The following is a 113,653-nucleotide window of genomic DNA, read 5'->3' as shown; positions in this document are numbered from 1 at the left end:
CTGGGGCACCAGCCGCACGCCCTTGGCGACGGTGACGACGATGAAGACCAGCAACAGCAGGGCGACGATAAGGCTGACACTCATGGCGTATGTCTCTACAGGTGGAAGACGTCAGGATTGACGGGCGACCTTGACCAGGTTGCCTTCGAAGGCGAGCAGCCGAACCCGCTCGCCGGCCGCGATCTCGGCATCGGCCAGGCAGGGCCATTCATCGCTGCCGAGGATGGGTTTCTGGAAGCGCACGCGGCCGCGGGCGAAGGGGCCGACCGCCGCGACCAGCAGGCCGATCTCGCCCAGATGGACGTCGGCGCTCCAGTCCTCACCGGGCTTGCCCCGGTCCTTGCCATAGCGAAACCAGAGAAATACCGCCACCAGCGAGGCCAGACTCCAGACCAGCAGTTGCACGGCCAGCGCCAGGGCCGGCAGTGCCAGCAGCAGCACGCCGACCAACAGGGCGCCCAGGCCGAACCAGATCAGGAAAAAGGCCGGCACCACCAATTCGCTCAGCATCAGGCCGACGCCCAGCACTAGCCAGTACCACCATTGCACGTCCATTGCCGCTCCTTCCAGGTAACGCCACAGCATGGCTGCTGCTGCGCTCATCCGCCACCAGGGCCTCCGAGTGGTACCGAGCGGCCGATGAAGTGGCGCCCTGTCGCGCAGGTGGGGCTGAGACGGCGCCACCGTCGAAGCCCTACGAACCGGGGTTGAACCTGGGGACTGTTGGGCTTCGCTGCGCTCAACCCAACCTACGGACGGGTTCCGTAGGTTGGGTTGAGACGGCTCCACCGTCGAAGCCCAACGAACTGGGGTTGAACCTGGGGACCGTTGGGCTTCGCTGCGCTCGGCGCCAACCTACGGGCGGATTCCGTAGGTTGGGTTGAGACGGCCTTATCGTCGAAGCCCAACAGGGCGGGGTCGAAACCGGGCACCGTTGGGCTTCGCTGCGCTCAACCCAACCTACGACGCTTGGTCCTGCTGGAACACCAGCACCTTGAGGCCGCCCTCGGGGTCCTCGTCGGCGAATTCCGGCGGATTGGCCAGGCGCTCGACGAAGGCCAGTCCCGGTGCTTCCTGGGCCATGCCGGCGATGAGGAAGTCCGCGCCCACGCCGGGGTCGTTGACGCAGGCCAGCACCCGGCCACCGGGGGTGAGCAGTTCGGGCAGGCGGCGCAGGATGCGCGCGTAGTCCTTGGTCAGGGCGAAGCTGCCCTGCTGGAAGCTGGGTGGATCGACGATCACCAGGTCATAGGGCCCCAGCTTGCGCACCTTGCCCCAGGACTTGAACAGTTCATGGCCGAGAAAGCTGACCTTGCCCAGCTCATGGCCATTGAGCCGGTGATTCTCGCGACCGCGGGTCAGGGGCCCGCGGGCCATGTCCAGGTTGACCACCTGGGCCGCGCCGCCGGCCAGGGCGGCCACCGAGAAGCCACAGGTGTAGGCGAACAGATTAAGGATGCGCAGACCGGCGGCCTGCTCGCGCACCCAGCGGCGGCCCAGGCGCATGTCGAGGAACAGCCCCATGTTCTGGTGGCGGGTGAGGTCCAGGCCGAACTTCAGGCCGTCTTCGTGGATGACGTGCTCGCCCACCGGCGCGCCGATCAGCGCCTCGCTGGCGGCGTCCAGGCGATAGCGATGCTGCAGCAGCAGGCTGCGGGCGCCGCTGGCGCGCCACGCCGGGGTCTCGCCCAAGGCCGCCAGGGTCGCGCGCAGGGCGTCCAGCTCGGCCGCGGGCAATTCGCGAAACAGCCCTACCCGCACCACGCCTTCCAGCCAGTCCACGGTGAGTTGTTCCAGCCCCGGCAGCAGTCGGCCACGGCCGTGCACCAACCGGCGCGCCTCGGCGGGTGGCGAATCGAGGGCGGCGAGAAGCAGCTCGGAGAGGTGGGCAAGGGTGGCGGTATTCATGGGCGGTCACGACGGCAAAGGAGCGGCATGCTACGGCAAAAGTGCCGGGCTCGCCTCCCGGCTCAGGCCCGCCAGACGTCTGCCGGCGATTGGCGACGAAGGTATTGGGGCGCGCCGTCGCCAACGAACCGACCAGTCCGATGAAAATATGTCTCAGGCGGTAACGACTCGCAGTTGTATCCAGTTTACAAGCCGCTCTAGAATCCGCCTCCCCGAACCCCAGGACGATAACAATGCGCCGGCTGGTCCCTGCTCTCTATCTGCTGCCCCTCTGTGCCCTCCCCCTCGCCGGTCATGCCCAGGAGCAGGCGGAAGATTCGCCCCAGGCGCTGTCCGATCTCACCATCGTCGGGGCGGCCGAATCGCCCACCGGTCCGGTGCAGGGCTACAAGGCGGAACGGTCCAGCAGTGCGACCCGCACCGACACCCCGCTGCACGAGACGCCCCAGTCGGTGAGCGTGGTCTCCCGCGAAGCCCTCGACGACCTCTCCGCCACCCGCCTGCAGCAGGCGCTGGACCAGGCCGGTGGCGTCGGCCGTGGCAACAACTTCGGTGGCCAGGGCCTGACCAGCTACACGGTGCGCGGCTTCACCAGCTCCGAGTATTTCCGCAACGGCTTCCCCATGAACCGCGGCTATCCCAGCGCGCCGGATGCCGCCACCCTGGAGCGGGTCGAGGTCCTGCGCGGCCCGGCGGCGACCCTCTATGGCCGCAGCGATCCGGGCGGCACCTTCAACGTGGTCACCAAGCAGCCACTGGGCGAGCGCAAGACCACCCTCGGCAGCCAGTTCACCGACCAGGGCCTGCGTCGCGGCACCCTGGACACCACCGGTCCGGTGGATGAAGACGGTCGCCTGGCCTATCGCCTCAACCTGATCGCCGAAGGCGGCGACAGCTTCCGTGACGACGTGCACACCGAGCGCTACGAAGTCGCCCCGGTGCTGAGCTGGCAGGCCACCGATGCCACCCTCATCACCTTCGAGGCGGACATCATCCGCAGCAACGCCCCGCTGGATCGCGGTCGCACCAACTACCTGACCCAGCGCGCCGAGGCCAGTCGCTCCACCAATGCCTGGGAAAAGGGCACCACCAACCTGCTGCACAGCGACAGCGAGGCTTTTCAGCTGCGCTTCGAGCACCAGCTGAACGACGCCTGGACCCTGGCCGGCGGCTTCCAGTACCTGGACGGCAGCCTCAAGGGCAATGCCGTGGAAGCCAACGGCGTGCAGCCCGACGGCGTAACCCTGGGCCGCAACTTCAACTACCGCAAGCTGGAGTGGAGCGATCGCGACCTGCAGCTGAACCTGACCGGTCGCTTCGACACCTTTGGCCTCGGCCACACCCTGATCACCGGGATCGAGGTGGAAGACTACGACTATCAGTCGATCATCCAGCGCTCATCGGGCAGTGTTAACGCCTATCCGGTCAACCTGGTCGATCCGGTCCTCGGCCAGCCGCGCCCGGCCCTGACCCGTACGCCCACCCACGACCACGAGACCCTCAAGACCTGGGCCGCCTTCGTGCAGGACCAGATCGCCCTCACCGAGCGCCTCAAGGTGCTGGGTGGCGTGCGCCTGGAGCGCTTCGAGCATGATTACGACAACTTCGTCGCCGGTGGTCAGAGCTGGTCCAACGCCGATAACGCCGTCACCCCGCGCCTGGGCGTCAGTTATGACCTCACCCCGGAACTGGCGCTCTATGCCAGCGCCTCCAAGTCGTTCAAGCCCAACACCGGCGCGGCGCGCCTGGGCGGCGGCTTCGACCCCGAGGAAGGCAAGGCCTACGAAGTGGGCATGAAGTGGGCGGCGCTGGACGGCCGCCTCAGCGTCAATACGGCGATCTTCCACACGGTCAAGGAAAACGTCCTGACCCTGGACCCGGTCGATCCAAATTTCAACGTCGCCGCCGGCGAGGTGCGCAGCCGCGGCTTCGAAGTCAACGTGACCGGCGACCTGACGCCCAACTGGCGCATCCTCGGCGGCTACGCCTTCACCGATGCCGAGGTCACCAAGGACAACACCCTGGCCCGCGGCACCCGCCTGACCAACATCCCGCGCAATGCCGTCAACCTGCTCAACGTCTACGAATTCCACCAAGGCGTGCTGCGCGGCCTGGGGCTAGGCGCCAACCTCAAGTACGTGGGTGAGCGCGAAGGCCAGAAGACCGCGGTCAGCGACTACACGATGGACAGCTACACGGTCACCGACCTGCTGAGCTTCTACAAGGTCGACGAGCACCTGCGGCTGAACCTGGACGTGCGCAACGTCTTCGCCAAGGGCTACGACGAGAGCTCCTGGAACGCCTACAGCTATCCGGGCGAGCCGCGCACCGTGCAGGCCGGTTTCACCTACACCTTCTAAAAGCACCCAACAAAACTACTGCGCGTCCGCCAGGCGGGCGCGTGCAGTGCTCGGAGTCCTCATGTACTGCTTGTACACTGCGGCTCCTGCGCGCCGCGCGCACCCGCCTGACAGCCGCTCGCTACGTTTTGTTAGCCGCTTTGTGGCTCTATCGAGTCAGGCCTCGCTGAAGGCCTGACCGGTCAGCGGCTGCACCACCGGGCGGCCCTGGCGGTCGTGGAGGATGTCCACCGCCACGCCGTAGGTGGCTTCCAGCAGGTCGGCGGTGACGATGGCGGCGGGTCGGCCGGCGGCCAGCAGGCCACCGTTGACCAGCACCAGCAGGGAATCGGCGTACTGGCAGGCCAGGTTGAGGTCGTGCAGCACCACCACGGTCACCCGCTGGTGCAGCCGGGTCTCGTGGCGTACCCGATCGAGCAGGTTGATCTGGTGCCGCAGATCCAGGGCGCTGACCGGTTCGTCCAGCAGCATCACCTCGGGCTCGCGCATCAGCACCTGGGCAAAGAACACCAGTTGCCGCTGGCCGCCACTCAGGGCGCCCAGCTGGCGCGACGCCAGGTGGCCGATACCCACCTCGTCGAGCTTGCCCAGCGCCCGTTCCAGCAATTCGTCGTCCAGGTGCAGGGTCAGCCGTTCCAGGCTGCCCAGCGCCACCGTCTCCAGCACCGACAGCGCCGCCTCGGCATGGGAATCCTGGGGCATATAGGCCACGCCCTGGCGCCAGCCATCCCGCTGACTGCGCAGCGAAGCCCCCGCCACCAGCCGCCGCGCACCGCGCTCGATCTGGCCGGCCGCCAGCGGCAGGTCACCGGCCAGGGCGCGCAGCAGGGTGGTCTTGCCGGTACCGTTGGGGCCGAGGATCACATGCACCTGACCCGCGTGCAGCTCGGTGCAGAGTCCGGAAATCACGGTGCGGTCGCCGCGCTTCAGCGCGAGGTCCTGGAGGCGGATCATGGGCTGGACCTGCGTGGGGCGAAGATGAGCCAGAGCAGGAAGGGCACCCCGACGATGGCGGTGACGATGCCCACCGGAAACAGCGCCCCGGGCAGGATGGACTTGGACAGCACGGAGGCGAAGGACAGCATCAGGGCACCGCAGATGGCCGACAGCGGCAGCAGGAAGCGCTGATCCTCCCCGACCTGCCAGCGGGCGATGTGGGGCGCGACCAGGCCGACGAAGCCGATCACCCCGACGAAGCTGGTAGCCGTGGCGGTCATCACCGCCACCAGGATCAGCACCTTGAGGCGCAGCCGGCGGATGTCGACGCCGAGGCTCTCGGCCCGCGCCTCGCCCAGGCGCAGCGCGGCCAGTTTCCAGGCATCGCGCAAGAGCAAAAGGCAGCACAGCAGGGTCACCCCGGCGACGATGGCCAGGGTGGTCCAGGTGGCGCGGCCGAGGCTGCCGAACAGCCAGAAGAGGATCTGCTGCGAGAGCTCCGGCGAGGAGAGGAATTGCACCAGCGACAGCAGCGACTGGAAGAGGAACAGCAGGGCGATGCCGCCGAGGATGATGGTGTCGCTGCCAGTGCGCTTGAGCGAGGCCAGGGCGAAGAGAAACAGCGCCGCCAGCATGGCGAAGGCGAAGGCGCCCAGCGGCACCCCGATCAGCGCGCCCAGGCCGAAGCTGCCCAGCGCCAGGCTGAGGGCGGCGCCACAGCCGGCGGCGGCGGCCATGCCCAGGGTGTAGGGGCTGGCCATGGGGTTGTTGAGCAACGTCTGCATCTGCGCCCCGCCCGCGCCGAGGGCGGCGCCCACCGCCAGCGCCATCAGCGCCACCGGCAGCCGCAGGTCGCGGACGATGGCGTCGGTCATCGGCTGCCGCTCGCCGAGACCGGTCAGCGACTTGAGCACCTCCAGCGGCGACAGCAGCGAGGGCCCGGTGGCGATGTCCAGCACCAGACCCGCCAGGGTCAGCAGCAGAAACACCCCGCAGGCGCGCCAACGGCGGCGCTCGCGCGCGCGTTGCTCGGCGATGGCATTGCCGTGGCTGGCGCTCGCGGCCTCGCTCATGGCGTCAGGCCTATGGCGAAGGTGCCCTGGGGCTGGATCGGCATATAGCGGCGATAGTATTCGCGGTAGTTGGCCATGGGATCCACGTCCTGGAACAGATCCGGATAGAGCTGCTTGGCGATGAACTGCAGCATGGCGAAGTCCTCCAGGCTGCGCGAGGCGCCCTGGTAGACGCCATAGAGACGTCCGTCGCGGATTGCCGGCAGATTGGCCCAGCCTGGTCGCTGCATGAAGGCGCGCAGGTGACTGCGGGCATCGTCCGCGGTGACGCCGGGGCCCATGGGCAAGGCGGTGGGATTGCTGTTGTCCTCGCGCCCGGAGATGAAGATGACCTCCGGCTGGGCCATGAGCACCTGCTCCGGATTCATCACCCCCCACCACTGGATGAAGGGCGCGGCGATGTTGTCGCCACCGGCCAGGGTGACCATGGCGCCCCACATGTTGCGACCATAGGTGAAGGAGTATTCGGCCGGCCCCTTGTTGCCGAACTCGGCATAGACCCGGGGTTTCGGGCGATTGGCCGCGGCGATGCGGGTCTGGATGTCCTGCACCACCTTGGCATAGAAGTCGGCCAGTTCGGCGGCGCGCGCCTCCTGGCCGGTGATCACGCCGAGCAGGCGGGTGGAGGCCAGGTGGCGCTCCAGGGTCTGGGCGTTGTAGTCGATCGCCACCACCGGGATGCCGAGCTGTTCGAGGCGCTTGACCTCGCTGTCCAGCGCCTGGAATTGCCAGGCGGCCAAGACCACCAGATCCGGCTTGAGAGCGAGGACCTTTTCCACCGAGAAGCTGTTGTTTTCCGTCTCCCCCACATCGGGAAGGGTGGCCAGGGAGGGTCGGTGGGCGACGTTGAGCGCCCAGTTGGCCGGCACCTTGCGCTCCCAGGCGCCGCGGGAGACACCGACCACCGCGTCGAAGGCCTGCTCGCCGCCGACCGCCAGGTAGTCGCCATAGTGGAAGCCCAGCACCACGCGCTTGGCCGGCGCCTCGATGGTCACCGTGCGGCCGAGGACGTCGGTGACCTGGCGGGTCTCGGCAAAGGCCGGAGCAATCAGAAAGCAAGCGATAAGCGTTACCAGCCGGACAGCCCACTGCCCGCTGCGAGCGAAACCTTTCATGGAACCCCTTGGACGTCTGCACCCGCTCCAGGAGCCTGTTCATAATCTCGCGAGCTAGAGCCAAACAAGGCGAAAAGGCCTGAGGACGCGGATCGGACTCGCGCTCGAGTTTACTTGAAGTAAATGAGCATTCCGACCGGGCTGGCGACCCAGGGGGTTTTCAACGCTGTTTGGCCGACGCGCAGCAGATTATGGACAGGCTCTAGGGCGGGTGACTGCGAAGCTAGCAAAGGGTGCAACTTTACGCGGTGGCAGTGCCTGCGCCTAGCGCCTGCCACCGGCAAAGGGGAAGCCGTCGACGCTAGGTGGCATCGGCGTGGCTGACCACGCCCTTGATCAATACCGCCAGGGCGGCAAGACCCGCCGGCAGGAGCAGCGCGGTGAGCACCTGAGTGAAGGTCCAGCCCAGGCCCAGCAGGGTCGCGCCCATCCAGGCGCCGGTGATGGCGCCGAAGCGGCCGATGCCGAGCATCCAGGACACCCCGGTGGCGCGGCCATGGGTCGGGTAGTAGCGTGCCGCCAGCGAGGGCATGGCCGACTGGGCGCCGTTGATGCACATGCCGGCCACCAGCACCAGGGTGGCGACCAGGGCGACCTGGCCCAGGCTCTGGCCGACGCAATAGGCGAAGACGCCCGCCAGCACATAGAACAGGCCGATCACCTTGTGCGGATTGAATCTGTCCATGGCCCAGCCGACGAACACCGCGCTGAGCACCCCGCCGAACTGGAACAGCGCGCCGATCAGGGCGGCCTGCTCCAGGCTGGCGCCGGCGTCGCGCATCAGCGTCGGCAACCAGCTGGTAAGCAGGTAGACGATCACCAGGCCCATGAAATAGGTCAGCCACAGCAGCAGGGTGCCGGCGCTGTAGTTGCGGTTGAAGATCACCGCGAAGACGTTGCCGGTCTTGACCGACTTCTGCTCGGGCACCACGAAGTGTCGCGCCTCGGCGGCCTCGCGGCCGATGGGCGCCAGCGCCCGGCGGATGCGCTCGGCGCTCTTGCCGTGCACCACCAGGTAGCGCGCCGATTCCGGCAGCCAGAGCAGCAGCACCACGGCCAGCGCCAGGGGCAGTACCCCGCCCAGCACCAGCAGGCTGTGCCAGCCATAGGCCGGGATCATCCAGGCCGAGACGAAGCCGCCGCCGGCCATGCCCAGGTTGAAGCCGCAGAACATGCTGGTCACCAGCAGCGACTTGAGGCGCTCGGGAGTGTATTCCGAGAGCAGCGTGGTCGCGTTGGGCATGGCGGCGCCCAGGCCCAGCCCGGTGAGGAATCTCAGGATCACCAGCTGTTCGAGGTTGGCGCTGAAGGCCGACAGCAGGCTGAAGCCACCAAAGATGAAGGTGGCGACCACCAGCACGCCCTTGCGCCCGAAGCGATCGGCCAGCGGCCCGGAGCCCAGGGCGCCAAAGACCATGCCGCCCAGCGCGGCGCTCATCACCGGCCCCAGGCTGGCCCGCGGGATGCCCCACTCCACCGACAGCGCCGGGGCGATGAAGCCCATGGCCGCGGTGTCGAGGCCGTCGAGAAAGACGATGAGAAAGCACAGGGCGACAATGCGCCACTGGTAGGCGGACAGCGCCTGGCGATTGATGAAGTGCTGGACGTCCAGGGTGCCGGCTGTCGCCGTAGCCGAGGAATCGGCCAGGGGCACGGCGCCCGCGAGGGTTTGCGTCATGGTGGTCTGCTCGTGTTGTTGTTATCGGCTAGGTGCGCCACTGCGCTGACGTTAAGCCCAACCCCGAACAGCTGACAATTCGATTATCGGCGATATGGCCGATAATCGACCGGATTCGCTAGTGAAACAGCCGGGTGCTCAATTCCTGGCTGGCCGCCAGCAGCACCGGCAGGAAGCGCGTCTCCAGCTCCTGGCGACTGACCCGGCTGGCGTGGGTGCCGACGTTGAGCGACGCCAGCACCTGGCCGGCGGCGTCTCGCAGGGGCACCGCCAGGGATCTCAGCCCCACCTCCAGCTCCTGGTCGACGATGACGTAGCCTTGCTGGCGCACCTGGCCCAGGCACTCGATGAGCGCCGGCGGCTGATAGAGGGTGCGGCTGGTCTTGGCCTGCAGGTCGGCGTGTTCCAGGTAGTCGTGCAGGGCGGCATCGTCCAGGGCGGCGAGCAGGATGCGGCCCATGGAGGTGCAATAGGCCGGTAGCCGGCTGCCGACGCTGAGATCCACCGAGATCAGCCGCTGCGGCGTGGCCGAGCGGGCGATGTAGAGGATCTCGTCGCCTTCCAGGGTGGCCATGGAGCAGGCTTCGTGCAGTTGCTCGCTGAGGCGGTCGAGCACCGGCTGGGCGGTGACCGCCAGCGGCGTCGACGACAGATAGGCGTGCCCCAGGGTCAGCACCTTGGGCAGCAGCGAATAGGTGCGCCCGTCGGTGGTGACGTAGCCCAGCTTCATCAGGGTATGCAGGCAGCGGCGCACCGCGGCGCGGGGTATCTCGGTGCGATGGCTGATCTGGGCGATGGTCAGCTGGCGCTTGCGCTCCTGGAAGGCATGGATGACCGCCAGGCCGCGAGCCAGGGAGGTCATGAAGTTCGGGTCGCCGGTGAAGGCTTCGATGCGCTTGGCCGGCGAGGCGATGATGGGCGGCGCGGCCAGGGGCGGCAGGCCGGTGGCATGAGCGGTGCGGTTATCGTCCATCGGACCGGTCCTCGGCAGGCTTTTGATCGATTATCGAGCGAGGGGGCGATTATCGCAATCGTCTTTCGCCCGGTGCCCGCAGACGCGCAGGGGCTTCCAGGCGCATGCTCAGGCTTCCCGCCCAGCCGCCTGGATGCCTGCCGATGAAGACCCTGGAAGATCATCTCAGCCAATACGCACGCTACCACCGCGATCCGCGCAACATCGCCAGCCACTTCCCCGGCATCCTGCTGATCGTGCTGGCGGTGGCCATCCTGCTGTCGCGACCGGTCCTCAGCCTGGCCGGCTGGCCGCTGTCGCCCGCGGTCCCCGTGGCCGGCGCGGTGGCGTTCTTCTACCTGCGCCTGGATCGGCCCCTGGGGCTGCTGATGGGCGTCCTGCTCGGGCTTGCCCTCTGGCTGGGTGCCGCGCAGGCGGCCCGGACCACGGGCGTCTGGCTGGGCTGGGGGCTGGGTCTGTTCCTGGTCGGCTGGGCCATCCAGTTCGTAGGCCACCACTACGAGGGGCGCAAGCCGGCCTTTCTCGACGACCTGGCCGGCCTGGCCATAGGCCCGCTGTTCATCGCCACCGAGGCCGTCTTCTGGCTGGGGGGTCGCCAGCAGCTCAGGCAGGCGATCGAAGAACGGGCCGGCCCGGTGCGGCGCCGTCAGCCCAGTCGATAGCGGATCGTCGGCCGACCGTCGGGACCGTCCAGCGTCACCTGCGCCTTCACTCCCCAGACCTGCTGGATCAGCTCGGCCGTCAGCACCGCGGCCGGGCTGCCTTCGGCGACCAGGCGACCGTCGCGCAGCACCGCCAGGCGGTCGCAGAACAGCGCGGCCAGATTGAGATCGTGGATGGCCAGCACGCAGGTCGCCGGCAGGCGGCGGACCAAGTCGAGGATCTCCAGCTGGTGCTGGATATCGAGGTGATTGGTGGGTTCGTCCAGCAAGAGTTCGCTGGGCTCCTGGGCCAGGGCACGGGCGATCTGGGCGCGCTGGCGCTCGCCACCGGAGAGGCTGTGCCAGCGCCGTGCCGCCTTGTCGACCAGGCCGACCTGGGCCAGGGCGCGCTGGCAGACCTCGGCGTCGCGCGCGCTCCAGGCGTCGAGCAGACCGCGATGGGGCGTGCGCCCGAGACGCACCACCTCGGCCACCGACAGATCGGCCTCGGTGCCGGCCTGTTGCTCCACCAGCGCCACCCGCCGTGCCAGGTCGCGGCGGCGCAGCTCGGCCAGCGGCGTCTCGTCGAGACTGACCCTGCCCTGCTCCGGTCGGCGCAGCCCGGCCAGCAGCCGCAGCAGGCTGGACTTGCCCGAGCCATTGGGGCCGAGCAACCCGAGCACCCCGCCGGGCGGCACCGCGAGGGTCACCCCGGCGAGGATCGGCTGGCCGCCGGCGCTCCAGGCCACTTCACGCGCGGCGAGGCTCATCGGACCTCCCGTGCGCGATAGAGGATGAAGGCGAAGGCCGGGGCGCCGACCAGGGCGGTGACCACGCCGATGGGCAGGGTCTGCTTGGCCACCAGGGTACGGGCGACGATGTCGGCCAGCACCATGAACAGCGCGCCGATCAGGGCGCAGGTAGGCAGCAGCCGCCCATGCCCCGGGCCGACCAGGAAGCGCGCCACATGGGGGATTACCAGGCCGACGAAACCCACCGCGCCCACCAGGCTGACCAGGCAGGCGGTGATCAGGCCGGTGACCGCCAGCAGCAGGAGACGCAGCGGCCCTACCGCCACGCCGAGGCTGGCGGCGGCGTCCTCGCCAAAGGCGAAGGCATCCAGCGCCCGGGCGCAGGCCAGGCACACCAGCAGCCCGGCGAGCACCACCCCGGCGGCCAGCCAGACATCCGGCCAGCGCACCCCGGCCAGGCTGCCGAGCAGCCAGAACATCACGCTGCGCGCCTGCTCGGCATTGGCCGCGGTGGCGACGATGTAGGCGGTCAGGGCATTGAACAGCTGGGAAGCGGCCACTCCGGCAAGGATGATGCGGGTGCTGCCGCCACTGCCGAGAAAGGGCAGCACCACGGTAAAGGCCAGCACGGCGCCGAGAAAGGCGCCGAGGGACACGCCGAGCATGCCGCCACCGACGCCCAGCAGCATCACCAGCACCGCGCCGGTGGAGGCGCCGGCCGACAGCCCCAGCACATAGGGTTCGGCCAGGGCATTGCGCAGCAGCGCCTGGAGAATGGCGCCGGAGACCGCCAGGCCCGCACCGCAGCAGGCGGCCACCAGGGCACGACTGAGGCGGTATTCCCAGACGATGCCCTGGACGATGCGCTCCACCGGATAGGGCCCCAGGCCCAGGCCGTTGGCGATGGCCTGCAGACTGGTCAGGGGCGCGATGGGCATCTCGCCGAAGGATGCCGCCAGCACCACACTCGCCGCCAGCGCCAGCACCGCGGCCAGGCCCAGCAGCCAGCGCCAGGGCCGGGCCCCCTCGGCCGCCAGGGGCAGGCTCATGGTTGCGGCTTGGCCAGGTCGGCGGCCAGGGTCTCGACGCTGTCCACCACCCGCAGCGAGGGATTGAGGGTCGGGGCGTCCACCACCAGCAGGTGGTTCTCGCGCACCGCCCGCAATTCGCGGGTCAGGGGATCGCTGCGCAGGAAGGCCAGCTTCTTGTCCACGTCATCGGCGGGATAGAGACGGCGGTCCATGCGCGCCACGACGATATAGTCAGGGTCCAGACTGGCGATGCGCTCCCAGCTCACCGCCGGCCATTCCTCGGCGCTGTCGACCACGTTGCGCAGGCCCAGGGCGCGGGCGATCCAGGCCGGTGCGCCGAGGTTGCCAGCGACCCAGGGGTCCCCTTCCAGCCGCGGACTGGAGAACCAGAACAGCACCGAACGCCCCTGGACCCCGGCCGCCTTGGCCTGCTCGCCGGCGGCGGCGATGCGGCGGTCCAGCTCGGCGACCAGCTGCTTGCCGGCCGGCTGCACATCGAGGATGGCCGCCAGCTCCTGGGCCTCGCGGGTCACCAGTTGCATGTCGAAGGGCGCGCTGCGGCTGCCGTCGCTGTTGGAATCGGCGGTCACCGCCTTGCCTTCGCAATCGCTGGGCGCCACATAGGCGGCGATGCCCAGCTTGGCGAAGCGGGGGAAGTCCGCCACCTCGCCGCCGGGGCCGACGTGATAGGTGTACTGGGCCGCCACCAGATCCGGCCGGGTACTGACTACGGCCTCGAAGCTGGGGGCGTTGTCGGCCAGCCGCGGAATGCCCTTGCCCGCCGCCTGCAGGTCCGCGGGCAAGCCGCCGAACCAGACGCCGGTGCCCACCAGGCGCGCGCCCACGCCCAGGCGCAGCAGCAATTCGGTGCTGGCCTGGCCCAGGCTGACCAGGCGCTGGGGCGCGCGCTCGAAGACCAGGTCGCGGCCGCAGTTGTGGATGGTCAGCGGATAGGGGGTGGCCGCCTGGGCGGTAAGGGAGGATACGGACAGCAGGCCGGCGGCGAGCAGCGGCAGAAGATGGCGAAACATGGACTCTCCTTGGGATGACGCGTCCCTGGTGGATGATGGATGTCCCCTGGCAAGGTCTGGCTCACTTCTCGCGAAGCTCACAGTGGCGCGACCGCGCCGGAGTTGCACCGGCTTCCCGCCAGGGAACGGAAAGGTCGCCGAGGGTGAGCCAGCGGCGACCAGGATTCAAGCACTAAATGTTACTTTATAACAATTCCGTATCGTACCAGCGCGGCGTATAGACCCATTCGCCGCCGTCGGCCCGCGGAAAGCGCCGGGTATGGCTGGAGCCGAGGATCACCAGGGTGCGCGAATCCACCATCTCGCTGCGCAGGGCGCCGAGGCTGGTGTATTCGAGACCGCCACCGGGACGGCCGACGTCGCGACCGAGGATCACCGGGGTGTTCGCCGAGCGACAGCTGCGCAGGACGTCCAGCGCCCGGTCCAGCTGATGCGGTCGGGCCTTGGAGATGGGGTTGTAGAAGGCCATGGCCAGGTCCGCCGCGGCGGCCTGGCGCAGGCGATGCTCGATCACCGTCCAGGGCTTGAGGTTGTCGGACAGGGAGATCAGGCAGAAGTCGTGGCCCAGCGGCGCCCCGGCCAGGGCGGCGCTGGCCATGGCCGCGGTGATGCCCGGCAGGATCTCCAGCTCCACCGCCGCCCAGCGCGGGTCAGCGGCGCCCTCCAGCACCTCCAGTACCGCGGCGGCCATGGCGAAGACGCCCGGATCACCGGACGACACCATCACCACCTGGCGCCCGCTGGCGGCCAGTTCGAAGGCGTGGCGGGCGCGCTGCAATTCTTCGCGATTGTCGCTGGCATGGGCCAGCTGGTCCGGGCGCAGGGGGCCGGCCATCTGCACGTAGGTGGCATAGCCGAGTACGTCCTGGGCCTGGTCCAGGGCGCGGCGTACCACCGGTGCCATGAGTTCGGCCGCGCCGGGGCCGAGGCCCACCACGCTGAGGCGCCCACGGCGCTGGCCGAGGTCATCGGCGTCCAGCGGCCGGTCATGCAGATGCAGGGCGAGGCCCTGGGCCTGGGCCCGTGTCACGGCCGCCTGGGCGAATTCCGGGGTGCGGGCGTCGACGAATTTCAGCGGCACCTCCAGCGCCTGGCTCAGCTCGGCCAGGCCGGGCGCGGCCATGTCGGCCGCCTGGGCCAGCAGCACCGCCACGGCCCCGGTGGCATAGCCGGTGCTGGCGAGCAGCGCGGTAATGGCGGCGGCGGTGGCATCGGCGCGTACCGCCACCAGCACGGCGCGGGGGTGGATCAACAGGGTATGGTCGTCGGCGCTGGTCATGGGCGAGACCAGGATGCGTTGCCGCGCCTCGGGATCGCGGGCCAGGGGCACCTCGTCCAGCCAGGGCGCCTCGCCCTCGATGCGTACCGGGGCGCCGGCCAGCAGATCGGCGACCCGGTGCTTGGCCACGTCGACATCGGCCAGGGCATAGCCGGCCGGCGGATCGAGCAGGCAGGTGCCGAATCTCAGTTCACCGCTGGTGGTGATGGCCGGGGCCACGTCCAGCAGCCTACCCAGCTGACGAGCCAGGCGATTGGCGCCGGCCAGGCCGCCCAGCAGCGGCACCACGGCGCTGCCGTCTTCGGCCACCGCCAGCACCGGCGGCTCGGCGGTCTTGTCATCCAACAAGGACGCCAGGCTGCGGATGACGATGCCGGCGGCGCAGAGCACCAGCAACGGGCGCTGCTGGCGATAGAGGTCACGCAGGTGGTCGCCGAAGGCGCTGTAGCTGACATCGCCCTCGACCCGCCCGGCCAGGCCGTGTACCAGACTGCCCGGCAGGCCGGCCTGCACGCGGCGGGCGGTGGCCAGGGCACCGGGGCCGAGGATGACGATGGCCGGGCTCAACCCTTCCATTTCACCCCCGGCACCACCACCAGCGAGAAATACGGCGAGGCCATGGGCTCGACGGCATCCAGCGCGACGATGCGCTGGTTGTCCATGGTGGCGCGCTCGATGTAGCGGGCGCGCTCGTCCAGGCCCAGGTCGCGCAGGACCTGGCGCACCTTCTCGAAGTTGCGCCCGAGCTTCATCACCACGGCGGCGTCGGCGCTGGCGAGACGCGCCTTGAGCTCCTCGGCGGAAAGCACCCCGGAGAGCACCGTGAGGGTCTGGTTGCGATAGACCAGCGGCAGGCCGAGCATGGCCACGCCGCCGAGCATGGAGCAGACCCCCGGCACCACCTGGGCTTCGTAGCGCTCGGCCAGGCGGTCGTGCAGGTACATGTAGGAGCCGTAGAAGAAGGGATCGCCCTCGCAGATCACCGCCACGTCACGGCCGGCGTCCAGATGGCCGGCCACCTGGGCGGCGGCGGTGTCGTAGAAGTCGGCGATCACCGTCTCGTAGGACAGCGGCGGCGCCAGCTTCTCGGTGGTCACCGGATAGACCAGCGGCAGGCGCTGCTGGCCATCCAGCAGATAGCCCTCGATGACGCCATAGGCATTGCCGCCCTGGCCCGCGTTGGCCTTGGCCTTGGCGACGAAATAGGCCACCACCGGCGCGCCCTGCAGGAGGCGCAGGGCCTTCACGGTGATGAGTTCCGGATCGCCGGGGCCGACGCCCAGGCCGAGCAGGCGGCCCGCCATCACTCCACCTCCGTGGCCAGGGCGTTGACCGCCGCGGCGGCCATGGCGCTGCCGCCCCGGCGGCCGCGGACGATGACATAGGGCACGCCGCGGCTGTCGGCGGCCAGGGCGTCCTTGGACTCCCTGGCACCGACGAAGCCCACCGGCATGCCGAGGATCAGCGCCGGCTTGGGCGCGCCGGCATCGAGCATCTCCAGCAGATAGAACAGCGCCGTGGGGGCGTTGCCGATCACCACCACGCTGCCGGCCAGGTGCGGTCGCCAGCGCTCCAGGGCCACCGCCGAGCGGGTGTTGCCCTGGGCCACGGCCAGCTCGCGGATGCCTTCGTCGTGCAGGGTGCAGATCACCTGATTGTTGGCCGGCAGGCGGGTGCGGGTGACGCCCTCGGCGACCATGCGCGCATCGCAGAGGATGGGCGCGCCGGCCGCCAGGGCCGCGCGACCGGCCGCCCCGGCACCCGGGGAAAAGGCCAGGTCCTGGACCACGTCGACCATGCCGCAGGCGTGGATCACCCGCACGGCGAGCTTTTCCAGGTCGGCGGGGATGGCCGAGAGATCGGCCTCGGCGCGGATGGTGGCGAAGGATTGGCGATAGATCGCCTGACCGTCGCGTTCGTATTCAAGCATCACTGGGACTCCGGGCCAGCCAGGCGGCGGCCTCGTCGAGGGATAGATGGGTGGCGCGCCGCCGGCCCGGACCGGGCTGGGTGGCGTCGCGCACGAAGAGGTCATAGCGGCCGGGGGCCACGGCCAGCAGGGTATGGGGCGCCTGGCCGGCCAGGGCGCAACTGCGCGGGCAACCGGAGAGGTGCACCTCCACGTCCGCCGGCAGCCGCTCGGCCAGGCGCAAGGCATCGCCCTTGGTGTCGGCCTGGCCCTTGGCACAGCCCTGGCTGCCGGTACAGGCGATCAGCCGGGCCAGGGACGCGGCGGGGTCGGTGACCAGGTCCAGGGCGCCCAGGGCCGCGAGCAGGTCGGGCGCCGTGCCGACCGGTACATCGGGTAGCAGCAGGCCCTGCCAGGGCGTCAGGTGCAGCTCGCCATTGCCGCGACGCTCGGCGAGTTCGGCGACCGCTGCCAGGGTCATGGCCGGCAGCCGCCCCAACGCGGGCTGGGCACCGACCCAGCAGCGACCTGGCTGACGCTGGGGATGGCTGCCCAGGCGCCGCGCCGTTGCCGCTGGCGAACGAGGGCTAGCTGGGGCCGGCAGCAGGTCCAGTCCAGCCAACAGCTCCGCAACCGGATGCTGCGCCAGCAACTGGCGCATGCGGCTCTGCTCAGGACCGGCGAGGTCGAGAAAACGGTGCAGCAGGGCTGCCACCGTCGCCCTCTCGCGCCCCGTGGGGATCAGGCCCAGCGGCGCATCCAGCGGGGTACCGGCCAGACCGAGGAGATAGCCTTCGGCGTGGGCCGACAGCCAGACATCATGGGGATGGTCGAGCCGGGCCAGGGCTTCGCCGCCGTCCAGTTGCAGGGCGAACTTGGGCGACAGGCCATGCAGCCGGCGGTCGCCTTCCAGCAGGGCGAGCAACTCGGCGGCCAGCGGGCGGACATCCTGCAGCTGCTGCGGATCGCGGCCCGCCGCCGGGCTGAGCAGCAGATTGCGCACGTCGTCGGCGGCCGGATCGGCCGGACCCAGACCGGCGGCCTGCAGCGCGGCCACCAGGGCGTCGGCGCCGTCCGGGCGCACGCCACGCAGTTGCAGGTTGGCTCTGTTGGTCAGCTCCAGTACCCCGTTCGCCCAGCGCTCGCTGGCGGCGGCGATGGCCCGCGCCTGGCCCGCCGTGAGTCGCCCGCCCGGCAACTTCACCCGGCACAGGCCGCCATCGCGCGCGGGCACGATGCGCAGCAGCCCCGGACAGGCCGAAGGCCGCGGGACGAGGGCGGAGGGAGAGGGAGGATTCACGGCGGAAGGTCGGGCTGGACGGGGAAAGACGTTATTATGCCCGCTTTGCCCGACCCCTTGAAAACGCCCGGTCGGCTGACGTTCGATGAGGTGTGTTCATGATTCCCTGGCTGACCGTGGTGGGTATCGGCGAAGATGGCTACCCCGGCCTCGGCAAGCAGGCCCGCCGCGCCCTGCTGGACGCCCGGGTCATCATGGGCGGTCCACGCCAGCTGGCGCTGCTGCCACCCTGCATTCGCGCCATCCGCGAGCCCTGGCCGCAACCCTTCGCCCTGACCCCGGTTCTGGACCGCCGCGGTACCCCGGTCTGCGTGCTGGCCAGCGGCGATCCCATGCTGTTCGGCGTCGGCGCGAGCCTTTCGCGCCAGCTGTCGGCCGACGAACTGCAGGTGCTGCCGGCGCCCTCCTCCTACTCCCTGGCCGCGGCTCGGCTGGGCTGGCCGTTGCAGGAGGTCGCCTTGGTGTCGGTGGTGGCGCGGCCCCTGGCCGGGGTGGTGCGCCACCTGCATCCCGGCGCACGCCTGCTGGTACTGAGCAATGACGGCCACAGCCCCGCCGCCCTGGCCGCGCTGCTGGTGGACCAGGGCTTTGGCGCCAGCCAGCTGCAGGTGCTGGAGCACCTGGGCGGTCCTCTGGAGCGACGGATCAGCGGCCGCGCCCAGGACTGGTCGCAGGCGGAAGCAGCCGCGCTCAACCTGGTCGCCATCGAGGTACTGAGCGAGACCGGTGAAGCGGGACTGCCGCTCACCCCCGGCCTGCCGGACAGCGCCTATCGCCACGACGGCCAACTGACCAAGCGCGACGTGCGCGCCGTGACCCTGGCGCGCCTGGCGCCGCGCCCGGGCGAACTACTGTGGGACGTGGGCGCCGGCTGCGGCTCCATCGGCATCGAATGGGCGCGCAGCCATCCCCGCTGCCGGGTGCTGGCCATCGAGGCCGACGCCGGTCGCCAGGCCCATATCCTCCATAACCGCGACCAGCTCGGCGCCCCGGCGCTGCACCTGGTGGCCGGCCAGGCGCCCGAGGCCCTGGCCGGTCTGGCCACCCCGGACGCCATCTTCATCGGCGGCGGCCTCACGGCCCCTGGCGTGCTGGACGCCTGCTGGGCCGCCCTGCGCCCCGGCGGCCGCCTGGTCGCCAACGCCGTGACCCTGCAGACCGAAGCCGCCCTAGTGGCCTTCCGCGAACGCCACGGTGGTGACCTGACCCGCCTGCAAGTCGCCCAGGCCCAGCCACTGGGCGCCTTCGATACCTGGCGCGCGGCGCTGCCCATCACCTTGCTGGAAGTGGTTAAGCCGTGAGTGGCGGTGGCCTGCCAAAAGTAGGGAGGGTGATTGAGTATGCCTCCTTCATCCTCGAAGACTGTGAGCGGCGCCTTGCCCCCTCACTCCAACCCGCTCCCTGCGGGGGAGAGGGGGTGGTCCGCTGGGCTGATGGAAGTCTGGCGCTCAAGCCGGCCTTTGATGCCCCCGCTGCGCGCGCTGCGCCAACCGACGAGCAAGCGGCCTGCGCGGCCCACCGCCCTACTCCGCCGCTCGCCCCCAGGCACTGCTTTTCCTCCCCTCTCCCTCGGAGAGAGGGGCCGGGGGCGAGAGCACGCCATGCATGACGAAACCTCCGCCGCTCTGACGGAAGACTGCCCATGAAGATCCTCCTGCTCGGCGGCACCACCGAAGCCCTGGCCATCGCCCGCACGCTGCCGGCGGACGCCCTCTACAGCCTCGCCGGTCTCGGCCGGGTGCCCCAGGACCTGCCCTGCCAGGTGCGGGTCGGCGGCTACGGCGGCGGCGCCGGGCTGACCGCCTTTCTCCGCGACGGGGGCATCGAGCTGCTGCTGGACGCCACCCACCCTTATGCCGCGCAGATCAGCCAGAACGCCGCCCTGGCCGCGGCCGAGGCCGGCCTCCCCTGCTGGGCGCTGCGCCGACCCGGCTGGCAGGCCGGACCGGACGACGACTGGCGCGAGGTGGCCGACTGGGCCGAGCTGCAGCGAGCCCTGGCACCCTTCGCCCGCCCCTTCTTCACCCTGGGTCGCGAACCGCTGGAGCATCTCCAGGAGATTCCCGGCGGGCAGTTCTGGACCCTGCGCCTGCTCGACCCCCATCCCGGCCACGCCCGGGCGCGGATCATCGCCGACCGCGGCCCCTTCGCCCTGGAGGCCGAACGCGCGCTCTTCGCCCAGGGCGACTTCGATGTGCTGATCAGCAAGAACAGCGGCAGCGCCGCCACCCAGCCCAAGCTGCAGGTCGCCCGCGAGCGGGGCCTGCCGGTGCTGATCCTGCGTCGCCCCGCGTTGCCCACCGTCGACCGCGAATTCGCCAGCGTCGCCGAGTTGCTCGTCGCCCTGGCCGAGGAAACCCCATGACCGTCCATTTCATCGGCGCCGGCCCCGGCGATCCCGACCTCATCACCGTCAGGGGCCAGCGGCTGATCCGCCAGTGCCCGGTGATCCTCTACGCCGGCTCCCTGGTGCCGCCCGCGGTGCTGGAGGGCCACCAGGCTGAGACGGTGATCGACACCGCCCACCTGGACCTGGAGGCCATCGTCGGCCATCTGGCCGCTGCCCATGCCCGCGGCCAGGACGTGGCCCGGGTGCATTCCGGCGATCCCTCGCTGTATGGCGCCATCGGCGAGCAGATCCGCCGCCTGCAGGCGCTGGGCATTCCCTACGCCATCGTTCCCGGCGTGACCGCCACCGCCGCCTGCGCCGCGCTGCTGGGTTGCGAGCTGACCCTGCCCGGGGTCAGCCAGACGGTGATCCTCACCCGCTATGCCAGTCGCACGGCCATGCCGGCAGGCGAGGCGCTGGCCGACCTGGCCCGCCACCGCGCGACCCTGGCCATCCACCTCGGCGTCGGCCAGCTGGAGCGCATCGTCGCCGATCTCCTGCCGCACTATGGCCCCGCCTGCCCGGTGGCCATCGTCCACCGCGCCAGCTGGCCGGACCAGGACAGCGTCCAGGGCACCCTGGCCGACATCGTCGAACGGGCGCGGGACAAGGATTTCCGTCGCACCGCGCTGATCCTGGTCGGCGAGGTGCTAGCGCCGGGAGATTTCCAGGATTCCAAGCTGTACCGGCAGGGGCCGGGGTAGTCGTGCCAGGTCTGATCGCGGCCATGGGCCGCTCCTACAGGGAGTGACGCCTCTGTAGGAGCGGCCGCTACGGCGGACCGCCATGGCCGCGATGCTTTCAGGATCTAACCCTAGTACCCCGCCCCACCCTCGCCACCGCTGACGATGGCCACGCCCGAACTGGTTCCCAGGCGGGTCGCGCCGGCGTCCAGCATGGCCTGGGCGGTGGCCCGGTCGCGCACGCCGCCGGAGGCCTTCACGCCCATCTCCGGACCCACTTCCTCGCGCATCAGGCGGACGTCGTCCAGGGTCGCGCCGCCGTGGCCGAAACCGGTCGAGGTCTTGACGAAGGCGACCCCGAGGTCGCGACAGATCCGGCAGGCCTGGCGTTTCTGGGTCTCGTCGAGCAGCCCGGTCTCCAGGATCACCTTGAGCGGTACCGCACCACAGGCGGCCTGCACCGCGGCGATGTCGGCGGACACCTCGTCCAGCAGACCATCCTTGAGCCAGCCGATATTGAGCACCATGTCGATCTCCCCGGCGCCGGCGGCGATGGCCTGCTCGGCCTCGAAGGCCTTGGCCGCGCTCAGCCCGGCGCCGAGCGGAAAGCCCACCACCGCGCAGACCTTGACCGCGCTGCCGGCGAGCTGCGCCGCGGCGTGGGGGACCTGGGCGGAATTCACGCACACCGAATAGAAGCCATGGGTGCGCGCCTCCTGGCACAGGCGGTCGATCTGGGCGCGGCGGGCATCGGCGGCGAGCAGGGTGTGGTCGATGGTCTTGGCGAGTTCGCCGGGTTCAAGCTGCATGGGGCCTCCTCAGGCACGGGTAGCGTATGATCGAATCAGAATTCTTGGTTGGTGCGGCCTGCACCTCTAGTCGGACTCCCGTAGCGCACCCCTCATGGATAGCAAGAAAGCCGCTAGGCTCAAGCTGATGCACCAGGCGCTGCAGGATCAGCACGCCATTCACCTGCGCGAGATGGCCCAGCTGCTGGGTGTCTCGGAAATGACCCTGAGACGCGACCTGCGGCTCCCGCCGGACGGCCTGCGGCTGCTCGGCGGTCATGTCACCCGCGATGTCGGCGGCAGCGAGGCCCCGGGCTACCAGGTGGTGGAACAGGACCTGCGCCAGGTCGAGGAAAAGCGCCGCATCGGTCGGCTGGCCGCGGCGCAGATCCGCGCCGGCGACACCGTCTTCCTCGATTGCGGGACCACCACGCCCTTCGTGGTGGACTTCATTCCCGATGACCTGGAATTCACCGCCGTCTGCCACTCGCTCAACGTGCTGCTCAAGCTGCAGCAGAAGGTCAACTGCACCCTGGTGGTGTGCGGCGGCACCTTCCAGCGCAAGAACCAGATCTTCGAGAGTCGCCTGGAGACCGGGGTGCTCGATGGCGTGCGCCTCACCCATGCCTTCGTTTCGGCGGCCGGGGTGAGCGAGGACTTCGGCGTCACCTGCTTCAACTTCAACGAGGTCGAGGTCAAGCAGAAGGTCCTGCGCCAGGCCCAGCAGCGGCTGCTGCTGGTCGACCATACCAAGTTCGACGTGGTGCGCGCCGCGCATTTCGCGGCGCTCGACGACTTCGACGGGGTGGTCAGCGACGGGCGCATTCCGCGCAGCTATCGCGAGCGGATCGAGGCGAACGGCGCGCAACTGCTTACCTGATCCGCGCCGGGTCGGCCAGGCGCGCCAGCAGCGCGTCGCGCTCGGCAGCGGCGAGATAGCCGGTGCGCACGCTGAAGACGCGCCGTTCACCCGGGTGCAGCTGTTGCACCTGCCCCTTGGCGGACTCGGCCAGATAGCCCTCCGGCTCGCAGGTCGCCGGCAGCACGAAGGCCGCCACCTGCTGATCGGGGTTGTGCAGCACCCAGCGCGTGGCATGGGGCAAGGCCGCCGGGCGATAGGCCGTGTAGAAGGCGGCGCCGCCCGGATGCTCCAGCAGGAAGTGCGCCTCCCCCGCCGCGTCGGTGCCCGGCGCATCGATGAAGCTGACGATCTCCGGCTGGTAGCGCGCGGGCGCCTCCAGCACCCGTAGCCGTTCCGAATCTTCGGCCAGCTCGGCGATGAAGGCCTGCCAGTCGGGGGTAGGCCGCACATGGGCCGGCACGCTGGTGCGCACCCGGGTACGGGCCACGCCGAGGGGCTCATGGAAGCGACCGCCAGGTACATAGGCGTAATTCATATGCGCCATGTACATGAGGTCCATGGGCTGGCCAGCCTGGTTTTCCACCTCGAGGCCCAGCTCGAACACGGCGCTGTCCGGTCTCAGGGTCACGCTCGGCTGGGCGCGATAGCGATCGCCGAAGCCCATGGCGTAGTCATGGCGACCGCCCAGGCGCAGGAAGTCACCCTCCGCGTCCCGGCCCAGCTCCAGCCAGGCCTCGTCCAGCGGCGCGCAGGGCAGTTCGCCGTGCAGCTCGTGGCTGTCCTCCGGTGCCGGGCAGCCGTTGCGCAGCACCCCGGCGTGGAACATGAAGCAGCCATAGGTCTCGATGATCCGCCGGGTCGGCCGCGGCTGGTCGAACAGCCCGGGCATGGTCAGACGACAACCGTCGAAGGTGGCGTCCCAGACCATCTGCCCCTGGTAGGGCAGCACGATCAGCCGGCCGCGGCGATTCTCCAGCGCCAGGGCGAGCACCCCGGAAGGATAGGTCCAGGCGCGCACCTGGAAGGCGTCGCTGGCGAGCAGGGTGCGCTCGCACGCGGTGAATTGCTCAGGTTGCAAGGGCAGGCGTACGGACATGGCAGCGCCCTCCTCAGGCGGTCTGGGCGGCGCCCACCGGCAGCCGCTCGCTGGCCGGATGACGCAGGCAGTAGAGGGCGTAGGCGACGATCACCGTGAAGCACAGCAGCGGCACCGAATAGGCCAGCTGCATGTTGCCGCCGGTGTAGTCGGACAGCAGGCCCTGGAAGATCGGGATCACCCCGCCGCCGACGATGCTCATCACCAGCAGCGAACCGCCGAATTCGGTGTCGCGACCGATGCCGTCGACGGTCAGGCCATAGATGGTCGGCCAGCAGGGGCCGAGGAAGATGCTTACGCCCACGGCGGCGTACACCGCGGTGATGTTGGGCACCAGGATGGTGTAGGCCAGCAGCGCGATGCACAGCACCCCGTAGACGCCCAGCACCTTGGCCGGATGCCAGCGACGCATCAGCAGGTTGGCGATCAGCTTGCCGACGAAATAGGCGGCGAAGGTGGTGAGCAGGAACCAGGAGGCGCTGCGCTCGTTCATGCCGCCGAGTTGCATGGCCAGGCGGATGGTGAAGCTCCAGACGCCGACCTGGGCGCCGACATAGAGGAACTGCGCCAGCACGCCAAAGACGAAGCGCGGATTGCGCCGCAGCCGCCCGAGGCTGGCGGCGATACCGTCGTTTTCGCTGCGCACGGCATCGTTGCCCTTGCAGGACGGATAGCGGGTACAGGCGATCAGCACGAAGATCAGCACCAGCACGCCGATCATCCACTGGTAGGGCGTCAGGGTGGCCTGGATCATCTGCAGCTGCTGGGCGGCGGCCTCGGCGGGATTCATCTGCAGCAGCTGCGCCTGGCTGGCGTCGCCGTCCTTGAACATCACGAAGCTGCCCACGTAGACGCCGGTCATGGCACCGAAGGGGTGGAAGGTCTGGGAGATGTTCAGCCGCCGGGTACCGGTCTCGCGCGGCCCGAGCAGGGTCGAATAGGTGTTGCAGGCGGTCTCCAGGAAGGACAGTCCGGCGGCGATCACGAACAGCGCCAGCAGGAACATGCCGTACTTGGCCATGGACGCGGCCGGAAAGAACAGCAGGCAGCCGACCATGTAGAGGAACAGGCCGAAGAGGATGGTCGTCTTGTAGCTGAAGCGCCGCACCATCAGCGCGGCCGGCAGGGCCAGGAAGAAATAGCCGAGATAGAAGGCCGACTGGACGAAGGCGGTCTGGAAGTCACTGAGCAGGAAGGCCTTCTTGAAGTGGGCGATGAGCACGTCGTTCATGCTCGCCGCGGCGGCCCAGAGCGCGAAGATGCAGCACAGCAGGATGAAGGCGAACCACGGCGTGCGGTTCAGGTAGTAGCCGTCGGCGCTGGGCCGCAGGGGTGACTGGCTCATTGTTGTTCTCCGTAGGGATGCCAGGGTGGGGGGATTGCCGCGTGTGGGTCAGAGATCCAGGGACGCGAGGTAGTCGGCGAAGACCGCGGCCTCGGGATAGGAGGTCTGGGTGCCGCGCCCGGTGACCGACAGCGCCGAATAGGCCACCGCCCGCTGCATGGCGTCCCGCAGGCCGAGGCCCTGGACGCGGCCATGGGCGAAGCAGCCGATGAAGGCATCGCCGGCGCCGGTGGTGTCGATGGCTGCCACCGCCTGGCCGGGCAGGCTGAACTCGCCCTCCGCGCCCACGTACAGCGCGCCCTGGGCACCGAGGGTGACCACCACGTGGCGGATGCCGCGACCGGCCAGCACCCGCGCGGCGGCAAAGGCGCTCTCGCGATCCTGCACGGGCAGACCGCTGACCAGGGCCAGCTCGGTCTCGTTGGGGACGAAGTAATCCAGCCGGGCGAGGTGCGCGGCGCTCAGGTCGGCCACCGCCGGCGCCGGATTGAGCAGCACCGGGATACCCAGCCGCTGGCCGCAGTCGATGGCGGCATAGACGGTCTCCAGGGCGATCTCCAGCTGCAGCACGATCAGCGCGCAGCCGCGCAGGTCGGCTTCCGCCGTCTGGATGTCGGCCGGCGCGAGGGCGGCGTTGGCGCCCTTCACGATGAGGATGCTGTTGTGCGAATCGGGCTGGACGAAGATCGGCGCCACGCCGCTGGAGCGACCCGGCGCGCGGGTCACGTGGCGGGTGTCGATACCGAAGCGGCGGAAGTTGGCCAGGGTGTTGTCGGCGAAGAGGTCGTCGCCGACCTTGGTCACCATCAGCACCTCGCTGCCCAGCTTGGCCGCGGCGACCGCCTGGTTGGCGCCCTTGCCGCCACAGCCGAGGGCGAAGTCCGGCGCCTCCAGCGTCTCGCCCTGTACGGGCAGTCGCTCGATGTAGGTGATGAGATCGACCATGTTGCTGCCGATGACCGCGATTTTGCCCATGCCGAGCGCGCCTCCGTTTTTCTTGATGTTATTAAATTAACGGTTTTTGTTAATTTTCCATCATAGATACTGCAACTCGGGGCGCAGCTCAAGCGCCGGTGATCGCCCACGGACGACACCTTGCCGCCAAGGCTCAAGGCTGGGAGCTGCGACACGAAAATGCGCGGGACAGGAGAGTCGGACGAGGGGGCGGTACGGCAGCGGGAAGCGGCGCACCGGGGACCCGGTGCGCGCGGAGGAGATCAGTGAAACACTTCGGCGATGAAGGCCGCGCCGATGAAGGTGCCGAAGCTGGCGATCAGCGAAACCACCACGATGCGCCAGCCGAGGCGACGGAAGGCCGGGATGTCCTTGGCGATGGACAGGCCGGCGAAGGCCAGCATGGGGGTGATCAGCGCCATGATGCCGACCGCGTTGTGGGCGGCGGTGATCTGCGGCGCCAGCGGGCACCAGGGCGAGGTCAAGAACATGGCCACCAGCGATACCCAGCACACCGCCGGCACCTTGCGGCGGAACAGCTGGCAGAGCAGCTCGCCGACGAAGGCCGCCAGGATCATCACCGCGACGCCCAGGAAAGCAGCCGGTGGCAGGGTCTTGCTCATCACCAGGGTCGCCAGCAGCGCCAGGGCGCCCGAGGCCAGCCAGGCGCTGAAGCGTGCCGACCAGCCCAGCTCGACAGGTTCGTCCACCACGGCGGCATCCACCGCACTCTGCTGGAAAGAGGCCTTGGTGGTACGGCCGATGCGCGGCTCCATCACCCGGTAGCCCCAGACCGCCAGCGGCAGGGAGATGAACAGAGTGAAATAGGTGCCCAGGGTCAGGGTGATGAGGTTGGCGGCGGCGGCCAGGGCCATGACCTCCTTGGCCACCTCGGCGGTCTGCTGGGCGGCGATGGCACCGGCCGCGGCGGCCATGATGCTGCCCGAACCCAGGCCGGCGCCCATGGCCAGGGAATAGGGGTGGAAGATGTTCAGGCTGGCGATGAAGCCGGCGACGATGGCCATGAACACCGCGCCGAAGAGGGTGCCGGTCAGGTACTCGGCGAGCACGCCGCGGCCTTCCGGGGAGTCCATGCCATAGCGTTCGCTGATGATCGCCAGGCTCGGTTCACGCCCCACCGAGAAGGTGGCGCCGATGGCTTCGCGCTTGATGCCCAGCAGCAGGGCCACCGGCAGGCCGAGCAGGATGGTGCCGACGAAATGCCCCAGCTCCTGGAAGGCCAGTGCCCAGCCGGCGGCGATCACCGTGGGCAGCGAGCCGCCCACCACCAGGCCGAGCTTGGCGATGAACACCAGCAACGCGTATTGCAGGATGGCCGCCGAGCGCACCTGGGCGCCGCGGTCGATACCCAGCCCCAGCGGCATGCGCCTGCCGACCTGCCCCACCGCCGCACCCAGCAAGAGCGCCCAGATCATCGGCAGCAGCACCACCTTGCCTGGCCCCAGCGGTATGGTGAGGGAGCCGATCAGCTCGGCGATCAGCAGCACCAGCGCTGCCCAGATGTAGAGTCTGACGGTATTGCTGACAGCGCGGTCCTGGCCCACGGCCAGCGTCGGATTGGCGCTCATTCTTCCCCCTGCGGCCCACTCGCGGGCTCGGTTGTAGGTATGGTTGGCAGTCGCGAGCGGCGAAGCCCGCTGGGCAGAAAAGGGCTCCGCGAGGGAGCGCGACCCGATCGTTCTGGAGGCCTGGTCGAGGTCGCACGGCTGGCGTACCGGAAGGTGGAAACCCGGGGCGGACAGGGTCTCGCGTGGGACTTCTCGCCGTTCCGGAGCTCTGCGTCGCGGGCCTTGGCCAGGCCGGGGCGGCCGTGGTCTTGGCCCGAGTATGGACAGCGGCCTGTTCTCTCTCCAATACTGGAAATGGCCTTTTCCGTTGCCTTTAAGAGAACACACGGATGCGTGGAATTCACGAACAACGCTTGCATTATTTCGTCGAGGCGGTGCGCCTGGGCAGCGTGCGCGCCGCGGCTGACGCCCTGGATATCGCCCCTTCCGCGGTCAGCCGGCAGATCGCCCAGGTCGAGGCGGAGCTGGGCGTCGACCTCATCGAAAGACACCGCCGCGGCATCACCCCGACCGAGGCCGGGCGCCTGGTGCTGGACTATTTCCGCCAGCGCCAGACCCAGCTCGACGGCCTGAGAGACGCCATTTCCGATCTCCAGGGACTGCGCACCGGCCGCGTGGTGCTGGCGATCGGCGAGGGCTTCATCGGCGACCTGTCGCGCAGCCTGGGCGACTTTTCCGCACGGCATCCGGAGATCGAGGTCAGGGTCAATGTGGTGGGCACCAACGAGGTGATTCGCCAGGTGATGGAAGACGAGGCGCAACTGGGGCTGGTGTTCAATCCGCCGCGCGATCCGCACCTGCGCGTACATGGCAGTCGCGAGCAGCCGCTCTATGCGCTGGTAGCACCGGAGCATCCGCTCGCCGGGGCTCAGGCGCCCGTGACCCTGGCGGAGCTCGGCCAGCATCGCCTGGCCGTGCCGGACATCTCCTACGGCATCCGCCAGATGCTCGACGCCGTGGAGCAGGCCGCCGGCCAGCGCCTGGCGCCGACCCTGACCTGCAACACCTTCGCCCTGCTCAAGCACTATGCCCAGCAGGGCGGCGTGACCCTGCTGCCGCTGTTCGCCGCCACCCAGGAACTGGACAGCGACGCCTTGCGCGCCCTGCCCCTGGCCGATCCGGGTTTCGCCCGCGCCCACGTCGAGCTGGTCACCCGCCTGGGGCGCAAGCTCAGCCGCGCCGCGGACGAGTTGCGCACGGCCATGGTGCAGCAGATGACCGCCTTTCGCTGAGCGTCGGCGGCACTCGCTGCCAGGGGCTTAGGCGGGCAGTTCCTGGCGCACCAGCTCGGCCCACAACCGTACGGCCGGCTCGATGATGGCGTCGTTGAAGTCATAGGCCGGGTTGTGCAGCGGTGCCGAGGGCTGGGCGCCGTCGACGCCCAGCCAGAGATAGGCCCCCGGGCGCGCCGCCAGCATGAAGGCGAAGTCCTCGGAGGCCATGGACGGCGGTACGCCATCGCTGACCCGCTCGGCGCCAAAGGCGGTCACCGCCGCCTGACGTACCCGCGCCGCCTGCTCGGGATGGTTCTGGGTCACCGGATAGCCCCGGGTGAACTCCAGCTCGCCGCGCACCCCCTGGGCCAGCGGCGCCTGGGCGACGATCTCGCCGATCAGCCGCTCCACCTCGGCGCGCACCGCGCCATCCAGGCAACGCACCGTGCCCCTGAGCCGCGCCACCTCGGGGATGACGTTGATGGCCTCCCCCGCCTCCAGCATGGTCACGCTGACCACCGCGGCGGCCAGCGGCGAGATCCGCCGGGCGACGATGGTCTGCAACTGCAGGATCAGGTCCGCCGCGGCGACGATGGGATCGCGCCCGCGCTCGGGCATGGCCGCATGGCAGCCCTTGCCGGTCAGGGTGATGGCGAAGGTGTCCAGCGAGGCCATCATGGCGCCCGGATTGACCACCAACTGGCCGGCCGGCAATCCCGGCCAGTTGTGCAGGCCGTAGAGGGCGTCCATGGGGAAGCGTTCGAACAGGCCGTCCTCGATCATCTTCTGGGCGCCGCCAAGATTCTCTTCGGCGGGCTGGAAGACGAAATAGAGAGTGCCGCGGAAATCGCGGTTTTCGCTCAGGTGGCGGGCGGTGGCCAGCAGGATGGCGGTGTGGCCGTCATGGCCGCAGGCGTGCATGCGCCCGGCGGCGGTGGAACGGTGGGGAACGTCCCCCACCTCCTGCATCGGCAGGGCGTCCATGTCGGCGCGCAGCCCCAGGCTGGGACCCTCGCCGTGACGCAGCACCCCGACCACGCCGGTCCCACCGAGGCCACGATGGACCTCCAGGCCGAAGCCTTCCAGCAATTCGGCCACCCGCGCCGCGGTGCGGTGCTCGGCGAAACCCAGTTCCGGATGGGCGTGGAAATCGCGACGCCAGCTGCGGGCGTCGTCCAACAAGGCTTGATGGATGGTCATCTGTTACTCCAGGCTGGCGCCGTAGCCGAAACCGACGGCAGGGACGGCGGCGGTTTCCACCCAGACGCTCTTCACCTCGCTGTATTCGCGCAGGGCGTCGAGGCCGGAGGAGCGACCGTAGCCGCTCTCGCCATAGCCACCGAAGGGCGAGCTGACGTGGATGGTCTTGTAGCCGTTGACCCAGAAGGTGCCGGCGCGCACGCCGCGAGCCACCCGGTGGGCGCGACCGACGTCGCGGGTCCAGACCGCCCCGGCCAGGCCGAAGCGGCTGTCGTTGGCGATGCGGATGGCATCGGCCTCGTCCTTGAACGGGATAGCCACCACCACCGGCCCGAAGATCTCTTCCTGGGCGCAACTCAGGCCGTTGTGGCCGGCCAGCACCGTGGGATTGACGTAGTAGCCGGTCCCGGCGGGCAGCGGCTCGACGCCATTGGCGACATGCCGCGCGCCTTCACCCAGGGCGCCTTCCACCATGTTGCGTACATGGGCGAATTGCTTGGCGTTGTGGATCGGACCGATCTGGGTCTCGGGATCACTCGGATCGCCCACCCTGAACTGGCTGGCGGCGCGGGCCACCGCCTGGATGAAGCGCTCGTAGATGGATTCCTGCACCAGCAGCCGCGAACCCGAGACGCAACTCTGGCCGGCGCCGGAAAAGATCGCCGCCTGGGCGCCGCGCACGGCGAGGTCCAGGTCGGCGTCTGCGAAGACGATGTTGGCCGACTTGCCACCCAGCTCCAGCACCACCGGGATGCAGCGCTGCGCCGCGGCGGCGGCGATGTGCCGGCCGGTGGCCGGCGAGCCGACAAAGACCACCTTGCGGATGTCGGCGTGGGCGATCGCCTGCTGGCCGACGGTATGGCCCTGGCCGGCGAGCACGTTGACCAGGCCCTTGGGCGCACCGGCGCGTTCCACCAGCACGCCGAGCAGCAACGAGGTCACCGGAGTCAGCTCGGAAGGCTTGAGGATCACCGCGTTGCCGGCGGTGATGGCCGGGGCGATCTGCCAGCCGCCGGTAAAGATCGGCGCATTCCAGGGGGTGATCTGCAGCACCGTGCCCAGGGGTTCGTAGGTCACGTAGTTGAGGTGGCTAGTGGGCACCGGGATGACTTCGCCATGCAGCTTGTCGGCCCAGCCGGCGTAGTACTCGAACATCTCGGCGACCTTGAGCACCTCGACGCGGGCATCGCGGATCGGCTTGTTGGCGGTCAGGGATTCCAGCTGCGCCAGGGCCTCGGCCTCCTCGCGGATCAGGGCGCCGACGCGGTAGATGATGCGCCCACGCGCCTGGGCGGTCAGGGCGCGCCATTCCTCGCGCGCCCGGCGGGCGGCGGCATCGGCGCGCTCGACCACGGCCAGGTCGGCATCGGGGTAGCTGTAGGCCGGGCTGTCGTCATGGGCGTTGCGCACGGTGATCCGCTCGCCGCTGCCCTCGACGAAGGCGCCGTCCACGTAGCTTGCGACCTGCTGGCGGTCGCCCCAGAAGGGCTTGAGCAATTCCAGTGTCTTGGCATTCATCATGATCATTCCCCCTTGCCGAACAGGTCTTCGCTGGTGCGTCGCGCGATGGCGCAGAAATCCTCGCCATCGGCCAGGGTCTCGGCGCTGGCCTTCCAGGCCTGGGCCGTGGCCGCGGCCAGCGGCAGGTCGAGGCCGAGTTCGGCGATGAGCGCCTGGGCCAGGCCCACGTCCTTGCGCATCAGGCCCATGGTGAAGCCGGAGTCATAGGCCTTGTTCAGCACCCAGGTAGGGAACATGCCCTGGCTGGCAGCGCTGCGCCCGGAACCGGCGTTGATGCCTTCGAGCAATTTTTCCGGGGCGACGCCGGCACGGGCGGCCAGGGTCACCGCCTCGGCGGTGGTGATCAGGTGCGCCGCGGCGAGCAGGTTGTTGGCGATCTTGGCGATGTTGCCGGCGCCCACGGCGCCGATGTGCACCCGGGTCGCACTCATGGCTTCCAGCGCCGGCAGCGCCTTGGCCAGGGCCGACTCGCTGCCGCCGATGACCATGGTCATGGTGCCGGCCGCGGCACCGGCGGGACCGCCGGAGACCGGGGCATCGAGGAAATCGGCGCCGACCTCGGCGAAGGCCGCCGCCACCCGGCGACTGGTCTCGGGGGTGGAGGTGGTGGTGTCGACCACCACGGTGCCCGGCCGCACGCGGCTGACCAGGCCCGACTCGCCCAGGCACACGGCCTCGACGTGCTCGGCCTTGGGCAGCGACAGCACGATGACGTCGCTGCTGGCGGCCAGGGCCGCCAGGTCGCCGGCGATGGCCACGCCCTGGGCGGCGACCCGCTCGCAGGCGGCGCTGGAGGGGTCCAGCCCGGTGACGGCAACGCCCTTGCGCGCCAGGGTGATCGCCATGTTGCCGCCCATGTTGCCGAGTCCGATGACCCCGACCTGCCTGCCCATGCCTTGTTCCTCTGCTTCGAATTGGCGGTGACCGACCCGGTGGCCGGCCCCTTGCGATCGAGTATGGGAGGCCCCAGGCATCACCACCAATACGGCATTCGGACTTTCGTGTTGCGCAAAAGGCAACGTCAGACGAGGGCACCAGCATCGTGCAAAGGCGCGATTCGAGGGCACTGCTCGGCCCCAGGCTGGTGCAGGGCAACCGGTCGCGATGCCGCGGCTGGCGGCCAGGCGCCAGTCCCCATGCGCCTTGCCGACGCCTGGCACAGTTCCTGAAAAGGCGCCCTGACTGGCCAGCAGTCCAGCCCAACAACAGCGCACGTCCGCCTAGGAGCCTTTCGCATGAAGCGCCGCCCACTACTGAAGACCACCCTTGCCGCGTCCGCCCTGCTCATGAGCGGCCTGTTTCCCTGGAGTGCCGCCCACGCCGCGGACACCATCAAGGTCGGCATCCTGCATTCGCTGTCCGGCACCATGGCCATCTCCGAGACCTCGCTCAAGGACATGGCGCTGATGACCATCGACGAGATCAACGCCAAGGGCGGGGTGCTGGGCAAGAAGCTGGAACCCGTGGTGGTGGACCCGGCCTCCAACTGGCCGCTGTTCGCCGAGAAGGCGCGCCAGCTGGTGACCCAGGACAAGGTCGCGGTCACCTTCGGTTGCTGGACCTCGGTCTCGCGCAAATCGGTCCTGCCGGTCTATGAAGAACTCAACGGTCTGCTGTTCTACCCGGTGCAGTACGAAGGCGAAGAGATGTCGCCCAACGTCTTCTACACCGGCGCGGCGCCGAACCAGCAGGCCATCCCGGCGGTGGAATACCTGATGAGTGAAGAAGGTGGCGGCGCCAAGCGCTTCTACCTGCTGGGTACCGACTACGTCTATCCGCGCACCACCAACAAGATTCTCAGATCCTTCCTGCACAGCAAGGGCGTGCAGGACAAGGACATCGAAGAGGTCTACACCCCCTTCGGCCACAGCGATTACCAGACCATCGTCGCCAACATCAAGAAGTTCTCCGCCGGCGGCAAGACCGCGGTGGTCTCCACCATCAACGGCGACTCCAACGTGCCCTTCTACAAGGAACTGGGCAACCAGGGCCTGAAGGCCACCGACGTGCCGGTGGTGGCCTTCTCGGTGGGCGAGGAAGAACTGCGCGGCATCGATACCAAGCCGCTGGTGGGCCAACTGGCCGCCTGGAACTACTTCGAGTCGCTGGATAACCCGGTGAACAAGAAGTTCGTCGAGGCCTGGAAGGCCTACGCCAAGGCCAAGAACCTGCCCAACTACCAGACCGCCGTGACCAACGACCCCATGGAAGCCACCTACATCGGCATCCACATGTGGGCCCAGGCGGTGGAAAAGGCCGGCAGCACCGACGTCGACAAGGTCCGCAAGGCCATGGCCGGCCAGACCTTCGCCGCGCCGGACGGCTATACCGTGCAGATGGACGAGAAGAACCATCACCTGCACAAGCCGGTGATGATCGGCGAGGTCCAGGACGACGGTCAGTTCAACGTCGTCTGGCAGACCGAGGGCCCGGTCCGCGCCCAGCCCTGGAGCCCCTACATCCCCGGCAACGACAAGAAGTCCGACGAACCGGTGAAGAGCGGCAAGTAACGGCCAGCCCTCACCCTCGGCCCCTCTTCCAGGGGGAGAGGGGCGCGCAGCTGAAAGGTGGCACCCTACTCTTACCCCTCTCCCCTCGGGAGAGGGTTGGGGTGAGGGCAAAAGGCGCGCCGAAGCCAACAGCTCTTCCCCCTCTCCCGTTGGAAAAGGGCCGGGGGGTAAGGACCAAAGCGCTTCCTGCCAAAACAGGAAACACCCGCGACACCACCGCTCCGCTCCTCCCTCTTTCCCCCTGGGAAAGGGCCGGGGTGAGGGCCCGCCAGCGCACCCGGCCACACGGCCCGCTGCCCGGCACCAGAAACGAGGCCACGCCCGCCGTCCCCCGGGAGATGTCGCGCAGGAGCCTTTACCCATCGACGAGGCCGAGTATGTCCCTACGCCTTTTTCTTCTGCCCCTGCTGTTGCTACTCGTGGGCACCGCCCAGGCCGGTCCCGCCGCCGAACTGGCCGCCGCCAGCGCCAACGACCAGGCCAAACTGCTGCAGGACTGGGCCGCCGCGCCTGATCCCGCCCAGCTGCCGGTGCTCCAGGCGCTGCAGGACGGCCGCTTCTATGTCGACGAAGACAAGCACCCCTTCTACAAGACCGGCGATAGCTACAGCGGCGCCGAAGGTGAGGCCACGGCGCCCACCGGCACGCCCAGGCAGATCCGCCTGAACAACCGCCTGCGCATCCTCATCGGCGCTGCCCAGGCCAGCGGCGGGCTGCTGTCCACGGATGCCGGCGTGCGCCTGGCCGCCGCCCAGGCCCTGCGCCAGGAGGCCAAGCCCGAGCAGCGTGCCTTCCTGGAAAAACGCCTGCAGAGCGAAGCCGACAAGGAAGTGCAAGGCGCCCTCGCCGCCGCCCTGGCCAATCTGCAGCTGACCGATCCCGACCCCGCCGTGCGCCTGGCCGCGGTACGCCTGCTCGGCGAATCCGGCGAGCCCCAGGCCAAGACCCGCCTGCAGGCCCTGCTCGATCCCGCGGTGGAAGCCAACGAAGACGTCCGCAAGGCCGCCGCTACCGGCCTGGCCCAGGTGGACCGCAAGCTGCTGTTGGGCGATCTGCTCGGCCAGGCCTTCACCGGGCTGTCGCTGGGCTCCATCCTGCTGCTCGCCGCCCTGGGCCTGGCCATCACCTATGGCCTGCTCGGCGTCATCAACATGGCCCATGGCGAGATGCTGATGCTCGGTGCCTACAGCACCTATATGGTGCAGCTGACCCTGCAGCGCCTGGCCCCTGAGTGGCTGGCCTGGTATCCGCTGCTGGCACTGCCGATCGCCTTCGCGGTGACCGCCGCCATCGGCATGGCACTGGAGCGCACCGTGATCCGCCATCTTTATGGCCGACCGCTGGAAACCCTGCTGGCCACCTGGGGCATCAGTCTGATGCTGATCCAGGCGGTGCGGGTGCTGTTCGGCGCCCAGAACGTCGAGGTGGCCAACCCGGCCTGGCTGTCCGGCGGCATCCAGGTGCTGCCCAACCTGCTCCTGCCGTGGAACCGGGTGATCATCCTCGGCTTCGTGGTCTTCGTGCTGGTCCTGACCTGGGCCCTGCTGAACAAGACCCGGCTGGGTCTCAACGTGCGCGCCGTGACCCAGAATCGCAACATGGCCGCCTGCTGCGGCGTCCCCACCGGGCGCATCGACATGCTCGCCTTCGGCCTCGGCTCCGGCATCGCCGGCCTCGGTGGCGTGGCCCTGTCGCAGATCGGCAACGTCGGCCCGGACCTCGGCCAGAGCTACATCATCGACTCCTTCCTGGTGGTGGTGCTCGGTGGCGTCGGCCAATTGGCCGGCAGCGTGCTGGCGGCCTTCGGCCTGGGCATCGTCAACAAGATCCTCGAACCCCAGATCGGCGCCGTGCTGGGCAAGATCCTGATCCTCGGCCTGATCATCCTGTTCATCCAGAAGCGGCCCCAGGGCCTGTTCGCCCTCAAGGGGAGGGTCATCGATTGAACCAGCCACTCGCGCTTACCGCTGTGCAGAAGGCCGGCCCGCGCCTGAGCCTGGCCGTGCTCGGCCTGGCCCTTGCCGTGCTGATCGCCCTGCCGCTGCTGTCCCTGCTGCCGGCCGACAATGCCTTCCAGGTCTCGGCCTACACCCTGACCCTGGTGGGCAAGATCCTCTGCTACGCCATCGTCGCCCTGGCCCTGGACCTGGTCTGGGGCTATGCCGGGATGCTCTCCCTCGGCCACGGGCTGTTCTTCGCCCTCGGCGGCTACGCCATGGGCATGTACCTGATGCGCCAGGCCGCCGGTGACGGTCTGCCGCCGTTCATGAGCTTTCTCTCCTGGACCCGCTATCCCTGGTTCTGGGCCGGCACCGACCATTTCCTCTGGGCCCTGTGCCTGGCGGTGCTGGCCCCCGGTCTGCTGGCGCTGGCATTCGGCTTCTTCGCCTTCCGCTCGAAGATCAAGGGCGTCTACTTCTCGATCATGACCCAGGCGCTGACCTTTGCCGGCATGCTGCTGTTCTTTCGCAACGAGACCGGCTTCGGCGGCAACAACGGCTTCACCGGTTTCACCACCCTGCTGGGCTTTCCGGTGGCCGCCCAGGGCACCCGCGCGGTGCTCTTCCTGCTCACCGTGGTCCTGCTGGTGGCCAGTCTCTGGCTGGGCTGGCGCCTGGCGCAGAGCAAGTTCGGCCGCATCCTCACGGCGATCCGCGACGCCGAGAACCGGGTGACCTTCTGCGGCTACGATCCGCGCGGCTTCAAGCTGTTCGTCTGGGTGCTCTCGGCGGTGCTCTGCGGCCTGGCCGGCGCCCTCTATGTGCCCCAGGTGGGCATCATCAACCCCAGCGAGATGGCCCCGACCAACTCCATCGAGGCGGCCATCTGGGTCGCCCTCGGCGGACGCGGCAGCCTGATCGGCCCGGTGCTCGGCGCCGGCATCGTCAACGGCGCCAAGAGCTGGTTCACCGTGGCCTTCCCCGAATACTGGCTGTTCTTTCTCGGCGCCCTGTTCATCGTCGTCACCCTCTATCTGCCGCGTGGCGTGATCGGCCTCATCAAGAAGGAGCGCGACGCATGAAAGCCGCCCCCATACCTCCCACCGCCGCGGAAGTGCTCGATCCCGGCATCGGCGCCGAGGCCAGCGGCCTCGGCCATCGCGCCGGCACGGGCCTGGACACCCGCCACGGCACCATCCTCAGCCTGGAAGGCATCGAGGTCAGCTTCGATGGCTTCAAGGCCCTGCGCGACCTCAACCTCTACATCGGCGTCGGCGAATTGCGCTGCATCATCGGCCCCAACGGCGCCGGCAAGACCACCATGATGGACGTCATCACCGGCAAGACCCGCCCCGACCGCGGCAGCGCCTGGTTCGGCGAGACCCTGGACCTCACCCGCCTGCAACCGGTGGAGATCGCCCAGGCCGGCATCGGCCGCAAATTCCAGAAGCCCACGGTGTTCGAGGCGCTGACCGTCTGGGAGAACCTGGAGCTGGCGCAGCGGACCGACAAGTCGGTCTGGGCCAGTCTGCGCGCACGGCTTTCCGGCGAGCAGCGCGACCGCCTGGAAGAGGTGCTCGGCACCATCCGCCTGCAGGAGTCGCGCGGGCGCACCGCCGGGCTGCTCTCCCACGGCCAGAAGCAATTCCTCGAGATCGGCATGCTGCTGGTGCAGGAGCCGCAACTGCTGCTGCTCGACGAACCCGTAGCCGGCATGACCGACGCCGAGACCGAATTCACCGCCGAGCTGTTCAAGTCGCTGGTGCCCCGGCACTCGCTGATGGTGGTGGAGCACGACATGGGCTTCGTCGGCAGCATCGCCGACCACGTCACCGTGCTGCACCAGGGTCACGTCCTCGCCGAAGGCTCGCTGGACCAGGTCCAGGCCAACGACCAGGTGATCGAGGTGTATCTGGGGCGCTAGCGCCCTGGTTTGAATATGAATCGCGGCCATGCGGTTCGCCGCCGCGACCGCTCCTACAGGCGCGGATATCGCCGTAGGAGCGGCCCATGGCCGCGATGCCCCAAACATCGCGCCCCACCGAGGTCCCCATGCTCCAGGTCAACGAACTCCATCAGTACTATGGCGGCAGCCACATCCTGCGTGGCCTGTCCTTCGAGGCCCCCATCGGCGAGGTCACCAGCCTGCTCGGCCGCAACGGCGTCGGCAAGACCACCCTGCTGCGCTGCCTCATGGGCCTGATCCCGGCCAAGCGCGGCAGCGTCACCTGGGAAGGCCAGGACATCACCGCCCGCAAGCCGCATCAGCGGGTGCAGTCCGGCATCGCCTACGTGCCCCAGGGCCGCGAGATCTTTCCGCGCCTCACCGTCGAGGAAAACCTGCTCATGGGCCTGTCGCGCTTTCCCGCCCGGGAAGCCCGCGAAGTGCCCGAATCCATCTACGAACTCTTCCCCGTGCTCCGGCAGATGCGCCAGCGTCGCGGTGGCGACCTCTCCGGGGGCCAGCAGCAGCAACTGGCCATCGGCCGCGCCCTGGCCAGCCGCCCGCGCCTGCTGATCCTCGACGAACCCACCGAGGGCATCCAGCCCTCGGTGATCAAGGAGATCGGCACCGTCATCGCCCACCTCGCCAAGCGCGGCGACATGGCCATCCTGCTGGTGGAGCAGTTCTACGACTTCGCCAGCGAACTGGCCGATGGCTACCTGGTGATGTCCCGTGGCGAGATCGTCCAGCGCGGTCGCGGTGCCAACATGGAGGCCGAAGGAGTGCGGGGACTGGTGGCGATCTAGCAGGCCAAGGTCGATAATCGAACGCTTCCGCAGCCTGCCCTGCCACCCGCCCGACCGACTCGATTGACGGAATTAACCGGCTGGTACATTTTCTCTCCAGTGCCGGGCAGCGCCTGCCCGGCAAGACAACAAGAGAGAAGGCTGTCATGTCCTCCCGCCGCATACTGGTCCTCAACGGACCCAACCTCAATCTGCTCGGCACCCGCGAGCCCGCCACCTACGGCCACGAGACCCTGGCCGACGTCGCCCGGCTGTGTACCGAGACCGCCGCCGCCGAGGGTTACGAGGTGGACTTCCGCCAGACCAACCACGAAGGCGAACTGCTCGACTGGATTCACGCGGCCCGCGGCGCCTATGCCGGGGTGGTGATCAATCCCGCCGCCTGGACCCACACCTCGGTGGCCTTGCGCGACGCCCTGGTGGCCAGCGAGCTGCCGGTCTACGAGGTGCACCTGTCCAATGTGCATCGTCGCGAAGCCTTCCGTCATCATTCCTATGTCTCGGGCATCGCCGTCGGCGTCATCTGCGGCCTCGGCAGCCAGGGATATCGCGCCGCCATCGCCGCCCTCATCGCCCACCAGGGAAACTGACTCCATGACCACACCCAAATCCGTCCTCGCCGGCCTCATCGGCGCCGGCATCCAGGCCTCGCTGACGCCCGCCATGCACGAACGCGAAGGCGACGCCCAGGGCCTCAGATACCTCTATCGGCTGATCGACCTGGATGCCCTCGGCCTCGGCGCCGATGCCCTGCCCGAGCTGCTGCAGGCCGCCCAGCGCACCGGCTTCACCGGTCTCAACATCACCTTTCCCTGCAAGCAGGCGATCATCCCGCTGCTTGACGATCTCTCGCCCGAGGCGCGCGGCATCGGCGCGGTGAATACCGTGGTGCTGGCCGACGGCCGTACCATGGGTCACAACACCGATTGCCTGGGCTTCGCCGAAGGCTTTCGCCGCGGCCTGCCGGACGTGGCCAAGCGCCTGGTGGTGCAACTGGGCGCCGGCGGCGCCGGCAGCGCCGTGGCCCACGCCCTGCTCGCCGAGGGCGTCGACCAGCTGTTCATCTTCGACGTCGAGGCCGAGCGCGCCCAGGCGCTGGTGGACAACCTGACCCGCCACTTCGGTCCCGGGCGCGCGGCGGTCGGCACTGATCGCGCTGCCGCCGTGGCCGCCGCCGATGGCCTGGTCAACACCTCGCCGGTGGGCATGGCCAAGCTGCCCGGCATGCCTCTGCCGGCCGAACTGCTGCACCCCGGCCTCTGGGTCGCCGAGATCATCTACTTCCCGCTGGAAACCGAACTGCTGCGCCAGGCCCGCGCCCTCGGCTGCCGCACCCTGGACGGCGGCACCATGGCCGTGTTCCAGGCGGTCAAGGCCTTCGAACTCTTCAGCGGCCGCCGCGCCGACGCCGACCGCATGCAGGCCCACTTCGCCGAATTGCGCGGGTAGTCCTCGGCGCTGGGCTTCGCTGCGCGCAACCCAACCTACAGAAGGTACTCGTAGGTTGGGCTGAGACAGCTTCACCGTCGAAGCCCAACACCCCCCGCCTGACCTATCGCCCATAAAAAAGGGGAGGCCGAGGCCTCCCCTTTTCTCCTGCCCTCGCCTCAGCGCGGCATGTTCGGCTGGCGCCGCGACTTCTTGCGCGGACCGCCCTTGGCGTAGCCGGCGGCCTGGCCTTCCTGGCCCTTGTCCCAGGCCTTGCTGCCATCGCTGGCGCGGGGCGGCAGACCGGTGTGCTGGGTAAGGATGCGCCCAGCGCCGGTGCCGGCCTTCTTGCTGCCCACCGGGGTGGAGTTCTTGCGCCGCGCGCTCTGGTAGCCGGCGTCGCCCACCGGCTGGGTGGCCGGGATCAACTGGTGCTTGCCCGGCCCGATCAGGTCGGCGCGACCCATCTCCTTGAGCGCCTCGCGCAGCATCGGCCAGCCCCTGGGGTCGTGGTAGCGCAGGAAGGCCTTGTGCAGGCGGCGCTGCTGGTCGCTCTTGACGATGGTCACGCCGTCGCTCTTGTAGGTGACCTTGCGCAGCGGATTCTTGCCCGAGTGGTACATGGCCGTGGCGGTGGCCATCGGCGAGGGATAGAAGGCCTGGACCTGATCCGCGCGGAAGCCGTTGCGCTTGAGCCACAGCGCGAGGTTCATCATGTCCTCGTCGGTGGTGCCCGGGTGCGCCGCGATGAAGTAGGGGATCAGGTACTGCTCCTTGCCCGCCTCCTTGGTGTACTTCTCGAACATCTGCTTGAAGCGGTCATAGCTGCCGATGCCGGGCTTCATCATCTTGTCCAGCGGACCGCGCTCGGTGTGCTCGGGTGCGATCTTCAGGTAGCCGCCGACATGGTGGGTGACCAGTTCCTTGACGTACTCGGGCGACTCGACGGCCAGGTCGTATCTCAGCCCCGAGGCGATCAGGATCTTCTTCACCCCCGGTAGCGCCCGCGCCTTGCGGTACAGCTCGATCAGCGAGGAGTGATCGGTATTGAGGTTCTCGCAGATGCCGGGGAACACGCACGACGGCTTGCGGCAGTGGCGCTCGATCTCCGGGTCCTTGCAGGCGATGCGGTACATGTTGGCGGTCGGCCCGCCAAGGTCCGAGACCACGCCGGTGAAGCCCGGCACCTTGTCGCGCATCTCCTCGATCTCGCGAATGATCGAGTCGTGAGAGCGATTCTGGATGATCCGGCCTTCGTGCTCGGTGATGGAGCAGAAGGTGCAGCCACCAAAGCAGCCGCGCATGATGTTCACCGAGAAGCGGATCATCTCGTAGGCCGGGATCTTTTCCTTGCCATAGGCCGGGTGCGGCACGCGCGCATAGGGCATGCCGAACACATAGTCCATTTCCTCGGTGGTCATGGGGATGGGCGGCGGCGTGAACCAGACGTCCACCTCGCCATGCCGCTGCACCAGCGCGCGGGCGTTGCCCGGATTGGTCTCCAGGTGCAGCACGCGGTTGGCGTGGGCATAGAGCACCGGGTCGTTGCGCACCTTCTCGAAGGACGGCAGGCGGATCACCGTCTTGTCGCGGGTCATGCGCGGACTTTCCAGCAGCTGCACCACCTTGGCTTCGTTGGGGTCCTCGACCTCCCCCTTGGCCTGCTCGATGGCACAGGCCTCGGTGTCCTGCGTATTCACGTAGGGATTGATGATCTTGTCGACGCGACCGGGACGATCGATACGGGTCGAGTCGACCTCGAACCAGCCCTCGGGCGTGTCCCGCCGGATGAAGGCGGTACCGCGCACGTCGGTGATGGCCTCGACGCGCTCGCCACGCGACAGCCGCTGGGCGATCTCGACCACTGCCCGCTCGGCGTTGCCATAGAGCAGGATGTCGGCGGTGGCATCCATCAGGATCGAGCGACGGACCTTGTCCTGCCAGTAGTCGTAGTGGGCGATCCGCCGCAGCGAGGCCTCGATGCCACCGAGCACGATCGGCACGTGGCTGTAGGCTTCCTTGCAGCGCTGGCTGTAGACCAGGCTGGCGCGATCCGGCCGCTTGCCGGCGACGTTGCCCGGGGTATAGGCATCGTCGGAGCGGACCTTCTTGTCCGCGGTGTAGCGGTTGATCATCGAGTCCATGTTGCCCGCGGCCACGCCGAAGAACAGATTCGGCTCGCCGAGCTTCATGAAGTCGTCCTTCGAATGCCAGTCCGGCTGGGCGATGATGCCCACGCGGAAGCCCTGGGCCTCCAGCAGCCGGCCGATGATGGCCATGCCAAAGGACGGGTGATCGACGTAGGCGTCCCCGGTGACGATGATGATGTCGCAGCTGTCCCAGCCGAGTTGCTCCATCTCCGCCCGACTCATGGGCAGGAAGGGTGCAGGACCAAAGCACTCGGCCCAGTATTTCGGATAGTCGAACAGCGGCGTGGCGGCTTGCATGGCAGCTTCCGGGAAAGGGGTGTTTTCAGGAGGGCGCGAAGAATAGCACAAAAAATGACCAGTTCAGCCCCCGGACATCGATTGCCTTTGGCTATCGGGAGGCTGCCTCGGCCCTGCCCTCACCCCAACCCTCTCCCCGCGGGAGAGGGGGCAAAAGCACTCCGCGCACCTACTCGTCTCCCACCCTATGGGGGAGAGGGCCGGGATGAGGGCAACGCCCCAGGACCAGGCCCCTGGCGACAGGAGTGCTACCATAGCCGCCCGCTCCCCTCACCACCGAGACACCCCCGTCCATGTCCCAGCCCCAACCCGCCGCCGGCCAGTTGCAGCGCGGCCTGAAGAATCGTCATATCCAGCTGATCGCCCTCGGCGGGGCCATCGGTACCGGTCTGTTCCTCGGCTCGGCCGGGGTGCTCAAGTCGGCCGGGCCGGCGATGATCCTCGGCTACGCCATCGCCGGCTTCATCGCCTTCCTGATCATGCGCCAGCTCGGCGAAATGATCGTCGAGGAACCCGTGGCCGGCTCCTTCAGCCACTTCGCCAGTCGCTACTGGGGCCGTTTCCCGGGCTTTCTCTCCGGCTGGAACTACTGGGTGCTCTATGTGCTGGTGGGCATGTCGGAGCTCACCGCGGTGGGCAAGTACGTGCAGTACTGGTGGCCCGAGGTGCCGACCTGGGCCAGCGCCCTGGTGTTCTTCGTGCTGGTCAACATGATCAACCTGTTCAACGTAAAGGCCTTCGGCGAGACCGAATTCTGGTTCGCGCTGATCAAGGTGGTGGCCATCCTCGGCATGATGGCCTTCGGGCTCTGGCTGCTGGTCAGCGGCAGCGGCGGTCCCGAGGCCTCGGTGAGCAACCTCTGGAACCATGGCGGCTTCCTGCCCAACGGCTGGAGCGGCCTGTTCGCGGTGCTGGCGATCATCATGTTTTCCTTTGGCGGCCTGGAGCTGGTAGGCATCACCGCCGCCGAAGCCGACCAGCCGCGCACCGTGATCCCCAAGGCCATCAACCAGGTGGTCTGGCGCATCCTGATCTTCTATGTCGGCGCCCTGACCATCCTGCTGTCGCTGCATCCCTGGGACGAACTGGTGCGCAGCATCGGCGCCGGCGGCGACGACTACGCCGGCAGTCCCTTCGTGCAGACCTTCGCCCTGCTCGGCAGCGACACCGCCGCCCACCTGCTCAACTTCGTGGTGCTGACCGCGGCGCTGTCGGTCTACAACAGCGGCGTCTACTGCACCAGCCGCATGCTCTACGGCCTGGCCGAACAGGGCGATGCCCCGCGCGCCCTGCTGCGCACCACTCGCCGTGGCGTGCCCCTGCTGGGCATCGCCGTGTCCTCGGCGGTGACCCTGCTCTGCGTGGTGGTCAACTACCTGCTGCCGCAGAATGCCCTGGAGCTGCTGATGTCGCTGGTGGTGGCCTCGCTGGTGATCGCCTGGGCGCTGATCAGCCTGACCCACCTGAAATTCCGCGCCGCCCAGCGCCAGGCCGGGCGCACCTCGCACTTCCCGGCGTTCTGGTCGCCCTTCGTCAACTGGCTGTGCCTCGCCTTCGTCGGCATGATCCTGGTGCTGATGCTGCGCATCCCAGGCATCGCCGTCTCGGTCTACGCCATCCCGGTCTGGCTGGCCTTCCTGTTCCTCTGCTACAAGCTGCGCCGCGGCTGATCGCCGCCTGCAGGTCGGGCTGAGACGGCTCCACCGTCGAAGCCCAACAACGCCCAGCTCGACCCGCGCTGTTGGGCGTCGCTGTGCTCAGCCCAATCTGCCCCGCTACTCGAACGGCACCCAGGGTCGCTGCGGCTTCATGATGATGCAGCCGTCCTCGCCCACCGCCCAGATGTCGTAGAAGCGGTTGTCCACCAGGCGCGTGGCGGCGCCGGGCACGGCCACCCGCTGGCTGCAGCTGTCGCTGTCGGCATCGTCGATCACCCCCAGGTCCTGCAGGCGCTCGGCGATCATGAAGTTGCCCGGCGACAGGCCGAGGATGAAGGGCAACACCGGCACCTGCTCGAAGGTCTTCTGCGCCAGCGGCAGCCAGGCCACCTCCAGCGGCCCGCCGGTCCAGAGCAGGTGCTTGAGCGGACGCAGCTCCGGGCGACTGCTGAGATCGTGGTGCAGCTCCTGGACGAAACCGCGCTCGAAGGTCTTCTGCGCCGACAGCACCTGGCCATAGGCATAGGCCAGCGACAGCATCCACAGCACCGGCAGCGCCAGCAGCCAGGTCAGCCGTGGCTGGAATCGCTCCAGCAGATCATGGGCCAGCAGCAGCGCCAGGGTCAGGACGACCGCCAGCCCCATCAGGGTGCGGGCTTCGAGGATGAAATCGCTGAACAGCAGGGTGATGCCTGCCACGCAAAAGGCCAGCACCGGCAGGGTCCCAGCGTACAGCAGCAGGGGCAGCAGCGCCCGTCGGCCATAGGCGCGGGCATAGGTCAGGGCCCCCAGGCCGTAACCGATCGCGGCCAGCCCGCCGAACAGCCACCACAGCCAGAGATTGCCCGGGGTGATCAGCAGGCCGACGCTGTGCAGCACCTCGCCCAGCCGGTGCCCGAGCTCCGGCAGCACCTGGCCACCCACGCCGGCGTGCCGCGTGGTCGCCATCAGCTGGTAGGCCGTCAGGTAATAGAGCACGCCACCCAGCAGCAGCTGCAGGCCCTGGCGCAGCACCAGCCGCAGCGCCTGCTCGGGCGCCTCGCGGCGCTGCACGGCGCGGACCAGCTCCAGGCAGCAGAGGCCGACGAAGACATTGAGCGCCACCTGGTAGAAGGCGATGGCCGCCGCCAGCAGCGCCGCCGGTACCAGCAGCGCCAGCGCGGTATGGCGACTGCGATAGATCACCGCATAGATCACCGCCACCAGGCTCAGGGCCATGGTCGGGCCGTCGTACTGGTAGGTCAGGTTGCCCAGCCAGAACGGCGAGAACCATAGCGGCAGCAGGGCCAGGCACTGGGTCGGCCGCGGCGCGCCGAAACAGTGGCGGGCCAGGTCGGTCAGGGCCCAGGCGGCTGCGGCGCAGGCGATCAGCAGTGGCAGGGGGAAGAGATTGAGGGTGCTGCCGCTGAAGGTCAGCAGCCGGTAGAAGACCTCGGTGAGCACCCGCCCCTGCTGGCGCCACTCCGGGCCGTTCTCCAGCTGGATGCGCCAGTTGTCATCGACATAGGGGAAGTCGACCAGGATGAAGGGCAGCACGAACAGCAGCAGCGCGGAAAAGAACAGCGCCCGGGTCTGCAGCGGGGTGAGCGTCTGGGGCATGGCGGCGGATCCGAATCCGGCTTCGACGGGAGACGCAGCCGCCGCCACCCGAAGCGATAGCGGCGCCGGCTGCGTGGGGGGTCAGTCCTGCAGGGCCAGCTGGCAGATCCGCTCGCAGAGTTCGTCGAAGTCGATGCCCATGGCCGCCGCCGATTGCGGCAGCAGACTAGTGGAGGTCATCCCCGGCAGGGTGTTGACCTCCAGGCACCAGAGCCGCCCTTCTGCGTCCAGGCGGAAGTCGGCACGGCTGTAACCGTCGAGCTTGAGCGCCCGATGCGCGGCCAGGGCCAGGCGGCGGGCTTCCTCGGCGATCTCGGGCGAGACCTCGGCCGGAAACACCTCCACCGCGCCCTTGGGCTGGTATTTGCTGGTGTAGTCGAACACCCCGCTCTGGCCGAGGACGATCTCGCCCACCGCCAGCGGCTGGTCGCCCAGCACGCCCACGGTCAGCTCGCGCCCGGCGACGAAGCGCTCGATCATCACCTCGCGGTCATAGCGCAGCGCCAGCTCGATGGCCGGTTGCAGGTCTTCGGCGCGGCTGACCTTGCTCAGGCCCACGGTGGAGCCCTGCTGGCTGGGTTTGACGATCACCGGAAAACCCAGGGTCGCGGCCACGGTCGCGGCATCTGCCGGCGCCATCAGCCAGTCGGCGGTGGGTACGCCAGCGGCGCGGAACAGCCGTTTGCTGAGGTCCTTGTCCATGGCCACGGCGCTGCCCACCCGGCCACTGCCGGTGTAGCGCAGTTCGGCCAGGTCGAGCAGGGTCTGCAGGGTGCCGTTCTCGCCGGTGCCGCCGTGCAGGGCGAGGAACAGCAGATCCTGGTCGCCCAGCTGGGCGCGGCTGAGCAGCGCGCCGGCGTCCTGGCCGCGCATCCGCACCAGCGCGGTCCGCTCCGGCGGCTCGAGGCCGACCCGGGCTTCCAGCAGCGCGCGCTCGGCATCCTCGTCGAGCAGGCCCAGGGCGGTATCCACGGTCACCACCTGGTGCCCGCGCCGGCGCAGGGCCGCCACCACCTGGGCACCGCTGGCGATGGACACGTCGCGTTCTTCGCTGGTGCCGCCGAGCAGGACCGCGATCTTCAGCTTGTCCTTGACCATCATTCGTCCTCGAAAACGTAGCTGCCGGGCGCGAGATTCTCGAACCGGGTGTATTTGCCGATAAAGGCCAGCCGCGTGGTGCCGATCGGGCCGTTACGCTGCTTGCCGATGATGATTTCCGCCACGCCCTTGTACTCGGTCTCCGGGTGATAAACCTCGTCCCGGTAGACGAACATGATGACGTCGGCGTCCTGCTCGATGGCCCCCGATTCCCGCAGGTCGGAGTTCACCGGGCGTTTGTTCGGCCGCTGTTCCAGCGAGCGGTTGAGCTGGGAGAGCGCCACCACCGGGCAGTTGAATTCCTTGGCCAGACCCTTGAGCGAGCGCGAGATCTCGGAGATCTCGGCGGTCCGGTTCTCGCCGCTGCTGCCGCCGATCTGCATCAGCTGCAGGTAGTCCACCATGATCAGCGCCAGGTCGCCGTGCTCGCGTACCAGGCGCCGGGTACGGGCGCGCATTTCCGAAGGACTGATGCCGGCGGTATCGTCGATGAACAGCTTGCGGTCGTTGAGCAGGTTGACCGCCGAGGTCAGCCGCGGCCAGTCGTCGTCGTCCAGCTTGCCGGAACGCACCTTGGTCTGGTCGATGCGGCCGAGGGACGAGAGCATCCGCAGCACGATGGAGTCGGCGGGCATCTCCAGGGAAAACACCAGGACCGCCTTGTCGGTACGCAGCACCGCGTTCTCTACCAGGTTCATGGCGAAGGTGGTCTTGCCCATGGACGGGCGACCGGCAACGATGATCAGGTCCGCCGGCTGCAGGCCGCTGGTCTTCTCGTCCAGATCGGCGAAACCGGTGGATACCCCGGTGATGGCTTCGCTGGAATTGAACAGGGTATCGATACGGTCGATGGCCTTGGTCAGGATGTCGTTGACCCCGACCGGACCACCGGATTTCGGGCGGGCCTCGGCGATCTCGAAGATCTTGCGCTCGGCTTCGTCGAGCAGCTCGTTGGCCCCGCGGCCTTCCGGGTTGTAGGCACTGTCGGCGATGTCGACGCTGATGCCGATCAACTGCCGCAGGGTGGCCCGTTCGCGCACGATCTGCGCATAGGCCTTGATATTGGCCACCGAGGGGGTGTTCCTGGCCAGCTCGGCCAGATAGGCCAGGCCGCCCACCTGGGGCAGTTGGCCTTCGTTGTCCAGCTGTTCGGACAGGGTCACCACGTCGAACGGCTGGTTGCGCTCGGCCAGACGGGCCACGGCGCGGAAGATGAGTCTGTGGTCGTGGCGATAGAAGTCGCCATCGGACACCTGATCGAGCACGCGCTCCCAGGCGTTGTTGTCCAGCATCAGACCACCCAGCACGGCCTGTTCGGCCTCGATGGAGTGCGGCGGGACCTTGAGGGCAGCGGTCTGCAGATCGTACTGCTCGGGCAGGGAAATCTCGTTCATGCGCAGGTCTTGGGCCCCCATTGCGGGCGGCGAAATGATTTTTCGGACGGCAGAAAAGACAAAGGGCACGTCACTGCCTTGGCAATGACGTGCCCGATTGTCGACAGACCGGCGCCGGGGCGCAAGTCCGCCAGTCAGGCGACGGCGCGCTTATTCAGCGACGACGACGATCTTGACGGTAGCTTCGACGTCGGTGTGCAGGTGCACTTCGACATCGTATTCGCCAACGCTGCGCAGCGCGCCGTTGGGCAGGCGAACTTCGCTCTTGTCCAGCTCGACGCCAGCGGCGCTGACGGCTTCGGCGATGTCGCGGGTGCCGATGGAACCGAACAGCTTGCCTTCGTCGCCGGAGTTGGCAGCGATGGTTACGGTCAGGTCAGCCAGCTTGGCGGCACGGGCGTCAGCCTCGGACTTCTTCTCGGCAGCCTGCTTCTCGAGCTCGGCGCGACGAGCTTCGAAAGCCTCGACGTTGGCAGCGGTGGCTGCGGTAGCCTTGCCCTGCGGCAGCAGGAAGTTACGGGCGTAGCCGCCCTTGACGTTCACTTTGTCGCCCAGGTTGCCCAGATTGGCGATCTTTTCCAGCAGGATGACATCCATTGAGTCTTTCCTCTTAACTTTTAACCTTCACCGTCCGCGGGCCCCTGCGGCTCTTGCGCAGACCGCCCACGGAAATCGAACACGCTATCGATCACAGCCAGAATCACCAACAACGGATAGATCAGCTGCCCGAACAGCAGCAGCGTCACGTACAGCCCCACCAGCCAGAATCCTGCCAGGCGCTTGGCCGCCACCAGCCCGTGCAGCAGGGCGATGCCGGCAAAGGCCAGCGGCACGCTGCACAGCGGCGTCAGCAGGCCAAGCCCGCTGCCCAGGTTCGGCGCCAGCACCAGCAGGGCCAGAAGGCCGAGCGCGATGGCCGGACGCAGACGCAGGACGCGAAATTCGCGACCGAACCCCTGGGGGTTGTACAGCGCCGCCTGCCAGTAGCGCCCGAGCATCAGGCACAGCAGGCAGGTGATCTGGAAGAACGCCGCCATCAGGCCGGTCAGCACGGGCAGCAGCAACTGCTGCAACTGCGCCTGCTTTTCCGGCGGCAACTGCGCCGCACTCGGGCCCAACACCTGGGGCAGCAACCGGCGGATTTCCTCCGCCAGTTGCGCGATGCCCTCGGCATAGACCTGCCCCAGCACCAGGGCGAAAACCAACCCCAGCGGGACACTGGCCAACAACACCCGTGTCCAGGACCGGCTCTGGCGCAAAATGGCCGCCAGCAGCGTCGAACCCAGCAACACCAGCACGATGCTGGCATCACCCAGATACAGCCAGAACAGCGCCGGCAGCAGGGCCCAGACCAGCACCCCGGCCGCCGCGGTGGGTCCCCGGCGCAACAGCACCAGGCTGCCACCGGCAGCGGTCATCCAGTACAGCAGCGGCACGACTGCACCCAGCACCACCACGAGGGTGGCTTGAGTACGGCCGCGCATGATGAACTCAGCCAGAGGCCGCATGCCGTGTTTATCCGTTATTCGTGATCAGGCGTCGATCAACGACCGTGGCTGTCGGTGTAGGGCAGCAGGGCCAGGTAACGGGCACGCTTGATGGCGGCGCCCAGCTGACGCTGGTACTTGGCCTTGGTGCCAGTGATACGGCTCGGGACGATCTTGCCGGTTTCGGAGACGTAGGCCTTCAGGGTGTTGAGATCCTTGTAGTCGATCTCTTTCACGCCTTCGGCGGTGAAACGGCAGAACTTACGACGACGGAAGAAACGTGCCATGACAATGATTCCTCGCTAGATCCAGATTACTCGGCGCTGTCGGCGTCGTCGGAGTTGCCTTCGGCGGACTCGGACTCGGACTCGGCAGGACGCTCGCGACGCTCGCGACGCTCGTTGCGGTTTTCTTCGGCCTTGAGCATCTCGGATTGACCGGTGACGGCCTCGTCACGGCGCAGGATCATGTTGCGGATCACGGCGTCGTTGTAGCGGAAGTTGTCTTCCAGCTCGGCCAGGGCCTTGGCGCTGCACTCGATGTTCATGAGTACATAGTGAGCCTTGTGAACGTTGTCGATGGCGTAAGCCAGCTGACGACGGCCCCAGTCTTCCAGGCGATGGACTTTGCCACCGTCTTCTTCGATAGCCTTGGTGTAGCGCTCGACCATGCCGCCCACCTGTTCGCTCTGGTCCGGATGAACCAGGAACACGACTTCGTAATGACGCATTTAATGCTCCTTACGGGTTGCAGCCTGCCGCGGAAACGCGGTCAGACAAGGAGTGAATAGTTCGGATGACTTGCCCTGCGGAATGCGGACGCACTCCGGGCAAGGGGCAACATTCTAGAGAAGGGCGCCGGAGGGCGCAACCGCAGGCATGTCCGGCGCGACCGCCGGACAACCTCAGGCACTCAGCGTTGCACGTCGGCCAGGGCCTGGCGGATCTTGTTCAGATCGTAGGGCTTGATCAGCACCCCGACCCGCGCTTCCATGCCCGGCTCGCGCTCGAAGGCATAACCCGAGGCCACGACGATGCGCAGCGTCGGATCCATCGCCAGGGCGCGCCGGGTCAATTCGATGCCGGACATGCCGCCCAGCCCGATATCGGTGAACAGCACATCGTGTTCGCGCTGCGGCAGCAACTCCAGGGCAGCCTCTGCCGAGGCGACCGCCGTGACCTGATGGTCCAGCTCCTCGATGACTTCGGTGGTCAGCATGCGCAGCGTGGCATCGTCTTCGACGAGCAGCACTCGCAAGCCTACCGGCTCTTGGATCTCCTGACTCACGCGGGCATCCTCTTGTTGACAGGCCTCACGCCGGGCTTTCCCGGGGCGAGGCCGGTATTCTGCGCACTGCAGCGCGATTCGTATAGTGCGATACGCACTGCGTCGGTACCCAGACGTTTCCTAGCGTGGACTACCTGGGCGCAGAGGTGCGTCTTTGACGCACGGCCTCGAACAGGCAGACCCCGGTCGCCACCGAGACATTGAGACTGCTGACGCTGCCAGCCATGGGCAGACGGGCCAGATGATCGCAATGCTCGCGGGTCAGACGGCGCATGCCCTTGCCCTCGGCGCCCATGACCACCACGGTCGGCCCACTCATGTCGACGTCGTAGATCTCCTGGGTCGCCTCACCGGCGGTCCCGACGATCCACAGGCCGCGCTTCTGCAGCTTTTCCAGGGTGCGCGCCAGGTTGGTAACCGCCACCAGCGGCAACACCTCGGCAGCACCACAGGCCACCTTGCGCACTACGGCGGTCAGGGTAGCCGACTTGTCCTTGGGCACGATGACCGCCAGGGCCCCGGCGGCATCGGCGCTGCGCAGGCAGGCACCGAGGTTGTGCGGATCGGTCACGCCATCGAGTACCAGCAGCAGCGGCGGTCCTTCGGCCCGGTCGAGCAACTCCTCGAGCATGGCCTCGCCCCAGACCTGGCTCGGACTGACCTGGGCCACCACGCCCTGGTGCACACCCTCGACCAGCTCATCGAGCAAGGCCCGCGGCTTGCTTTCCACCGCCAGACGCTGACCGGCGGCCAGCTCCAGCAGCGTATCGACCCGCGGCTCACGCCGCCCTTCGGCGATCCACAGCTGCTTCACCCGCCGCGGATGGAAGCGCAACAGCGCTTCCACGGCGTGGATACCGTAGACGGTCTCCAGCTGGCTCATGCGTCATCCTTGGGGCGCGACTGACCCTTGCGATGGGGCTTCTTCGCCTTGGTCTTGGTCTTGCCTTTGGCTGCAGCCTTGGCCTGGCCTTCGGCCTTGGACTTGCCTGCCGATTTCTTCTTGGCACTTGCAGCCTTGGCCTTCTTGACCTTGGCATCCACCGCCGCAGCCCCTTCGGCAGCCGCCCCTTTATCCTGACGTGCTGGTGCGGTACGGCTCTTGGCCGTGTCGCTGGCCTTGCCCTTGTCGCTATTACCTTTGGCCTTGGCCTTGGCTTTGCCTTGGGCTTTGGGCTTGCCGCCCTCGACCTTGGCTTCGGCCAGCAGCGCCTGCTTCACCGCACGACTACGTCTGACGTCGGTATTACCAAGCAACGGGTCGTCCTGCTTCGGCGCTTCTGGCGAAGTCACCTCAACCGAGGCTGGCATAGACGCCTCGGCGTCCTGCTTTCGCCCCGCAGCGGCCGCGCGCCGACGGGCGCTGCGCGAGCGCCGCGGTTCGGACTCCGACTCCGGCGAAACGCTTGCAGGTGTTGCCTCGACCGCCGCGGCGACCCCCTGCTCCTGCGCCGGCGCACCACGACGACGACCGTTACGCGAAGGGTTGGGCTGCTGCTCAGACTTCGCCGAAACGGTCTCGACCGCAGCCTCGGCAACCGGGACGACGCTCGATTCCTGTGACGGCGCGCCACGACGACGGCCGTTACGCGAAGAACTGGACTGCTGCTCAGACTTCGCCGAAACGGGCTCGACCGCAGCCTCGGCAACCGGGACGACACTCGATTCCTGCGCCGGCGCGCCACGACGACGGCCGTTACGCGAACGGCGAGACCCTCGCTCTGGCGCCGGGGAGACAGACTCGCCCGAGGCTTCGGCAGCCGGAACAGCGCTTGGCTCCTGCGCTAGCGCTGGCGCTGGCGCACCACGGCGACGGTTGTCGCGCTTGTTGCGCGGCTCGCGCTCTTCCCGCACGCGTGGCGCCCCGGCACTGGCCGGCAGCACGAAGTCGATCTTGCGCTCGTCCAGATCGACGCGCGCCACCACCACCTCGAGGGGATCGCCCAGGCGATAGCTGCGACCGCTGCGCTCACCGGAGAGGCGATGGTGGACGCTGTCGAAGTGGTAGTAGTCGTCGGGCAGCGCGGTGACATGCACCAGACCCTCGACGAACACCTCGGACAATTCGACGAACAGACCGAAGCCGGTCACCGCGGTGATGACGCCGGCAAAGGTCTCGCCGACGCGATCCTTCATGAACTCGCACTTGAGCCAGTTGGAGACGTCCCGCGTGGCTTCGTCAGCGCGGCGCTCGGTCATGGAGCACTGCTCGCCGAGCTGATCCAGGCGCAATTCGTCATAGGGATAGATGCGCGCCTTGGCCATGCTCGTCGCGCCTGCGCGCTTGACGTGCTTGGTCTCCAGCTTGGAGCGGATGACGCTGCGGATCGCCCGATGCACCAGCAGATCCGGATAGCGCCGGATCGGCGAGGTGAAATGGGTATAGGCCTCGTAGTTGAGACCGAAGTGACCGTTGTTGTCCGGGCTGTAGACCGCCTGGCTCAGCGACCTGAGCATCACCGTCTGGATCAGCCGGAAGTCCGGCCGCTCGCGGATCTGCTGCAGCAGCGCCTGGTAGTCCGACGGCACCGGATTGGCCTTGCCCTTGGTCAGCGACAGCCCCATCTCGCCGAGGAACTGACGCAGGTTGGTCTGCTTTTCCAGGGGTGGCGCATCGTGCACCCGGTACAGGGCCGGCACCTTGTGCTTCTCGAGGAACTTGGCAGTGGCCACGTTGGCGCACAGCATGCATTCCTCGATCAGCTTGTGGGCATCGTTGCGCTGGGTCGGGCGGATCTCGGAGATCTTGCGATCGGCGCCAAAGACGATGCGAGTGTCCTGGGTGTCGAAATCGATGGCCCCGCGGACATGACGGGCAGCCAGCAGTACCTTGTACAGACTGTAGAGCTGCTCCAGGTGCGGCACCACCTCGCCGAGCTGCTTGCGCAACTGCTTGCCTTCGGCCGACTTGGGCTGCTCTAGCACCGTGGAGACCTTGTTGTAGGTCAGGCGCGCGTGGGAGTGGATGACCGCTTCGTAGAACTGGTAGCCGGTCATGCGCCCGGAGCCGGCGATGGTCATCTCGCAGACCATGGCCAGGCGATCCACCTGCGGATTGAGCGAGCAGAGCCCGTTGGACAGGGCCTCGGGCAGCATGGGAATCACGCGCTCGGGGAAATACACCGAGTTGCCGCGCTTTTCCGCCTCGGCGTCCAGCGCCGAGCCGACCTTGACGTAGTGGGAAACGTCGGCGATGGCGACGTAGAGCCGCCAGCCACCGGACTTCTTGGCCTCGGCATAGACGGCATCGTCGAAGTCACGGGCGTCTTCGCCATCGATGGTCACGAAGGGCAACTGGCGCAGGTCGATGCGCTTCTGCTTGTCCTTCTCTTCCACCTCGGGCTTGAGCTTGGCGGCTTCCTTCTCGACGGCCTTGGGCCATTCGTTGGGGATGTCGTAGCTGCGCAGCGCCACCTCGATCTCCATGCCCGGCGCCATGTAGTCGCCGAGAATCTCGACCACTTCGCCCTGGGCCTGGCGGAAGGTGGTGGGCCATTCGTCGATGCGCACCTGCACGAACTGGCCGTGAGCGGCGCCGCCGTGCTTGCCTTCGGGCACCAGCACCTGCTGGCCGATCTTGGGATTGTCCGGCACCACGTAGGCCAGGCCGCTCTCCTGGAAGAAACGACCGACCAGGGATTCGTGTGCCCGGGTGACCACCTCGACCAGACCGCCTTCGCGACGACCGCGCCGATCGTGACCGGCGACCCGCGCCAGGGCGATGTCGCCGTCGAACACCAGGCGCATCTGCGCCGGGCTGAGGAAGAGGTCGTCGCTGCCGTCGTCGGGGATCAGGAAGCCGAAGCCATCGCGATGGCCGGCAATGCGTCCGCGCACCAGATCCAGCTTGTCGATGGGCGCATAGGCACCGCGGCGGGTGTAGATCACCTGACCGTCGCGCTCCATGGCGCGCATACGCCGCCGCAGGGCTTCGAGCTGGTCCTCGGTGACGAGACCGAATTCCTCGGCCAGCTGCGGCCGTGTGGCCGGGGCGCCGCGATCGGCAAGATGAGCCAGAATGAGTTCGCGACTCGGAATGGGGTTATCGTACTTTTCCGCTTCCCGGGCGGCCTCGGGATCGAGGGATTGCCAATCGGCCATCAGTCTGGGGTTACCTTCTAAGTCTGGGTTCGGTAGGAACTGCCATAACGCCTATTGAAACGTGAAAACCGCACAATAGTTAGCCTGGCATGCTCAATAAAAATATTTTTCACAGCAGGGGTTTACAAGCAAACGCCCCCTGAGTAAAGTGCCGCCCCACGACGTCGGGAGCAATCACGACGCCGGAGATGAGCAATCATCGCCTTGAGTGCCCAGGTGGCGGAATTGGTAGACGCACTAGGTTCAGGTCCTAGCGGTGGCAACACCGTGGAAGTTCGAGTCTTCTCCTGGGCACCACTCATTATAGTTGATCGATTTGCAGATCGGTCGACGAAAAGCCGGCGCTAGCCGGTTTTTTAATCCTGAAACCCGCAAGGGTGACGGGAAGCGATCAGAAGTCGCGCTGCAGGCCCAGGTGGCGGAATTGGTAGACGCACTAGGTTCAGGTCCTAGCGGTGGCAACACCGTGGAAGTTCGAGTCTTCTCCTGGGCACCAATACCAAGCGGACGATCCCCGATCGGACGCAACGAAAAAACCGGCTTCGGCCGGTTTTTTCTTGCCCGCGAAAAGGCGCGGGCCCTCCCCTACGCCTTGAATTGTCCCAGACTGCCGCGCAGCTGGGCGGCCAGTTCCGCCAGGGTACGACTGCTGTCCGCAGTGGCCGCCACGGACTCGGCGGCACGCAGCGCCTCGCCATGGATGACCTCGACTCGCTGGCGCACCGCCGCGGCACCCGCCGCCTGGCGCTGGGCGGCCTGGGCCGCCGTGCTCATGCTGGCATGCACCTGATCCACTGCGCGATGGACATCCTGCTGGATGCGCTTGCTGTCACGCAGCACGGCCAACCCGCTGCTGGCCTGCTGCCGTGCCTCGCCTATGGCGGCGACGGCCTCGCGCGCCCCTTCCTGCAGTCCGGCGATGTGCGTACGGATGCTGCCGGTGGATTCCTGAGTCTTGCTGGCCAGCGCCCGCACCTCGTCGGCGACCACCGCGAAGCCACGCCCGCTCTCGCCGGCCCTGGCTGCCTCGATGGCCGCATTGAGCGCCAGCAGATTGGTCTGCTCGGCGATCCCGCGGATCACATCCAGCACCACCTCGATCTGCTCGCTTTGCGCGGCCAGCCGTTCGATCACCTGGGCGCCCGATTCGACCTGGGTCACCAGCCCCTCGATACCTTCGGCCACCTCGGTGGCGATCCGGGCGTTGCTCTGGGCAGAGCTGCGGATGGCCTCCACCTGCTGCAGCGCGCCCTGCATGGCCAGGCTTTCGCCCTCGGCCTCCGCGGCGATGCCGGACAAGGCCTCCAGGCTGCGGGCCACCTCTTCGCGCTGACGCAGCGCTGCCGCTTCGGCGGTGGCGCTGCTGCCGGCCAGGCCACGGATTTCCTCGCCGGTACGTGCGGCGACGCCATGGGCCTCGCCCACCAGCGGCTGCAATTTGGCCAGGAAGCGATCGACCGCCCCACCCAACGCCTGGATTTCATCGCCCTGCCCCAGCTGCAGGCGGCGTGTCAGATCCCCCTCCCCGGCCGCCAGATCGTCCAGCGCCCGCTGCAGCACGCCGATCCGGCGCAGCACCCGCCGCCCCAGCACCAGCGCCACGGCCACGACCATCACCACGCCGACCACGATCAGCCCCAGGGCGATCTGCCAGCGCAGCGCGCCCGCCAGGGCGGCGACCGTCTCACCGGCATTGCGACTCATGGCCAGGGCGGCCTGACGGGTACCTTCCAGACGCGTCGCCAGGGTCGCGGCACTGCCCTTGGCGGCTGCCGTCACGCTGTTGGAGACCAGACCGCCGGCGTCGTCGACCAGGGTCTTGAAACTCTGGTCCAGGGCCGCGCCAGTACGCGCGATGACCTGGGTGGAAAAGCCCACCACCACCTTGCCGATTTCCACGCCGTTGGGACTGATGGAGGCATCCACGCGATAGACCGAGGGATCGCGGGTCGCAGCATCCAGCACCTTGGCCAGGGCACCCTCGCCCTGCCCCATGGCGAGCAGGCGCGCCACGCGCTCATCCTGACGATTGAGATAGCGGGTCAGGTTCTGGCCCTGGGCATCCTGGAAGACCACGAACAGCACCTCGGGATTGCCCTGCGCCCGGCGCGCCAGGTCGGACAGCGCCGGCACATCGGCATCCCACATCGCCTTGGGCGCCACACCCGCCAGCAACTCGGCCAGATTCTGCGCATTGCTCTTGAGGGTGGCGGTCAGGGTTTCACCCACCTGCTGCCGCTCGCGCGCCAGGCGTTGCGCAAGCCCCTCGGCCAGCCGCGCGCGGGTCTGCCCGGCCAGCTCGGCAAGACTGCCATCCACCTCGCCACCGGCCTGGCGCAGGGTATCGGCGAGCTGCTCGGATTCACCGGACAGGCGCGCCGCCAGACCGGACTGCAGGCCCTTCACCGCACCCTGGGTCAGCCAGAGCGCCAGGCCCACCTGGAGAACGACGGCAAGCAACAGACTGACGAATACCGGCAGCAATAGACGGCTGCGCAGCAGCGACAAGAGAAACGACATGGGGGTCTCCAGCGGCGAGGGACATTTACAGGCTGTCGGCCAACTCGAGAAGAGCTGGAGCCTCAGCGATAAATAGTCATAGCAATATGCTGGCCATTTCGGACCAGCGGCCGTCCCCGACCTACCAGCGTCTCTCGCACCCCGAAAACAGAAAAGCCCCGCGGGGCGGGGCTTTTCCGACTGCATCCTTTTAGCGCATCAGGCGAAAGGATGGCGCAGCACGATGGTTTCCTTGCGATCCGGACCGGTCGAGACGATGTCGATCGGCGCCTCGACCAGCTCGGCGATACGGCGGATGTAGGCCTGGGCGTTGGCCGGCAGCGCCTCGAGGCTCTGGGCACCCACGGTGGATTCGCTCCAGCCCGGCATATCCTCGTAGACCGGCTGCAGACCGGTGTAGCTGTCGGCGTCGGTAGGCGCCTCGGTCAGCAGATTACCGGCGGCATCCTTGTAACCGGTGCAGATGCGCACGGTTTCCAGACCATCGAGCACGTCCAGCTTGGTCAGGCACAGGCCGGAGATGCTGTTGATCTCGATGGAGCGACGCAGGATCACGGCATCGAACCAGCCGCAACGGCGCGGACGACCGGTCACGGAGCCGAATTCGTGGCCCTGCTTGGCCAGGTAGGCACCGGTCTCGTCGAACAGCTCGGTCGGGAAGGGACCGGAGCCGACGCGGGTGGTGTAGGCCTTGGTGATGCCGAGGATGTAGTCCAGGTACAGCGGACCCACGCCGGAACCGGTCGCCACGCCACCCGCGGTGGTGTTGGAACTGGTGACGAAGGGATAGGTGCCGTGGTCGATGTCCAGCAGGGTGCCCTGGGCACCTTCGAACATCAGGTTCTCACCGGCCTTGCGCAGCTCGTGCAGGCGGCTGACGACGTCCATGACCAGCGGCTGCATGACCTTGGCGTGCGCCATGGCCTCGTCGTAGGTCTTCTGGAAGTCCACCGGCGGCTCGTTGAAGTAGTTCTGCAGGACGAAGTTGTGATAGTCCAGCACCTCCTTGAGCTTGACGGCGAAACGCTCCGGGTGGAACAGATCGCCGACACGCAGACCGCGACGGGCGATCTTGTCTTCGTAGGCCGGGCCGATGCCGCGACCGGTGGTGCCGATCTTGGCTTCGCCACGGGCCTTCTCGCGGGCCTGATCCAGGGCCACGTGATAGGGCAGGATCAGCGAGCAGGCCGAGCTGATGCGCAGGCGCTCGCGCACCGGCACGCCGCGCGCTTCCAGCTCGCCGACTTCCTTGAACAGGGCTTCCGGCGACAGCACCACGCCATTGCCGATCAGGCACTGGGTGTCGGCGCGCAGGATGCCCGAGGGAATCAGCCGCAGGATGGTCTTCTGGCCATCGATGACCAGCGTGTGGCCGGCGTTGTGACCGCCCTGATAACGCACCACGGCAGCGGCCTGGTCGGTCAGCAGGTCCACGATCTTGCCCTTGCCCTCATCACCCCACTGGGTGCCCAGGACGACGACGTTCTTACCCATAACCTTATCCCCTGTCAGGAAGATTTCTGTCGGCCAGGCCGACGATGCTCACGTTCACCCGGATGCCAGATCCGGTGCTTAGGAATTCAAGGGCACCACGACCCAGGCGCCCTGCTGCTCGACCAGGCGACGATCGCAGCCCGAGCTGTGCAGCTGGTCCGCGTCGTCATAACCGGTGGCCTGGACCACCCGCTCGCCCGCGGCGCGCAATTCGCGCACCGCCTGCCAGAGCACCGGCGCATGGCCAGCCGGCGCCCAGATGCCGCGACGTGGTTCGTCGAGCACGGCGGTGCCCAGCTCGACGAGGGTCTTCAGATCGGTGGAAAAACCGGTGGCGGGACGCGAACGCCCGAAGTCGGCACCGATGTTGTCATAGCGACCACCCTGGGCGATGGACTGCCCGGTGCCCGGCACGAAGGCGGCGAAGACCACCCCGGTGTGGTAGTGATAACCGCGCAGCTCGCCCAGATCGAAATACAGCGGCACGCCCGGGAAACGACCCTTGAGCGATTCGGCCAGAGCGATCAGCTCGTCCAGCGACTGCAGGACGCCTGCGGGCGCACCCGCCAGCCGCTGCCGGGCCTGGTCGAGCACCGCGGCATCGCCGCTGAGCTCAGCCAGCGACCGCAGCCAGCCGCGCTCGGCGGCGGGCAATTCGGCGGTCAGCTCGGCGATCTCGTCCACCGCCTTGCGCTGCAGGGCATCGAACAGCTGCTGCTCGCTGGCGCCGGAGATGCCGGCCGCCTGGCACAGCCCGCGATAGATCCCCACGTGCCCCAGATCCATGTGGATATCGGGCACCTGGGCCTGCTCGAGCACATCGAGCATCAGGCTGATGACTTCCAGATCCCCTTCGCTGCCGGGCACGCCATAGAGCTCGGCGCCGACCTGGATCGGGCTGCGCGAGGTGGACAGGGCACGGGGACGGGTATGCAGCACGCTGCCGGCATAGCACAGCCGGCTTGGGCCGCTCTGCTTGAGGCTATGGGCCTCCATGCGCGCCACCTGGGGCGTGATGTCGGAGCGGAAGCCCATGAGGCGACCGGAACTGGGATCGGTCACCTTGAAGGTGCGCAGCTCCAGCTCCTTGGCCGCGCCGGTGAGCAGCGATTCCAGGAATTCCAGGTGCGGGGTGATGACGAACTCGTAGCCCCAGCAATGGAACAGTTCCAGCACCCGGCGCCGAGCGCCTTCGATGCGCGCCGCGTCGGGCGGCAGGATTTCCTCGATACCGTCAGGCAGCAGCCAGCGGTCTACCGTAGCCATTAGGCCTCTTCTCCATGTCATGGATCGGCACGCGGCTGCCGAGGTCGGCGCAGTGGACTCCTGGAGAATCCTGCCGCCGGATCAAGCCGCTCTGCCGTGGATTGCTACCCGGATCAGCCAGGGCGTCGCCCTTCCACGGGTTTCGTACGGACGCAAAAAAGCCGGGGATGGCCCCGGCTGATTCATGATAACACGAAAAAATCGGCGATCGGGGATGAACGACGAGCGAAGCCTAGTCGCCGCTCATCCCGGACCTCACTGCCCCGGACTCTGGAAATACTTGAAGAAATCGCTCTTCGGATCCAGCACCAGGACATCGCTCTTGCTGGAGAAGCTGGAGCGATAGGCCTGCAGGCTGCGATAGAAGGAGAAGAACGACGGATTCTTCGAGTAGGCCTGGGAATACACCTGGGCCGCCTGGGCATCACCCTCACCGCGAGCCTGTTCGGCCTGGCGATAGGCTTCGGCCAGCAGCACGCGGCGCTGACGATCGGCGTCGGCACGGATGCCTTCGGCCAGTTCGCGACCCTTGGCGCGGTGCTCACGGGCCTCTCGCTCGCGCTCGGTACTCATCCGCTCATAGACGCTGCGGCTGACTTCCTTGGGCAGGTCGATGGCCTTGACGCGCACGTCCAGCACCTCGATACCCAGCTCCTGGTTGGCCATCTTGTTCAGCGCCGCGGTCAGCGAGCCGACCATGGCATCCCGCTCACCGGAGACCACCTCGTGCAGGGTGCGACGACCGAACTGGTCACGCAGTCCCGCTTCCAGGCGGCGCAGCAGGCGTTCGTCGGCGATCTGCTTGAGACCCGAGGTCGCGGTGTAGTAGCGATCGGCATTGAAGATGCGCCACTTGGCGTAGGCATCGACCATCACCGCTTTCTTTTCCAGCGTCAGGAAACGCTGCGTCGGGGTATCCAGCGTCTGCAGGCGGGCATCGAACTTGCGCACCCGGTTGACGTACGGGATCTTGAAGTGCAGGCCGGGCTCCAGGTTGGGCTCGACCACGCGACCGAAGCGCAGCATTACCGCGCGCTCGGTCTCCTTCACCACGAACAGACTGCTCCAGGCCGCAAGGCCCAGAACGACCACGACGATCAGCGCGGCCAGCGATTTGTTGCTCATCAGCGGCTCTCCCTCGTACGCGCTTCGGTGGACTGCGGCAGATTGCGAATGACCGAGGCCGCCGTGTCGCTCGATGCCGCCGGGGCAGCACCGCTGCTGATGGCCGAGGTCGGTGCCGGGGCACGGTTCTGCATCAGCTTGTCGAGCGGCAGGTAGAGCAGATTCTGGCCGGCCTGACCGGTAACCATGATCTTGCTCGACTGGCCAAGCACTTCCTGCATCGTCTCGATGTACAGACGCTCACGGGTCAGCTGCGGATTGGCCGCGTACTGGACCGCCAGCTGGCTGAAGCGCGAGGCATCACCCTGGGCACGGGCCACGACTTCGTCGCGATAGCCGTTGGCTTCCTCGATGATGCGCTGGGCAGCACCGCGAGCCTCGGGAATCACGCCGTTGGCATAGGCTTCGGCCTGGTTCTTCTCGCGCTGCTCGTCCTCGCGAGCACGGATCACGTCGTCGAAGGCTTCCTGAACTTCGCGCGGCGCCGCGGCGCTCTGGATGTTCACCTGGGTCACGGTGATGCCGGTGCCGTAGGTGTCGAGGAAGCGCTGCAGACGCTCGCGCACATTGGTGGCGACCTGCTCGCGGCCGTCGGTCAGCAACTGATCCATGGTCGAGGAGCCGGCCACGTGGCGCACGGCGCTGTCGGTCGCCTGCTGCAGGCTGACCTCGGGCTGGTCAACGTTGAGGACGAAGTCCTTGAGGTTGGTGATGCGGTACTGGACCGTCAGCGGCACCTCGACGATGTTCTCGTCCTGGGTCAGCATGGCGCCCTGCTTGCTGTAGGCCCGCTCACGGGTCACGTTTTCCTGGTACTTGGTCTCGAAGGGCGGAAAGTAGATGTTCAGGCCGGGCCCTACCGTCTCATGGTATTTGCCCAGGCGCAGCACCACCGCCTGCTCCTGCTCGTCCACGACGTAGACGGCGTTGTACAGCCAGAGCGCGCCGACCAGCAGTACGCCCAGGAGCAGCAAGCCCTTGCCACCACCCGAGCCGAAACTGTCGCCGCCACTGCCGCCGGACCGCTTCTTGCCGCCGACCAGGCGGTTGATGCGGTCCTGAAACTTACGCAAGGCTTCGTCGAGATCCGGCGGCCCCTTGCGTCCACCATTGCCGCCACCATTGTTGTTGCGGCCGCCCCAGGGGTCTTGATTGTTCGAGTTGCCACCGGGCTCGTTCCAAGCCATAGCGCTCTCCCTACTGATAACGCGAAAACGCGCCGAAATGGCGCGCCGACCAATGCTACCGGATGGTCCCTGCCCGAACAAAAGCGCCGAGCGGGGGTTTATTGCAAAACATGTTGCTGGATAAAGACTTCCGGTTCTTCACCGGCCCGGCTGAGCAGTCGATTGAGTTCGGCGCGGGGTACTCGTACAGACAACAGGATGTTGCCTTCGTCATCATGATCGTCCTGGCGAACCACGCCCAGGTCAAACAGTTGCGCGCGCAGCCGGGCATGCCGCTGAGGCAGGCGCAGCACGCCGACGAAGAGATCCTCGCCAAGCAATTCGGCGACGGCCTGACCGACCAGCTCCAGACCGCGACCCTCGCGCGCCGACACCCAGACCCGGATCGGGCGTCCGGTTTCGTCGTCGCGCTGGATATGCGGCTCGACCCCGTCGAGCAGATCGAGCTTGTTGTAGATTTCCAGCATCGGCAGCTCATCGGCGCCGATCTCGTGCAGCACCGCCTCGACCTGCTCGATCTGCAGCTGGCGATCGTCCTCGTGGGCATCGATCACGTGCAGCAACAGGTCGGAGTTGCTGGATTCCTCCAGGGTCGCGCGAAAGGCCTCGACCAGCTTGTGCGGCAGATGGCGGATGAAGCCCACGGTATCGGCCAGCACGATCGGCCCCAGATCCGGCAGCTCCAGACGGCGCAGGGTGGGATCGAGGGTGGCGAACAGCAGGTTGGCCGCGTAGACGCCGGATTCGGTCAGGCTGTTGAACAGTGTGGACTTGCCGGCGTTGGTGTAGCCGACCAGGGACACCGAGGGGATCTCGGCACGGCGGCGCCCGCGACGGGCCTGCTCGCGCTGGCTGCGCACCTTGTCCAGGCGCTGGCGGATCTGGCGGATGCGGATCCGCAGGAGACGGCGGTCGGTCTCCAGCTGGGTTTCACCCGGACCGCGCAGACCGATACCGCCCTTCTGCCGTTCGAGGTGGGTCCAGCCGCGTACCAGCCGCGTGCTCATGTGCTCGAGCTGGGCGAGCTCCACCTGCAGCTTACCCTCGTGGGTCCGGGCGCGCTGGGCGAAGATATCGAGAATGAGGCCCGTGCGGTCGAGGACGCGGCACTCGAAAGCTTTCTCGAGGTTGCGCTCCTGACTGGGCGTGAGGTCATGGTTGAAGATGACCAGATCGGCGGCATGGGCGTGCACCTGATCGTGCAGTTCCTCGACCTTGCCGGTACCGATGAGATAACGCGCGGTCGGCTGGCTGCGATTCACCGTGACGAAAGACACGGTCTCCGCACCCGCCGATCGCGCGAGTTCGAGAAACTCCTGAGGATCTTCGCGCGCCTCGGGATGCAGGCCTTCCAAATGGACCAGAATGGCCCGCTCACCACCTTCGTGACGCTCGAAGAACAACAGGGCGCTCCTCTTGTTATTTATTCGCTATCCGACTCGCTCGTCTCGGAGCTGGGCAGACGGACCGGGCGGCTCGGCACCACGGTGGAGATTGCATGTTTGTAGACCATCTGGCTTACGGTGTTCTTGAGCAGAATCACGAACTGGTCGAAGGACTCGATCTGACCCTGCAGCTTGATACCGTTGACGAGATAGATGGAAACCGGAACGCGCTCTTTACGCAGGGTGTTCAGGTAAGGGTCTTGTAGCGAATGCCCTTTTGACATCGTGTCGCTCTCCTAAGGAAATGAAAATACCGATCTGGCGACATGCCAGTTTCCGCTGCCCACCATGGACACGCGGACAAAAACGATTCAGCTGTGGGGCGATATGGTGTCACCGGCCAGGCATTTCAAGATCCGCGGCAGATTGTCACAAGCCAGGCTGTCGAAGGTGTGCGCGGCGGGCCAGCCACGCAACCAGGTCAACTGCCGCTTCGCCAATTGCCGCGTCGCCGCAACGCCACGCGCCACCATCTCTTCCCGGGTGCAATCCCCTTCCAGGAACTCCCACACCTGACGATAGCCTACGGATCGCATGGACGGCAGACCAGGATGCAGATCGGGACGTTCCCGCAAGGCTGAAACTTCGTCGATGAAGCCCTGTTCCAGCATCAGATTGAAGCGCTCGGCGATACGCGCATGGAGCACCTCACGCCGACCGGGCGCCAGGATCAATTGGGCAACAGTATAGGGCAATTGCGTCTGGGGCGCGCCGTTCGAATCGGCATTGGCGCGCATTTGCAGCGCGCGATGCGCGGTCATCGACTGGCCGCTGACGCGATACACCTCGAGGGCGCGCAGGAGCCGCTGGGGGTCGTTGGGATGGATGCGCGCGGCCGACTCCGGATCGACCTCGGCCAGTTGACGATGGATCTCGCCCCAGCCCGCCGTGGCCGCCAGCGCCTCGATCTCGGCGCGCACCCCGGCATCGGCACCGGGCATGTCGGCCAGACCTTCGAGCAGGGCCTTGAAGTAGAGCATGGTGCCGCCCACCAGCAGGGGGATGCGTCCGGCCGCGGTGATCTCGACCATGGCCGCCAAGGCATCGGCACGAAATTCGGCGGCGGAATAGCTCTCGGCGGGATCGCGGATGTCCACCAGCCGGTGCGGATGGGCGGCCAGCACCTCGGCGTCAGGTTTGGCGGTGCCTATGTCCATGCCGCGATAGATGAGCGCCGAGTCCACGCTGATCAGCTCTATGGGCAGCAGCCGTGCCAGTTCGATGGCGAGATCGGTCTTGCCGGAGGCGGTCGGCCCCATGAGGAAGATGGCGGGCGGCAGGGGGGCGGTCATGAGGGATTCTCGAAGGGCGCCGCGCAGGACACGGCGGGGCGGTCAGCGGCCGCGCAGGAAGAGTTTGTCCAGGTCGTCCAGGCTGAGCTGGGCCCAGGTGGGCCGACCGTGGTTGCACTGGCCGCTGCGCTCGGTGGTTTCCATGTCGCGCAGCAGGGCATTCATCTCCGGCAGGGTCAGCCGCCGGTTGGCGCGTACCGAGCCATGGCAGGCCATGGTGCCGAGCAATTCGTTGAGGTGCGCCTGGATGCGATCGCTGGTGCCGTAGTCCAGCAGGTCGGCGAGCACGTCCTGCACCAGCCGCGCGGCCTGGGCCTGCTTGAGCAGCGCGGGGATCTGCCGGATGGCCAGGGTCTCGGGACCGAGCCGCTGCAATTCGAAGCCAAGGCGCTCGAACCACTGGCCGTGTTCTTCGGCGCAATCGGCCTCGCGCTCGCTGACCGCCAGGGATTCCGGCACCAGCAGCGGCTGACCGCGCAGGCCTTCGCTGGCCATGGCCACCTTGAGCCGCTCGTAGGTGATGCGCTCGTGGGCGGCGTGCATGTCCACCAGGATCAGGCCCTGGGCATTCTCGGCGAGGATGTAGATGCCCTTGAGTTGCGCCAGGGCATAGCCCAGCGGCGGTACGTCGCCCTGCTCCACCGGCAGGGACGCGGTGTCGGCACCCTCAGGCAGCGGCGCGAAGAAAGCCTTGTAGGCGCTCTGCACCTCGGCCACCGGCGCGCCCGCATAGGGCTGCGGGGTGGGCGCGTAATGCGCGGCGCCACCGGATCCGCCGCCACCGGCGAAGGGCTGGGCCGGCGGCGCAGGGCTGTCGTGCAAGACGGCGGCGGCCAGGCGCATCTCGCCCTGGGGGCCGAATTCACCGGCGGCCGGACCGCTCAGCGGCGCCGGTGCCGTGGGCGCCACCACGGCGAGCTGGTCGTCGGGCCGGATATCGCCGAGGGCGCGGTGCAGGGTGCCGTAGAGGAAGTCGTGCACCTGACGGCTGTCGCGGAAACGCACCTCGTGCTTGGTGGGATGGACGTTGACGTCCACCACCGCCGGATCCACTTCCAGGAACAGCACGAAGGCCGGATGGCGACCGTTGTAGAGGACGTCGCGATAGGCCTGGCGCACCGCGTGGGCGACCAGCTTGTCGCGCACCATGCGGCCGTTGACGTAGAAGTACTGCAGATCCGCCTGGCTGCGCGAAAAGGTCGGCAAGCCAACCCAGCCCCACAGGCGCAGGCCGTTGCGCTCGTGCTCCAGCGGCAGCGCCTGTTCGAGAAAGGCCGGGCTGCACACGGCACCGACCCGCCGCCCCTGACTCTGGGGATCGCTCGCCGGATGCAGGGCCAGCACGCTCTTGCCGTTGTGTCGCAGATGAAAACCCACGTCGAAGCGCGCCAGCGCCAGGCGCCGCACCACTTCCTGCAGGTGATCGAATTCGGTCTTTTCGGCGCGCAGGAACTTGCGCCGCGCCGGGGTATTGAAGAACAGGTCGCGCACCTCCACCGAGGTGCCCTGGGGATGGGCGGCGGGCTGTACCCGTGGCTGCATCTCGCGGCCCTCGGTCTCCACCTGCCAGGCCTGGTCCTCGCCGCGAAAGCGCGAGGTCAGGGTGAGGCGCGATACCGAACTGACCGACGCCAGGGCCTCGCCGCGAAAGCCCAGGCTGGTGACGCTTTCCAGTTCGTCCAGGTGATAGATCTTGCTGGTGGCATGGCGCGCCAGGGCCAGGTGCAGGTCATCCGCCGGGATGCCGTGACCGTCGTCGCGGATGCGCAGCAACTTCACCCCGCCCTGCTCCACCTCGATGTCGATGCGCCGGGCACCGGCGTCCAGGCTGTTCTCCAGCAGCTCCTTGGCCACCGAGGCGGGGCGCTCGACCACCTCGCCGGCGGCGATCTGGTTGGACAGCCGCGGGCTGAGCAGCTGGATGCGCCGGGGTTCAGTCATTGCTGGCCGCCAGTTCGTGGGTGGGGATGGTCAACACCTGACCGGAGCGGATGCGATTGCCGCGCAGCCCATTGGCGGCGCGCAGGGTGGAGAGGTCGACATCATAGCGACGGGCGATGAGGCTCAGGCTTTCGCCCGGCTGCACCCGGTGCTGATCGAAGCCACGCACGCTGCCGACCTTGTCGCCCCGCTGCTCGCGCTGCCAGGCCAGGTAGGTGCCTGGCGGCGGACGATGCTGGAAGTACTGCACGATACCGGCCTGGATCTGCCGGGCGAGCAGGCCCTGGTGCGCCGGACTGGCCAGCTTGGCCGATTCGTTGGCATTGGTGATGAAACCGGTCTCTACCAGAATCGAGGGGATGTCCGGCGACTTCAGCACCATGAAACCCGCCTGCTCCACCCGCGAATGCAGGAGCTTGGTCGCGCGCCCGACCTGACCGAGGATGGTCTGGCCGACCTCCAGGCTGGAGGCCACGGTGGCCGTCATGGATAGGTCCATGAGCACCCCGGCGAGCATCGGGTCCTTGTTGTCCAGGGCATCGGACACCCCACCGACCTGGTCGGAGCGGTTTTCCGCATCGGCCAGCCAGCGCGCGGCCTCGGAGGTGGCGCCGCGCTGGGACAGGGCGAAGACGGTGACGCCCTCGGCGCTGGCGCTGGGCGCGGAGTCGGCATGGATGGAGATGAACAGGTCGGCACCCTTCTTGCGGGCGATGACCTGTCGTTGGCGCAACGGGATGAAGTAGTCGCTGGTGCGGGTCAGCTCGGCGCGAAAGCCCTTCTGCCGGTTGAGATTGGCCTGCAGCTGCTTGGCGATGGCCAGCACCACGTTCTTCTCGTACAGCCGGCCGCGGCCGATGGCGCCCGGATCCTCACCGCCATGACCGGGGTCGATCACCACCACCACGTCGCGCTTGCCACTGGGGCTGGAGGGCAGACGAGTCGCCGGCTGGGCCGGGGTCACCGGGGTGGCCGGCAGATTGGGCGTGACGGTGGCGGGGATGTCGCTGGCGGCTGGATCGGTGCCCTGGTCGTAGAGATCGACCACCAGGCGATTGCCGTATTCCTTGTTGGGCGCCAGGGTGAAACTCTTGGGCGTCAGGGCACCCTTGGTGTCCAGCACCAGGCGCACCTCGCCCGGCGAGCGCTGGGCCGCGCGCAGGCCGGTGATGGGCGTATTGCGCAGCGGCTTTTCGTTCAGCCCACCGTCGAGCTGCGCGCCGGACAGGTCGATGACGATGCGATCCGGGGCACTGAGGGTGAAGACGCTGGCCTTGACCGGGCCGGTCAGATCGAACACCAGACGGGTATTGTCGGGCGCACGCCAGACGCGCATGCCCTTGATCTGGGTGGCGGCCAGCAACTGACTGCTGAGAATCAACAACAACAGGCCGAGTCCCGACCTGAAAAAACACTTGCGCATGCCTGCGACCGTATAGCTGGAGAACGAAGGATCGGCGCCTAGGGCGCGAGGGCGGCGCACCAGGCCTCGCCGTGAGCGCCCTGGCTGACCAGGCGTAGATCACGGCCGTCGGCGCGTGGCGTAATGGTAATGTCCAGGTCGGGCTTTGGCAAAAAGCCCTGACCGCGCTCCGGCCATTCCACCAGGCACAAGGCCTCGGGTGTGAAGTAGTCGCGAATCCCCATGAACTCCAGCTCTTCCGGATCGGCCAGGCGGTAGAGGTCGAAGTGATAGACCGCGCCACTGGCCAGTTCGTAGGGCTCGACCAGGGTGAAGGTGGGGCTCTTTACCGCCCCGGTGTGGCCGAGACCGCGCAGGATGCCCCGCGACAGGGTGGTCTTGCCGGCACCGAGATCGCCGTGCAGATAGAGCACGCCACGACCCCCACTGGCCTGGGCCAGGCGGGCACCCAGGGCATACATGGCGTCTTCGTCGGCGGCGTGCAGGGTCAGTTCAGGCATGGCTGGAGTTCCTCGAGCAACTGGCGGGCGACCGGGGGCAGATCGCTGGCGGCGAGACCGCGGCCCTGGCGACCCAGCTCGGCGCCGGCACGGCCGTGCAGCCAGGCACCCAGGCAGGCGGCCTCGAAGGGCGCCTGCCCCTGCCCCAGCAGGGCGGCGATGATACCGGTGAGAATGTCTCCCAGGCCACCCGTGGCCATCGCCGGATGCCCCTCGCCGCACAGCGCCATGCGGCCGTCCGGGTGGGCGATCAGGGTGCCGAAGCCCTTGAGCAGCGCCACGCCGCCGTAGCGCCGCGCCAGTTCGCGGGCGCTGCCGGGGCGATCGGCCTCGATGTCCTTGATCGAGACCTCCAGCAGCCGCGCCGCTTCGCCGGGATGGGGCGTCATCACCCAGGGCCCGCGTGGCGCCTCGACCACGCCGGCGGCCAGCAGGTTGAGGGCGTCGGCGTCCCAGACCTGGACGACGTCCAGCGTCGCGGCGGCACTGGCCAGGGCCTTGCCCCAGGCGCCCTGGCCCAGGCCCGGCCCGACCGCGAGCACATCGGCCTTCTTGGCCAGCTCCAGCACGGCGAAACTCGAATGCACCCCGGCGACCATCACTTCCGGCCGCCGCGCCAGCACCGCGGTGACATTGGACGGCCGAGTCGCCAGGCTGAGCATGCCGACGCCGCAGCGCAGCGCCGCCTCGCTGGTCATGATGGCCGCGCCACCGGTGCCTTCGTCGCCGCCGATCACCAGCAGATGACCGTATTGCCCCTTGTGCGCATTGAGCGGACGCGCCGCCAGGCGCGGCAGGTTGCCGGGCGCCAGGCGCTGGGCGGTGGCATGAGCAGGATTCTGCGGCTCCTCCATCAGCGGCTCGAACACCAGACTGCCGACGTGATCCGGGCCCTTGCCGGTGAACAGTCCGAGCTTGAGGCCGATGAAGGTGATGGTCAGATCGGCGCGCACCAGAGCGCCCGCCGCAGCGCCGGTGTCGGCATCCAGTCCGGAGGGAATGTCGATGGCCACCACCGGCAATTCGCTGGCGTTGATCCGTTCGATGGCCGCGGCATAGGGCTCGCGTGCGGCGCCCTTGAGCCCGGTGCCCAGCAAGGCATCGACCACCAGCCCCTCCAGGGGAGCGTCCGCGCGCCAGGGCTGGATGTCCACGCCGGCGGCCAGCGCCTCGGCATGGGCCAGAGCAGCATCGCCCTGGAGTCCGGCCGGATCGGCCAGGTGCCAGACCCGCGCCTGCCAGCCGGCCTTGCGCGCCAGCGCAGCGACCAGATAGCCGTCGCCGGCATTGTTGCCGCCGCCGGCCAGCACGCAGAGGGCGCCGGCATGGGGCCAGCCGTGGCGCAACGAGCGCCAGGCCGCGGCCGCCGCGCGTCTCATCAACTCGAGACCGGGCAGACCGCCGGCGATCAGTTGGGCGTCGAGATCCCGTACCTGCTGGGCGCTGTAGAGCTGGAACGGCAGTTCGTCGTGCATGCTGGGAAAGCCTCCGGAGTCTGGCAAAATAGGCGGCCCTCCTGCCTGTGCGTTCCCGTCGATGTCCGCTGTCGCTCTCGATCTCGCCGCCCTGGCCGACCTCATCAAGACCTGGGGTCGGGAATTGGGCTTTCAGCAGACCGGCATCGCCGGGCTGGATCTGGCACGTCACGAGGAACATCTGGAGCGCTGGCTGGCCGCCGGTTTCCACGGCGAGATGGACTATATGGCCGCGCACGGCAGCAAACGTTCGCGACCGGCCGAACTGGTCCCGGGGACCCTGAGGGTGGTTTCCCTGCGCATGGACTACCTGCCCGGCGACACCCGCATGAGCGAGCGCCTGGCCGACGGTGCGGCCGCCTACGTCTCGCGCTACGCCCTGGGCCGCGACTACCACAAGCTGATCCGCAAGCGCCTGCAACAGCTGGCCGAGCGCATCCAGGGCGAGATCGGCCCCTTCGGCTATCGCGCCTTCGTCGACAGTGCGCCGGTGCTGGAAAAGGCCATCGCCGAACAGGCAGGCCTGGGCTGGATCGGCAAGAACACCCTGGTGCTCAATCGCAAGGCCGGCAGCTGGTTCTTTCTCGGCGAACTCTTCGTCGACGTGCCCCTGCCTGTGGACGAACCCACCCCGCGCGACCACTGCGGCACCTGCCGCGCCTGCCTGGACATCTGCCCGACCCAGGCCTTCGTCGGCCCCTATCAGCTGGACGCCCGGCGCTGCATTTCCTACCTGACCATCGAGTTCAAGGGCAGCATCCCGCCGGAGCTGCGGCCACTGATCGGCAACCGGGTGTTCGGCTGCGACGACTGCCAGCTGGTCTGCCCCTGGAATCGCTTCGCCAAGCCCACCGCCGAAGGCGATTTCCAGCCGCGCCACAGCCTGGACAGCGCCAGCCTGGCCGAACTCTTCCGCTGGACCGAAGCCGAATTCCTCAGTCGCACCGAAGGCTCGCCCCTGCGCCGCGCCGGCTACGAGCGCTGGCTGCGCAACCTGGCCGTGGGCCTGGGCAATGCCCCCACCAGCATCCCGGTGGTGGAAGCCCTGAAGCTGCAGCGCCAACACCCCTCACCCCTGGTGCGCGAGCACGTGGAATGGGCGCTGCAGCGGCATGGTGCAGCCTGAGCGGCAGGCCAGGAGATCAGGGCCCTACCGTGGTGTAGGGGATCGGCGCCCACCAGCTGCCATAGGGCACGCCGTACTTATCGACATAGCTTTTAACCACCGGCGACAGCGGTCGGTACTTGCCGCCCGACTTGCCACCATAGGGCCCCTTGAGCTCGATCTCGGCCTGGAGGGTCAGGACTTCGATGGGATCGAGGCAGGGGCCCATGATCCAGACCTTGACCACGCCACCCGGGGCCAGGCCGATGGTAAGGGCTTCGCGATAGTCGAAGTGGTAGCCGCTCGGACACTGGCCCGGGATACGCTCGACCATCTTTTCCCTGGCCCAGTCGGGAATAGTGAAGAGCGCGTGATAGGTCTGGGGTTCGACCATAGATTGCCAACGCAATGAGACGACGTAGGGCAGATCCAGGCCGGTCAGAGTACGGCCTTTGCCTGAGCCGATTCGCCTGGGCCAGCCTTTAGCGGTAGCCGATAGACTAGCCGGTTGCCCCATGGCGACCACTCCTCCCATGGCATTGGGAAAGATGCGCCCACTGTTGTCGCCAATGTTGGCTTGCTCCAGCCAAACTTCCATATAGTTGGGCGCCAGAAAGCCCAGGTACCAGCCGTCATAGGGCAGCTTGTTCGCGGCGTCAGACTGACAACCTGCCAGGCCCAGTAGCAGGACGAGAGACGGCAGCCAGCGACTCATCGCGGGTACCCCGCTTGCGGACGATTGGGATAGAGGCTGCGCCTAGCATCGGCGGTGGGTGCATCGACGAAGATTGCATCCACATTGCCCAGGCCACTACCCATGCGCGCATTCCAGTGAGCCGATCTGTGCACATAGCGACCGAGCAGCAGACGATTCTCGGCCTGACTGAGTGTCTCGGGCGCAGGCGGACTGCCTGCCTGAAGCTTGCTGGCTATAGGAACCAGGTCGGCCGGCAAGCGCCACTCCGGATCCTCTTCGTCAAGAGCCATGAAGGGCACACCCTGGGCGCTGGCGAGACGGTGCATTATCCGCAGATAAACCAGGGATAGCTCTCCACGAACCTGCCGCTCCAACCGTATCGCCGCGAAGACCTCGACCTCCGGCAGGTCACCGCGAACGCGGGGCAACTCGAGACGCCAGGTATCGATGCCAAGACGAGTGCTGGTTGAGTCGTACCAAGGCGCCCCTTGCAGGCGCCGTAACTCCAGTTCGGCCTGACGATAGCTCCAGGCCTGGTGGCTATCCGTGCCCCGGGGCTCGCGGGAAGCCCTCGGCCGGGTCAATAGCAATCGCTCCTGCATCTCGGCAGAATAGCCGCCACCAATATCAGCGTGAGCACCAGGCAGGAAGATCTCTTCGTGCTCAGGTGCCACTTTGGTAAGGGCGAAGTTACGGCGGTACTCATGTTGGGCAGCCAACTGCACTACCTTGAGCGCGCAACCGGATGGTAAATAAAGATTGAGTCCAGGATTTACTGCATTGGCCGGACTGAAATCGCCTCGCAGGGGATCGGCTATCGCCGCCACGGTATCGAACAGGCCGATGAAGTTGAGTTTCACTTTGGCACGCTGCCAAAGGAAGCACGGTGCCAGGCCTGCTGCGGCGATACCCCCTTCTACCTTAAGCACTTCGTTGGCAAAGTGGCGAGTCGCTGCCGCACCGCGGCTAAATCCAAAAAGATCGAATTCAATAGTATCGACAACGACGCCAGGGTTGCTCCGCTGAAATAACACATGCTGTTTAGCAAAGGCTGATGGAAATGTCTCAACACAAGCCAATACACCACTGCTACCCAGCCCCGTCCCCATCGAAAGCAAATTATCCGGCTGACCGGCCAGGGTACCAATACCCTCAATATAGACAGGTATGACCGCAGTGCTTTCGTCCCGCTCGATTGCCCGCTGGGTATCGTCCCGATACAGCCGATACAACCGCGCGATATTCGTCTCCGCCCCCGCATAGCTGCCATCGGAATTGAGCATGAATGTCTCACAGTGCCTTGCGATGCTACGCGCCTGGTCCTGGCGAAAGCCCTGCTCTTCCGCGCGACAAGCCGCACCGGTGGCGGCGTTGAAGAGGTTGTTGCCGGTGCCGTCGAAGAAGACGCCGATGCGCAGGGTGATGCGCTGTTCTAGCGGGCGTTCCGCCTGTTCGGCGACTTCGTCCCTGGCAACGGGTACGCCCTCCGGGTGCTTGGCAGGCTCCTCGATAACCGGTCGCTCCCGGTTGCGCAGCGCCGAAGGCTTGCCCGGCCCCGGTGCCAGGCCGGTGGTGCCTGCATGGCTTGCGCAGGCGCCCTTGGCCACGCCGCCTGCATCCAGGCCGATGATGACGCTGCCCGAGCCGCCGATCACCACGCCGCCATGGCTGGTGAGGCTGCCGAGCACCGCCGCAGGCCGGCCGTTGATCAGGACAGTGGGGACGACCGCGGCGCTCAGGACCGCGCTACAGCCACACGCATGGCCCAGGGTGGCGGCGGGCAGGCCATCGAAAGCGACATCGGCGGAGCCCTGACTCAGGGCCGTGGTACCGCATTTGGGGCAGGCGACGGCGTCGCCCAGGCGAGCAGCAGGCTTTCCAGACATGACCGATCTCCCTATCGGTAACTGGGGCCTGAAAAATGCCGCACAAAAGGCTCTAGGACAAGCCTTTCAGCGCGATACCGCGCAATTTATCACTGCCTTAGCCGTGAGGATCGTCCGGATAGGTGAAGGTCGGCATCTGCCAGTTGAATCTCAGCGCCAGCAGGCGCAGCAGCAACCCCGCGGCCAGGGTGATGAGCAGCGCCTGCTCTTCGCCGAGCCACGGGCGGCAGAGCAGGTAGCAGCCGGCGGAGAGCACCGCCACGCTGGCATAGAGCTCGCGCCTGAGGATCAGGGGTACGTCGTTGCAGAGGATGTCGCGCAGGATGCCGCCGCAGGTGCCGGTGAGGGTGCCGCTGACGATGACGATGGCCGGACTCAGGCCCATCTCCAGGGCCACCTGGCAGCCGATCACGGTAAAGGCCACCAGGCCCAGGGCGTCGAGCACCAGGAACAGCCGGCGCAGATAGCGCATGACCCGCGCGATGGCCACGGTGGCGAGGCCCGCGCCGACGGTGAGCGCGAGGTACTCCGGGTGCTTTACCCAGCCGAGCGGATAGTGCCCCAGCAGGACATCACGCACCGAGCCGCCGCCCAGGGCGGTGACGCTGGCGATCAGCGCCACGCCGAACAGGTCCATGCCGCGGCGCCCCGCGGACAGGGCGCCGGTCATGGCCTCGGCGGTGATCGCGACCAGGTAGAGGATGGACAGCAGCACGGACGGGCGGCCGTCAGACCTTGATGAAGTGCTCGCGGTAGTGCCGCAGCTCGGCGATGGAATCGCGGATGTCGTCCAGCGCCAGGTGGCTACCGCTCTTCTTCACGCCGTCACGCACATGGGGCGCCCAGCGCGCGGCCAGTTCCTTGAGGGTGGAGACGTCCAGGTTGCGGTAGTGGAAATAGGCTTCCAGCTCCGGCATGCGGCGATAGAGAAAGCGGCGATCCTGGCAGATGCTGTTACCACAGATCGGCGATTTGCCCTTGGGCACCCACTGCTGCAGGAATTCCAGGGTCAGGGCCTCGGCCTGGGCGGTATCGACGGTGCTCTCGCGCACCCGCTGGGTCAGCCCCGAGCCACCGTGCTGGCGGGTGTTCCACTCGTCCATGCCGGCCAGGATCTCGTCCGACTGGTGGATGGCCAGCACCGGGCCTTCGGCCAGCACATTGAGGTCGCTGTCGGTGACGATGGTGGCCATCTCGATGATCACGTCCCGATCCGGATCCAGGCCGGTCATTTCCAGGTCGATCCAGATCAGGTGCTGCGGATTGGGGGCGGTCATGGTGAACTCCTTGATGATGGCACCAGTGTAGCAGCGCGCCTGCCGCGTACCTACCGGCGCCAGAGCAGCAGCCGGCTGCCACGCAGGTCGCCTACCTCCAGCACCTGATCCGCCGGCTGGTCGGGAATCTCGAAGGTGTTGCTGATCAGCCAGCTGCCGGCCCGCTGCTCCGTGCGGGCCTTGTCGCCCAGGCGTGGCATGGGCGCCGGCGAGAGAAAGCAGTAGACGACGTCGAACTCGCCCAGCTCCACCCGCCAGAGATCGCGATAGCGTACCTGACAGTTGCGCCGCGGCAGGCAGCGCAGCCAGGCCAGGGCGAAACTCAGCGGCGCCGTCTCCACCCCGACAAAGGTGGCCTGAGGAAAGCGCCGGGACAGATCGACCAGGGTATCGCCCAGGCCGCAGCCCAGGTCGACGAAGCGAAAGGTCGGCTCGCGCTCGACGAGCAGTTCGGCCAGCCGCTCGCGGGTCTGGCGGCCGGTAAGGTAGAGCGGTACCCGCTCGCGCAGGCTGTTCCAGTTCAGCAGCAGGAGCAGCAGGAAGCCGAGCGCGGCGATGCCCGCCGAGAGTCCGCGACCGCTGACCAGGTAGAGCGCCGGGGCGAACAGCAGATTGATGAACACCCACCAGCGGGCGAGTCCCAGCAGCTCGCCCAACAGGGCCGCCAGTACCGCCTGCAGGCAGACCAGCGCCAGCAGCGAGGGGCGCTGGCCGGCGAAGCCGGCCCACAGGCGAATGCCGACGACGGCGACCACCAGGGCGGCCAATTGCACCAGCACGGCCAGCAACAGCGGATAGCGCGAGGCGAGATGGGCCAGCATGGGGGCTCCGGAGCGACGAGGTACGCCAAGTTTAGGTAATCCGCGAGAGGCGGCCAATGCTAGACTCAGCGGTCCTGAAACCCGCGGATATCCCATGGCCAAACGCCACCTGACCCGTCGCCAGAGCTGGCGGATCGAAAAAATCCAGACCGAACGCGCCGCTCGCGCGGAAAAGCGCGAATCCAAGCTGATCGACGAACTCGAAGGCGGCGATCTGGGACCGGAGCAACAAGGCCTGGTGATCGCCCACTTCGGCGTTCAGGTGGAGGTCGAGGATGACGAAGGCCAGCTGCAGCGCTGTCACCTGCGCGCCAACCTGCCGACCCTGGTCACCGGCGACCGGGTGGTGTTTCGTCCCAGCCTCCAGGGCAACGGCGTCATCGTCGCCCAGTTGCCGCGGCGTTCGGAGATCTGCCGACCGGACATGCGCGGTCTGCTCAAGCCGGTGGCGGCCAACGTCGACCGCCTGGTGATCGTCTTCGCCCCGCTACCCACGCCTCACGCCAATCTCATCGATCGCTACCTGGTGGCCGCCGAGCATGCCGGCATCCAGCCGCTGCTGCTGCTCAACAAGGCCGACCTGATCGACGCGCACAACGGCCCGGCGCTGGACGAACTGCTGGGCGTCTACCGCGAGCTGGACTATCCGCTGCTGGAAGTCTCGGCTCACAACGGCCTGAGCATGGACCAGCTCAAGAGCGAGCTGGACGAGCACGTCAGTGTCTTCGTCGGTCAGTCGGGGGTGGGCAAGTCGTCGCTGGTGAACGCCCTGCTGCCGGGCGTCGATACCCGCGTCGGACCGCTGTCCGAGCTGACCAACAAGGGCACCCACACCACCACCACCGCCCGGCTCTTCCACTTTCCCGATGGCGGCGATCTGATCGACTCGCCCGGTATCCGCGAATTCGGCCTCAGCCACGTCAGCCGTGACGACGTCGAAGCCGGCTTCAAGGAATTCGGCGACTACCTTGGCCACTGCCGCTTCCGCGACTGCAAGCACGAGCGCGAGCCCGGCTGCGCCCTGCTCGCCGCCCTGGAGCGCGGTGACATCCATCTGCAGCGGATGGCCAGCTACCGGCATATCCTGGCCAGCCTGGAAGGCGAATCTCGCTACTAAGGAAAACGCCGGGCAAGCCCGGCGTTTTCTATCGTCGAGCGAAGACCATCAGCCGAAGACGCGGAAGCGCTCGGCGTCGTCCATGAAGCCCTTCTCCGGGAAGTCGCCCTCGTTGGAACCGAAGGGCATCTGGGCGCGCAGGTGCCAGGTCTCCGGCAGCTTCCATTCGGCAGCGGCCAGGGCATCGGGCAGCGGATTGTAGTGCTGCAGGCTGGCGCCGATGCCGGCGTTGGCCAGGGCCGTCCACACGGAGAACTGGGCAATGCCGCTGGCCTGCTCCGACCAGATGGGGAAGTTGTCGGCGTAGGCGGGATACTTGTCCTGCAGGCCGGCAACGACATGCCGATCCTCGTAGAACAGCACGGTGCCGGCGCCGGCCGCGAAGCTGTTGATCTTGCCTTCGGTAGCGGCGAAGGCGTCGGCCGGCACGATCTGCTGCAGCGCCTGCATGACGAAGCCCCAGAACTTGTCGCTCTCGGCGCCGAACAGGATCACCGCGCGCGAGCTCTGCGAGTTGAAGGCGGAGGGCGACAGCTTGACCGCTTCCTGGATCAGCGCGGTGACCTGGTCCTGGGCCAGTGGCAGGTTCTTGCCCAGCGCATACTGGCTGCGGCGGCGCTTGATGGTGTCGATAAAGGCGTTGCTCATCGGAAGGCTCCTGCAAGGGAATCGGAGATCGGGAGACCGCGCGCCAGGGCGCAAGGTGCCCGATCCAGCATGAAACCCCTGCAGCTTACCCAGCCCTGCGCAGGCCAACGGACGAAAAAACCGAACGCTAGCAGCGAATTTTCCTATCGATCATCGCCACCCTTCAGGGCTTGCCCTGGATGACGCCGGCATCGAAGGCATTGACCTGATTCTTGAAAGCCGCGTTGTTGATCGGCTGCGCCAGGTTGCCGGTGGCGCTGACGCCGCCGCTGGAGACTCCGCTCCGGCTCGCCGCCGGTGTGGCACCGGCCGCGGGCTTGGGTGCCTGGTTGCCGCCGGCGCGGCCTTCGATGGCCTGCTGGGCCTTCTTGGTCAGCACGATGATGTCGATGCGGCGGTTGACCGGGTTGAGCGGATGCTCGCGATCGAAGGGTGCCGAAGAGGCATAGCCGACGATCCGCGCCACCTGCTCTTCCGGATAGCCACCGGCGATCAGCGCCCGGCGTGCGGCGTTGGCGCGACCGGCGGACAACTCCCAGTTGCTGAAGTCGCCCTTGCCGGCGTAGCGCGCGGCGTCGGTATGGCCGCTGATGCTGATCTTGTTCGGCACCTGGCGAATGGTGTCGGCCATGGCCAGCAGGATGTCCTCGAAATAGGACTTCAGCCGCGGACTGCCGGAATCGAACATCGGCCGGTTCTCGGCATCGACGATCTGGATGCGCAGGCCGTCCTGGGTGATCTCCAGCAGGATCTGGTCCTTGAACTTCTGCAGCTCCGGATTCTGCTCGATCTTGTTCTGCAACTCCTGCAGCAACAGCTCCAGGCGTTCCTTGTCCACCTGCTCGGCGATCTTTTCCGCCTGGCTCGGATCCATCTTCGCCTGGCTGGCATCCTTCTGCTGCTGGGCCGCGTCGTTGGGCTGGCGCTTGTCGGACTGATCGGGCGCCTGGGTAGGATCGGGCGCGACGCGGTTGGAATCGTTGGGGTCGGCGCGCTCCTGCACGTCCGGATTGACCTTGTTCTGGGTCGAATCCGGTTGCGCCTGGATCTCGGGATTCAGGGTGCGGTCAGGCGCCGGCGTCGGCGTGCCGCCCAGGTCGATGACATAGGGGCTGGCACTTTCGGTGAAGCCGATCGGATCCTGGAAGTAGCCGGCGATGGCCTTCTTCTGCTCCGGGGTAGCCGAGGACATCAGCCAGAGCACCAGGAAGAACGCCATCATGGCGGTGGCGAAGTCGGCGAAGGCGATCTTCCAGGCGCCGCCGTGGTGGCCGGCGGCGCTTTTCTTGATGCGCTTGACGATGATCGGCTGGTTGTTGTCCATCAGCTGCCCCGCATCGCCTGCTCGAGCTCACTGAAGGACGGCCGGTGCGCCGGGAACAGCACCTTGCGGCCGAATTCCACGGCGACGGTGGGCGGCATGCCGCTGGCGGCGGCGACCAAACAGGCCTTGATGGCCTCCAGCACATTGAGCTCTTCCTTGGCGTCGTGCTCCAGGCAGGTCGCCAGGGGACCGAAGAAGCCGTAGGCGGCGAGAATACCGAGGAAGGTACCCACCAGGGCGGCGCCGACGTGACCACCGATGGCCGCCTGGTCACCCTCGCCGAGCATGCCCATGGTGATCACGATACCCAGTACCGCGGCGACGATGCCGAAGCCGGGCAGGCCGTCGGCGACCCGCGATACCGCGTGGGACGGATGCTCCAGCTCTTCCTTGATGCCGGCCAGCTCCATGTCGAACAGGCCTTCCAGCTCGTGGGGGGCCATGTTGCCGGAGGACATCAGCCGCAGGTAGTCGGCGACGTAGGCGGTCATCCGCTCATCCTTGAGGATGTTCGGGTACTTGCTGAAGATCGGACTGGCTTTGGGATCCTCGACGTCCGCCTCGATGGACATCATGCCCTCGCGCCGGCTCTTGTTGAGGATCTCGTAGAGCAGCTTGAGCACGTCCAGGTAGAAGGCGTGGGTGAAGCGGTTGCCAAACATCTTCAGCGACTTCTTGAACACCTGCATGAAGGTGCTGCCCGGGTTGGCCTGCAAGAAGGCCCCCAGGGCGGCACCGCCGATGATCAGGACCTCGAGCGGCTGGATGATCGCAGCGATCTTGCCATGCGCGAGGATGTAGCCGCCGAGGACAGCCGCGAATATCACGATGATGCCGATGATTTTTGCCATGGTTGGGAATACTGTGTGCTAAGGAAAATTGAGCCGGGGATCTGCCCTCACGTCCCCTTTATCGGACCCGGCGCCCCGGACTGAAGGCCTTTCATCAAATTTCAAGGCGACCGTCGTATGTCCAGCCGCCCGAACACCGTCGAAGACTGGGTCAAACACCTGGAAGGCGTACGCCTGCCGGTGGCCACCGCCACCGCGGAGCGTCTGCGCCGCGCCCTGGCCGATGGCCGTCTGGCGCTGCATGAGATCGCCGAACGGCTCTGCGAGTCACCCCCCCTGGCGCTGGCCCTGCTGCGCGAGGCCAATCGCGGCCATGCCAGCCTTGGCGATCCGGCCGCCAGTCTGGAGGCCGTGCTCGGCCGCGTCGGTCTCGGGCCGGCGGAATACCTGATCGCCCGCCAGCCGACCCTGGCCGAGGAGCGTCTGCCGCGTCCGCTGCGGCAGCTATGCCTGGTCAGCCAGCACGCCATGACCCTGGGGCTGGGCCTGTTCGGCGTGCCCCTGGCGCGGCTGTGGCCGGACATCCGCCTGGCCGCCCTGCTCTTTCTGGCGCCACTCTGGCCGCTGGCGACCCGCTATCCGGAACTCTTCGAGGAATGGGAACGGCGGGTGCTGGGCGAAGGCGAACCGGCGCTCAAGGTCGAGCGCGAACTGCTCGGCGTGCCGGCGATCCGCCTGTGCCAGGCGCTGGCCCGTCACTGGCAGTTGCCCGAGTGGATCGTGGAAGGCTATCGCCTGCTGGACCAGGATCGCCGGCAACTGGTCAGGGCGCTGCACATCGCCCATGGCGACGATCCCCTCGAGCAGCAGCAGCGCCTCGACGACGACCCCACCCTGCGGCGCTGGCTGACCCATCCCGGCAACACCATCCTGCTGGCCAACGGTCTGGCCCTGGCCAGCCACCACGCCTGGGATGGTCCTCATACCCTGCGCTGGCAGCGTTTCAGCGCCCTCTATCTGCAACTGCCGCTGGCACGGGTGCAGAGTCGCAGCCATGAACTGGCGGTGCAGGATGCCCAGCGCCATGCCCGACCCGGCCTCTGGCATCCGGCCGAGGGCCTGGTCTGGCCTCCGGGCGAACGGCGCCTCAAGCCGGTGCCCCGGGTACAGGTCGCCAGCGAGAGTCAGGCACAGCGCTGGCGCGGACTCTGCGAGCAGCTGCTGCACACGCCCAGCGCCTTCGCCACCCTGCCCCAGCTGTTCGATTGCGCCCGCCAGGCGCTGGTGGCCTGCGGCCTGCCGCGGCTGCTGCTGCTGACCCCGGATCGCAACGGCCAGAAGGGCAATGTCCAGCTGCACCATGGCCTGGACGACGCCCCCGGCCTGCAGCTGGACATCGCCAGCCATCCGCTGCTGGCCAAGCTGTTTGGCGGCCCCGGCCAGTTGCGCATCGATGACGACAACCGAGCACGTTTCGCGCCGCACCTGCCCGCCGATCTGCGCCGGCTGTTCAGCAACGAACGGCTCTGGCTGCGCAGCCTGGGCTTTGGCGAACGGGTGGTACTGGTGGCGATCCTGGACAGCGAACTGCAGCCGGCGGATCCGCGGCGCAGCGCAGCGCTGGACAAGACCTTCACCTGCATCGAGCGCGCCATCGGTACCTTTGCCAACCGTCCGCGGGTACGACCGACCTGACGCTGGCCGGTCAACCTCGGTACACTTCACCTTTGCTACGGACCGACGGGAAATCCGCGATGCCCTTTTCCGCCCTGCCCCTGGTGATCGAACCGGCCGATCTCGCGGCGCGCCTGGATGCGCCCGAACTCATCCTGGTGGATCTCTGCAGCGCTGCCCACTATGCCGAGGGCCATCTGCCCGGCGCGCGCCATGTCGCGCCCGCCCGCACCCAGCTGGGCAGCAAGCCGGCGCCCGGCCTGTTGCCGGCCCAGGCGGACCTGGAGCAGCTGTTCGGCGAACTGGGGCAACGCGACGAGGCTGTCTACGTGGTCTATGACGATGAAGGCGGCGGCTGGGCCGGACGCTTCATCTGGCTGCTGGACGTCATCGGGCACGGCCACTATCACTACCTCAACGGTGGGCGCCAGGGCTGGATCGCCGCCGGCCTGCCGCTGAGCACGGCGGTCCCCGCCACGGCCGGGGCGCCGGTCGCCCTGACCCTGCACGAGGAGCCCACCGCCAGCCGTGCCTACCTGCAGAGCCGGCTGGGCGCCGAGGACCTGGCCATCTGGGACGCCCGGGGCGCCGATGAATACCGCGGCGAAAAGGTGCTGACCGCCCGTGGCGGCCACATCCCCGGCGCGATCAACTTCGAGTGGACCGCCGGCATGGATCGCGAGCGCCAGTTGCGCATCCGTGAAGACCTGGCCGCCGAACTGGAGCGCCTGGGCATCACCCGCGACAAGGAAATCATCACCCACTGCCAGACCCATCACCGATCCGGCTTCACCTATCTCGCGGCCAAGGCCCTGGGCTATCCGCGCGTCAAAGCCTATGCCGGCTCCTGGGGCGAATGGGGCAACCACCCCGACACCCCCATCGAATGATTGCCAAGGACCTCTCATGAAACTGCAAGACCGTCTGTTCATCCTTGCCCAGCACCTGCTGCCGCACCATCTGCTGTCGCGGCTGATCGGTGGCTTCGCCGAGTGCCGGGTGCCCTGGTTCAAGAATCTGCTGACCCGCTGGTTCGTCCGTCACTATGACGTCGACATGCGCCAGGCCCAGGTGGAAGACCCCACCGCCTACGAGAACTTCAACGCCTTCTTCACCCGCGCCCTCAAGCCCGGCGCCCGCCCGCTGCCGGCCGAAGCCGGCGTGGTGGTCAGTCCGAGCGACGGCGCCATCAGCCAGCTCGGCCGCATCGAGCACGGCCGCATCTTCCAAGCCAAGGGCCACAGCTACAGCCTGCTGGAGCTGCTCGGCGGCGACGGCCTGCGCGCCGCGCCCTTCATGGGCGGTCATTTCGCCACCATCTACCTGTCGCCCAAGGACTATCACCGGGTGCACATGCCGCTCACCGGTACCCTGAAGGAGATGGTCTATGTGCCCGGGCGCATCTTCTCGGTCAACCAGCTCACCGCCGAGAACGTGCCCGAGCTGTTCGCCCGCAACGAGCGGGTGGTGTGCATCTTCGATACCGCCGTGGGGCCCATGGCGGTCATCCTGGTCGGCGCCATGATCGTCGCCAGCATCGAGACGGTCTGGGCCGGTCTGGTCACGCCGCCAAAGCGCGAACTCAAGCGCTTCGCCTACGACGAGGCCGCGCGCGCACCCATCACCCTGGGCACCGGCGACGAGCTGGGTCGCTTCAAGCTGGGCTCCACCGCCATCGTGCTGTTTGGCCCGGACGCGGTGAACTGGTCCGCTGAACTCGGCGCCCTGTCCACCGTCAACATGGGGCAACTGCTGGGGGTTCCGACCACGTCGACCCCCTTGACCACCGTTTCCGAGCCAGGGCCTCTCGCCTAGATGCGCGGTTCATTGCCCATCGAAACAGGAGTGTGCGCGGCGAATGGATAGCAAAAGGCCACAGCTCATGTTGCGGGTACCGACGCCCGATCAGCGCAGCCTGACGTTTTGTGACGCCACCCCGGCCGGCCTCAAGCGCTGGCTGGAGCAATTGCCGCGGGCCAAGTTGGGCGAATTCGCCCGGCTGCTCTACCAGGGTTTGCTGGAGCTCAATCGGCTGGTCCTGACGCCGGAAGCGCGTCTGCGCCTGCTCGAATCCCTGCGCCCGGACGTGCAGCGGGTCTGTCAGCTGCTGGAACGCCATGTGCTCAACCAAGCCATCGTGCTCGACGAGCGTTCGCGCAAGGTAGCCAATCTCTGCCAGGCGCTGCAGAACCTGCTGGCGGCCGGCTACAAGCTGATCGTGGTCGAGGAAAGCGACCGTGGCGAACGCAGTACGCTGCTCGCGACCGCCATCCAGCGTGCCCTGCGCGCCCTGCTCGGGCCGCTGATCCGCGCCGCCCAGCTCTATACCCCGGTGCACGACAACCTCTGGCTGGAGCTGCACCAGCTCTACCGGCTGGCGGTGACCACCGGCCTGCACAATCAGAGGATTCGCGATGAACTGCTGCCCGGCGACGGCAGCCAGACCATCACCCAGGCCTATGGCGCCGCCCTGTTGTTCGGCGCTGCGCGCTGCAACCAGTTGCGCCAGAGCCACATCGCCCAGCTGACGCTGCACCTGGACGACTGGGCCAGCCTGATCCGCCTGCAGGGTCCCGAGCAGAACGGTACCTTGATGGTGGTGGCGCCGCAGATCGACGCCCCGCCGCGCTATCGCTCGCTGTTGCGCGAAGCCAATCTCAACGGTCTTCTCGGCCTCGCCCCGCAGCAACTGGTGCAGGCCATCGAAGACTACCTGGCGCTGGCCCCGGAGCAGCGCCCCCGCGCGCGCCTGCCGGTGCACGGCGATCTGTCCCTGGATCTGCTGCAACACCTCGTCGGGGCCTGGGGCCAGGAGGCGGATCGCGCCTTCCAGCGCATGCCCGGCCAGGGTCAGGTGCAGGTCTGCATCGGCATGAGCGCCCTGCACTACCAGCTCTCGGGTGGCCAGGTGTTCGCCGACACCCTGCGCCTGTCGGCCGTGGTCGCGCCGGACACCTTTGCGCCCAAGCCCAAGGAAGACGTCTGGTCGCTGGCCTTCGACGCCGACACCCGGACCCCCGATGCCCTGGACTGGAGCGCCGAGGGCCTGGAAGAAATCCATTACGACGCCCTGCCCGGTGAAGGCGAGGGGGCCAGTCCCGCCTTTCCGATCCATGCGGTGCAGGTGGTCAACCACAGTCCGGGCGGCTATTGCCTGAGCTGGAGCGGCGAGGTGCCCGAGCAACTGCAGGCCGGCGAATTGCTCGGCGTGCGCCTGCCCGAGGATCACAACTGGGGCCCGGCGGTGGTGCGCTGGGTCCGCCAGGTGCCCGGCAGCGGGACCCAGATGGGCGTCGAACTGCTGGCGCCCACTGCGCGCCCCTGTGGGCTGCAGCTGCTGCGCAAGGCCGAGCAGAACAGTCAGTACCTGCGCGCCCTGCTCCTGCCGGAGATCAAGGCCATCGACCAGGCGCCGACACTGATCGCGCCGCGACTGCCCTTCCAGGAAGGCAGCAAGGTGCAGATCAATCAGCAGGGCAACGAGCAGCGCGGCATGCTCGACCGGCGGCGCAGTATGACGGTCAGCTTCAGCGTCTTCGAATATCACCTGCTGGAGCAGAGCGGTACGCAGCCCAGCGGCGGATCCACTGGCGGCGGGGCGCGTCAGGAAGAAGACTTTGACTCGCTGTGGAAGTCTCTGTAGCTTCGATAAATCATCGTTATCGCCAAGGCGCGAATAGACCATGGCCGCCGAACACAGCGCGATCCGCCTGTTACTGCTCGAAGCATCGCAGAACGAGGCGGAACGCCTGGTCAGCCTGTTCCGCAATGCCGGACGGGCGACGCGGGCCCAGCGCCTGGCCGACCCCGCGGGTCTCGACGAACTGCTGTCCCAGTCCTGGGACCTCGCCATCCTTGCCCCACCCTCGCCTGAGCTCGACAGCCTGGCCGCCCTGTGCCAGTTGCGCCGCCGCGCACCCCAGCTCGCCGTCATCCAGCGGGTGGCGCCGGACGATCCCGCGGCGGTGCTCGATGCCCTGCGTCTGGGCGCCCGCGACGGCATCGCCAGCGACAACGACGAGCACCTGCTGCTGGCCAGCCTGCGCGAACTCGGCAACCTGGCCGAGCGCCACGAACGCCGGCGCCTGGAACAGGCGCTGGCCGAGGCCGAGCAGCGCTGCCAGCTGCTGCTGGCCAACGCCGTGGACGCGGTCGCCTATGTCCACGACGGGCTGCATATCCATGTCAACTCGGCCTATGTGGAACTGCTGGGCTATCCCTCCGCGGAAGACCTGGAAATCACTCCGCTGATGGACCTCATCGCCGCCGCCGACCAGCCGGCGCTGCGCGAGGCCTTTCGCCAGTTGCGCGACGATCCCCGCCCCCTCGAACTGGACTGCCGGTGCGTCCGCCAGGACGGCAGCACCCTTGGCGTGCGCCTGCGCCTGACGCCGGCCATCTATCTCGACGAACCCTGCGTGCAGCTGCACCTGCGCGAGGAACGCGCGGCCCCGGCCGCCGAGGCCCTCGAGGAACAGCTGCGCGAGGTGCGCTTCCAGGACATCCTGACCGGTCTGCTCAATCGCAGCCGCATGCTCGAATTGCTCGAGGATGCCCTGGAACGCGCCCGGCTCGGCGCGCCGGCCAGCTTCGCCTACCTGAGCATCGATCGCTATCCGACCCTGGTGGCCGAGCTGGGCATAGGCGCCATGGACGAACTGCTGGTGGTCTTGGCCGAGCGCCTGCGCGAACACTTCGGCACCCTGGTGACCCTGTCGCGCTTCGCCGACGACGCCTTCACCGCCCTCCTGCCGCAGGCGGCCGACGCCAGCCTGGACAGTGCCTTCGAGCGCCTGCTCGGCCGCCAGGAGCGCCAGCCGCTGACCCTGGCCGGGCGCACCCTGGCCATCAGCTATTCCATCGGCGTGGTCAGCCTGGACAGCCGTACCAAGAGCGCCGGCGACCTGGTGGACCGCGCGCACCGCTCCGCGCGCCAGGTCGCCCAGCGCGGCGGCAATGCCTGCAAACGCTACGACCCCCAGGAAGAGCTGGCCGCCGCCGCCAATCGCGGCAATCTGGTGGCCATGGTCAAGCAGGCCTTGCAGCAGAACGGCTTCCGCCTGCTGTTCCAGCCGGTGATCGGCCTGCGCGGCGGCAGCCACGAGTACTACGAGGCGCTGCTGCGCCTGATCAATCCGCAGGGTGAAGAGGTCTCACCGGCCGAATTCGCCCGCACCGCCCGCGACAGCGGCCTGAGCGGCCAGATTGATCGCTGGGTGATCCACCAGGCCATGCGCCAGCTCGGCGAGCACCGCGCCCGCGGTCATGGCACGCGCATCTTCGTGCATCTTTCGGGGGCGACCCTGGGCGATCTGGAGTTGTTGCCCTGGCTGCGGGAAACCCTGCAGGCGCAGCAGCTGGACGCCGAGGCGGTGATCTTCCAGCTCAGCGAAGAAGACCTGCTGGCCCAGCCGGAGCAGGCCCTGGCCATGGCGCAGCGACTACGTCGCCAGGGTCATCCGGTCACGCTGAGCGGTTTTGCCGCCGGCGATCCGCCGCTGGCGGCGCTGCGCCTGCTGGTACCGGATTACGTCAAGCTGTCGGGCAAGCTGATCAAGGACCTGGCGCAACCGGACCAGCAGGAGCGCCTCAAGACCCTGGTCGCCGAACTCAGCGCGCAGAACGTCCAGACCATCGCCCCCTTCGTCGAGAGCGCCAGCGTGCTGGCCCAGCTCTGGCAGGTCGGGGTGCACTTCATCCAGGGCTACTACCTGCAGGAGCCCAGCCAGGCGATGGACTACGAGTTCCAGGCAGAGTAGCGGCGATCCAGCCTGGGACAGCTTCATCGCGGCCATGGGCCGCTCCTGCGGATGCGCGAGGCAAACGCAGGAGCGGCCGCGAGGGCAGGCTCAGGCCCGGGTATGGCGATCTTCCACGCCGAGCAGATAGAGCACGCCATCCAGGCCCAGCACGCTCACCGACTGGCGAGCGGACTGGCGCACCAGCGGCTTGGCGCGAAAGGCCACGCCCAGACCGGCCAGGGCCAGCATCGGCAGGTCGTTGGCGCCATCGCCCACGGCGATGGTCTGCTCGAGCGTCAGGCCTTCGCGGCTGGCCAGTTCCTGCAGCAGATCGGCCTTGCGCTGGGCATCGACGATGGGCTCGACGGCACGACCGGTCAGCTTGCCGTCGACGATCTCCAGTTCGTTGGCATAGACATAGTCGATGCCCAGCCGCGCCTGCACCTGGTGGGCGAAGTAGGTGAAGCCGCCGGAAAGGATGGCGGTCTTGTAGCCCAGCCGCTTCAGCTCGGCGAACAGCCGCTCCGCCCCTTCGGTCAGGCGCAGCCCGGCACCGATGTCTTCCAGCACCTCCTCGGACAGGCCCTGCAGCAGCGCCATGCGCTCGCTGAAGCTGGCGCGGAAGTCGATCTCGCCGCGCATGGCGCGCTCGGTGATGGCCGCGACCCGCTCGCCGATACCGGCGGCCTTGGCCAGCTCGTCGATGACCTCGGCCTGGATCAGGGTGCTGTCCATGTCGAACACCGCCAGCCGGCGATGCTGACGCTGCAGCTCATCCGGCTGCCAGCCGATGTCGGCCTGGCCTTCCTGGGCCAGCGCCAGCAGGCCTGCGCGCAGCGCCTGGGGTTCGTGCGGCTCGCCGGTGACGCGCAGCTCCAGGGCGGCGCGCGCGGTCGCGCCCGGCTCGCTCAGGGGACGGATGGCGTGGATGTTCAAGCCCTGCTCGCGGCACAGCGCGGCCAGGCGGGTCAGCGGCAGATCGGCCAGGGTGCGACCCATCAGCGTCAGGACATGGGCTTCGGCGGTGTCCGGCGCGGGCTGCGCCAGGGGCGCCACCTGCAGACCCAAGGCCTGCAGCGCCTGACCCAGCGCCGCGCCGGCACTCGCCGGACTGACCAGCAGGGTCACCGCGGCACTGTTGTCCAGACCCTGCTGCTGCAGCGATTCCAGCCGGGCACCGGCCGCGGCCAGGGCGCCGGTGAGAGCAGCCAGCCAGTCGGCGGGCAGGATGCCCACGGCCTGGAGTCCGATAACGTCTTGCATGGCGATCCCCTCGCGGAAAAGCGCGCAGTCTACCCTTTCGCCTCGGCGGTGCCGAGCCGTGGGCACCGGCTGGCGGAGTGAGTCCACCGCCGGCCTCTTTTGCGGGCGAAGCCCTGCATTCGCCGTTTTCGCACCCCTGGCGCGCTGGTTATACTGGCCGCACATTTTTTGTCCAAAGAAACGATTTCTGTGACCCGCCCCGCGACCGTCAAGCCCGATAATTTCTTCCTGCTGATCTACCGAGCCCTGCGCCAGCGTCGTGTGCCGGTGGCCTTGCGCATCGTTTCCCACAGCCTGCTGCTGGTGGCGGCTGCCCTGGTGATCTATGCCGGCATCATGAGCATGCAGTTCCGCCATGCCATGCAGCAGCAGGCCGACGCCGTCGGCCAAAGCCTGGTGACCCAGACGGCCAATTCCGCCGCCGAATTGCTGGTGGCCAACGACAATCTCAGCCTCAACGTGCTGCTGAGCAACCTGGCGCGCAATCCGCTGGTGGCCCATGCCGCGGTCTACAGCCCGGACAACCGGGTGCTGGCCGAGTCCGGCACGCGCCCGAGCCAGGGGTTGCTGACCGCCACCGATGGCATCTACAGCACGCCGATCCGCTTCCAGGACGTCACCGCCGGTCAGGTGCGCCTGGCGCTGGACATGGACCAGTTCCAGCAGCCGATGATGGTCAGCCTGCAGAACATGGGCCTACTGGGCCTGATCCTGCTGGCGCTCACGCTGATTCTCAGCCTGCGGCTGGGTCGTCAGCTGTCGATTCCGCTGCTGGAACTGCGCGTCTGGCTGCGCGATCCCGATGACCCCGCACCGGGCGCCGGCCGTCTCGACGAACTGGGCGACCTGGCCCGCCAGCTGCAAAGTCGCCTGGTCCCGCCCAAGCCGCCCAAGGCGGAAGTGGCCGAGGCCGAGGACGACGATCCCTTCGCCGACGAGCAGGGTGGCCTGAGCGTCAAGCCGCCCGCACGCAAGGCTGCCGCCGCCAGACCGGCCGCGCGCAAGGCGCCCGCCGCGGGTGCCGACAGCGAACTGGACGCCGATGCCTTCGCCGAGCTGGTACCTGAGTCCTTTACCGAACCGCCACCCACCCCGGCCCCGGCGGTGCCCACCGAGCCCGACATCGTCACCTCGGCGGTGCTGTCCATCCAGCTCGGCGCCCAGGACCAGCTCAGCCGGCTGCCACGCAGCCGCCTCGAACAGCTGCTGGAGCGCTATCGCGACTGCCTGCAGCAGGCCACCGAGCTCTACGACGGCGAACTCCACACCCTCAAGGATGGCGGCAGCCTGATCCTCTTCCACGAACGCAGCGACGACGACGACTACCTGACCCGCGCGCTCTGCTGCGGCGAGATCATGCGCGCCCTCGGTCATGCGCTGCAGGTGGAAGTGGTCGGCAGCGGTGCAACCCTGCAGCTGCAACTGGGTCTGACGCAGGGCGAACGCCTCGCCGGCCTGGAGCTTGCCCAATTGCTGGAAAACACCACCGTACGCAATGCCCAGGCGCTGAGTCGCCACAGTCGCAACCTGTTGCTGGTCGAGCAGAGCATCGCCGAGGACGAGCTGCTGCGTAAACGCGCCCGTATCCGCACCATCGCCAGCCCCGCCGGGGCCAGTTGCGTGGAACGTCTCCTGGAACCCTACTCCGCGACGCTGGAGCGTCACCTGGTCCGGCTCGAGGCGCGGTAACGCGCCCGCCGACCCCACCTATGAGCGCCCTCCTGCCCCGTCTCGCCCTTGCCGCGCTGTTGCTGGCGGCCTGCGCTGTCCAGGCGGCGCCCAATGCGAGCAGCGTGAGACTGCCCGATGGCGGGGTCTATACCGGCGAATTCGTCAGCGGCCTGCTCAATGGCAGCGGACGCATCGAGTGGCCCAATGGCAACTGGCTCAAGGGCCGCTTCAAGGATGGCCTGGCCGAGGGGCCCGGCGAGCAGCAATTCGCCGACGGCACCTACTACCAGGGCACCTTTCGCCGCGGTCTCTACCATGGCCAGGGCAACCTGATCAGCAGCAGCGGCTGGGAATACCACGGCAGCTTCGTCAACGGTCGCATGCAGGGCCAGGGCTCCAAGCTCGACAGCGATGGCACCCAGACCATCGGCACCTTCAACGACGGCCACCTCAACGGCGTCGGCCAGTGGCAGGAGCCGGGCGGCGATCGCTATGACGGCGAATTCGTCGACGACCAGTTCGAAGGCGCCGGCGTCTATCGCAGTGCCGGCGGTGATCTCTGGCGCGGGCGCTTCAGTGGCGGCGAGCTGACCGGCAACGGCGAATTCGTCGGCAGCGACAGCAGCCAGTATCGTGGTGCCTTTCGCAACTGGAAGTTCGACGGCCAGGGCGTGCTCACCAACAGCGACGGCAGCGTCTACCGCGGCAACTTCGCCGACGGCGTCTATGCCGGCATGGGCGTCCTGACCCGCGCCGACGGCCAGGTGGAACGGGGTCTCTGGGAGGGCGGCAAGCGCATCCGCGACGACCAGGGCCAGTACATCGCCGATCCCCTGGAACGCGCCCTGCTCGACCAGGGCAAGGTGCTCGACCAGGAATTGCAGCAGATCCCGGCGTCCACCCCTGCCACCGAACTCTATGGCCTGGTCCTGGCCGGTGACGGTGGCCAGGGCGTGTTCCAGCGCGAAGCCAATTATGTGGCCAACTTCCTGACCACCACCTGGGGTGCCCGCGACGTCGTCCACCTGATCAACGCCAAGGACATCCGCAGCGACCATCCGCTGGCCACCCGCGAGAATCTCTACCAGAGCCTGCAGGCGCTGGCCCAGCGCACCGGCCCGGAGGACCTGATCCTCATCTACCTGACCAGCCATGGCTCGGCCGACCATCAGCTGGTGCTCTCCCAGCCGGGCCTGGACCTCTCCAGCCTGCCGGCAGCGGAGCTCGGCCGCCTGCTCGCGCCCCTGCGCGGCCGCGACAAGCTGATCATCGTCTCCAGCTGCTACAGCGGCGGCTTCATCCCGCAACTGCAGGACGACCACACCCTGGTGATGACCGCTTCCAAGGCCGATCGCACCTCCTTCGGCTGCACCGACGAAGCCGACTTCACCTATTTCGGCCGCGCCCTGTTCGCCGAGGCCTTCCAGCACACCGACGATCCCGAGCAGGCCTTCCAGCGTGCCCGCGACACCGTGTCGGTACGCGAGAAGACCGAAGGCTTCGATCCGTCCGAGCCCCAGCTCTGGGCGCCGCCGGCCGTCCTGCAGAAGTGGCGTGCCTGGCGCGCGAGTCGCTGACTGCCCGCTTTGACCAGGGCTTTGACGAACAACCGGAACGTCTGAGGTCCAACCTGACATCAGCGGTCGCCGCTACAAGGAGAGCCCCGTGTACCTGACGCCTCAGCATGCCCTCATCGCCGGCGCCACTGGCCTGACCGGCGAACACCTGCTCGACCGCCTCCTCAACGAGCCGACGGTCCCCCGGGTGCTGGCGCCGACCCGCCGTCCGCTGGCGGAGCACGCCCGGCTGGACAATCCGGTGGGTGATCTCAACAGCCTGCTGCCGACCCTGGAAGGTCCACTGGACGTGGCCTTCTGCTGCCTGGGCACCACCATGAAGCAGGCTGGCTCAGAAGCGGCCTTTCGTGCCGTGGATTACGGCCTGCCGCTGGCGGTCGGCCAGCGCGCCCTGGAACTGGGAGCCCGCCACTACATCGTGGTCAGCGCCATCGGCGCCGACTCCCAGTCCTCGATCTTCTACAACAAGGTCAAGGGCGAGCTGGAAGAAGCCCTGCGTGCCCAGGGCTGGACGCAACTGACCCTGGCGCGGCCGTCGCTGCTGATCGGCCAGCGCCAGGAAGAACGCCTCGGCGAGCGCCTGGCCGCCCCCCTGTCGCAGTGGTTGCCTGGCAAATGGCACGGCATCGAAGCCGCCGTCCTGGCCCGCGCGCTGTGGCGCCTGGCCCTGGAAGAAGGCAAGGGCGTGCGGGTGGTGGAATCCGACGAGCTGCGCAAGCTGGGACGTTGAGGGCTTGGCCGCTATCGACCGTAGGTTGGGCTGAGACGGCTCCATCGTCGAAGCCCAACATGCCGGTGCCGAGGCAAACACTGTTGGGCTTCGCTGCGCTCAACCCAACCTACGCCGGACTCCAGGAGCGGCCGCATCGGCAGAGCAATCTGGTCGCGATCAGACAGTGGCTCCTACGCCGGCTGCGCCAGCACCATCTGGTCGACTTCCTGCACCAGCCAGTCGTGCAGGGCGCGCAGGCGAGGATCGGCCAGGGCGCCCTGGGCATAGAGCAGCATGTACCTCTTATGCGCCGGCACTGAGCGGCCGAAGGGCGGCACCACCAGCACGCCACGGGCCAGTTCGTCGGTGATCAGCGCGCGGCGGGCGATGGCGACGCCCATGCCGGCGATGGCCGCCTCGATGGTCAGGTGGTTGCGGTTGAAGGTGTGGCCGCGCCGCACATCCAGCGCCGGTGCACCGATGCTGGCGAGATAGAACTCCCATTCGGCGTATTCGTAGCTGCCGCGCCAGGCGGTGATGTCGTGCAGCAACGGATAGAACTCTAGGTCCTCCGGCTGCTGCAGTGCTGGCCGTCCCTCCAGCAGACTGGGGGCGCAGACCGGAAAGATCTCCTCCTCCATCAGGGGCGTCGAGGCCAGTCCCGGATAGCTGCCGTCGTTGAGATCGATGGCGAGGTCGAATTCGCCCTCGCGCAGCGACCAGCTGCTGTCCTCGGCCACCAGCCGCAGTTGCAGATCGGGAAAGCGTGCCTGCAGCCGCGGCAGCCGCGGGGTCAGCCATTTGCCCAGGAACGAGGGAATCGACCTGAGCCGCACCACACCGCCGAACTGGCCGGCATTGAGGCGGCGCAATTCGGCGTCGATCAGCCCATAGGCCTGGTTCAGGGTGGTCGCCAGGCGCTGGCCCTCGGCGGTCAGCTCCAGGCCACGGGCCACCCGGTGAAACAGCTTGAAGCCCAGGCGCTCCTCCAGCTGGCGCATCTGCTGGCTGATGGCGCCAGGCGTCACATGCAGCTCTTCGGCGCAGCGCGTGAAGGAGAGATGGCGTGCGGCGCAGACGAACACCTGCAACCAGGCCTGGGTTTGGGCATTGAGGATCCGGCTCATCGATGAGTTCCGCTAAAGGATCGCTTAGAAGCTTTCGTTTGTGCGAGTTGGAGGCTTATCACCACTATGAGCCATCCGCCGGCACCTTGTCTGGCGACCATTCAAGCTCAATCAGGGATTACCGACATGGCCATCAGCGTCTTCGACCTGTTCAAAATCGGCGTGGGTCCGTCCAGCTCCCATACCGTGGGCCCGATGCGGGCCGGCGCCCTGTTCGCCCAGCGCCTGGTCGACGAAGGTCTGCTGGAGCAGGTCAAGCGGGTCGAGGTGCGCCTCTATGGCTCGCTGTCGGCCACCGGCGTCGGCCATGGCACCGACCGCGCCACCCTGATCGGCCTGATGGGCGAATGGCCGGATCGCGTCGATCCCGCTGCCGTGGAGCCGCGTATCGAAGCCCTGCGCAACGAGCGCCAGCTGCTGCTGGCCGGGCGCCAGGCGATCCACTTCGACTGGCAGGAAGACATGCTGCTGCTGGAAGAGAGCCTGCCCTATCACCCCAATGCCATGACCCTGACCGCCTTTGGCGCCACCGGCGAGGTGGCCGAGGCGACCTACTACTCCATCGGCGGTGGCTTCGTGGTGGACGCCGCCCAGGCCGCCAGCGGCGTGCTGGACAACGACACCACCGAACTGCCCTATGATTTCTCCAGCGGCGCCGAGCTGCTGCACCTGTGTCGCAGCCATGGCCTGGGCGTGGCCGAGCTGATGCTGGCCAACGAAAAGAGCTGGCGCTCCGAGGACGAGATCCGCAGCGGCCTGCTGCGCATCTGGAACGTGATGCGCGAATGCGTGCAGAACGGTCTCGCCAACGAGGGCATCCTGCCCGGCGGCCTCAAGGTGCGCCGGCGCGCCGCCCGCCTGCACCAGAGTCTGCAGGCCATCGGCAAGCCCAACGTCATCGGTTCCACCCTCTCCGCCATGGAATGGGTCAACCTCTTCGCCCTGGCGGTGAACGAGGAGAACGCCGCCGGCGGGCGCATGGTCACCGCCCCCACCAACGGCGCGGCCGGGATCATCCCGGCGGTGCTGATGTACTACATGAAATTCAATCCCGACGCCTGTGACGACGACGTGGTGCGCTTCATGCTGGCCGCTGCCGCGGTCGGCATCCTGTGCAAGAAGAACGCCTCCATCTCCGGCGCCGAGGTGGGCTGCCAGGGCGAGGTCGGCTCGGCTTGCGCCATGGCCGCAGCCGGTCTGGCCGAGGTGCTGGGCGCCAGTCCCGCGCAGCTGGAAAACGCCGCCGAGATCGGCCTGGAGCACAACCTGGGACTGACCTGCGATCCGGTCGGCGGCTTGGTGCAGGTGCCCTGCATCGAGCGCAATGCCATCGCCGCGGTCAAGGCGATCAATGCCGCCCAGATGGCCCTGCGCGGCGACGGCGAGCACTTCATCTCCCTCGACCAGGTGATCCGCACCATGAAGGAAACCGGCGCGGACATGCATAGCAAGTACAAGGAAACCTCGCGCGGCGGCCTGGCCGTGACCTTCGTGGAGTGTTGAGAGACGCTTGATCGTTCCAGTGCGGCGTATATACTCACATGTATATACGCCTCGAGGAGCTGTTCATGGCCGAAGCCCGTGTGTTCAAGTCTGGTAACAGCCAGGCCTTGCGCTTGCCCAAGGAGTTTCGCTTCGAATCGGATCGGGTGGAAATCTTCCGCCGCGGCGACGAAATCGTCCTGCGGGAGCTGCGGCCAGATGCCGCCGATATCTTCGATACCCTGGCCGCGCTGTCACTGGCGACGCTGGAACGGGAAGATAGTCCACCCCAGGGGCGGGAAGAGCTCTAGTGGCTGCTCGCTACCTGCTCGACACCAACATCTGCATCTACATCGCCAAGCACAATCCGCCGCAGGTCCGCGAACGTTTTGCCCGGCACGGCCGCGATGAGCTGGCGATGTCCGCGATCACCTGGGGCGAGCTCTGTCATGGCGCGGCCAAGAGTCAGCAACCCAAGCGCACCCGGGCGATCCTGGAACAACTCCGGCAGCAGATCGCTGTACTGGAGCTGGATAGGGGTTGTGCCGAGCACTATGGCGCCATTCGCGCCGAGTTGGAGCGTCAGGGCAAGATCATCGGCAACAACGACCTGTGGATCGCCGCTCATGCCCGCGCCAGGGCACTGATCCTGGTCAGCAACAATCTGCGGGAATTCAGCCGGGTCGCTGATCTGGCTTGTGAGAACTGGACAGCAGCCGATTGAAACGGCAGGGTCGGCTCTGACCTAGACACCAGGAACGCCCATGAGCCTCGACTCCGTCCGCCAGCACCTCGCGCGCATCGCGCCTGACCTCGAGATCCTCGAGGCCACCACCAGTACCGCGACCGTCAGCCTGGCGGCGGCCGCCCATGGCGTGGAGCCGGGGCGGATCGCCAAGACCCTGGGACTCAAGGTCGGAGAGCAGCTGTTGCTGCTGGTGGCTCGCGGTGATGCACGCCTGGACAACCGCAAGCTCAAGGCCGCCTTCGGTGGCAAGGCCAAGCTGCTCGATGCCGCCACCGTGGAGGGCCTTACCGGGCATCCGGTGGGTGGCGTCTGTCCGTTCGGGCTGGCCACCCCGCTGCCGGTCTATTGCGATGAGTCGCTGAAAGCCTTCGACGAGGTGCTCCCGGCCGCGGGTGCCATCCACAGCTGCGTGCGCCTCACTCCGGAGCGGCTGGCCGCCCTCAGCGAGGCGCGCTGGGTGGATGTCTGCGCGCTGGGCGATCAGCGCAGCTGATCGTTCTTTTCCACGTCGCGCCGGTCCTTGTTCAGCACCACGCAGGCGTAGTAGCCGCCGCCGAGCAGGATGAGCGCGAGCAGGCTGAAGAGAATCATGAAGATACCATCGTCCATGGCTGCCTCCGAGGGATGCCAGAAAGGGATGGGTAAAGCTTAGGCCTCAAGACGCTCGCGTTACAGCAGCAGGTAGACACAGGAAAAACCGGATCAGATGGAGCCGTGCTCGCTATAGTGACGGTCTCCCCTGCCCTGGCTCTGCATGAAGCGCTACGAAAGATTCGCCGACCAGCTTGCCACCCTGATGACCCGCGGCGTCCTCGCCCCCGGCGAGCGGCTGCCGTCGGTGCGCAACGCCAGCCAGACCCACGGCATCAGCCCCTCCACGGTGTTCCAGGCCTATTACCTGCTGGAGAGTCGCGGCCTGATCGAGGCCCGCGAGCGATCCGGCTATTTCGTCCGCGAACCGGCCCGGGCGCGGGACGCGGCGCCCTTGCTGGCGCCCCTGGAAGGCACCGAGGTGGCGGTGAGCGACCTGGTCTATTCGGTGCTGCAGTCGCTGCAGGACCCGGACATCGTGCCCTTCGGCTCGGCCTTTCCCAGCCCCGATCTCTTTCCCCTGGCGCGCCTGGCCCGCAGCATGGCCCACGGCCTGCGCGACCTGCCCGCCCAGGACCTCACCGCCTACATCACCCCCGGCCATCCCGAACTGCGGCGGCAGATCGCCCGGCGCTACGGCCTGGCCGGCATGCCCGAGGTCGGCGAAGAACTGGTGATCACCCACGGCGCCCTGGAGGCCCTCAACCTGGGCCTGCAGAGTCTGACCCGCCCCGGTGATCTGGTGGCGGTGGAAAGCCCGGCCTTTTACGCCAGCCTGCAGGTGCTGGAGCGGCTGCAGCTCAAGGCGGTGGAGATTCCCGTCGATGCCGAGCGCGGCCTCAACCTGGATGCCCTCGAAGAGGCCCTGAACCGCCTGCCGATCAAGGCCTGCTGGTTCATGAGCGGCCTGCAGAATCCCACCGGGGTCAGTCTCGACGACCATGCCCAGCAGCGCCTCTATGGCCTGCTGCAACGCCATCGGGTGCCCCTGCTGGAAGACGACGTCTATGCCGAGCTCTACAGCGGCAGCGAACCGCACCGCCCGGTCAAGCGCTTCGACCGCGACGGCCTCGTGCTGCACTGCGGCTCCTTTTCCAAGTGCCTGGCGCCCGGCTATCGCATCGGCTGGATCGCCGCCGGCCGCCAGGCAGGTGCCGTCGCACGACTGCGACTGATGACCACCATCACCCCCTCGATGCCGGCCCAGGCCGCCCTGGCCGACTATCTGCAGCATGGCGGCTACGATCGCCACCTGCGTCGCCTGCGCCTGAGTCTCGACCGCCAGCGCCAGGCCATGCTGACCGCGGCGCGGCGCCATTTTCCCGCCGACACCCACGTCAGCCGGCCCCGGGGCGGCTACTTCCTCTGGTTCGAACTGCCCTCTCGCGTGGACAGCCTGGCGTTGTATCGCCAGGCGCTGGCCGAGGGCATCAGCCTGGCGCCAGGGCCGATCTTTTCCGCGCAGCAGGGCTTTCGAAACTGCATCAGACTCAACTGCGGCCATCCCTGGGACGCGCGCAGCGAGGCGGCCATGGCCAGGCTCGGCGAGTTGCTGAAGGCGTTCTAGAGCCCGCCCCGCACGCTGCCCCGCCCACCAATGGCGGCCGGCAGGGACAGCGGCAATAGCAGGGTGTCGAGCAGGGCGCTGGCGGGCAGGTCCAGCACCGGCCAGGCCGGCGCCTCGGCGCCGAAGCGCTCCCAAGCGCAGCAGCCGCCCTGCAGGGCATAGAGATTCAGCCGGGTACCGGCATAGACCACCGGCGCGCCGGGCTTGGCGGCATCCAGGGTGCGCGCTGTGGCGCAGCCGCCGAGGACCAGCACGGTCGTCAGCAGCAGGCCGAGGCGCGCGACGGCCCTAGGTTCCATACGAAAACTGCCTGCGCTCGGTGATGCTGCGTTAAAAATCAGCTCGGAATGCTCATTTACCATTCGTAAACTCGAGCGCGAGCCCGGTCCGCTTCCTCGCTGATTTTTGCCTTGTCTGACCTTCGCTCGGCGACTTTTCGTACAGAACCTAGTCATCGTTGCCGGACAGGTGATGTTCGCCCCAGCGCGGCAGCATGTCCTGGGGGATGCCCAGGGTGTTGAGGATGCGCGCCACCACGAAGTCCACCAGGTCGTCGAGGGTCTGCGGCTGGTGGTAGAAGCCCGGCGAGGCCGGCAGGATGGTCACGCCCAGGTTGGACAGCTTGAGCATGTTTTCCAGGTGGATGCTGGAGAACGGCGACTCGCGCGGCACCAGGATCAGTTGCCGCCGCTCCTTGAGGGCCACGTCGGCGGCGCGCTCGATGAGGTTGTTGCTGGCACCGGTGGCGATGGCCGAGAGGGTGCCGGTGGAACAGGGGCAGACCACCATGGCCGCCGGGGCGCTGGAACCGGACGCCGGCGGCGCCATCCAGTCGCTCTGGCCGAACACCCGCACCTGGCCCGGCGCCGCGCCGGTGTATTCGGTGAGAAAGGCCTGCATGGCCTGGGGCTTGGCCGGCAGCACCACGTCGGTCTCGGTGGCCATCACCAGCTGCGCGGCCTTGGAGATGAGGAAGTGCACCTCGCGCTCCTCCTGCACCAGGCAGTCCAGCAGGCGCAGGCCGTACTGGGAGCCGGAGGCGCCGGTCAGCGCCAGGGTGATGCGTTCCGGGCCGGCCATCATGCCTGCTCCAGGGCGGCGGCCAGCTTGCCGTGCAGGCCGCCGAAGCCGCCGTTGCTCATGATCACCACGTGGGTGGGGCCGTCCAGCTCGGCCTGGACCCGGGTGATGATCGCCTCCAGGGAATCGCAGACCACGGCCGGTACGGCGCAGGCCTCGGCGGTGCCGGCCAGGTCCCAGCCCAGATTCGGCGGGGCGTACCAGATGACGCTGTCGGCGCCGGTGACGCTGGCCGGCAGGCCGTCACGGTGGGCGCCCAGCTTCATGGAATTGGAGCGCGGCTCGATGACGGCGATGATCCGCTCGCTGCCGACCCGGGCACGCAGGCCCTGCAGGGTGGTGGCGATGGCGGTGGGATGATGGGCGAAGTCGTCGTAGACGGTCACGCCGCGCACCTCGGCGACCTTTTCCATGCGCCGCTTCACGCTGCGGAATTCGCTCAGGGCCGCGACGCCCAGGCCGGGTACCACGCCGACATGACGAGCCGCGGCCAGGGTGGCCAGGGCATTGGCCACGTTGTGCTGGCCGGTCAGTTCCCAGTTCACCGTGCCCTGCACCGCGCCGTCGAACATCACCTCGAAGCGCGAGCCGTCGTCGGCCAGCAGGCGGGCCTGCCACTGGCCACCTGCGCCAGTGGTCTGCACCGGGGTCCAGCAACCCATCTCCAGCACCCGCACCAGGGCCGTTTCGGCGGTGGGGTGGATGATCAGGCCGCTGCTGGGGATGGTCCGCACCAGATGGTGGAACTGCCGCTCGATGGCCGCGAGATCCGGGAAGATGTCCGCGTGATCGTATTCCAGGTTGTTGAGGATGGTGGTTCGCGGTCGGTAGTGGACGAACTTGGACCTCTTGTCGAAGAAGGCGCTGTCGTATTCGTCGGCTTCCACCACGAAGAAGGGCGTGCCGCCCAGGCGCGCCGAGATGCCGAAATTCTGTGGCACCCCGCCGATGAGAAAGCCCGGACTCATGCCGGCGTGCTCCAGCACCCAGGCCAGCATGCTGGTGGTGGTGGTCTTGCCATGGGTGCCGGCGACCGCCAGCACCCAGCGGCCCTGCAGGACGTGCTCGGCCAGCCACTGGGGGCCGGAGACATAGGGCAGGCCCTTATCCAGCACGTATTCCACGGCCGGATTGCCGCGCGACAGGGCGTTGCCGATCACCACCAGGTCCGGTGCCGGATCCAGTTGTGCCGGATCGTAGCCCTGGGTCAGCTCGATGCCCTGGGCCTCCAGCTGGGTGCTCATGGGCGGATAGACGTTGGCGTCGGAGCCGGTCACGCGATGGCCGGCTTCCTTGGCCAGTACCGCGAGCGACCCCATGAAGGTGCCGCAGATACCGAGGATGTGGATGTGCATGACAGGCGGGCTCCGCTGCAGATTGAACGGCGGCAAGGTTAGCACGGGGGGCCGCGCCGCCGGAGCGATGGCCGTCGCGGATACCCGGCGCTGCGCCTGCCCCGGCCGGCAGGATTTCGACTAGAGTGCGCAAGGCATCCCTGGCTTTCCGGATGCCCTCATAGCCGTAGGTCCGTTCGCCTTGATAACAAGCACAAGAGGTCGACCATGCTGAAACACCTGCTGATCACCGCTGCAACCCTCTCCTTCGCCAGCCTGGCCCTGGCCGCCGCGCCGACCAAGGTCGCCGACACCGCCCTGGGCAAGGTGCTCGTCGACGGCAAGGGCATGACGCTCTACACCTTCGCCAAGGACAGCGCGGGCAAGTCCGCCTGCAACGGTCCCTGTGCCCAGAACTGGCCACCGCTGACAGCCGAAGCGGGCGCCAAGGCTGCCGATGGCTACAGCCTGGTCACTCGCGACGACGGCAGCCAGCAATGGGCCTACCAGGGCAAGCCGCTGTATACCTGGGTCAAGGACAGCAAGCCGGGCGATACCACCGGGGATGGCGTCAATCAGGTCTGGCACGTGGCCAAGCCCTGATGCCCGGGCGCTGTCTGCCCCGTGCGGGCAGCGCCTTATCTATCCTATGGTTTAATATTTCATGATCATTCATTTTTAATGATAAGCGAGCAGGCATAGCCTGAGGGCCTTCCCTTTCAGGAGCCCGGCCATGCCGTTTTTCGCCGCTGTCCCAGCGCAGGCCCTCAGACCCTTCAGCCAGCTCGACCGCCCCCTGGAGGTCATCCGCCAGTTCACCCCCAACTGGTTCGCCGTGACCATGGGCACCGGCGTGCTGGCCCTCGCCCTGGCCGCCTTTCCCTGGCGGTTGCCTGGATTGCCCGCCCTCGCCGAGGGCCTCTGGCTGCTCGCTGTGCTGTTGTTCTGCCTGTTCGCCGGGCTCTATGCCGCGCGCTGGCTGCTGTTCTTCGACGAGGCTCGCGAGATCTTCGCCCACGCCACCGTCTCGATGTCTATCGGTACCATCCCCATGGGCCTGGCCACGCTGATCAACGGCCTGCTGCTGTTCGGCCTGCCGCGCTGGGGCGCGGCGGTGCTGCCCCTGGCACTCGGCCTCTGGTGGCTGGATGTGGCCATGGCACTGGCTTGCGGGGTGCTGATCCCTTATCTGATGTTTACCCGCCAGGCGCATCGCATCGACCAGATGACCGCCGTCTGGCTGTTGCCGGTGGTAGCCGCGGAGGTGGCGGCGGCCAGTGGTGGCCTGCTGGTGCCGCATCTGGCGGCCGGCGAGCAATTCACCGTACTCGTCGCCAGCTATGTGCTCTGGGCCTATTCGGTTCCGGTCGCTCTCAGCCTGCTGGTGATCCTGCTGTTGCGTCTGGCGTTGCACAAACTGCCGCCGGCCAGCATGGCGGCATCGAGCTGGCTGGCGCTGGGCCCGATCGCCACCGGCGCACTGGGGCTACTGGTGCTAGGCCGCGCTGCGCCCGCGGTGTTCGACGCCCATGGCCTGGTCGGCATTGGCGAGATCGTCCAGGGCCTGGGCCTGCTGGGCGCGGTGCTGCTCTGGGGCCTGGGACTCTGGTGGCTGGCGCTGGCGGTGCTGGTGACCCAGCGCCAGGCCCGGGAGGGCATGCCCTTCAACCTGGGCTGGTGGGGCTTCACCTTTCCCCTGGGTGTCTATGCCCTGGCCACCCTGCGCCTGGGCGAGGCCCTGGCCGCACCCTTCTTCACCGGCCTGGGCGCCGTGCTGGTGCTGCTGCTGGCCCTGCTATGGCTCCTAGTCGCCAGCCGCACCCTGGCGGGCGCCTACCGGGGCAGTCTGTTCGTCTCGCCCTGCATCGCCCACCTGGGCAAAAAGGCGCGTTAGAGCCTTTTCAAAGGCTCGCGAGCTAGAGACAAACAAGGCCTAGGTGGCCCCGCGAAAATAGCCGAGGAAGCGGATCGGACTCGCGCTCGAGTTTACAAAGAGTAACTGAGCATTCCGACGGGGCTGGCCTTCCAGGCCATTTTCAACGCCGTTTGGCCGACGCGCAGCAGACGTTGAACAGGCTCTTAGTCCTGGGGACGCTGCAGGCCGTGCTGGTGCAGCCAGCGATAGAGGGTGTTGCGACTCACCCCCAGGCGCTTGGCGGCGCGGGTCATCTGCCAGTGGCAGTCGTCCAGCACCGCACGCAGCTCCTCGCGGGCGTTGTCGACCGGCGCCGCGCTGGCGTGCAGGGGCAGCCGGGCGCCACGGCAATCGGCAGGTAGCTCGTCCAGGCCGATATGACCGTCTTCGCTCAGGGCCACCAGGGTGCGCAGCACGGTACGCAGCTGACGGACGTTGCCGGGCCAGGGTTGGGCGAGCAGGCAGGCACGGGCGGCCGGATCGAGACGGATCGACTCGCCGCGGGCCTCCTCGGCCAGCAGCAGATCGAGCAGTTCGCCGCGATCACTGCGCTCACGCAGCGCCGGCAGGGTCACTACCAGACCGCGCAGGCGATAGTAGAGGTCTTCGCGAAAGCCGCCAGCGGCCACCAGGGCCTCCAGATCGCGGTGACTGGCGCTGACCAGGCGCAGGTCAAGGGCACGCGGTGCGCCACCGCCGAGAGGAACCACCTGGCGCTCTTCCAGCACCCGTAGTAGTCGGGTCTGCAGGGCCAGCGGCATGTCGCCGATCTCGTCGAGAAAGAGGATGCCGCCATCGGCCTGCTGCAACTTGCCGGCCATGCCCTCCTTGCGCGCCCCGGTGAAACTGCCGCCGCGATAGCCGAACAGCTCGCTCTCGATCAGGGTTTCCGGGATGGCCGCGCAATTGAGGGCGACGAACGCCTGGCCGGCGCGACTGCTGGCGCGGTGCAGGGCGCTGGCGAAGGCTTCCTTGCCGGTGCCGGTCTCGCCGTGCAGCAGCACCGGCACGTCGCGCTCCAGCACCTTGAGCGCCCGGGTGAAATCCCGCGCCAGGGCCGGATCGGCCAGGCAGATGCCGCTGGGCAGGGGCGCCTTGGGCACTGCCACCGGGGTGACCGGCCGCACCTGAGGGCCGCGCACCAGGCCATGGAAGCCCTGGCCCTGGCGACCACGCAGTGCCCAGCAGGCGCTGGGTTGCGGGCGGGCACGCTCCAGCAGGTCGTCCTGCCGCAACTCGAACAGGCTTTCCATCCGCTGCCCCAGCACCGCACTGCGCGCCAGCCCCAGCAGCATCAGGGCGGTCTCGTTGGCGGCATTGATCCGCCCCTCGTCATCAAAGGCCAGCAGGCCCTCGCTGAGCAGGCCGACATAGGCCGCCTGGGCATGGAAGCGCAACAGATAGCCGTCGGCGTAGCGGTCGAGGAAGTAGCAACTCTCGATCAGCTTGGCCGAGAGATTGACCAGCGCCATGGTGTGGAACTGACCCTGGCGCGAGGCTTCCTGGCGGGCGGTGGAGACGTCCAGCACCGCCAGCAGTTCACCGGCCGGATCGAAGACCGGACTGGCCGAGCAGGTCAGCTGGGTATGGCGACTGCGAAAGTGTTCGTCGCGATGGATGGTCAGCGCCTGGCGCTCCACCACGCAGGTGCCGATGCCGTTGGTGCCCTCGCAGGCCTCGCTCCAGTCGGCGCCCAGCCACAGCCCGGCCTGCTGGAAGGTCTCGCGCTCGGCCTCGGCGGTGACGCAATCGAGGATCAGCCCACGGGCATCGGTGAGCAGCACGGCATGGCCGGCGCCGCCCAGTTGCTGGTGCAGGGCATTCATCTGCCCACGGGCGATCTGCAGGACCCGCTGCTGGCGCTGGCGATGCTCGTCGAAGCGGGCGCGCTCCAGCACCCAGGGCGCTACCGGAGCGGCCGGGTCGAGCTGGTGCTCGTCGAGACAGCGCCGCCAGGAGCGGGCGATGGCCGGATCGCTGGCCGGGCCGTCGAGGACGGCGCCGCGAGCGAGTTCGAGCACCTGGCTGGCATGACGATCGGACGGGGTGGCGGCCATTGTTGTTGTCCTCCGCGGGGGCGTCTGCGCGGCTCCCAGCATAGGCCAAATCGGGCGGACTGGGCACTCTGTCACCCCCAGGTGACAGGCTGTCACGCCAAGGGGTGACACCTCTGTCACAGTGACAAGGAGCGGCTTTCCCTAGAAAAGACCGTAAGGCCGCAACCATGCGGGTTCGCCCGACTTGGCCCGCGCCTTGCTCAGGATCGGAGCGCCGCTCTTCCTACAAGAACAAACAGGAGACCCACCATGCGCTACGCAGCTCCCGGCACCCAAGACGCCCTGCTGACCCTGCAGGCCCGCTACGGCAACTATATCGGCGGCGAATTCGTCGCCCCGGTGAAAGGCCAGTACTTCACCAACACCTCCCCGGTGAACGGCTCGGTGATCGGTGAATTCCCCCGCTCCGACGCCGCCGACATCGAGCGCGCCCTGGACGCCGCCCACGCCGCCGCCGATGCCTGGGGCCGCACCTCGGTGCAGGACCGCTCGCTGATCCTGCTCAAGATCGCCGACCGCATCGAACAGAATCTGGAAAAACTGGCCGTCGCCGAAACCTGGGACAACGGCAAGGCGGTGCGCGAGACGCTCAACGCCGACGTACCCCTGGCCGCCGACCACTTCCGCTACTTCGCCGGCTGCATCCGCGCCCAGGAAGGCAGCGCCGCCGAGATCAACGACAAGACCGCCAGCTACCATTTCCACGAGCCGCTGGGCGTGGTCGGCCAGATCATCCCCTGGAACTTCCCGCTGCTGATGGCCGCCTGGAAGCTGGCCCCGGCGCTGGCCGCCGGCAACTGCGTGGTGCTCAAGCCCGCCGAGCAGACCCCGCTGTCCATCACCCTGTTCGTCGAGCTGGTCGGCGACCTGCTGCCGCCCGGCGTGCTCAACGTGGTGCAGGGCTATGGCAAGGAGGCCGGCGAGGCCCTGGCCACCAGCACCCGCATCGCCAAGATCGCCTTCACCGGCTCCACCCCGGTGGGTTCGCACATCCTCTCCTGCGCGGCCAAGAACATCATCCCGAGCACCGTGGAGCTGGGCGGCAAGTCGCCCAACATCTACTTCGAAGACATCATGCAGGCCGAGCCGAGCTTCATCGAAAAGGCTGCCGAAGGTCTCGTCCTGGGCTTCTTCAACCAGGGCGAGGTCTGTACCTGCCCCTCGCGCGCCCTGGTGCAGGAATCCATCTACGCCCCCTTCATGGAAGCGGTGATGAAGAAGATCGCCCAGATCAAGCGTGGCGATCCGCTGGACACCGACACCATGGTCGGCGCCCAGGCCTCCCAGCAGCAATTCGAGAAGATCGTCTCCTACCTGGAGATCGCCCGCGAGGAAGGCGCCGAATTCCTCACCGGCGGCAACGTCGAGAAGTTGCAGGGTGACCTGGCCAGCGGCTATTACATCCAGCCGACCCTGCTCAAGGGCCACAACAAGATGCGCGTCTTCCAGGAAGAGATCTTCGGCCCGGTAATCGGCGTCACCACCTTCAAGGACGAAGCCGAGGCCCTGGCCATCGCCAACGACACCGAGTTCGGCCTCGGCGCCGGCGTCTGGACCCGCGACATCAACCGCGCCTACCGCATGGGCCGCGGCATCAAGGCCGGTCGCGTCTGGACCAACTGCTACCACCTCTATCCCGCTCACGCCGCCTTCGGTGGCTACAAGAAATCCGGCGTCGGCCGGGAAACCCACAAGATGATGCTCGACCACTACCAGCAGACCAAGAATCTGCTGGTCAGCTACGACATCAATCCGCTGGGCTTCTTCTAGGAGCGACCGGCAGACCCCGGGGTACGGCCGCCACTGACTGTGCCCCGGAGCCAACGCCGCTCCGCGAAGACGACGCCTGGATCGCGCGCCTCAGCAGGACGTCGGGGCGCGCCTCCCGCCTGACCTGGATCAACACCCCTTCCCCGTGGGTGGCCGACGCTAGACGCAACGGCCGCCCGTGGTGGACAGGTGCGTCCCGGCGCAGGCCCCGTCTGGCTTCATCCACGCATCATGCCTCCATGAGGGACTCGTCATGCCCAAAACAATGAAAGCCGCTGTCGTCACCGCCTTTGGCAAACCCCTGGAATTCCGCGAAGTCGAGGTGCCGACCCCGGGTGCCGGTCAGGTGCTGGTTAAGATCGCCGCCAGCGGCGTCTGCCACACCGACCTGCACGCCGCCCAGGGCGATTGGCCGGTCAAGCCCAATCCGCCCTTCATCCCCGGCCACGAAGGCGTCGGCCATGTGGTGGCAGTAGGCGCGGGGGTCACCCATGTCAAGGAAGGCGACCGGGTCGGGGTGCCCTGGCTGTATTCCACCTGCGGCCACTGCGAACACTGCCTGGGCGGCTGGGAGACCCTCTGCGAATCCCAGCAGAACACCGGCTACTCGGTGAACGGCGGCTTCGCCGAATACACCCTGGCCGATGCCGGCTACGTCGGCCGCCTGCCGGACAACGTCGGCCTCGTCGAGATCGCGCCCATCCTCTGCGCCGGGGTCACCGTCTACAAGGGCCTGAAGATGACCGATACCAAGCCGGGCAACTGGGTGGTGATTTCCGGCATCGGCGGGCTTGGCCACATGGCGGTGCAGTACGCCCGGGCCATGGGCCTCAACGTGGCGGCGGTGGACGTGGATGACAAGAAGCTCGACCTCGCCCGCCGGCTGGGCGCCGAGGTCACGGTCAACGCCCGCGAGCAGGATCCGGCGGCCTACCTCAAGAAGGAGATCGGCGGCGCTCACGGCGCCCTGGTCACGGCGGTCTCGCCCAAGGCCTTCGAACAGGCCATCGGCATGACCCGCCGCGGCGGCACCATCGCCCTCAATGGCCTGCCGCCGGGCGATTTCCCGCTGTCGATCTTCGACATGGTGCTCAACGGCACCACGGTGCGCGGCTCCATCGTCGGCACCCGCCTGGACCTGCAGGAGGCGCTGGACTTTGCCGGCGAGGGCAAGGTCAAGGCCACGGTGAGCGCCGAACCGCTGGAGAATATCAACGACATCTTCGCCCGCATGCACGGCGGCGGCATCGAGGGTCGGGTGGTGATCGACATGGCGCTGAGCTGAGAACCGGCTCGCCACTCCCGCGCCCATCCGGGCGCGGGACTGAACCTTTGCCCTACCCTGACCTCTGAGCGGCTGGCGTTTTTTCCCGGCGCCGATCTCGACCAGGCCACAAAACCCGGTCCCGGCTGCCTTTATAATCGCCGCCGGACCCTCGCAACCACGGTAGGCACGCCCCATGGAATTCAACCCGATCGATCTGATCCTGCACCTCGACGTCTATCTCAGCGGGTTGGTCGCCCAGTACGGCACCTGGATCTACGCCATTCTCTTCGCCGTGATCTTCTGCGAGACGGGCCTGGTGGTCATGCCCTTCCTGCCCGGCGACTCCCTGCTGTTCATCGCCGGCGCGCTCTCCGCCCTCGGCGACATGGACCCCTATCTGCTGGCCGGACTGCTGATGTTCGCCGCGGTGGCGGGCGACAGCACCAACTACCTGATCGGTCGCTTCGCCGGCGACAAGCTGTTCAGCAATCCCCATTCCAAGGTGTTCCGCCGCGACTATCTGCTGCGCACCCAGGCCTTCTACGAGCACCACGGCGGCAAGACCATCACCCTGGCGCGCTTCCTGCCCATCATCCGTACCTTCGCCCCCTTCGTGGCCGGCGTCGGCCGCATGCACTATCCCTACTTCCTGGCGTACAGCGTGCTCGGCTCGCTGCTCTGGGTCGGCGGTCTGGTGAGCCTGGGCTACTTCTTCGGCAACGTGCCCTTCATCAAGCAGAATCTCACCCTGATGGTGCTGGCCATCATCGGCATCTCCCTGCTGCCGATGATCCTCGGCCTGATCAAGAGCCGACGCGCCGCGGTCCAGAGCGGAATCTGAGTCCTTGGGTTTCTGGCGCGCCTGGCGCGAGCGGCGCCTGCTTGCGCGGGTCGCCATCGCCGACGAGCTCTGGGCGCGCCTGCGTCAGCGCCTGCCGATCCTCGATGGCCTGACCGTCGCGGAAGACGCCTGGCTGCGCGAGCACTGCGTGCTGTTTCTCGCCGAGAAGCGCCTTACCCTGCTCCAGGGCCTGGAACTGGACGACGGCGACCGCCTCTTGCTGGCCGCCCAAGCCCTGCTGCCGCTGCTGCACCTGCCGGAAGCGGCGCTCTACCCCAACGTCCGCGAGATCGTCGTCTACCCGGACGCCTTCGTCAGTCCCCAGCGCCATCGCGACGAGGGCGGCCTGGAGCACGAATGGGACGAGGAGCGCGACGGCGAAGCCTGGGATCGCGGCCAGGTGGTGCTGGCCTGGCCCGGCATCCAGGCCAGTGGCGGCTGGGAGGCCTACAACCTGGTCATCCACGAATTCGCCCACCTCCTCGACCTGCTCGCCGGCGGCCTGTGCAACGGTCAGCCACCACTGCACCCAGGCATGCCCCAGGCGGCCTGGACCGGCGCCCTGCAGCACGCCTATGACGAACTCAATCGCCAGCTCGACGCCGATCCGGACGCCGAGACCGCACTCGACCCCTATGCGGCGGAAAGCCCCGAGGAATTCTTCGCCGTCGCCTGCGAGTACTTCTTCAGCGCGCCCGACCTGCTCGGCGAACACTATCCGGCGGTCTATGCCCAGCTGCAGCAGCTGTTCCGCCAGGATCCGCGCCAGCGTCTCGCCGTCAGCCTGGCGAGCGTGCAACAGCCGACACCCCCGGGGTCCGAGGCTCGAACCCCGATCTGAAAGCGCCTATACTCCCGGCCACTTTTCCCAACCGACCAGAGGGACCCGTTCATGAGCTACAGCAAGATTCCCGCCGGCAAAGACCTGCCGAACGACATCTACGTCGCCATCGAGATTCCGGCCAACCACGCGCCGATCAAGTACGAGATCGACAAGGACAGCGACGCCCTCTTCGTCGACCGTTTCATGGCCACACCCATGTTCTACCCGGCCAACTACGGCTACATCCCCAACACCCTGGCCGACGATGGCGATCCCCTGGACGTGCTGGTCGTGACCCCCTACCCGGTCGCCCCCGGCGCCGTGATCCGCGCCCGTCCGGTCGGCGTGCTGCACATGACCGACGAAGCCGGTGGTGACGCCAAGCTGATCGCCGTCCCCCACGACAAGCTGAGCGTCCTCTACAAGGACGTGAAGGAATACACCGACCTGCCGGCCCTGCTGCTGGAGCAGATCAAGCACTTCTTCGAGAACTACAAGGATCTGGAGAAGGGCAAGTGGGTCAAGGTCGAAGGCTGGGGCGACGCCGACGCCGCCCGCGCCGAGATCACCAAGGCCGTGGCCGCCTACAAGGGCTGAGCCAGGCTCCTTTCGAAAAGCCCGGCTCGCCGGGCTTTTCTGTTTCCGGACGTCACACCGGCCATCCCGGGCTTCCTATCCGGCGGCAAAGCGACTACCCTGCACCCCTCGTCGCCATCCGCGACTCTGCGCCGATCAGCCATCTGCCGATCGCCGCCGGAGGCCCCAGGCCTCTTTCTCATCTGCCCGGCAAGGGCAACCCGGGCGGGCCGGGCTCACCAAAAATCAGCTCAACCCGCCCTCTAAAGCCGGCCACAAGCCGGCTTTTTTGCGCCTGCCGTTCGAGTAGCGCACACCAGGCGCAGCGGAGCGACGACCGGTACGGATGCAGGCCGCCCAGGCAGAGCCTTTCGCCCATGTCAGCTCCCCGGGTCAGGTCGCCAGGCAAACTCACGAGAAACTCAGACCCGTTACTCAGGGTCGACCGGGAATAGGTCCGTCCCGAGTCGCCATCATGTCCCGCCGCCTGCGTCTGCCGCTTTACCTCCTCATCGGCCTGGTCGTCCTGCTGCTGTGCCTGCACCTGGCCGCGCCGCTGCTGATCCGCCATTACCTCAACGACAAGCTGGCGGACATGGGCGACTATCGTGGCCAGGTCACCGACGTGGACCTGGCCTGGTGGCGCGGCGCCTATCGCATCGAGGGGCTGGAGATCGTCAAGGTCAACGGCAAGGTACCGGTACCCTTTCTCAAGGCGCCCAGCATCGACATCGCGGTGAGCTGGCGTTCGCTGTGGCGGGACCATGCCATCGTCGGGCGCCTCCTCTTCGATCGTCCGGAACTCAACTTCGTCGACGGCGGGACGCGCAAGGAACAGTCGCAGACCGGTGCTGGCACCGACTGGCAGGACCAGGTCGACAAGCTGATCTCCATCACCCTCGACGAGGTACGGGTGGTCAATGGGCGGGTGACCTTTCGCAACTTCAATTCCAAGCCCCAGGTGAATCTGGCGGCCACCGACGTCAACGCCAGCCTCTACAACCTGACAAACGCCACCAACGCCCAGGGCGAACGCATCGCCCATTTCGAAGGCAAGGCCGCCGTGCTCGGCAGCGCGCCGCTGGAAGCCAGCGCTCGTTTCGATCCCTTCAAGGACTTCAACGACTTCGACTTCCGCCTGAGGGTCACCGACATCGACCTGCCCAAGCTCAACGACTTCGCCCGCGCCTACGGCAAGTTCGATTTCCGCGCCGGCAGCGGCGACGTGGTGGTGGAAGCCAAGGCGGTGGATGGCCGGCTCAGCGGCTACGTCAAACCCCTGATGAAGAACGTCGACATCTTCGACTGGCAGCAGGACGTCGAGAATCGCAACAAGAACGCCCTGGAAAGCGCCTGGGAAGCCGTGGTCGGCACCGCCCAGACGCTGCTCAAGAACCAGCCCCGCGATCAGTTCGCCACCCGGGTGGATCTCTCCGGCAGTGTGAAGAACCAGGACATCAGCCCGCTGCAGGCCTTCTTCAATATCCTGCGCAATGCCTTCGTGCAGGCCTTCAGCGCCCGCTATGATGCGGATTGAGGTCCAGCGTCTTGTACCCGGGCTTCGTAGCGTGGAAAACCGCGCAGCGTTTTCCACTGATAGGCCCCAGTGCCAATCGCGGCCATGGGCCGCTCCTACAGGCTCAGGTATGACCGTAGGTACGAGGTAGGAGCGGCCCATGGCCGCGATTTGGCGATACTCCAATCTCCGGAATTGACCACATTTGCGGACCGCCATGGCCGCTATCCCTCTGACTCGGTCTATCCAATGAACAACCGATACGCCGGATTCTCCGTCTCGTCCCAATAGCGATAGCCAATGGCATCCAGCGTCGCCAGCAGCTCCGGCCGCTCGGCCTGGCCGGCTTCCAGCCCCGCGAACACCCGGCCGTCCGCCGCGCCGTGGTTGCGGTAATGGAACATGCTGATGTTCCAGCGTCCGCCCAGCTTTTCGAGGAAGTCGAACAGCGCGCCCGGTCGCTCGGGGAATTCGAAGCGGAACACCTGCTCCTGGCCGACCCGCGCGGCATGGCCACCCACGGTGTGGCGGATATGCAGCTTGGCCAGTTCGTTGTCGGTCAGGTCCAGCACCGGGAAACCCTGGTCGCGCAGCCCCTGTAGCAGCGCCTCGCGCGGATCGCGCTGCGGATGGGTCTGGACGCCGACGAAGATGTGCGCCTCTTCGCCGGTGTGGTAGCGGTAGTTGAATTCGGTGATCTGCCGCCGGCCCAGGGCCTCGCAGAAGGCCCGGAAGCTCCCTGGCCGCTCGGGGATGGTCACGGCGATGATGGCTTCGCGCTGCTCACCCAGTTCGGCGCGTTCGGCCACGTGGCGCAGGCGGTCGAAGTTGATGTTGGCGCCGGAATCGATGGCCACCAGCACCTGGCCGCCGGAGCCTTCACGCTCGGCGTACTTCTTGATCCCGGCCACGCCCAGGGCCCCCGAGGGCTCGGTGATGGAGCGGGTGTCGTCGTAGATGTCCTTGATCGCCGCGCAGATCTCGTCGCTGCTGACCGTGATCACCTCGTCGACATAACGCTGGCAGATCTCGAAGGTGTGATGGCCGATCTGGGCCACGGCCACGCCATCGGCGAACAGTCCCACGCGCGGCAAGACCACCCGCTCACCCGCCGCCATGGCCTGCTGCAGGCAGTTGGAGTCGTCCGGCTCGACGCCGATGACCTTGATCTCGGGCCGCAGGTATTTCACATAGGCGGCGATGCCGGCGATCAGACCGCCGCCACCAACCGGGACGAAGATGGCGTCCAAACGCCCGGGATGCTGGCGCAGGATCTCCATGGCCACGGTGCCCTGGCCGGCGATGACATCGGGATCGTCATAGGGCGGCACGAAGGTGTAGCCCTGCTCCTCGACCAGGCGCAGCGCCTCGGCCAGGGCCTCGGGAAAGGCGTCGCCGTGCAGCACCACCTCGCCGCCACGCGACTGCACGCCGATGACCTTGAGTTCGGGGGTGGTGCGCGGCATGACGATGATCGCCCGCACGCCCAGCTCGCGGGCCGCGAGGGACAGGCCCTGGGCATGGTTGCCGGCGCTGGCGGTGATCACCCCGCGGGCCTTCTCGCTGGCCGAGAGGCTGGCCAGCTTGGTGTAGGCGCCGCGGATCTTGAAGGAAAACACCGGCTGCAGGTCTTCGCGCTTGAGCAGCACCTGGCAGCCCA

Annotated in this window: 99 protein-coding genes, 2 tRNA genes, 1 other RNA gene, 2 pseudogenes and 1 riboswitch (1 of these 105 cut by a window edge); of the genes and pseudogenes, 41 read left to right on the top strand and 63 right to left on the bottom strand. The window is 67.6% G+C overall.

The window, feature by feature from the left end; translation table 11 throughout:
• From PVZ77_RS15640 to PVZ77_RS15630, 3 genes are all read right to left on the bottom strand, one after another.
• On the bottom strand, positions 1-84 hold the beginning of the coding sequence (locus PVZ77_RS15640; RefSeq protein ID WP_273808129.1) for an SPFH domain-containing protein. 771 nt of this gene lie to the left of the window's left edge; only the first 84 of its 855 coding nucleotides appear in the window; the start codon lies at positions 82-84; its stop codon lies beyond the left edge, outside the window.
• Positions 85-111: 27 nt separating this feature from the next.
• Positions 112-555: an NfeD family protein gene (locus PVZ77_RS15635; protein WP_273808130.1), complete on the bottom strand. Its 444-nt coding sequence runs from the start codon at positions 553-555 to the stop codon at positions 112-114.
• 405 nt (positions 556-960) lie between these two features.
• A complete protein-coding gene (locus tag PVZ77_RS15630; RefSeq protein ID WP_273808131.1) occupies positions 961-1,908 on the bottom strand; it encodes a class I SAM-dependent methyltransferase in 948 nt (315 codons plus the stop codon).
• A 233-nt stretch (positions 1,909-2,141) separates the two neighbouring features.
• Here PVZ77_RS15630 and PVZ77_RS15625 point away from each other — a divergent pair, with 233 nt between their 5' ends.
• Positions 2,142-4,268 (top strand): TonB-dependent siderophore receptor, encoded by a 2,127-nt coding sequence (locus PVZ77_RS15625; RefSeq protein WP_273808132.1) that lies wholly within the window; start codon positions 2,142-2,144, stop codon positions 4,266-4,268.
• 61 nt (positions 4,269-4,329) lie between these two features.
• Positions 4,330-4,405, top strand: a non-coding RNA gene (locus PVZ77_RS15620) — sX9 sRNA.
• Positions 4,406-4,424: 19 nt separating this feature from the next.
• On the opposite strand, the gene PVZ77_RS15615 is transcribed toward PVZ77_RS15620, so the two are convergent.
• The 5 genes from PVZ77_RS15615 to PVZ77_RS15595 all read right to left on the bottom strand — a co-directional run bounded on the left by PVZ77_RS15615 (position 4,425) and on the right by PVZ77_RS15595 (position 10,043).
• The gene (locus PVZ77_RS15615) at positions 4,425-5,222 is read right to left on the bottom strand and encodes an ABC transporter ATP-binding protein (protein ID WP_273808133.1); all 798 of its coding nucleotides are present in this window, start codon (positions 5,220-5,222) and stop codon (positions 4,425-4,427) included.
• Entirely contained in the window at positions 5,219-6,277 is a 1,059-nt protein-coding gene (locus PVZ77_RS15610) for a FecCD family ABC transporter permease (RefSeq protein ID WP_273808134.1), read from the bottom strand. Before PVZ77_RS15610 ends, PVZ77_RS15615 begins: the two co-directional genes overlap by 4 nt.
• Positions 6,274-7,392 carry an ABC transporter substrate-binding protein gene (locus PVZ77_RS15605; RefSeq protein WP_273808135.1) on the bottom strand — a complete coding sequence of 373 codons (1,119 nt, stop codon included), beginning with the start codon at positions 7,390-7,392 and terminating at the stop codon, positions 6,274-6,276. Before PVZ77_RS15605 ends, PVZ77_RS15610 begins: the two co-directional genes overlap by 4 nt.
• A gap of 301 nt (positions 7,393-7,693) precedes the next feature.
• Complete coding sequence (locus PVZ77_RS15600) at positions 7,694-9,070, bottom strand: MFS transporter (protein WP_273808137.1); 1,377 nt, start codon at positions 9,068-9,070, stop codon at positions 7,694-7,696.
• Positions 9,071-9,188: 118 nt separating this feature from the next.
• The gene (locus tag PVZ77_RS15595) at positions 9,189-10,043 is read right to left on the bottom strand and encodes an IclR family transcriptional regulator domain-containing protein (protein ID WP_017642952.1); all 855 of its coding nucleotides are present in this window, start codon (positions 10,041-10,043) and stop codon (positions 9,189-9,191) included.
• A 143-nt stretch (positions 10,044-10,186) separates the two neighbouring features.
• Here PVZ77_RS15595 and PVZ77_RS15590 point away from each other — a divergent pair, with 143 nt between their 5' ends.
• A complete protein-coding gene (locus PVZ77_RS15590) occupies positions 10,187-10,705 on the top strand; it encodes an Mpo1 family 2-hydroxy fatty acid dioxygenase (RefSeq protein WP_273808138.1) in 519 nt (172 codons plus the stop codon).
• Here the strand turns inward: PVZ77_RS15590 and PVZ77_RS15585 are convergent.
• The 7 genes from PVZ77_RS15585 to cobG all read right to left on the bottom strand — a co-directional run bounded on the left by PVZ77_RS15585 (position 10,690) and on the right by cobG (position 17,986).
• Entirely contained in the window at positions 10,690-11,454 is a 765-nt protein-coding gene (locus PVZ77_RS15585) for an ABC transporter ATP-binding protein (protein WP_273808139.1), read from the bottom strand. The two genes, PVZ77_RS15590 and PVZ77_RS15585, sit on opposite strands and share 16 nt — an antisense overlap.
• On the bottom strand, positions 11,451-12,485 hold the full coding sequence (locus tag PVZ77_RS15580; RefSeq protein WP_133862284.1) for a FecCD family ABC transporter permease: 1,035 nt from the start codon (positions 12,483-12,485) through the stop codon (positions 11,451-11,453). The genes PVZ77_RS15585 and PVZ77_RS15580 overlap by 4 nt, the downstream gene beginning before the upstream one ends.
• Entirely contained in the window at positions 12,482-13,498 is a 1,017-nt protein-coding gene (locus PVZ77_RS15575; protein WP_273808140.1) for an ABC transporter substrate-binding protein, read from the bottom strand. Before PVZ77_RS15575 ends, PVZ77_RS15580 begins: the two co-directional genes overlap by 4 nt.
• A 31-nt stretch (positions 13,499-13,529) precedes the next feature.
• A riboswitch (cobalamin riboswitch) is annotated at positions 13,530-13,676 on the bottom strand.
• A gap of 6 nt (positions 13,677-13,682) precedes the next feature.
• On the bottom strand, positions 13,683-15,353 hold the full coding sequence (gene cobJ / locus PVZ77_RS15570; protein ID WP_273808141.1) for a precorrin-3B C(17)-methyltransferase: 1,671 nt from the start codon (positions 15,351-15,353) through the stop codon (positions 13,683-13,685).
• On the bottom strand, positions 15,341-16,081 hold the full coding sequence (locus PVZ77_RS15565) for a precorrin-2 C(20)-methyltransferase (RefSeq protein ID WP_273808142.1): 741 nt from the start codon (positions 16,079-16,081) through the stop codon (positions 15,341-15,343). Before PVZ77_RS15565 ends, cobJ begins: the two co-directional genes overlap by 13 nt.
• The gene (locus PVZ77_RS15560) at positions 16,081-16,707 is read right to left on the bottom strand and encodes a precorrin-8X methylmutase (protein ID WP_273808144.1); all 627 of its coding nucleotides are present in this window, start codon (positions 16,705-16,707) and stop codon (positions 16,081-16,083) included. The genes PVZ77_RS15565 and PVZ77_RS15560 overlap by 1 nt, the downstream gene beginning before the upstream one ends.
• Entirely contained in the window at positions 16,700-17,986 is a 1,287-nt protein-coding gene (gene cobG, locus PVZ77_RS15555; protein ID WP_273808145.1) for a precorrin-3B synthase, read from the bottom strand. The genes PVZ77_RS15560 and cobG overlap by 8 nt, the downstream gene beginning before the upstream one ends.
• Before the next feature lie 98 nt (positions 17,987-18,084).
• On the opposite strand from cobG, the gene cbiE reads away from it, so the two are divergent.
• The 3 genes from cbiE to cobM all read left to right on the top strand — a co-directional run bounded on the left by cbiE (position 18,085) and on the right by cobM (position 21,079).
• Positions 18,085-19,287: a precorrin-6y C5,15-methyltransferase (decarboxylating) subunit CbiE gene (gene cbiE, locus PVZ77_RS15550; protein WP_273808146.1), complete on the top strand. Its 1,203-nt coding sequence runs from the start codon at positions 18,085-18,087 to the stop codon at positions 19,285-19,287.
• A gap of 341 nt (positions 19,288-19,628) precedes the next feature.
• Complete coding sequence (locus PVZ77_RS15545; RefSeq protein ID WP_273808148.1) at positions 19,629-20,351, top strand: cobalt-precorrin-6A reductase; 723 nt, start codon at positions 19,629-19,631, stop codon at positions 20,349-20,351.
• Positions 20,348-21,079 (top strand): precorrin-4 C(11)-methyltransferase, encoded by a 732-nt coding sequence (gene cobM / locus PVZ77_RS15540; protein WP_273808149.1) that lies wholly within the window; start codon positions 20,348-20,350, stop codon positions 21,077-21,079. The genes PVZ77_RS15545 and cobM overlap by 4 nt, the downstream gene beginning before the upstream one ends.
• 110 nt (positions 21,080-21,189) lie before the next feature.
• Here cobM and deoC read toward each other — a convergent pair whose 3' ends face one another.
• Positions 21,190-21,867: a deoxyribose-phosphate aldolase gene (gene deoC, locus PVZ77_RS15535; protein WP_273808150.1), complete on the bottom strand. Its 678-nt coding sequence runs from the start codon at positions 21,865-21,867 to the stop codon at positions 21,190-21,192.
• 94 nt (positions 21,868-21,961) lie between these two features.
• On the opposite strand from deoC, the gene deoR reads away from it, so the two are divergent.
• Positions 21,962-22,726: a DNA-binding transcriptional repressor DeoR gene (gene deoR / locus PVZ77_RS15530; protein ID WP_187981021.1), complete on the top strand. Its 765-nt coding sequence runs from the start codon at positions 21,962-21,964 to the stop codon at positions 22,724-22,726.
• Here deoR and PVZ77_RS15525 read toward each other — a convergent pair.
• The 4 genes from PVZ77_RS15525 to PVZ77_RS15510 all read right to left on the bottom strand — a co-directional run bounded on the left by PVZ77_RS15525 (position 22,719) and on the right by PVZ77_RS15510 (position 27,692).
• A complete protein-coding gene (locus tag PVZ77_RS15525) occupies positions 22,719-23,804 on the bottom strand; it encodes an aldose 1-epimerase family protein (RefSeq protein WP_273808151.1) in 1,086 nt (361 codons plus the stop codon). The two genes, deoR and PVZ77_RS15525, sit on opposite strands and share 8 nt — an antisense overlap.
• A 13-nt stretch (positions 23,805-23,817) precedes the next feature.
• Complete coding sequence (gene fucP, locus PVZ77_RS15520) at positions 23,818-25,149, bottom strand: L-fucose:H+ symporter permease (protein ID WP_273808152.1); 1,332 nt, start codon at positions 25,147-25,149, stop codon at positions 23,818-23,820.
• Positions 25,150-25,197: 48 nt separating this feature from the next.
• Positions 25,198-26,124 carry a ribokinase gene (gene rbsK, locus PVZ77_RS15515; protein ID WP_273808153.1) on the bottom strand — a complete coding sequence of 309 codons (927 nt, stop codon included), beginning with the start codon at positions 26,122-26,124 and terminating at the stop codon, positions 25,198-25,200.
• A gap of 242 nt (positions 26,125-26,366) precedes the next feature.
• Positions 26,367-27,692, bottom strand: coding sequence for a DUF3100 domain-containing protein (locus tag PVZ77_RS15510; RefSeq protein ID WP_273808154.1), 1,326 nt, complete (start codon positions 27,690-27,692; stop codon positions 26,367-26,369).
• 329 nt (positions 27,693-28,021) lie between these two features.
• Here PVZ77_RS15510 and PVZ77_RS15505 point away from each other — a divergent pair, with 329 nt between their 5' ends.
• Positions 28,022-28,924, top strand: a complete 903-nt coding sequence (locus tag PVZ77_RS15505) for a LysR family transcriptional regulator (protein WP_273808155.1) — start codon at positions 28,022-28,024, stop codon at positions 28,922-28,924.
• A gap of 27 nt (positions 28,925-28,951) precedes the next feature.
• On the opposite strand, the gene PVZ77_RS15500 is transcribed toward PVZ77_RS15505, so the two are convergent.
• The 3 genes from PVZ77_RS15500 to PVZ77_RS15490 are packed head-to-tail and all read right to left on the bottom strand — an operon-like array spanning position 28,952 to position 32,601.
• Positions 28,952-30,106, bottom strand: coding sequence for a M20 aminoacylase family protein (locus tag PVZ77_RS15500; RefSeq protein WP_273808157.1), 1,155 nt, complete (start codon positions 30,104-30,106; stop codon positions 28,952-28,954).
• A 3-nt stretch (positions 30,107-30,109) separates the two neighbouring features.
• A complete protein-coding gene (locus PVZ77_RS15495) occupies positions 30,110-31,627 on the bottom strand; it encodes an aldehyde dehydrogenase family protein (RefSeq protein ID WP_273808158.1) in 1,518 nt (505 codons plus the stop codon).
• Between the two features lie 2 nt (positions 31,628-31,629).
• Positions 31,630-32,601 (bottom strand): NAD(P)-dependent oxidoreductase, encoded by a 972-nt coding sequence (locus PVZ77_RS15490; protein ID WP_273808159.1) that lies wholly within the window; start codon positions 32,599-32,601, stop codon positions 31,630-31,632.
• 261 nt (positions 32,602-32,862) lie between these two features.
• On the opposite strand from PVZ77_RS15490, the gene urtA reads away from it, so the two are divergent.
• The 7 genes from urtA (at position 32,863) to PVZ77_RS15455 (ending at position 40,277) form a co-directional block, all read left to right on the top strand.
• On the top strand, positions 32,863-34,137 hold the full coding sequence (urtA, locus tag PVZ77_RS15485) for an urea ABC transporter substrate-binding protein (RefSeq protein ID WP_273808160.1): 1,275 nt from the start codon (positions 32,863-32,865) through the stop codon (positions 34,135-34,137).
• A 338-nt stretch (positions 34,138-34,475) separates the two neighbouring features.
• Entirely contained in the window at positions 34,476-36,083 is a 1,608-nt protein-coding gene (urtB, locus tag PVZ77_RS15480; protein ID WP_443218055.1) for an urea ABC transporter permease subunit UrtB, read from the top strand.
• Positions 36,080-37,159: an urea ABC transporter permease subunit UrtC gene (gene urtC / locus PVZ77_RS15475; RefSeq protein ID WP_273808163.1), complete on the top strand. Its 1,080-nt coding sequence runs from the start codon at positions 36,080-36,082 to the stop codon at positions 37,157-37,159. Before urtB ends, urtC begins: the two co-directional genes overlap by 4 nt.
• On the top strand, positions 37,156-38,001 hold the full coding sequence (gene urtD / locus PVZ77_RS15470) for an urea ABC transporter ATP-binding protein UrtD (protein WP_273808165.1): 846 nt from the start codon (positions 37,156-37,158) through the stop codon (positions 37,999-38,001). The genes urtC and urtD overlap by 4 nt, the downstream gene beginning before the upstream one ends.
• Positions 38,002-38,129: 128 nt before the next feature.
• A complete protein-coding gene (urtE, locus tag PVZ77_RS15465; RefSeq protein WP_273808247.1) occupies positions 38,130-38,828 on the top strand; it encodes an urea ABC transporter ATP-binding subunit UrtE in 699 nt (232 codons plus the stop codon).
• Positions 38,829-38,974: 146 nt separating this feature from the next.
• A complete protein-coding gene (gene aroQ, locus PVZ77_RS15460) occupies positions 38,975-39,418 on the top strand; it encodes a type II 3-dehydroquinate dehydratase (RefSeq protein WP_183633919.1) in 444 nt (147 codons plus the stop codon).
• Positions 39,419-39,422: 4 nt separating this feature from the next.
• On the top strand, positions 39,423-40,277 hold the full coding sequence (locus PVZ77_RS15455) for a shikimate dehydrogenase (RefSeq protein WP_273808166.1): 855 nt from the start codon (positions 39,423-39,425) through the stop codon (positions 40,275-40,277).
• Positions 40,278-40,435: 158 nt separating this feature from the next.
• On the opposite strand, the gene PVZ77_RS15450 is transcribed toward PVZ77_RS15455, so the two are convergent.
• Positions 40,436-42,703: a YgiQ family radical SAM protein gene (locus PVZ77_RS15450; protein ID WP_273808167.1), complete on the bottom strand. Its 2,268-nt coding sequence runs from the start codon at positions 42,701-42,703 to the stop codon at positions 40,436-40,438.
• A gap of 293 nt (positions 42,704-42,996) precedes the next feature.
• Here PVZ77_RS15450 and PVZ77_RS15445 point away from each other — a divergent pair, with 293 nt between their 5' ends.
• The gene (locus tag PVZ77_RS15445) at positions 42,997-44,373 is read left to right on the top strand and encodes an amino acid permease (RefSeq protein ID WP_273808168.1); all 1,377 of its coding nucleotides are present in this window, start codon (positions 42,997-42,999) and stop codon (positions 44,371-44,373) included.
• 105 nt (positions 44,374-44,478) lie between these two features.
• On the opposite strand, the gene PVZ77_RS15440 is transcribed toward PVZ77_RS15445, so the two are convergent.
• The 10 genes from PVZ77_RS15440 to rnr form a co-directional block, all read right to left on the bottom strand.
• Positions 44,479-45,960, bottom strand: coding sequence for a glucosyltransferase domain-containing protein (locus PVZ77_RS15440; protein WP_273808169.1), 1,482 nt, complete (start codon positions 45,958-45,960; stop codon positions 44,479-44,481).
• Positions 45,961-46,041: 81 nt separating this feature from the next.
• On the bottom strand, positions 46,042-47,058 hold the full coding sequence (locus tag PVZ77_RS15435) for a D-alanine--D-alanine ligase (RefSeq protein ID WP_273808170.1): 1,017 nt from the start codon (positions 47,056-47,058) through the stop codon (positions 46,042-46,044).
• Positions 47,058-48,452: a replicative DNA helicase gene (dnaB, locus tag PVZ77_RS15430; protein WP_273808171.1), complete on the bottom strand. Its 1,395-nt coding sequence runs from the start codon at positions 48,450-48,452 to the stop codon at positions 47,058-47,060. Before dnaB ends, PVZ77_RS15435 begins: the two co-directional genes overlap by 1 nt.
• Positions 48,453-48,602: 150 nt before the next feature.
• A complete protein-coding gene (gene rplI, locus PVZ77_RS15425; RefSeq protein ID WP_158896715.1) occupies positions 48,603-49,049 on the bottom strand; it encodes a 50S ribosomal protein L9 in 447 nt (148 codons plus the stop codon).
• Between the two features lie 20 nt (positions 49,050-49,069).
• On the bottom strand, positions 49,070-49,960 hold the full coding sequence (locus tag PVZ77_RS15420) for a hypothetical protein (RefSeq protein WP_273808174.1): 891 nt from the start codon (positions 49,958-49,960) through the stop codon (positions 49,070-49,072).
• Positions 49,961-49,995: 35 nt separating this feature from the next.
• Complete coding sequence (gene rpsR / locus PVZ77_RS15415) at positions 49,996-50,226, bottom strand: 30S ribosomal protein S18 (protein ID WP_059316384.1); 231 nt, start codon at positions 50,224-50,226, stop codon at positions 49,996-49,998.
• A 26-nt stretch (positions 50,227-50,252) separates the two neighbouring features.
• Complete coding sequence (gene rpsF / locus PVZ77_RS15410; RefSeq protein WP_007161146.1) at positions 50,253-50,669, bottom strand: 30S ribosomal protein S6; 417 nt, start codon at positions 50,667-50,669, stop codon at positions 50,253-50,255.
• 182 nt (positions 50,670-50,851) lie between these two features.
• Positions 50,852-51,226, bottom strand: a complete 375-nt coding sequence (locus PVZ77_RS15405) for a response regulator (protein ID WP_007161147.1) — start codon at positions 51,224-51,226, stop codon at positions 50,852-50,854.
• Between the two features lie 130 nt (positions 51,227-51,356).
• Complete coding sequence (gene rlmB, locus PVZ77_RS15400; RefSeq protein WP_273808176.1) at positions 51,357-52,109, bottom strand: 23S rRNA (guanosine(2251)-2'-O)-methyltransferase RlmB; 753 nt, start codon at positions 52,107-52,109, stop codon at positions 51,357-51,359.
• Complete coding sequence (gene rnr / locus PVZ77_RS15395; protein WP_405046261.1) at positions 52,106-55,327, bottom strand: ribonuclease R; 3,222 nt, start codon at positions 55,325-55,327, stop codon at positions 52,106-52,108. Before rnr ends, rlmB begins: the two co-directional genes overlap by 4 nt.
• Before the next feature lie 210 nt (positions 55,328-55,537).
• Here rnr and PVZ77_RS15390 point away from each other — a divergent pair.
• A tRNA-Leu gene (locus tag PVZ77_RS15390) sits at positions 55,538-55,624 on the top strand.
• Positions 55,625-55,736: 112 nt separating this feature from the next.
• Positions 55,737-55,823: transfer RNA gene (locus tag PVZ77_RS15385), tRNA-Leu, on the top strand.
• Between the two features lie 89 nt (positions 55,824-55,912).
• Here the strand turns inward: PVZ77_RS15385 and PVZ77_RS26120 are convergent.
• The 13 genes and pseudogenes from PVZ77_RS26120 to PVZ77_RS15325 all read right to left on the bottom strand — a co-directional run.
• Positions 55,913-56,428, bottom strand: a pseudogene (locus PVZ77_RS26120) (methyl-accepting chemotaxis protein); the annotation flags it as partial.
• 342 nt (positions 56,429-56,770) lie between these two features.
• Positions 56,771-56,941 (bottom strand): annotated as a pseudogene (locus PVZ77_RS26115) (HAMP domain-containing protein); the annotation flags it as partial.
• A 1,104-nt stretch (positions 56,942-58,045) separates the two neighbouring features.
• Complete coding sequence (locus PVZ77_RS15375; RefSeq protein WP_273808178.1) at positions 58,046-59,341, bottom strand: adenylosuccinate synthase; 1,296 nt, start codon at positions 59,339-59,341, stop codon at positions 58,046-58,048.
• Positions 59,342-59,419: 78 nt separating this feature from the next.
• Complete coding sequence (locus PVZ77_RS15370; RefSeq protein ID WP_273808179.1) at positions 59,420-60,607, bottom strand: ATP phosphoribosyltransferase regulatory subunit; 1,188 nt, start codon at positions 60,605-60,607, stop codon at positions 59,420-59,422.
• Positions 60,608-60,862: 255 nt separating this feature from the next.
• Complete coding sequence (gene hflC, locus PVZ77_RS15365) at positions 60,863-61,732, bottom strand: protease modulator HflC (protein ID WP_017642910.1); 870 nt, start codon at positions 61,730-61,732, stop codon at positions 60,863-60,865.
• Entirely contained in the window at positions 61,732-62,919 is a 1,188-nt protein-coding gene (gene hflK, locus PVZ77_RS15360) for an FtsH protease activity modulator HflK (RefSeq protein WP_158891391.1), read from the bottom strand. The genes hflC and hflK overlap by 1 nt, the downstream gene beginning before the upstream one ends.
• Before the next feature lie 98 nt (positions 62,920-63,017).
• A complete protein-coding gene (hflX, locus tag PVZ77_RS15355; protein ID WP_158891393.1) occupies positions 63,018-64,322 on the bottom strand; it encodes a ribosome rescue GTPase HflX in 1,305 nt (434 codons plus the stop codon).
• 20 nt (positions 64,323-64,342) lie between these two features.
• Positions 64,343-64,588, bottom strand: coding sequence for an RNA chaperone Hfq (gene hfq, locus PVZ77_RS15350; RefSeq protein WP_007161156.1), 246 nt, complete (start codon positions 64,586-64,588; stop codon positions 64,343-64,345).
• An 87-nt stretch (positions 64,589-64,675) separates the two neighbouring features.
• Positions 64,676-65,656: a tRNA (adenosine(37)-N6)-dimethylallyltransferase MiaA gene (gene miaA, locus PVZ77_RS15345; RefSeq protein WP_273808181.1), complete on the bottom strand. Its 981-nt coding sequence runs from the start codon at positions 65,654-65,656 to the stop codon at positions 64,676-64,678.
• A gap of 42 nt (positions 65,657-65,698) precedes the next feature.
• Positions 65,699-67,597 (bottom strand): DNA mismatch repair endonuclease MutL, encoded by a 1,899-nt coding sequence (mutL, locus tag PVZ77_RS15340; protein WP_273808182.1) that lies wholly within the window; start codon positions 67,595-67,597, stop codon positions 65,699-65,701.
• Positions 67,590-69,020, bottom strand: a complete 1,431-nt coding sequence (locus PVZ77_RS15335) for an N-acetylmuramoyl-L-alanine amidase (protein ID WP_273808184.1) — start codon at positions 69,018-69,020, stop codon at positions 67,590-67,592. The genes mutL and PVZ77_RS15335 overlap by 8 nt, the downstream gene beginning before the upstream one ends.
• 38 nt (positions 69,021-69,058) lie before the next feature.
• The gene (tsaE, locus tag PVZ77_RS15330; protein ID WP_273808185.1) at positions 69,059-69,520 is read right to left on the bottom strand and encodes a tRNA (adenosine(37)-N6)-threonylcarbamoyltransferase complex ATPase subunit type 1 TsaE; all 462 of its coding nucleotides are present in this window, start codon (positions 69,518-69,520) and stop codon (positions 69,059-69,061) included.
• On the bottom strand, positions 69,508-70,995 hold the full coding sequence (locus tag PVZ77_RS15325; protein WP_273808186.1) for an NAD(P)H-hydrate dehydratase: 1,488 nt from the start codon (positions 70,993-70,995) through the stop codon (positions 69,508-69,510). The genes tsaE and PVZ77_RS15325 overlap by 13 nt, the downstream gene beginning before the upstream one ends.
• A 61-nt stretch (positions 70,996-71,056) precedes the next feature.
• Between PVZ77_RS15325 and queG the strand changes: the two genes are divergently transcribed.
• Positions 71,057-72,121: a tRNA epoxyqueuosine(34) reductase QueG gene (gene queG / locus PVZ77_RS15320; RefSeq protein ID WP_273808187.1), complete on the top strand. Its 1,065-nt coding sequence runs from the start codon at positions 71,057-71,059 to the stop codon at positions 72,119-72,121.
• A 16-nt stretch (positions 72,122-72,137) separates the two neighbouring features.
• Here the strand turns inward: queG and PVZ77_RS15315 are convergent, their stop codons facing one another.
• From PVZ77_RS15315 to PVZ77_RS15295, 5 genes are all read right to left on the bottom strand, one after another.
• The gene (locus PVZ77_RS15315) at positions 72,138-72,815 is read right to left on the bottom strand and encodes a DUF2931 family protein (RefSeq protein WP_273808189.1); all 678 of its coding nucleotides are present in this window, start codon (positions 72,813-72,815) and stop codon (positions 72,138-72,140) included.
• Entirely contained in the window at positions 72,812-74,683 is a 1,872-nt protein-coding gene (locus PVZ77_RS15310; protein WP_273808190.1) for a PAAR domain-containing protein, read from the bottom strand. Before PVZ77_RS15310 ends, PVZ77_RS15315 begins: the two co-directional genes overlap by 4 nt.
• A 97-nt stretch (positions 74,684-74,780) precedes the next feature.
• A complete protein-coding gene (locus PVZ77_RS15305) occupies positions 74,781-75,395 on the bottom strand; it encodes a trimeric intracellular cation channel family protein (protein ID WP_042137396.1) in 615 nt (204 codons plus the stop codon).
• 16 nt (positions 75,396-75,411) lie between these two features.
• Entirely contained in the window at positions 75,412-75,960 is a 549-nt protein-coding gene (orn, locus tag PVZ77_RS15300) for an oligoribonuclease (protein WP_158896605.1), read from the bottom strand.
• A gap of 50 nt (positions 75,961-76,010) precedes the next feature.
• Positions 76,011-76,781, bottom strand: a complete 771-nt coding sequence (locus PVZ77_RS15295) for a class I SAM-dependent methyltransferase (RefSeq protein WP_273808191.1) — start codon at positions 76,779-76,781, stop codon at positions 76,011-76,013.
• 94 nt (positions 76,782-76,875) lie between these two features.
• Between PVZ77_RS15295 and rsgA the strand changes: the two genes are divergently transcribed.
• On the top strand, positions 76,876-77,898 hold the full coding sequence (gene rsgA, locus PVZ77_RS15290) for a small ribosomal subunit biogenesis GTPase RsgA (protein ID WP_273808193.1): 1,023 nt from the start codon (positions 76,876-76,878) through the stop codon (positions 77,896-77,898).
• Positions 77,899-77,946: 48 nt separating this feature from the next.
• Here the strand turns inward: rsgA and PVZ77_RS15285 are convergent, their stop codons facing one another.
• The 3 genes from PVZ77_RS15285 to motA all read right to left on the bottom strand — a co-directional run bounded on the left by PVZ77_RS15285 (position 77,947) and on the right by motA (position 80,721).
• Positions 77,947-78,546: a nitroreductase family protein gene (locus PVZ77_RS15285; protein ID WP_273808194.1), complete on the bottom strand. Its 600-nt coding sequence runs from the start codon at positions 78,544-78,546 to the stop codon at positions 77,947-77,949.
• Positions 78,547-78,709: 163 nt separating this feature from the next.
• Complete coding sequence (locus PVZ77_RS15280) at positions 78,710-79,870, bottom strand: flagellar motor protein MotB (RefSeq protein WP_273808195.1); 1,161 nt, start codon at positions 79,868-79,870, stop codon at positions 78,710-78,712.
• Positions 79,870-80,721, bottom strand: coding sequence for a flagellar motor stator protein MotA (motA, locus tag PVZ77_RS15275; RefSeq protein ID WP_017642892.1), 852 nt, complete (start codon positions 80,719-80,721; stop codon positions 79,870-79,872). Before motA ends, PVZ77_RS15280 begins: the two co-directional genes overlap by 1 nt.
• A gap of 117 nt (positions 80,722-80,838) precedes the next feature.
• On the opposite strand from motA, the gene PVZ77_RS15270 reads away from it, so the two are divergent.
• Genes PVZ77_RS15270 through PVZ77_RS15250 form a run of 5 tightly spaced genes read left to right on the top strand, consistent with a single transcriptional unit; the run spans position 80,839 to position 88,094 of the window.
• Positions 80,839-82,356: an HDOD domain-containing protein gene (locus PVZ77_RS15270; RefSeq protein ID WP_273808196.1), complete on the top strand. Its 1,518-nt coding sequence runs from the start codon at positions 80,839-80,841 to the stop codon at positions 82,354-82,356.
• 59 nt (positions 82,357-82,415) lie between these two features.
• Positions 82,416-83,225 carry a rhodanese-like domain-containing protein gene (locus PVZ77_RS15265; protein WP_273808197.1) on the top strand — a complete coding sequence of 270 codons (810 nt, stop codon included), beginning with the start codon at positions 82,416-82,418 and terminating at the stop codon, positions 83,223-83,225.
• Between the two features lie 16 nt (positions 83,226-83,241).
• Entirely contained in the window at positions 83,242-84,150 is a 909-nt protein-coding gene (asd, locus tag PVZ77_RS15260) for an archaetidylserine decarboxylase (protein WP_273808198.1), read from the top strand.
• A 43-nt stretch (positions 84,151-84,193) separates the two neighbouring features.
• A complete protein-coding gene (locus PVZ77_RS15255) occupies positions 84,194-85,978 on the top strand; it encodes a molecular chaperone (RefSeq protein ID WP_273808199.1) in 1,785 nt (594 codons plus the stop codon).
• Positions 85,979-86,018: 40 nt separating this feature from the next.
• Complete coding sequence (locus PVZ77_RS15250) at positions 86,019-88,094, top strand: EAL domain-containing response regulator (RefSeq protein WP_273808200.1); 2,076 nt, start codon at positions 86,019-86,021, stop codon at positions 88,092-88,094.
• 90 nt (positions 88,095-88,184) lie between these two features.
• Here PVZ77_RS15250 and serB read toward each other — a convergent pair whose 3' ends face one another.
• On the bottom strand, positions 88,185-89,339 hold the full coding sequence (serB, locus tag PVZ77_RS15245; RefSeq protein WP_273808201.1) for a phosphoserine phosphatase SerB: 1,155 nt from the start codon (positions 89,337-89,339) through the stop codon (positions 88,185-88,187).
• A 189-nt stretch (positions 89,340-89,528) separates the two neighbouring features.
• Here serB and PVZ77_RS15240 point away from each other — a divergent pair, with 189 nt between their 5' ends.
• From PVZ77_RS15240 to PVZ77_RS15230, 3 genes are all read left to right on the top strand, one after another.
• Positions 89,529-91,028: an AhpA/YtjB family protein gene (locus PVZ77_RS15240; RefSeq protein ID WP_273808202.1), complete on the top strand. Its 1,500-nt coding sequence runs from the start codon at positions 89,529-89,531 to the stop codon at positions 91,026-91,028.
• Positions 91,029-91,048: 20 nt separating this feature from the next.
• Positions 91,049-92,587 (top strand): C13 family peptidase, encoded by a 1,539-nt coding sequence (locus tag PVZ77_RS15235; protein WP_273808203.1) that lies wholly within the window; start codon positions 91,049-91,051, stop codon positions 92,585-92,587.
• A gap of 88 nt (positions 92,588-92,675) precedes the next feature.
• Positions 92,676-93,317: an oxidoreductase gene (locus tag PVZ77_RS15230; protein ID WP_007161182.1), complete on the top strand. Its 642-nt coding sequence runs from the start codon at positions 92,676-92,678 to the stop codon at positions 93,315-93,317.
• 173 nt (positions 93,318-93,490) lie between these two features.
• Here PVZ77_RS15230 and PVZ77_RS15225 read toward each other — a convergent pair whose 3' ends face one another.
• Positions 93,491-94,426, bottom strand: a complete 936-nt coding sequence (locus PVZ77_RS15225; RefSeq protein WP_273808204.1) for a LysR substrate-binding domain-containing protein — start codon at positions 94,424-94,426, stop codon at positions 93,491-93,493.
• 126 nt (positions 94,427-94,552) lie between these two features.
• On the opposite strand from PVZ77_RS15225, the gene PVZ77_RS15220 reads away from it, so the two are divergent.
• The 4 genes from PVZ77_RS15220 (at position 94,553) to PVZ77_RS15205 (ending at position 97,149) form a co-directional block, all read left to right on the top strand.
• The gene (locus tag PVZ77_RS15220; protein WP_273808205.1) at positions 94,553-95,929 is read left to right on the top strand and encodes an L-serine ammonia-lyase; all 1,377 of its coding nucleotides are present in this window, start codon (positions 94,553-94,555) and stop codon (positions 95,927-95,929) included.
• Positions 95,930-95,994: 65 nt separating this feature from the next.
• A complete protein-coding gene (locus PVZ77_RS15215; protein WP_273808206.1) occupies positions 95,995-96,219 on the top strand; it encodes an antitoxin in 225 nt (74 codons plus the stop codon).
• The gene (gene vapC / locus PVZ77_RS15210) at positions 96,219-96,632 is read left to right on the top strand and encodes a type II toxin-antitoxin system tRNA(fMet)-specific endonuclease VapC (protein WP_273808207.1); all 414 of its coding nucleotides are present in this window, start codon (positions 96,219-96,221) and stop codon (positions 96,630-96,632) included. Before PVZ77_RS15215 ends, vapC begins: the two co-directional genes overlap by 1 nt.
• Before the next feature lie 40 nt (positions 96,633-96,672).
• Positions 96,673-97,149, top strand: coding sequence for a YbaK/EbsC family protein (locus tag PVZ77_RS15205; RefSeq protein WP_273808208.1), 477 nt, complete (start codon positions 96,673-96,675; stop codon positions 97,147-97,149).
• Here PVZ77_RS15205 and PVZ77_RS15200 read toward each other — a convergent pair.
• Complete coding sequence (locus PVZ77_RS15200; RefSeq protein ID WP_007161186.1) at positions 97,137-97,265, bottom strand: hypothetical protein; 129 nt, start codon at positions 97,263-97,265, stop codon at positions 97,137-97,139. The genes PVZ77_RS15205 and PVZ77_RS15200 overlap by 13 nt on opposite strands.
• A 145-nt stretch (positions 97,266-97,410) precedes the next feature.
• Here PVZ77_RS15200 and PVZ77_RS15195 point away from each other — a divergent pair, with 145 nt between their 5' ends.
• Positions 97,411-98,814 carry an aminotransferase-like domain-containing protein gene (locus tag PVZ77_RS15195; RefSeq protein WP_273808209.1) on the top strand — a complete coding sequence of 468 codons (1,404 nt, stop codon included), beginning with the start codon at positions 97,411-97,413 and terminating at the stop codon, positions 98,812-98,814.
• Here the strand turns inward: PVZ77_RS15195 and PVZ77_RS15190 are convergent.
• From PVZ77_RS15190 to mpl, 3 genes are all read right to left on the bottom strand, one after another.
• Positions 98,811-99,113 (bottom strand): YceK/YidQ family lipoprotein, encoded by a 303-nt coding sequence (locus tag PVZ77_RS15190; protein WP_273808210.1) that lies wholly within the window; start codon positions 99,111-99,113, stop codon positions 98,811-98,813. The two genes, PVZ77_RS15195 and PVZ77_RS15190, sit on opposite strands and share 4 nt — an antisense overlap.
• A gap of 148 nt (positions 99,114-99,261) precedes the next feature.
• Entirely contained in the window at positions 99,262-99,894 is a 633-nt protein-coding gene (gene ubiX, locus PVZ77_RS15185) for a flavin prenyltransferase UbiX (protein ID WP_108581567.1), read from the bottom strand.
• On the bottom strand, positions 99,894-101,249 hold the full coding sequence (mpl, locus tag PVZ77_RS15180; RefSeq protein ID WP_144961430.1) for a UDP-N-acetylmuramate:L-alanyl-gamma-D-glutamyl-meso-diaminopimelate ligase: 1,356 nt from the start codon (positions 101,247-101,249) through the stop codon (positions 99,894-99,896). The genes ubiX and mpl overlap by 1 nt, the downstream gene beginning before the upstream one ends.
• 207 nt (positions 101,250-101,456) lie before the next feature.
• Here mpl and PVZ77_RS15175 point away from each other — a divergent pair, with 207 nt between their 5' ends.
• A complete protein-coding gene (locus PVZ77_RS15175) occupies positions 101,457-101,831 on the top strand; it encodes a COG4315 family predicted lipoprotein (RefSeq protein WP_058791008.1) in 375 nt (124 codons plus the stop codon).
• A 130-nt stretch (positions 101,832-101,961) separates the two neighbouring features.
• Positions 101,962-103,122, top strand: coding sequence for a C4-dicarboxylate ABC transporter (locus PVZ77_RS15170; protein WP_273808212.1), 1,161 nt, complete (start codon positions 101,962-101,964; stop codon positions 103,120-103,122).
• A 185-nt stretch (positions 103,123-103,307) separates the two neighbouring features.
• Here PVZ77_RS15170 and PVZ77_RS15165 read toward each other — a convergent pair whose 3' ends face one another.
• Positions 103,308-105,200 carry a sigma-54-dependent Fis family transcriptional regulator gene (locus PVZ77_RS15165; protein WP_273808213.1) on the bottom strand — a complete coding sequence of 631 codons (1,893 nt, stop codon included), beginning with the start codon at positions 105,198-105,200 and terminating at the stop codon, positions 103,308-103,310.
• A gap of 249 nt (positions 105,201-105,449) precedes the next feature.
• On the opposite strand from PVZ77_RS15165, the gene exaC reads away from it, so the two are divergent.
• The 6 genes from exaC (at position 105,450) to PVZ77_RS15135 (ending at position 112,014) form a co-directional block, all read left to right on the top strand.
• Complete coding sequence (gene exaC / locus PVZ77_RS15160) at positions 105,450-106,970, top strand: acetaldehyde dehydrogenase ExaC (protein WP_044341048.1); 1,521 nt, start codon at positions 105,450-105,452, stop codon at positions 106,968-106,970.
• 253 nt (positions 106,971-107,223) lie between these two features.
• Positions 107,224-108,255 carry an alcohol dehydrogenase AdhP gene (adhP, locus tag PVZ77_RS15155; protein WP_273808214.1) on the top strand — a complete coding sequence of 344 codons (1,032 nt, stop codon included), beginning with the start codon at positions 107,224-107,226 and terminating at the stop codon, positions 108,253-108,255.
• Between the two features lie 175 nt (positions 108,256-108,430).
• Positions 108,431-109,078: a DedA family protein gene (locus PVZ77_RS15150; RefSeq protein WP_273808215.1), complete on the top strand. Its 648-nt coding sequence runs from the start codon at positions 108,431-108,433 to the stop codon at positions 109,076-109,078.
• A gap of 4 nt (positions 109,079-109,082) precedes the next feature.
• On the top strand, positions 109,083-109,919 hold the full coding sequence (locus tag PVZ77_RS15145) for a zinc-dependent peptidase (RefSeq protein ID WP_042137311.1): 837 nt from the start codon (positions 109,083-109,085) through the stop codon (positions 109,917-109,919).
• Positions 109,920-109,970: 51 nt separating this feature from the next.
• Complete coding sequence (ppa, locus tag PVZ77_RS15140; RefSeq protein WP_007161198.1) at positions 109,971-110,498, top strand: inorganic diphosphatase; 528 nt, start codon at positions 109,971-109,973, stop codon at positions 110,496-110,498.
• A 454-nt stretch (positions 110,499-110,952) separates the two neighbouring features.
• Positions 110,953-112,014 (top strand): DUF748 domain-containing protein, encoded by a 1,062-nt coding sequence (locus PVZ77_RS15135; RefSeq protein ID WP_273808218.1) that lies wholly within the window; start codon positions 110,953-110,955, stop codon positions 112,012-112,014.
• Positions 112,015-112,235: 221 nt separating this feature from the next.
• Here the strand turns inward: PVZ77_RS15135 and ilvA are convergent.
• Positions 112,236-113,653 (bottom strand): threonine ammonia-lyase, biosynthetic (gene ilvA / locus PVZ77_RS15130; protein ID WP_273808219.1); only part of this gene is annotated, 1,418 nt, incomplete at its 5' end.

This window comes from Pseudomonas sp. SHLD1 (assembly GCF_028640935.1).
In the GTDB taxonomy this organism is placed as follows: Bacteria; Pseudomonadota; Gammaproteobacteria; order Pseudomonadales; family Pseudomonadaceae; genus Chryseomonas; species Chryseomonas aestiva.
This window is presented reverse-complemented; position numbering and strand designations above follow the sequence as displayed.

Coding starts and splice junctions, on each gene's coding strand:
- PVZ77_RS15635 (WP_273808130.1), bottom strand. CDS start 555: ATGGACGTGCAATGGTGGTACTGGCTAGTGCTGGGCGTCGGCCTGATG.
- PVZ77_RS15630 (WP_273808131.1), bottom strand. CDS start 1,908: ATGAATACCGCCACCCTTGCCCACCTCTCCGAGCTGCTTCTCGCCGCC.
- PVZ77_RS15625 (WP_273808132.1), top strand. CDS start 2,142: ATGCGCCGGCTGGTCCCTGCTCTCTATCTGCTGCCCCTCTGTGCCCTC.
- PVZ77_RS15615 (WP_273808133.1), bottom strand. CDS start 5,222: ATGATCCGCCTCCAGGACCTCGCGCTGAAGCGCGGCGACCGCACCGTG.
- PVZ77_RS15610 (WP_273808134.1), bottom strand. CDS start 6,277: ATGAGCGAGGCCGCGAGCGCCAGCCACGGCAATGCCATCGCCGAGCAA.
- PVZ77_RS15605 (WP_273808135.1), bottom strand. CDS start 7,392: ATGAAAGGTTTCGCTCGCAGCGGGCAGTGGGCTGTCCGGCTGGTAACG.
- PVZ77_RS15600 (WP_273808137.1), bottom strand. CDS start 9,070: ATGACGCAAACCCTCGCGGGCGCCGTGCCCCTGGCCGATTCCTCGGCT.
- PVZ77_RS15595 (WP_017642952.1), bottom strand. CDS start 10,043: ATGGACGATAACCGCACCGCTCATGCCACCGGCCTGCCGCCCCTGGCC.
- PVZ77_RS15590 (WP_273808138.1), top strand. CDS start 10,187: ATGAAGACCCTGGAAGATCATCTCAGCCAATACGCACGCTACCACCGC.
- PVZ77_RS15585 (WP_273808139.1), bottom strand. CDS start 11,454: ATGAGCCTCGCCGCGCGTGAAGTGGCCTGGAGCGCCGGCGGCCAGCCG.
- PVZ77_RS15580 (WP_133862284.1), bottom strand. CDS start 12,485: ATGAGCCTGCCCCTGGCGGCCGAGGGGGCCCGGCCCTGGCGCTGGCTG.
- PVZ77_RS15575 (WP_273808140.1), bottom strand. CDS start 13,498: ATGTTTCGCCATCTTCTGCCGCTGCTCGCCGCCGGCCTGCTGTCCGTA.
- cobJ (WP_273808141.1), bottom strand. CDS start 15,353: ATGGAAGGGTTGAGCCCGGCCATCGTCATCCTCGGCCCCGGTGCCCTG.
- PVZ77_RS15565 (WP_273808142.1), bottom strand. CDS start 16,081: ATGGCGGGCCGCCTGCTCGGCCTGGGCGTCGGCCCCGGCGATCCGGAA.
- PVZ77_RS15560 (WP_273808144.1), bottom strand. CDS start 16,707: ATGCTTGAATACGAACGCGACGGTCAGGCGATCTATCGCCAATCCTTC.
- cbiE (WP_273808146.1), top strand. CDS start 18,085: ATGATTCCCTGGCTGACCGTGGTGGGTATCGGCGAAGATGGCTACCCC.
- PVZ77_RS15545 (WP_273808148.1), top strand. CDS start 19,629: ATGAAGATCCTCCTGCTCGGCGGCACCACCGAAGCCCTGGCCATCGCC.
- cobM (WP_273808149.1), top strand. CDS start 20,348: ATGACCGTCCATTTCATCGGCGCCGGCCCCGGCGATCCCGACCTCATC.
- deoC (WP_273808150.1), bottom strand. CDS start 21,867: ATGCAGCTTGAACCCGGCGAACTCGCCAAGACCATCGACCACACCCTG.
- deoR (WP_187981021.1), top strand. CDS start 21,962: ATGGATAGCAAGAAAGCCGCTAGGCTCAAGCTGATGCACCAGGCGCTG.
- PVZ77_RS15525 (WP_273808151.1), bottom strand. CDS start 23,804: ATGTCCGTACGCCTGCCCTTGCAACCTGAGCAATTCACCGCGTGCGAG.
- fucP (WP_273808152.1), bottom strand. CDS start 25,149: ATGAGCCAGTCACCCCTGCGGCCCAGCGCCGACGGCTACTACCTGAAC.
- rbsK (WP_273808153.1), bottom strand. CDS start 26,124: ATGGGCAAAATCGCGGTCATCGGCAGCAACATGGTCGATCTCATCACC.
- PVZ77_RS15510 (WP_273808154.1), bottom strand. CDS start 27,692: ATGAGCGCCAATCCGACGCTGGCCGTGGGCCAGGACCGCGCTGTCAGC.
- PVZ77_RS15505 (WP_273808155.1), top strand. CDS start 28,022: ATGCGTGGAATTCACGAACAACGCTTGCATTATTTCGTCGAGGCGGTG.
- PVZ77_RS15500 (WP_273808157.1), bottom strand. CDS start 30,106: ATGACCATCCATCAAGCCTTGTTGGACGACGCCCGCAGCTGGCGTCGC.
- PVZ77_RS15495 (WP_273808158.1), bottom strand. CDS start 31,627: ATGATGAATGCCAAGACACTGGAATTGCTCAAGCCCTTCTGGGGCGAC.
- PVZ77_RS15490 (WP_273808159.1), bottom strand. CDS start 32,601: ATGCCTGGGGCCTCCCATACTCGATCGCAAGGGGCCGGCCACCGGGTC.
- urtA (WP_273808160.1), top strand. CDS start 32,863: ATGAAGCGCCGCCCACTACTGAAGACCACCCTTGCCGCGTCCGCCCTG.
- urtB (WP_443218055.1), top strand. CDS start 34,476: ATGTCGCGCAGGAGCCTTTACCCATCGACGAGGCCGAGTATGTCCCTA.
- urtD (WP_273808165.1), top strand. CDS start 37,156: ATGAAAGCCGCCCCCATACCTCCCACCGCCGCGGAAGTGCTCGATCCC.
- urtE (WP_273808247.1), top strand. CDS start 38,130: ATGCTCCAGGTCAACGAACTCCATCAGTACTATGGCGGCAGCCACATC.
- aroQ (WP_183633919.1), top strand. CDS start 38,975: ATGTCCTCCCGCCGCATACTGGTCCTCAACGGACCCAACCTCAATCTG.
- PVZ77_RS15455 (WP_273808166.1), top strand. CDS start 39,423: ATGACCACACCCAAATCCGTCCTCGCCGGCCTCATCGGCGCCGGCATC.
- PVZ77_RS15450 (WP_273808167.1), bottom strand. CDS start 42,703: ATGCAAGCCGCCACGCCGCTGTTCGACTATCCGAAATACTGGGCCGAG.
- PVZ77_RS15445 (WP_273808168.1), top strand. CDS start 42,997: ATGTCCCAGCCCCAACCCGCCGCCGGCCAGTTGCAGCGCGGCCTGAAG.
- PVZ77_RS15440 (WP_273808169.1), bottom strand. CDS start 45,960: ATGCCCCAGACGCTCACCCCGCTGCAGACCCGGGCGCTGTTCTTTTCC.
- PVZ77_RS15435 (WP_273808170.1), bottom strand. CDS start 47,058: ATGGTCAAGGACAAGCTGAAGATCGCGGTCCTGCTCGGCGGCACCAGC.
- dnaB (WP_273808171.1), bottom strand. CDS start 48,452: ATGAACGAGATTTCCCTGCCCGAGCAGTACGATCTGCAGACCGCTGCC.
- rplI (WP_158896715.1), bottom strand. CDS start 49,049: ATGGATGTCATCCTGCTGGAAAAGATCGCCAATCTGGGCAACCTGGGC.
- PVZ77_RS15420 (WP_273808174.1), bottom strand. CDS start 49,960: ATGCGGCCTCTGGCTGAGTTCATCATGCGCGGCCGTACTCAAGCCACC.
- rpsR (WP_059316384.1), bottom strand. CDS start 50,226: ATGGCACGTTTCTTCCGTCGTCGTAAGTTCTGCCGTTTCACCGCCGAA.
- rpsF (WP_007161146.1), bottom strand. CDS start 50,669: ATGCGTCATTACGAAGTCGTGTTCCTGGTTCATCCGGACCAGAGCGAA.
- rlmB (WP_273808176.1), bottom strand. CDS start 52,109: ATGAGCCAGCTGGAGACCGTCTACGGTATCCACGCCGTGGAAGCGCTG.
- rnr (WP_405046261.1), bottom strand. CDS start 55,327: ATGGCCGATTGGCAATCCCTCGATCCCGAGGCCGCCCGGGAAGCGGAA.
- PVZ77_RS15375 (WP_273808178.1), bottom strand. CDS start 59,341: ATGGGTAAGAACGTCGTCGTCCTGGGCACCCAGTGGGGTGATGAGGGC.
- PVZ77_RS15370 (WP_273808179.1), bottom strand. CDS start 60,607: ATGGCTACGGTAGACCGCTGGCTGCTGCCTGACGGTATCGAGGAAATC.
- hflC (WP_017642910.1), bottom strand. CDS start 61,732: ATGAGCAACAAATCGCTGGCCGCGCTGATCGTCGTGGTCGTTCTGGGC.
- hflK (WP_158891391.1), bottom strand. CDS start 62,919: ATGGCTTGGAACGAGCCCGGTGGCAACTCGAACAATCAAGACCCCTGG.
- hfq (WP_007161156.1), bottom strand. CDS start 64,588: ATGTCAAAAGGGCATTCGCTACAAGACCCTTACCTGAACACCCTGCGT.
- miaA (WP_273808181.1), bottom strand. CDS start 65,656: ATGACCGCCCCCCTGCCGCCCGCCATCTTCCTCATGGGGCCGACCGCC.
- mutL (WP_273808182.1), bottom strand. CDS start 67,597: ATGACTGAACCCCGGCGCATCCAGCTGCTCAGCCCGCGGCTGTCCAAC.
- PVZ77_RS15335 (WP_273808184.1), bottom strand. CDS start 69,020: ATGCGCAAGTGTTTTTTCAGGTCGGGACTCGGCCTGTTGTTGTTGATT.
- tsaE (WP_273808185.1), bottom strand. CDS start 69,520: ATGCCTGAACTGACCCTGCACGCCGCCGACGAAGACGCCATGTATGCC.
- PVZ77_RS15325 (WP_273808186.1), bottom strand. CDS start 70,995: ATGCACGACGAACTGCCGTTCCAGCTCTACAGCGCCCAGCAGGTACGG.
- queG (WP_273808187.1), top strand. CDS start 71,057: ATGTCCGCTGTCGCTCTCGATCTCGCCGCCCTGGCCGACCTCATCAAG.
- PVZ77_RS15315 (WP_273808189.1), bottom strand. CDS start 72,815: ATGAGTCGCTGGCTGCCGTCTCTCGTCCTGCTACTGGGCCTGGCAGGT.
- PVZ77_RS15310 (WP_273808190.1), bottom strand. CDS start 74,683: ATGTCTGGAAAGCCTGCTGCTCGCCTGGGCGACGCCGTCGCCTGCCCC.
- orn (WP_158896605.1), bottom strand. CDS start 75,960: ATGACCGCCCCCAATCCGCAGCACCTGATCTGGATCGACCTGGAAATG.
- PVZ77_RS15295 (WP_273808191.1), bottom strand. CDS start 76,781: ATGCTGGCCCATCTCGCCTCGCGCTATCCGCTGTTGCTGGCCGTGCTG.
- rsgA (WP_273808193.1), top strand. CDS start 76,876: ATGGCCAAACGCCACCTGACCCGTCGCCAGAGCTGGCGGATCGAAAAA.
- PVZ77_RS15285 (WP_273808194.1), bottom strand. CDS start 78,546: ATGAGCAACGCCTTTATCGACACCATCAAGCGCCGCCGCAGCCAGTAT.
- PVZ77_RS15280 (WP_273808195.1), bottom strand. CDS start 79,870: ATGGACAACAACCAGCCGATCATCGTCAAGCGCATCAAGAAAAGCGCC.
- motA (WP_017642892.1), bottom strand. CDS start 80,721: ATGGCAAAAATCATCGGCATCATCGTGATATTCGCGGCTGTCCTCGGC.
- PVZ77_RS15270 (WP_273808196.1), top strand. CDS start 80,839: ATGTCCAGCCGCCCGAACACCGTCGAAGACTGGGTCAAACACCTGGAA.
- PVZ77_RS15265 (WP_273808197.1), top strand. CDS start 82,416: ATGCCCTTTTCCGCCCTGCCCCTGGTGATCGAACCGGCCGATCTCGCG.
- asd (WP_273808198.1), top strand. CDS start 83,242: ATGAAACTGCAAGACCGTCTGTTCATCCTTGCCCAGCACCTGCTGCCG.
- PVZ77_RS15255 (WP_273808199.1), top strand. CDS start 84,194: ATGGATAGCAAAAGGCCACAGCTCATGTTGCGGGTACCGACGCCCGAT.
- PVZ77_RS15250 (WP_273808200.1), top strand. CDS start 86,019: ATGGCCGCCGAACACAGCGCGATCCGCCTGTTACTGCTCGAAGCATCG.
- serB (WP_273808201.1), bottom strand. CDS start 89,339: ATGCAAGACGTTATCGGACTCCAGGCCGTGGGCATCCTGCCCGCCGAC.
- PVZ77_RS15235 (WP_273808203.1), top strand. CDS start 91,049: ATGAGCGCCCTCCTGCCCCGTCTCGCCCTTGCCGCGCTGTTGCTGGCG.
- PVZ77_RS15225 (WP_273808204.1), bottom strand. CDS start 94,426: ATGAGCCGGATCCTCAATGCCCAAACCCAGGCCTGGTTGCAGGTGTTC.
- PVZ77_RS15220 (WP_273808205.1), top strand. CDS start 94,553: ATGGCCATCAGCGTCTTCGACCTGTTCAAAATCGGCGTGGGTCCGTCC.
- PVZ77_RS15215 (WP_273808206.1), top strand. CDS start 95,995: ATGGCCGAAGCCCGTGTGTTCAAGTCTGGTAACAGCCAGGCCTTGCGC.
- PVZ77_RS15205 (WP_273808208.1), top strand. CDS start 96,673: ATGAGCCTCGACTCCGTCCGCCAGCACCTCGCGCGCATCGCGCCTGAC.
- PVZ77_RS15200 (WP_007161186.1), bottom strand. CDS start 97,265: ATGGACGATGGTATCTTCATGATTCTCTTCAGCCTGCTCGCGCTCATC.
- PVZ77_RS15195 (WP_273808209.1), top strand. CDS start 97,411: ATGAAGCGCTACGAAAGATTCGCCGACCAGCTTGCCACCCTGATGACC.
- PVZ77_RS15190 (WP_273808210.1), bottom strand. CDS start 99,113: ATGGAACCTAGGGCCGTCGCGCGCCTCGGCCTGCTGCTGACGACCGTG.
- ubiX (WP_108581567.1), bottom strand. CDS start 99,894: ATGGCCGGCCCGGAACGCATCACCCTGGCGCTGACCGGCGCCTCCGGC.
- mpl (WP_144961430.1), bottom strand. CDS start 101,249: ATGCACATCCACATCCTCGGTATCTGCGGCACCTTCATGGGGTCGCTC.
- PVZ77_RS15175 (WP_058791008.1), top strand. CDS start 101,457: ATGCTGAAACACCTGCTGATCACCGCTGCAACCCTCTCCTTCGCCAGC.
- PVZ77_RS15170 (WP_273808212.1), top strand. CDS start 101,962: ATGCCGTTTTTCGCCGCTGTCCCAGCGCAGGCCCTCAGACCCTTCAGC.
- PVZ77_RS15165 (WP_273808213.1), bottom strand. CDS start 105,200: ATGGCCGCCACCCCGTCCGATCGTCATGCCAGCCAGGTGCTCGAACTC.
- exaC (WP_044341048.1), top strand. CDS start 105,450: ATGCGCTACGCAGCTCCCGGCACCCAAGACGCCCTGCTGACCCTGCAG.
- adhP (WP_273808214.1), top strand. CDS start 107,224: ATGCCCAAAACAATGAAAGCCGCTGTCGTCACCGCCTTTGGCAAACCC.
- PVZ77_RS15150 (WP_273808215.1), top strand. CDS start 108,431: ATGGAATTCAACCCGATCGATCTGATCCTGCACCTCGACGTCTATCTC.
- ppa (WP_007161198.1), top strand. CDS start 109,971: ATGAGCTACAGCAAGATTCCCGCCGGCAAAGACCTGCCGAACGACATC.
- PVZ77_RS15135 (WP_273808218.1), top strand. CDS start 110,953: ATGTCCCGCCGCCTGCGTCTGCCGCTTTACCTCCTCATCGGCCTGGTC.